Here is a 112,235-nt window from a genome sequence, read left to right on the forward strand (position 1 = left end):
GGCAGCAGTGCGAGCCCACAGTGGCCCTCGACGATCTGCTGCCGGCGCAATGGCTGGCCGAACTGAATCTTACGGAAGAATGCGATCCGGACTGGGCGCTGGCGATGCTCTGCCGCGCCGTGTACGACCCACGCAGCGATGACGCCGACTTCCGCCGCAGCCTGGTGGGTGACACCCATGCCCGGCGGGCAGCCTTCGACGCGTTGCGCAAGCACTACCCGCCGCGTCGGGAGATCACCGGGCTGTGGGTGGACATCCAGGGCGATTCACCGCGCCTGGAAAGCCTGCTCACCGCGCTGGGCGCCAACCGGGTCGGGGAGTAGCGTCCGGCTATCAGCGACGCGGTGGTTCGCAGGTCTTGTCCAGCTCCTGGCAGGCGCGCTGGATCATGTCCTCGGTGATCGGGACTTCACGGCCCTGGGCATCGATGATCGAGCCGCCGACCGGCTGTTGCGGATGGCGCGGGGCGGGGTGCGGATTCACGGTGGCTTTGCAGGCTCATGGCCAATCTCCTCTACATCAGGTTCGTTGCAGTCTAGGCAGATCAGATGAAACCCCGGTGACAGAAGCTGCCGCCGGCAGCGTCGGAGAATCGTCACCGAAGACGGACGACCAGCCATCTCGCAGATTGCATGCCAATCGCGAGGTCCCCGGTCGTCTGCTTGTCGTTATAGTTTTCTGAAGACAGTGTCGTGGAGTTGCCGCTTCCCTGGTCCGACCCGGCGTTGCACCGGTGGTTCGAAGAAGTTTCCCTCGAGGTTGAGTATGGACAGGATTCGTCTGGGGCTGATCATCAATCCGCTGGCCGGTATCGGCGGCCCCAGTGCGCTCAAGGGCAGCGATGGCGTAGCCGGGCTGGCCCTGGCGCGCGGCGCCGTACCGCGGGCGGCGGAGCGCACGCGGGTGGCCCTGGAGCACCTGCTGCCGGTGCGCGAGCGCCTGGAGTTCCTCACCTTTCCCGGTGCCATGGGTGCCGAGCTGCTGGTGGACATGGGCTTCACCCATCGCCTGGTCGGCACGCTGGAGCAGGAGTGCAGCAGCGCGGCGGATACCCGTCACGCCGTGCAGGCACTGCAGGAGGCCGGCGTGGCGCTGATTCTCTTCGCCGGCGGCGACGGCACCGCGCGCGATGTGGCCGAGGTGGCTCGCGAAGGCCAGCCGGTGCTGGGCATTCCCGCCGGAGTGAAGATCCATTCCGGCGTCTACACCATCAGCCCGCGGGCCGCCGGGGAACTGGCGCGGCGCCTGGTGGACGGCGGGCTGGTGCGCCTGACCCAGGGCGAAGTGCGTGACCTCGACGAAGCCGCCTTGCGCGAAGGGCGTGTCGCTGCGCGCTGGTACGCCGAACTGACGGTGCCCGAGGAAGGCCACTTCATGCAGCACGTGAAGCAGGCCGGCATGGAGACCGAAGAACTGGTGCTGGCCGATCTCGCCGCCTGGCTGGAAGACAGCTGGGAGGAGGGCGTGCGCTATGTCTTCGGCCCCGGCTCGACGCTGCACGGGCTGGCCGCCGACCTGCACCTGGAGACCACGCTGCTGGGCGTGGATGTGATCGAGAACGGCGCAGTGATCGGCCGCGACGTCACCGAGGCGCAGCTGTTCGAACTGGTGGCTGGCCACCCGGCCTTCCTGCTGGTGACCGCCATTGGCGGGCAGGGGCACATCCTCGGGCGCGGCAACCAGCAGATCAGCCCGCGCGTGCTGCGCGCCATCGGCATCGAGCGGCTGCGGGTGATCGCTACCAAGCGCAAGCTCGCCACCCTCGAAGGCCGGCCGCTGCTGGTGGACAGCGGCGAAGCCGAGCTGGACGCAAGCTTCCCGGCGGCGGTGCGGGTGTGGGCCGGCTACAAGGAAGAGCTGCTCTATCCGCTGGGTTGGGGCGATGAAGACCAGCCGACTGCGTAGGGCGAATGACGCCTGAGGCGTTATCCGCCGCTTTGGCGGACAACCCGTTCCGGGTTATGCGCCCTGCGAGAGCGCTGGTACAGACGTCCGCCAATAGCCGTATGCGTTGAGGCGGGCGCCGCGAAAGCTGAACAACCACTACTCGGCACGGTGGTGCTGATAACCGAGCCTGTTCTAGACTCCTTCGCTTCGTGAACTGAGCGGGGAGTGGTGCCATGCATACCGGCGGCTGTCTGTGCGGTGCGGTGCGCTACGAGATCAGCGGCGAGCTGGCGGCGATCCAGGTCTGCCATTGCAGCCAGTGCCGCAAGGCCCAGGGTGGCCCATTCGCCACCAATGTCCCGGTGGAGCGCGCGGCGTTCCGCCTGCTCAGCGGCGAGTCGCAGCTGGCGGAGTACCGCGCCACGCCGGATAAGCAGCGGGTGTTCTGCCGTACCTGCGGCTCGCCGATCTACAGCGCCCGCGAGGCGCTGCCGGAAGTATTGCGGGTGCGCGCGGGAACCCTGGACGAGCCCGTGCGGACAAAGCTCGAAGCACATTACTACGTCGAATCCGGGGCCGGCTGGTGGCCACTGGAGGACAATCTGCCCCGCCACGGCGGGGCAAAACCGGGATGAGGAAGCTGGCGCGGCCAGCAGCAGTCAGGGAGCAACAGAGTCAGTGGCAATGGACAGTAAATTTCGCGTGCTGGTGCTGGGCGGCTACGGCAACTTCGGTAGCCTGATCGTCCGCCGCCTGAGCGGCATCGAGGGCATCCGTGTGCTGGTGGGCGGGCGCGACCAGCGCCGTGCCAATCAACTGGCCGCGGAGGTGGGCGGCGAGGCGGTGTGCCTGGACATGAACCAGCCGACCCTGGCCGGCCGCCTCAACGAACTCAAGGTGGACATGCTGATTTCCACCGCCGGCCCGTTCCAGGGCCAGGACTACCGCGTCGCCCGCGCCGCCATCGGCGCCCGCGCGCACTACGTCGACCTGGCCGATGCCCGCCAGTTCGTCTGCGGTATCCAGGAGCTCGATCGCGCTGCGCGCAGTGCCGGCGTACTGGTCTGCAGCGGTGCCAGCTCGGTGCCGGCGCTGGCCGCCTCGGTGATCGACGAGTTGCTGCCGCGCTTCCAGCGCCTGGACAGCATCCACCACGGCATCAGTTCCTCGGCGAAGATTCCCGGCCAGGCCACGGTGTCCGCCGTGCTGGGCTATTGCGGCAAACCCCTGCGCCAGTGGCGCCAGGGCCGCTGGCAGGACGTGCATGGCTGGCAGGGGCTGAACCGTCATCGCTTCCCTGCGCCCCTGGGACGGCGCTGGCTGGCCCACTGCGACGTGCCGGACCTGGAACTGTTCCCGCAGCGCTACCCCGGCGTGCAGGACGTGCGCTTCTCGGCAGGCCTCGGCCTGGGCCTCACCCAGTTCGGTACCTGGGGCTTGTCCTGGCTGGTACGCGCCGGCCTGATCAAGGATGCCGCGCGCCTAGGAACCGGCCTGCATCGTCTGGCGGTGGCCATGGAGCCGCTGGGCGATGGCCGCAGCGGCATGTTCGTCCGGCTGCAGGGCGTGGACGCTGACGGCAAGCCGCTGGTGCTGTGCTGGGAAATCCTCGCGCATCAGGACCACGGCCCGAACATTCCCTGCATGGCCGCCGTGGCGCTGGCGCGCAAACTGGCCGCCGGGCAGCTGCGCCAGCGCGGCGCGACAGCCTGCGTCGGCCTGCTCAGCAAGGACGAGTACGTCGCCGAGCTGGAAGACCTGGATATCTCCCACGGCGTGCGTGAGCTGGCTGTGCAGTGAGCCTCGACTGTTGCCCAGGCAACAGTCGATCAGCAGAGCTGTTGCCTGGGTGACACGCGAGCCCGCCGAAGCGGTCCAAAGTGACCTGAAATTGTACATTTCCCTGTCGTTTCGGCCCTTTCGGGGGTTGGTACGGCCCTTGCTCTAGGTCTTTGTACCTAGCGCAACAGTCAACAGGGAAAACCCATGACCCGCCCCATCAAAGTGGTCGCCGTTTCCGGCGGCACCTATCGCCCCTCGCGCACCCTGGTGCTCACCCAGGCCGTGCTCGACGCCCTCGGCGAACAGCTTCCGGTAGAAGCCCGAATCATCGAACTGGCCGACATCGCCCGCCCGCTGGGCGCCGCGCTGTCACGCCAGGAACTCTCCGCCGAGCTGGAAGCCACTCTGCGCGAGATCGAGACCGCCGACCTGCTGGTGGTTGCCTCGCCGGTCTACCGCGGCTCCTATCCGGGCCTGCTCAAGCACCTGTTCGACCTGGTGGACATGAACGCCCTGATCGACACCCCGGTGCTGCTCGCCGCCACCGGCGGCAGCGAGCGCCACGCGCTGGTCCTCGACCACCAGCTGCGCCCGCTGTTCAGCTTCTTCCAGTCGATCACGCTGCCCATCGGCGTGTACGCCAGCGAAGCCGATTTCGCCAACTACCAGATCACCAGCGACACCCTGAAGGCGCGCATCCAGCTCGCCGCCGAACGCGCCGCACCGCTGTTCGCCCGCCCGCAACTGCGCAAGACCGCCTGAGGAGCCAGCGATGAACGTGTTCTGGTTCCTGCCCACTCACGGCGACGGCCACTTCCTCGGTACCAGCGAGGGCGCGCGCCCGGTGTCGCTGCCGTATCTGAAGCAGATCGCCCAGGCTGCCGATTCCCTCGGCTACTACGGCGTGCTGATTCCCACCGGCCGCTCCTGCGAGGACTCGTGGGTCGTCGCCTCGGCCCTGGCGCCGCTCACCGAGCGCCTGCGCTACCTGGTGGCAATCCGTCCGGGGATCATCTCGCCGACGGTTTCCGCGCGCATGGCCGCGACCCTGGATCGCCTCTCCGGCGGACGCCTGCTGATCAACGTGGTGACCGGCGGCGACCCGGATGAAAACCGTGGCGACGGCATCCACCTCAGCCACGCCGAGCGCTACGAAGTCACCGACGAATTCCTGCGCATCTGGCGCCGCGTGCTGCAGGGCGAGTCCGTGGACTTCGCCGGCAAGCACCTGCAGGTGGAGAACGCCAAGGCGCTCTATCCGCCGGTGCAGAAGCCGTACCCGCCGCTGTACTTCGGCGGCTCCTCGGCCGAGGCCCACGACCTGGCCGCCGAGCAGGTGGACGTCTACCTGACCTGGGGCGAGCCGCCGCAAGCGGTCGCGCAGAAGATCGCGGACGTGCGCGAAAAGGCCGCGAAGCAGGGCCGCAGCGTGAAGTTTGGCATCCGCCTGCACGTGATCGTCCGCGAGACCGCCGAGGAAGCCTGGCAGGCCGCCGACAGGCTGATCGCCAACATCTCCGACGAGACCATCGCCAACGCGCAGAAGTCCTTCGCCCGCTTCGATTCCGAAGGCCAGCGGCGCATGGCCGCGCTGCACGGCGGGCGGCGTGACCAGCTGGAGATCTACCCCAACCTCTGGGCCGGTGTCGGCCTGGTGCGCGGCGGCGCCGGCACCGCGCTGGTGGGCGATCCGCAGCAGGTCGCCGAGCGCATCAAGGAGTACGCGGACCTGGGGATCGACAGCTTCATCTTCTCCGGCTACCCGCACCTGGAAGAAGCCTACCGCTTCGCCGAACTGGTCTTCCCGCTGCTGCCCGAGCCCTACGCCAGCCTCGCCGGGCGCGGCGTGACCAACCTCACCGGGCCCTTCGGCGAAATGATCGCCAACGACGTGCTGCCCGGACGCAAGGCCGGCTGAGCCGGCACTCCACGCCCCGACTCGCCGGGCAGGAGCCCGGCGCGCCCGCAAAATTCAGAAGAGGAAGCGAGCGTGAACGCCAAGACGCGTCTCGACGCACAGACACCCGCGCAGATAGCCCGGCGCCTGGCCGCCGGTTTCGCCGAAACCGCCGCCGAGCGCGACATCCGTGGCGGCACGCCGAAGGCCGAGCGCGACGCGCTGCGCCAGAGCGGCCTGCTGTCGCTGATCATCCCCACCGAGTACGGTGGCCTCGGCGCCGACTGGAGCACCACGCTGGACATCGTCCGCCAGTTCGCCGTGGTCGACAGCTCCATCGCCCACGTGTTCGGCTTCCAGCACCTGATGCTGGCCACCGTGCGCCTGTTCTCCAGGCCCGAGCAGTGGCAGCCGTGGTTCGAGTTGACCGCGCGCAACCAATGGTTCTGGGGCAACGCGCTGAACCCGCTGGATACCCGCACCGTGTCGCGCACCTTCGCCGGCTGGCGCGAGTTCTCCGGGCGCAAGAGTTTCTGTTCCGGCGCGCTGGATTCGGAAATGCTCATCGCCTCGGCGCTGGACGGCGAGGGCGGCAAGTTGCTGATCGCCGCCATCCCCACCGCGCGCAGCGGCATCAGCCTGGCCCACGACTGGGACAACATGGGCCAGCGCCAGACCGACAGCGGCAGCGCCACCTTCGAGCGCGTGCGGGTGGAGGAGAGCGAGCTGCTGCTCGATCCGGGCCCGCTGAGCACGCCGTTCGCCTGCTTGCGTCCGCTGATTGCCCAACTGATCTTCACCCACGTCTTCCTCGGCATCGCCGAAGGTGCGTTCGAGGAGGCGCGGCAATACACGCTCAAGGAAGCCCGCCCGTGGTTCCGCGCCAACGTCGCCACGGTGGCCGAAGACCCCTACGTGCTCGGCCACTACGGCGAGTTCTGGGTCGGCCTGGAAAGCACCCGCCTGCTGGTGCGGCGTGCCGCGCAATTGCTCGACGACGCCTGGAGCAAGGGCGCCGCGCTGGACGCCGAGGAGCGTGGGCGACTGGCCGTAGCCATCGCCACCGCCAAGGTCGCGGCGACGCGCAACGGCCTGGAAATCTGCAACCGCCTGTTCGAGGTCACTGGCGCGCGCTCCACTCATGCTGCGCTGCGTATCGACCGCTACTGGCGCAACCTGCGCACCCAGACCCTGCACGACCCGGTGGACTACAAGGTCCGCGAGCTGGGCGACTGGGCGCTGAACCAGCAACTGCCGCAACCGACTTTCTACTCATGAACGCGACCACACCCGAGGGTCTGCTGACCCTGCCCAAGTCCCCCGCGCTGGCCACTTCCATCCGCGCCACTGCCCAGGTCTTCGAGGACCCGAAATCCCAGGCGCTGCTCGATCACCTGCAGCAGGTCGCGCCCAGCGAGGCCAGCGTGCTGATCATCGGCGAGACCGGCACCGGCAAGGAGCTGGTGGCGCGGCACATCCACAACCTCAGTGCGCGTCGCGGCGGGCCGTTTGTGGCGGTGAACTGCGGAGCCTTCTCCGAATCCCTGGTGGAGGCCGAACTGTTCGGCCACGAGAAGGGCGCCTTCACCGGCGCGCTGGCGGCCAAGGCCGGCTGGTTCGAGGAAGCCAATGGCGGCACGCTGTTCCTCGACGAGATCGGCGACCTGCCGATGCCGATCCAGGTCAAGCTGCTGCGCGTGCTGCAGGAGCGCGAAGTGGTGCGCCTGGGCTCGCGCAAGAGCATCCCGATCAACGTGCGGGTGCTGGCGGCCACCAACGTGCAACTGGAGAAGGCGATCAACGCCGGGCACTTCCGCGAGGACCTGTACTACCGGCTCAACGTCGTCAGCCTGGAGCTGTCGCCGCTGCGCGAGCGGCCCGGCGACATCCTCCCGTTGACCCGCCACTTCATCGCCGAATACAGCCGGCGCCTGGGCTACGGGCAGAGCCAGCTGAGCGCGGAAGCCGCGCAGAAGCTGCGCAGCTATTCCTGGCCGGGGAACATCCGCGAGCTGGAGAACGTCATCCACCACACCCTGCTGATCTGCCGCGACGGCGTGGTGCGTGCCGAAGACCTGCACCTGTCCAACCTGCGTATCGAACGCAGCGAGGAGCCACGGCTGGAGTCCCTGGGCGCCGAGCAGATTCTCCAGCAGGCCTTCCAGCGCTTGTTCGAGGAGCAGGGCGGCAACCTGCATGCACGGGTGGAGGATACGCTGCTGCGTGCGGCCTATCGCTTCTGCCACTGCAACCAGGTGCACACCGCCAACCTGCTGGGCCTGAGCCGCAACGTCACGCGTACCCGGCTGATCGAGATCGGCGAGCTGGTGGTGAACAAGCGCCGCGGCGCGACGGTGATCGATCCCGAGCGGGGAGTGCGTTTGTCCATCTAGGGTCTTCCGGCGGAAGCCCTCTATTTGGAGGTATTCGCCGCGGGCCACTGATCCACGGCAAGAAAACCGGCCAATGGCCGGCCTAGACTCCCGAACCGCCCATCCCAAGCGAAAGGAGTCACCCATGCACGTGGACATCGCCATCGTCGGCGCCGGCCCCGCCGGGCTTTGCCTGGCCCGCTCGCTGTCGGGCAACGGCCTGTCGATCCTGCTGATCGACCGTCAGCCGCTGGCCGCCGTGGCCGAGCCTGCCGAGGACGGCCGGGAGATCGCGCTGACTCACGCTTCGCGCGCCGAACTCCAGCGGCTGGGGATGTGGTCGCGGATCGATCCCGAGGAAGTCTCGCCGCTGCGCGATGCCCAGGTGCTCAATGGCCCCTCGCTGTTCACCCTGCGCATCGAGGCCGGGCAGGCCGGCGCCGAGCAGCTGGGGTACTTCGTTTCCAACCAGATGATCCGCCGCGCCGCCTTCGATGCAGTACACGAGTGTGCGGATGTCTCGCTGGTCTGCGGCCGTGCATTGCGAACCGTGCAGGTGCAGCCCGATGGCGTGTCGCTGACCCTGGACGACGACAGCCGCGTCCACGCACGCCTGCTGGTGGCGGCCGACAGTCGCTTCTCCGAGACTCGCCGCATGCTCGGTATCGGCGCGCACATGGAAGATTTCGGCAAGACCATGATGGTCTGCCGCATGGCCCACGAAAAACCGCACCACAACGTCGCCTGGGAATGGTTCGGCTACGGCCAGACCCTGGCGCTGCTGCCGATCAACGGCGAGCGCTCCTCGGTGGTGCTGACCCTGCCGCAGCGCGAGATGGCGCCGCTGCTGGAACTGGACGAAAACGCCTTCGCCCGCGAAATGGAACGCCGCTTCGACCGCCGCCTGGGTGGCATGCAGCTGCTCGGCCCGCGCCACAGTTATCCGCTGGTGGGCGTGTACTCGGACCGCTTTGTCGGCCCGCGCAGCGCGCTGATCGGCGATGCCGCCGTGGGCATGCACCCGGTGACCGCCCACGGTTTCAACTTCGGCCTGCAGAGTCAGCGCCGGCTGGCCAACGAAATCCTCGCGACCCATCGCCGCGGCGGCGATATCGGCGGCACCTGGCCGCTGCGCCGCTACGCCATGGCCCACCGCCTGGCGACCTGGCCGCTGTACCAGGCCACGCGGATGATCGTCGGCCTGTACACCGACCCGCGCCCGCCGGTGCGCCTGCTGCGCAACGCCGGCCTGCGCCTGGCGCAGAACCTGCCGCCGCTGCGATCCGCCATCGCCAGACACCTGACCCAGGGCGCCTGATCGCTGACGAGTATCCGTAGGGCGCATAACGCGGAACGGGTTATCCGCCAAAACGGCGGATAACGCCGCAGGCGTTATGCGCCCTACGGGGCTGCTTGGGCATCCACGGTCACTCCGTGTCGTGACCTGCGAACAATCGCGGACGGAGTCCGCTTCTACGGTGCCGGTCAACACGGCGCAAGACTGTTCGTAGGAGCGGACCTTGTCCGCGAAGTCTCGTGCGGCGTACGCCGTAGTGAGGCTGTACAGCCAAGCCGCCATGCCACCTGTAGGAGCGAGCTTGCTCGCGAACTGCGCAACGCCGAACTTCCCGGATGGCGGAGGCTGCGCGCGCTATGGCCATGGCTGGACGCCATTCCGTGATCGGGACTGCCGCCGCCGAGGGTGCGACAACCCGCCCCTGAGCAGCCGAGGACAAGGCTGTCAGAATCCGCCGTTCACCCGCTCACAGAAACGGGGACCTCCTGCGTGCGAATCCATAACAGGAAAAATCCAGGGGGCACCATCATGGCCATCACTTCCAGCGATATCTGCAACGCCGCCGACGGCCTGTCCGGCTTCGTCGGCTTCAACCTCAAGACCGGCAAGTACATCGTGCGTTTCAGCGAGGACTCCTTCGGCATGGACGTGGCCGAGGACAGCATCCGTCCGGCCTGCGAGTTCGTCTGGGCGCCGAAGAGCGGTGAGGTCATGACCCTCAGTCGCGAATGTCTGGAGATTCTCGTCGAGCAGAACATCCACGACCGCCTGAACCTGAGCGAGGCCCTGCTCACCTACCTGCGCCGCACCGACCTGCCGGAAATCGCCGCCGAGCGTCACCTGAAGTGAGGCTGCGCTTCAGGGATCGCAGGAGCCGACTCCGTCCGCGGCAGGTCCGCATCGCGCCGGGCCCATCGCGGACAGAGTCCGCTCCTACGTTCGTGGCTGCCTGCTGCGCCAGTTTCGTAGGGCGTATAACCCGGTACGGGTTATCCGCCGAGGCGGCGGATAACGCCATAGGCGTTATGCGCCCTACGCCCAGCAGAATCGCTGAACATCAGGATACGTAGGAGCGGACTCCGTCCGCGATCGATCCCCGTCCCCGCCGAACCGGCCGGTTGCACATCGCGGTCAGAGTCCGCTCCTACGATCCGTCTGGCATCGCCGCGCGGCCCTTACTTGGCCAGCTCCTTGCGCAGGTCCGCCACCTGGCCGGCGGTCACCGGTGCCGCCGCGTTGCCCCAGGTGTTGCGCACGTAGGTGAGGACGTTGGCGACCTTCTCGTCATCGAGGTTCCAGGCGAACGCCGGCATGGCCGGTGCGGTGGGCGCGGCGTCGGTGCCACCGGCGCGGCTGCCGGCCAGTACCACGCGGATCAGCGAGGTCGGGTCGTCGTTGTTCACCAGCGGTGCGGCGGCCAGGGTCGGGAACAGGTTCTTCACCCCGGCGCCGCTGCTGACGTGGCAGGCGGAGCAGCGGTCGGCGTAGATCGCCTTGCCCGCCACCATCGCCGCGTCGCTGGCGGCCACCGGCGTCGGAGCCGATTTCTCAGCCGCGCCATCCTTGAGGTACACCGCCACGGCCAACAGGTCTTCGTCGCTCCAGTGCTGGGTGGAATTCTCCACCGCTTCGGCCATGGGGCCGGAGGCGATGTCGAAGCGGTTGGCGCCGGTCTTCAGGTATTGCACCAGGTCCTCGGTGCTCCACTGGCCGATACCGCTGTGCGGGTTGGCGGTGATGTCCGGGGCGACCCAGCCCTGCAGGTTGGCGCCGGCGAGGAAGCGATCGTTGTCGTCGCCGCCGATCAGGTTCTTCGGCGTGTGGCAGGTGCCGCAATGGCCCAGGCCTTCCACCAGGTAGGCGCCGCGGTTCCACTGCGGCGACTTGTCCGGCGTGGGGACGAACTCGCCCTGGGTGAAGTTCAGCCAGTTCCAGCCGATCAGGCTGGTGCGCACGCTGAAGGGGAAGGGCAGTTGGTTGGTCTGCACCGGGTTGTGCACCGGCTCCAGGGTCTGCAGGTAGGACCAGAGCGCAAGGTTGTCCTCTCGGCGCACCTTGGTGTAGGCGGTGAAGGGCATGGCACCGTAGAGGCGCTTGCCGCCGCGGGAGTGTCCGCTGGACATCACCGCCTGGAAGTCGTCGAAACTCCAGCGACCCAGGCCGGTTTCCGCATCCGGCGTGATGTTGGCGCCCACCAGCTTGCCGAACGGTGTTTCGATGGCCACGCCACCGGCGAACGGCGCCTGGCCCGGCACTGTATGGCAGGCGGTGCAGTCACCGAGCACGGCCAGATAGCGGCCTTTTTCCACCAGGTTGTAGGAGTCCGCTCCGGTGCCCGCGCAGGCAGGCTGCAGGTTCAGGCCGAGCAGGGCGAGGGTGCCGAGGGAGAGAAGAGTCTTCATACGCTGATCATCTCCCCGGGGCGCTTGAGGTACAGCCGACGGATCGCATCGGCAGCCTTGAACGCCAGCGCGCCGACGGTGCCGGTGGGGTTGTAGCCGGGGTTCTGCGGGAAGGCCGAGGAGCCCACCACGAACAGGTTGGGCACGCCCCAGACCTGCAGGTGCTTGTTCACCGAGCTGTTCTTCGGGTTGGCACCCATGATGAAGCCGCCGACGATGTGCGAGGACTGGTACGAGGTGTTGGACCAGGGCCCCTTGCGCGGTGCCGGGACGATCTGCTGCGGGTTCATGCTGCGGGCGATCTCGGCGACCTTGTCGGTGCAGTACTGCGCCATGCGCAGGTCGTTCTCCGGGAAGTCGAAGGTAATGCGCAGCAGCGGCCGGCCGTGGGGGTCGTTGTAGTTCGGGTCCAGCGACAGGTAGTTGCCGCGGGTGGTGTAGCTGCTGGCTTCGCAGCCGATGGACATGTTGCTCAGATAGCTTTCCACCGTGGCCTTCTTCCACTGCGAACCCCAGGTCGGCGTGCCGGGAGGCGTGGGGCGCGAGTCGATGGGGGCGGCGCCGATGGGCGTCACGCGGGTGCTGCCGCCGCCGACGAAGCCCAGGCCGGAATGGTCGAAGTTGTCGTTGTTGAACTCGTCGATACCCATGCCGATGGCGCCGCCACCGATGAAGGGATTGAAGTTCCTGTCCTTGAAGAACAGCTTCACGCTGTTGGCCGTCTGGTAGGCGAAGTTGCGCCCGGTGGTGCCGGTATTGGCGATCGGGTTATAGGGCTCGCCCACGCCGGAGAGCAGCATCAGCCGCACGTTCTCGAAGATGAACGCGGCGACGACGATATCCGCCGGCTGTTCCCATTCCTCGCCGCTGGAGTCGACGTAGACGATGCCGGTGGCGCGCTGGCCGCTGCTGTCCAGCGTTACCTTGAGCACTTCGGAGTTGGTCCGCGCGCTGAAATTGGGCTTGCGGATCAGTGCCGGCATCACGTTGACGATGGCACTGGCCTTGGAATAGTTGGCGCAGCCGTAGTTGGTGCAGAAGCCGCAGAAGGTGCAGGGCCCCATGGTTACGCCCAACTGGTTGGTGTAGCCCTGGGAGGCCAGCGCCGAGGGCACCGGGAAAGGCTTGTAGCCCAGGTTGCGCGCGGCCTCGGCGAACAGCGTCGGGGCGTAGGTCTGCGCGGTGGGCGGGTTGGGGTATTCGCGCGAGCGGGCGCCTTCGAAGGGATTGCCGCCCTCGACGATGCTGCCGCCCAGGTTGCCGGCCTTGCCGGACACCCCGGCCAGGCGTTCGAAGGCGTCGTAGTGCGGCTCCATTTCTTCCCAGGTGGTGCCCCAGTCCTGCAGGGTCAGTTCTTCGGGGACTTCCTTGCCGTAGCGTTCCTTCAGGTGGCTGGCCAGGCGGAATTCCTCGGGCTGGAAGCGGAAGGTGATGCCGGCCCAGTGGTTGCCGGCGCCGCCGGTGCCGTTGCCGGGGTGGAACGAGCCCCAGGAACGCATCGGCAAGGCTGTTTCCGTTTCCTTGTTGCGCATCGTGCAGGTGTTCTGCCGGGTGCGCAGCATCAGTTCCTGGCGACGGTTGTAGCGCAGCTCGTCGGCGGCCGAGGCGAGGTTGAAGTCGGCGGCGGTATCGCGCCACGGCCCGCGTTCGAAGCCGATCACGTTGAGGCCGGCGTCGGCCAGTTCATGGGCGATGATGGAACCGGCCCAGCCGAGTCCGACGACCACCACATCGGTGGAAGGTAGTTTCTTGGCCATGTCTGGTTATCCCTTCCTGGTCCAGGCGGAGCTGCCGATGATGGAGAGCGGCACGAGGTCCAGCTTCTGGTTGTGCAGCGCGATGTAGTCGCGATAGTCGTAACGCGCGCCGGGGAAACCGAGCATCTTCCACGACACCATGTCGCGGTTGCCGCCATAGATCGGGTCGGCGAAGAAGCCTTCCATGGTGTTGTCCAGCACCTGCTGGAAGAACAGCTTGGCGTCGATGCCCTCCAGGGTGATGGCGCCTTTCTCCAGGTCGGTCAGTACCTGGTCGCGCTGCTCGCCGGGCAGCGCGCTGAAGTTCTTCTGGAACTGGCCCTGGCAGTACTTGCCCAGCGCGGCCAGGCCGATGCGGTAGCGCTCGCGCGGCACCAGCGGCGACTGGTCGGCCTGGGCCGGCGTGCCGGGAGTGAAGGGGCCGACCATGTACAGCCGGCCGAAGTCGCCGTAGTCACTGACCAGCTGGCGGTCGATGAACACCGCGCAACCGGCATCCTTGCCGCTGACGCTCAGCTCGTCGGCGGGAATCAGCTGCTCGACTATCGCTTCCACCTCGGTGGCTTCCTCGGCGGTGAAGAACTGCCAGCCAGGGCTGTCGTAGTGCAGCGGGCCGTTGTGGTCGAAGGGCAGCCATTTCGGCGTGCCGATCACGGTGGCGGCCTGGCTGCTGGCGGCGGCACCGACGGCCAGGGAGGCGGCGGAGGACTTCAGCAGCTGGCGCCGGGTGAAGCCCTTGGGGTGTTCGGTCATTTCGGCTCCTGAGGCAACACCCGTCCGCTCGTTGTCGAGGGGCATGGACGTGTCTTGCCAAGTCAGTTCACGGTGGTGTGCTCGCGCCAGGGGGCGAGCGAAGCGGGGGTGCGAACTCAGCCCGCGAAGGGGCTCCGGGCGGATCGGCCGGCCGGGATTGGTCCCAGGCCGTGGCGATTTCCGCGGTTCGTCTTTTCCACGCGCGTTTTTAGACTAGAGGCCGTAACAAAATGTTGCAGGTTTTTTCGCGGTAATTGTCTATTGCGATTTTCAGGAAAGTTCCCGTTCCAGACACATCCACCGGCTTTGGCTACGGATCAGAAACCCACCAGTTGCCCCACCGCCTGCGCCTGCGGATCGTCGCTGCGGGCGACGAGCGCGTAGTTGTAGCTGCCCTGGCTCCAGTAGCGCGCCAGCAGGTCGCCGTCGGTACGTTGCCCCGGCGGCAGCATCTCGTGGCGCGGGCCCGGCGGGCGGATGAAGAAGGTCAGGCGGCGGCCCTGGCCGTCTTCGTAGATCACCAGCGCCGCAGCGCCCTGCTCGGTGGCGAGCAGGCGCGCGCCGACGGTCTTCAGGCCGACCCGTTCCAGCGCGGGCGGCGGGGTGGCGCCCTTCAGGTAGCGCGCCAGCCAGCCATGCAGGTCGCCGCCGTCGCGCAGGTCCAGGCCGCTCTGGCTGGCATCGGCGAACAGGCGGTAAGCCTGCACCGCGTCCTGCATCGGCAGCATGCCGCGCAGCATCGCGTCGCCGCGCATCTGCCAGCCGCCCATGCCGCCTACGCCCAGGGCAATCAGCAAGGCCGCCGCCGTGGCCAGGCGTGAACGCCGGCGTTGCTGGACCTGCCGGCGGATCCGCGCCGGGTCGAGCTGCTCGGGCAGGGTTCCGCGCGCCTGGCCGGCGAAGGCCGCGCGCAGTTGCTGGGCGTCCTGGCGCCAGCCTTCCACGCGGCGGGCGTCGTCCGGGTGGGCGGCGAGCCAGGCTTCCACCCACTGGCGGCGTGCCGGCTCCAACTGGTCGTCGAGGTAGGCGTGCAGGTCCTGTTCCTGGGGAGTGCCGTCGGGAATGCGTTCGTTCATTTGAGTACCCGCAAGGAAGGAGTCGCCGCCTGTCCTTCGCTCAGCGCGCGCAGCGCCGTGCGGGCGCGCGACAGGCGGGACATGACGGTGCCCATGGGAATATCCAGTGCCGCGGCCACCTCGCGGTAGCTCAGGCCCTCGACGCTGACCAGCGTCAGCAGCGCGCGCTGCTCGGCGGGCAGGCGCTCGAAGGCCTCCAGCGTCGAGCGTGCGCTGACGATCTCTTCCGGCGATGCGCTCACCGCGCTGTCCGCGCCGAACAGGCTGAGGATGCGCGCATAGCGCCTGGCCCGGCGCTGCCCGTCGATGAACTGCCGGTAGAGGATCGAGAACAGCCAGGCGCGCAGATCGCCGTCGTCGCGACGGCCACCCCAGGCCGACAACGCCTTCTCCAGGGTGACCTGGACCAGGTCGTCGGCGCTGCTCGCGCTGCGGGTCAGCGACAGCGCGAAGCGCCGCAGCCGGGGCAGCAGTTCGCGCAGGGAATGGTCGTCCAGTGCTTGCATCGGCGTGCCAGGAATGGGTGGGTTCGAGCGAGAAAGACGAATGCCGCGGCGATCTATTCCCACCACGGGAAAAAATAATTTTCTCGCCGGGGGCGGGAATAACCCGTTGCACGGTGCGTCGTACCGGCTCAACGCATTCAGCCTAAGCCTGAGGAGCTGGAAATGACAGAAACACCGTCCACCGTACCCAACGTGCCCCTGCGCCTGGCCGCCATCGGCGCCGTGGTGCTCGGCGTGGCCGCCGTCTTCGCCTATGTGGCCGGCTGGCTCGACCCGCAGCGGCTGACTCCGGCCGGCGTCATCAACACCCTGGAACACAACGGCGGCGTCTATCCCGGCTACCGGCGCAACCACGCCAAGGGCCTGTGCGTCATCGGCCATTTCGACAGCAACGGCGGCGCGGCAGAGCTGTCCCGTGCCAGCCTGTTCTCCGTCGGCCGCGTGCCGGTGGTCGGGCGCCTCGCCATCCCCGGCGGCAACCCCAAGGCCAGCGATGGCGCCGCGCCGATCCGCAGCCTGGCCCTGCGCTTCCAGCCGGCCGACGGCCAGGAATGGCGCACCGGGATGAACGCCATGCCGGTCTTCGTGGTCCGTGACGTCGCCAGCTTCTACGCCCTGCAACAGGCCACCGCGCCGCAACCGGGCACCGGCAAACCCGACCCGGAGAAGGCCGGTGCCTTCTTCAAGGCGCACCCCGAGACCCAGGCCTTCCTCAAGTGGGCCAAATCCTCGACGCCTTCCTCCAGCTATGCCAACAGCGCCTACTACAGCCTCAACGCCTTCTACCTGGTGAACAAGGACGGCAAGCAGCAGCCGGTGCGCTGGTCCGTGCAGCCCGAGGCGCCGGTCGAACCGCTGGCCGCCGACAAACGCGGTGACGCCGACTTCCTCGCCGACGAACTGGCCCAGCGCATCGCCGCCGGACCGCTGCGCTGGCGCCTGCAGTTCACCCTCGGCGAAGCCGGCGACAGCACCGTCGATCCGACCCAGGCCTGGCCCGACAGCCGCCGCACCGTGGATGCCGGTGAACTGGTGATCGAACGCCTGCAGCCGGAAATCGGCGGCGACTGCCGCGACATCAACTACGACCCACTGATCCTTCCCGACGGCATCCGTGCCTCCGACGACCCGCTGCTCAGCGCGCGCTCGGCCGCCTACTCGGAATCCTTCAATCGCCGCACCCGTGAGCAGGCCCAGGAGACCCACTGATGAAACCGACCTACTTCCCGCTCTCCCTGCGCGTGCTGCACTGGCTCATGGCGGTGCTGGTCCTGGCCATGCTGCTGATCGGCCTGGGCATGGTCGCCAGCGTCTCCCCGCGCCACGCTGCCCTGGTCGCCATCCATAAACCCCTGGGCGCCGCGCTGCTGGTGCTGGTCCTGCTGCGCATCCTGGTACGCCTGACCCAGCGCATCCCCGCGCTGCCCAGCGACATGCCCGGCTGGCAACGCAGCGCCGCGCATCTCTCGCACCTGGCGCTCTACGGCCTGCTGCTGACCCAGCCGCTGGTGGGCTGGACCATGCAATCCGCCGGCGGCTACCCCGTGGTGCTCTGGGGCAGCGTCGAACTGCCCGCGCTGGTCTCGCCCTCGGTGCAACTGCACACCATCCTGCGCAGTGCCCACACGCTCATCGCCTACGCCTTGCTGGCCACCATCCTCCTGCACCTCGCCGCCGCGCTGTTCCACTGGCTCATCCGCCGCGACGAAGTCCTCCCGAGCATGACTGGCGCGCCCATGCCGCGTAACTCCAACGGAGAGCGGCCATGACCCGGCTGCTCGCCCTGGCTTTTCTCTTCACCTCCTGCGCGGCCCTCGCCGCGCAGGACGCACCACCGGCGCAGGACTACCACTACGGCCAGAAACTCGACATCAAGCGCGTGGTGCAACAGCCGGATCTGGGGTTCTGCGGGATTCGCGAGGTGGAGATGACCTACGAGGACAGCGCCGGGCAGCGGCACAGGTTGCGGTACCCGGTGTGGGGGCAGGGGTGTGGGAATGAAAATTGAAATAGGTTATGCGTCGAATAGTCCGTATTGTCTTACGTATATTGATGCGTAATACTTCCTGGGTGGTAAGCCTTTCCTGCCGAACCACCGCACACATCTGACCCTCACCCAGGCTCCCTTGTTACGACGAGGCTGCCGCCACTTCCGGATGTGTTAAATCCACGGCGAACATTTGAGGCATCTGCGAAATGAGTGCACTCCTAAACCGGGCTGATCAGGCAGTGTCCGCTACCGCCATGGTTCGTAATTTCGGCGCACGACTGAAGGAAGTCAGCAGTGGGGAAGTCACCCACCTGGTGATCTTCAAGGACAACGAGCCGGCTGCGGTGCTGGTGGGCGTCGAGGCCTACCAGGCGCTGCAGGACGAGCTCGAAGACCTGCGCGCCGAAAGACTGGCCATCGAGCGCCTGTCCACCCTGGATGAAAAAACCACCGTGAGTCTCGAGGACATGGAGGCTCGCTTCAGCTAGGCGCCACGCCATGAAATGGAGCGTTCGGTTTCACCCGGAGGTCGAAAATGATCTCAGGCTGCTGGGAAGTGCTGAAGCAACGCGCGTGCTGAAGGTCATCCGCCAGCGAATCGCCGAGGGCGAACCTGACAAGATCGGCAAGCCGCTGCGCGGTGCCCTGGCGGGCCTTCGCAGAATTCGGACAGGGGACGTGCGGATCGTCTACCGAATCAATGGCACCGAGATTGTGCTGATCCTTTGCATCGGAGCCCGGCGCGACGATGAGGTCCATATCGCTGCAACCAATCGAGTCTGATTTCGCCCCCGCGGCGGCGGGATGTTTCATGCGGATTACCCAGGTCATTGGCCCCCGCCAACGGTCATTCTCCGTATGATGGCTGCCCAGGACACCACTCTGCACCGGAGGCAGCTTTTGAACGCCCCACTCGATCTCTCAGACCGCTACGCCGGCTGCCTGCTCGGCCTGGCCTGCGGTGATGCCGTCGGCACCACCCTCGAATTCACCCAGCGCGCGAGCCTCACGCCGATCAGCGACATGGTCGGCGGTGGCCCATTCGCCCTCAAGCCGGGCCAGTGGACCGACGACACTTCCATGGCCCTGTGCCTGGGAGAGAGCCTGCTCACCTGCAATGGCTTCGACGCCAGGGATCAGATGGCGCGCTACCTGAACTGGTGGCAGTGGGGGTACTGGAGTGCGACCGGGGAGTGCTTCGACATCGGCATGACTGTCCGCCAGGCGCTGAGCAGCTTCCAGGAAACCGGCGAACCCTTCGCCGGCTCAACCGATCCCGCCACGGCCGGCAATGGCTCGATCATGCGCCTGGCGCCGGTCGTGCTGTACTACTACCCAGACCAGCGCGAGGTCGCGGCAGCCGCGGCGCAAAGTTCACGCACCACCCATGGCGCGGCGGAGGCGGTCGAGTCCTGCCAATTGCTGGCGCAGGTGCTGGCCAACGCCCTGGCTGGCCAATCCAAGAATGAGCTGCTGACCCTCACGCCGGAGCGTTACAGCGAGCCCGCCATCCGCGAACTCGCCGCCGGTAGCTTCCGCGACAAGCGTCGGGAAGAGGTGCGTGGCACCGGCTACTGCATTGCTTCGCTGGAAGCATCGCTCTGGTGCTTCTGGTCCACCGACAGCTACGCCGCCGCCGTGCTGGAGGCCGCCAATCTGGGTGAGGATGCCGACACAACCGCGGCCATCACTGGCCAGATCGCCGGCGCCTATTACGGCAAGCAGGGCATTCCCGCACACTGGCTGGAGCGGCTGCATCAGCGAGGCGATATCGAGGAGATGGCCATGGCCTTGCTCAGGGCCGCGCAAGCTCGGGCCTAGTGCCCGGCCTCACTGGGAGTGCTGAGCCCTGGGGCGCGCCAGCCACAGCTTGCGGCCCGTTTCCAGGAAGGGCGTGGCGACCAGACTCCACAACGACGAATACTTCCCATCGTCATGCTCCCCGGCGCCGAACTGGATCGGTTCCGGCGTGCGCTGGGTGACGTAGAGCGTGCCGAACATCCAGTCCCACAGCGACAGGTTGATGCCGAAGTTCCTGTTGAAGTGCCGGGGTGCGTCGCTGTGGTGAATCTGATGCTGGGCTGGGCTGTTGATCACGTGCTCGATCAGCGGGCCGAAGGATAGCCACACGTGGCTGTGGCGCAGGTTGGTGGCCAGCACATCGAAGATAAAGATCAGGTAGGTCACGCCGAACAGCGTATAGGCGCTGATCTGCCCGCCGCAGAGGTACCAGAAGATGCCCGCGTACGCGCCCAGGAGGAGGGTGCCGGCCAGTTGCGCCGCCAGTTTTTCCACGAAATGCACGCGGCTGGCGGTGATCGGCGTCAGTACCATGGCCGAGTGATGCACCTTGTGGAACGCCCACAGCCAGCGTGAGTGGAAGGCGCGGTGCACCCAGTAGTTCTTGAAGTCGCTGACCAGGAACACCCCCAGCCCATAGAGCAACGACAGGCCGAGGTTCTCGCCCATCCGCGGCCGTGCGCCCCACAGGTTGGTGAAGAAGGTGATGTAGTCGCCCGAGCGCAGGATGTACGGATCGACCAGCCCGACGATGGGCACCAGCAACGCCACATTGAGGATGCCGCGCAGCAGGTAGTAGCGGTAGTCCAGCAGTGCCGAGCGATGCAGGTTCACCCGGCTGCCACCGATGAATTGCCAGAACGACGCCGCCTGGGTCTGCCCGCGTCGCCGGCGGAAGCGGAACAGGGCGTAGGCGACCGCATAGGAGCACAGCAGGAACACCGCGCCGACGCGGCCGCTGAAGTCGAAGAGGCCGGAGAGTTGGGTGGTGACGGGGTCGATCACCCACTCGGAGATTTGGCTGTGGAGACGCGAGAGGTCAGGCATGGGCGCTGGCGCCGGAAGTCAGGGGTACGACTCATGGATAGGCTTGTACGTCGCGTGATCGTCCACGGCGCCGAGGCGCTGGCGACTCTTACGACGTCACGAGTTGGCCCAGCATGGGACGTGGGGGATCCTGCTGTCAAAGTTCAGCGGCGTCGGGGTGGGGCGATTCGACAGGAGGTCTTCCGCGGCTGGAGGCACGGAAGCGTGGGGTAGAGGAACCCATCGATGAAAAGGCTGGCGCTCGCGCGCCGTGCCAAGCCGCAACCTTGACGGAGTCGGCTTAGGACAAGCTTCCAGGAGGCTGCAGGTCGAGGACCTTTGTCCGTCAGCGAAGAGCCGCGCGGTTAACGGCTCAAGCTGCTGCAGCCAGCGGCTGCTGTTGTCGATCCAGGGTTTCCTGGAGTTCAGCTACCGAGTCCAGAACTCTCTGCGCCCAGCGCTCATCGTCCGGACGTACGACCACGACGCGGAAACCGTGGTCATGACCCTCGCTCTTCACGCCTTCGGAATCATCGACATGCAGGTCGATATCGAAGGCCGGCGGAAGCTTCGAGGGGGAGTTCACCAGCCCGCGCTCGGTCAGGGCCTGGTTGTGCCGGACGCTGTTGACCACGCCGTCGACGTGGATGCCGTACAGCATCAGCCAACGCCTGATATAGGACGGTGTGCGGCCGGAGGAGGTGTAGACCCAGATGCTGCAGCCCTGACGGCGCAGTTCCCGGGTCAGGGAGCGGGTGCCAATGCGCAGCGGTTCGCCAAGCCAGCGATGAACGAACACCGGGAGCTTGCTGTGCTCGACGTCGCTGTGGTGGGGGAGGCAGGCCAGGGTGTCGTCGATATCGAACGAAATCCGTATGCGCGGGCGGCCGAGCCGGTAGGGCGCCAGGGAGCCTTTCATGGCGTCCCACAGTTGATCCTTGATGGCCAGGCAGGTTGCAAGCATGGGTTGCATATTCATCAGGCGCCTCCCTGATAGATGGAGGTGTGTTCTTCGCTGAGGAAAAATCGTTGGGGATCCGGTGCCTGCTCTTCGAGGAAGGCAGCGTATTTCTTCTTGATCTTGGGCAATTCGAATAGCGCCTTCACGCCATGCTTGGCGGAGTTGCGGATGACCGAAGACGGGTTGTAGTAACCCTTGGCGTTGTCCAGGGTCAGCACGAACGGCGGCAGCCCGGCACGTAGCAGCAGATAGCTGACGATCAGCGAGCCGCTGCGATGGTTACCTTCGATGAACAATTGCGGTTTGCTCAGAATCCGGACATAGACACCGGCCGCGCGCTTCCACACCGATTCGCTGTGATACGCGCAGTACCAGTTGTACAGGTCCTTGATGCCGCCTTCGACGTTGTTGAAGAAGTGCGCCTCGGTGGCGGCCAGGTGCGGCGCGAACTCCAGCCGACGGGCAGGGTCCCGGCCGCAAAGCACGGTGGCGTTGATCTCCAGCATCAGGTTCACCTGCTGCAGATTGAACAGATCGACGCCCCGTGCGACGTAGTCGTCGATCAGGGCGTAACCCTCCAGTACGTTGTGCAGCACCTCATCGGTGAACGGATCACGCGGCTCGGTAAAGCACTGGCTGAGCTCGCCGAAACGGCTCTGCACCTCACGCAGCGCACGTTCAATCGCTGGCAGATCAAGACGGCGCGTGGCAGGCATTGGCAACCCTGAAAATGAGGTGTGTGGCTTCATACGACTGCAGGTTTCGACTCAGCTGAACTTGCCGCTGATGTAGTCCTCGGTCATTTTTTCCCGCGGGTTTTCGAAGATCTGCTTCGTCGCGCCCATTTCCACCAGGTAGCCGGTGCGGGTGCCCTGGGAAATGTCCACCGAGAAGAAGGCCGTGGTGTCCGCGACGCGGATGGCCTGCTGCATGTTGTGGGTGACCAGCGCGATGGTGTAGTCCTTCTTCAGCTCGACCATCAGCTCCTCGACGCGGCGGGTAGCGATGGGGTCGAGTGCCGAGCAGGGCTCATCCAGCAGCAGGACTTCCGGTTCGGTGGCGATGGCGCGGGCGATGCACAGGCGTTGCTGCTGGCCGCCGGACAGCGACAGGCCGCTGACCTTCAGCTTGTCCTTCACTTCATCCCACAGCGCGGCACCCTGCAGGGCGTGCTTGACGCGGTCGCCGATGTCGCCCTTGTAGCGGTTGAGGCGCAGGCCGAACGCGACGTTGTCGAAGATGCTCATCGAGAACGGGTTCGGCTGCTGGAACACCATGCCGATGTAGCGGCGCACGACGACAGGGTCCACGCCCTTGCCGTAGACGTCCTGGCCGAGGAAGTGCACATGGCCCTCGAAGCGGAAGCCGCGCACCAGGTCGTTCATCCGGTTCAGGCTGCGCAGCACGGTGCTCTTGCCGCAGCCGGAAGGGCCGATGAAACCGGTGATCTTGTTCTTTTCGATCGGCACGTGGCTGTCACGTACCGCCATGAAGTTGCCGTAGAAAATCTTGTCCAGTTTGCAGTCCATGACCACCTGGGTCTCGGAACCCACCGGGGCGACTTTCTGTGCAGTAGCTGTGTTCACGATTCGGATGCTCCGTATCTCAAAACTTGGGCTTGCCAAAAATGCGGCTGATGACGTTCACCATCAGCACGATCATCACCAGCACCAGCGATGCGGCCCACGCGAGCTCGAGCTGGTTGTCGAAGGGCATGCCGGAGAAGTTGTAGATCAGTACGGAAAGCGAGGCCGTGGGGTTCATCACTGCCAGGCTGCCGTCGTGGTAGATCCAGTAGTTGCTGAACAGCGCGGTGAACAGCAGTGGCGCGGTTTCGCCAGCGGCGCGGGCCACGGCCAGCATGACGCCGGTGAGGATCGCCGGAAGGCCGGTGGGCAGAACGATCTTCCAGATGACCTGGGCGCGGGTGCAGCCCATGCCGTAGGCGGCATCCTTCATGATCTTGGGCACCATCTTCATCGACTCTTCGGCGGTGAGCACGACGATCGGCAGCATCAGCACGGCCAGTGCCACGCCGCCCGCCGGAGCCGAGTAGGTACCGGTGGTCATCACCACCAGGGCGTAGGCGAAGACCCCGGCCAGGATGGAGGGCAGGCCGGTGAGCGTCTTGGCGGCAAAGCGCGCGGCGCTCGCCAGCTTGCTGTCCGGCCCCAGTTCAGAAAGGAACACGGCGGCCATGATGCCGACCGGAACGGCGATGGCGGCAGCGATACCGACCATGACGAAGGTGCCGGCCAGCGCGTTGCCGAAGCCGCCGCCCATTTCGAAGCCGGTCGGTGGCAGTTCGGTGAAGACTTCCAGGTTCAGCCGCGCACCGCCGCGGGTGATCAGCATGTAGAGCACGGAGATCAGCGGCACGCTGGCCAGCAGGGCGCCCAGCCAGACCAGCACGGTGAGCACCAGGCTGCGCAGGGCACGGCCCTCGAGCCGACGCTGCAGGCTCGGCAGGGCAGTTACGGTGGGAGTGAGGCTGGTCATTACTTGGACCCCCGCTGGGCGTAGAGCATGATCATGGAGCCGATGACGTTGACGATCAGCGTGATGAACATCAGCACCAGTGCGGCATACATCAGCACTTCAACCTCGTTCGGCCCGGCTTCGGGGAAGTTCAGGGCCAGCAGGGCGGCCAGCGTGTTGGCCGGCGCAAACAGCGAGAGGGTAATGGTGTTCGCGTTGCCGACCAGCATGGCCAGGGCCATGGTTTCACCCAGTGCGCGGCCCAGGCCGAGGACCAGGGAGCCGAAGATGCCGGTGGCGGCGGAGGGCACCATCACCTTGAGGATCGCTTCCCAGTGGGTGGTTCCCAGGCCGTAGGCGGCCTGCTTGGTCTTCATCGGCACGCTGGAAAGCGCGTCCTGCGAGACCGCGGCAATGGTGGGCAGAATCATGATGGCGAGCACCAGAGAGGCGGGCAGCAAGCCTGGCCCGCTCAACGATGTGCCGAAAAAGGGTATCCAGCCGAGCTCGCTGTTCAGCCACGCCGTCAGCGGGCGAATGGCCGGGATCACCACGTAGATCCCCCACAGGCCGTAGACGACGCTGGGGATGGCGGCAAGCAGTTCGACGATGGTACGGAACACCGCCGCCAGCTTGGCGGGGAGGAAATCCTGGGTCAGGAAGATCGCCATGCTGACGCCGAACAGGCCAGCGATGATCAGGGCGATCAGGGCGCTGTAGAGCGTGCCCCAGATGGCCGGCAGAATGCCGTACTTGCCCTGGTTGACGTCCCAGACGGAGCCCAGGAGAACGTCCAGGCCGTGTTTCTCCATGCCCGGAAGCGCCTTGCGGCCCACTTCGAACACCAGGGCGACGACCAGCACCAGAATCAGGACCACACCCAGGCGTGCAATGGCACGGAAGGTCCGGTCAACCAGGAAATCCTTCGCGGAGGGCGGTTGGCAGGCAGAGTCCGGATTAACCGGTACGACGAAAGGTTGGGTCATGGGGAAGTTCCGCAGCAGGGGAAAATCTCATCCGGCGGGGCGCATGGCCCACGCCGGATGAAGACTCGCAGGCGTTACTGGATGTTGGCGGAAGCTTTGCGAACCTGATCGACGACTGCTTGCGGCAGCGGGATGTAGCCCATCGAATCAGCGATCTTCTGCCCTTCGGTCAGGCCGTACTCGACCATTTCACGCATGGCCTTGGCCTTGGCCTTGGCCGGGTTCTCGTTGTGCTTGCGGAAGATCATCCAGGTGTAGGAGGTGATCGGGTAGGACTGGGCACCGTCCGGATCGGGCAGCCAGGCCACCAGGTTTTCCGGGAACTTCACGGCAGCCAGCGCCGCGGCGCCGCTTTCAGCGTTCGGTACGACGTACTGGCCGGCCTTGTTCTGCAGCTCGGCGAAGTCGACCTTGGCCAGTTTGGCGAAGCCGTATTCGATATAGCCGATGGCGCCAGGGGTCTGGCGAACGGTAGCGGTCACGCCATCGTTCTTCGGCGACTTGATGAACTTGTCGCTGGCCGGCCAGTTGACGGTGTTGCCTTCACCCAGGGCAGTCTTGAACTCCGGGTTGATGGTCGACATGTGCTTGGTGAACACAGCGGTAGTGCCGCTGGAGTCGGCGCGCACGACCACGGTGATCGGCAGGGCCGGCAGTTTCAGCTCAGGGTTGGCCGCGACGATCTGCGGGTCGTTCCACTGAGTGATCTTGCCCAGGAAGATGTTGGAGTAAACGTCGCGCGGCAGTTTCAGGCCTTTGGGGCTGCCCGGCAGGTTGTACGCCAGGACGATTTCGCCGGCGGTCATCGGCAGCAGTTGCACGCCTTCGGCCACCTTGGCGATGTCCTCGTCCTTCATGGCCGAGTCACTGGCTGCGAAATCCACGGTCTTGTTGAGGAAATCCTGTACGCCCGCACCGCTGCCCTTGGACTGGTAGTCCACGGTGACGCCAGCGGATTTCTTGCTGAAGTCCTTGAACCAGGTCAGGTAGATCGGAGCGGGGAAGCTGGCGCCAGAGCCGGTCAGGCGGACGCTTTCGTCGGCAAAGGCGACGGAAGTGGCACACATGGACAGCGTTACGGCGATCGCAGCAGATTTCACAAAGCTTTTCATCGAGGGCAATCCTTTTGATATCGGGCTGCCATACTGTGATCGGATCCTGTGAATGTTTTATGACAGCGCGGTGGCAGGCGCTCTGGGTCGGTGGCTTGACTGGCACGTCGCCAGCTTTTTTCGATGCGCGTCAGGTGAATTCGCAGCTGCTGTCCGCCTTGGCTGGCGGCCATTTCAGGGCAGGGGCAGAGGTTCAGGGCAGAGGATCTCCCACCTATTCGATGAGCACGCTGCGCAATAAATAGTTACGGTCACTCGGCAGTGCAGAGGTGGGTGAAGAACACGATGTAGTTCCCGAGTGCGGGAGGTACGGATTGACCAGCCCGACGACGGGCATCAGCCACGCCACATCGAGGATGTCGCGCGCCAGGTAGTAGCGATAATCGAGCAGCGCTGAGCGCTGCAGATTCACCCGATTGCCACCGATGAACTGCCAGAACGACGCCGCCTAAGTCACCCCGCGCTGCCGACGGAAGCGAAACAGGGCGTAGGAACACAGCAGGAAGGCCACGCCGACGCGGCCACTGAGGTCGAAGAGGTCAGCGCTTTGGCTTGTGTCGGGTTCGATAACGAGGATGTTTAGATGTCTACTAAATGCGAATGAGAGCAGCCATGGCAGCGGTGCTTCAGAGAGTCTCAGCAGTGAGTGGTGCGTTCAGCGAAGATGTCCCCTAGGTTCAAGCTAAGATTGGTCGATGAAAGCCCCTACTGCCAAAGAGCAACACGGTTTTTTAGAGCTTGCAGTAAACTCACGAGCGATTGACCGAGCAGCCCAATTAGCAGATTCTTTTGGCTTGATCAGCCAGCATTGATTAATTTTGTATAAGTGGCTGTCGCGATTTAATTATAATTCCTTTCAGGGCAAGCCAATCGGAGAGTCGAGCTACGGTTATATATCGAGCTCCGGTTCCCTTGTAAAGCTCATAAAACTCACCCCAGGCGGAGGTTATTCTATCTTTTGCAATAGTTGCAGATTCTTCGTCATTAAATGTAAGGGCTATTACGCAATCAGATAGCTGAATTGTATTGTCCAAGTGGAGTGCAGAGATAAAGTTAATATTAGGAAGGCCTACTCGGGGTATTAAGATGCTCCAGCCATTGGCTTTTCCTTTGGCATTGCTGGTTGTGTGTGGGAATTGATCTTCTTTCAGTCCGAATGCAAGTTTTTTTAAGTCTGTAGAGTGCAGGAATGGAATGCCATAGCTGTCTGGCTGCATGAGGTGAACAGGTAGACTTCCGCGAATTATATCGGCCTTTATGATGTTCTGTGGGTGAAGGTATAAAGTCGGGGCGGAGGGTTTATGGGTTGGGTGCAATTGAATTGCCGATGCATTAACTCGGGCGCCAAGGAATGTGCAGTTTTTAAGGTCGAGGATTTTTCTAAAAGAGTAAGTTTTCTCTATGATCTCGCGGGCCTGTTGGTCTGTCTCCGAGTAAAGTGAAGACTCAGGAACAATCGCAATTGCACCCATTCGAGGTCGGAATAAATCAAGGCTTCGAAGTAGGTGCGCCATTGATATAGTGGATTTTAATCTTTTCTTTTCATATGTGACGTATGTTGATTTGTTTGGGCCGTGGCTGAATGGTGGGTTCAGTACTAATAGATCTACCGGCATAGGGAGGTCGTTCGAAAAAGAAGCTAACCTATCTTTTCTGCCTAGTAAGTTTGCAACTTTCAAATGCCAGTCAGGCCTTCTTTCGCGGAGTTTGTATATTGCGTCTTTATCTCGATCAATTCCAGCGCACTGCACATTTCCAAAGATATTGCAGGCAGCATCAAGAAGCCTGCCGCTTCCGCACGTTGAGTCCGCAAAGGTGCTAGGGAGCCTAGAGAAATCGGCCATCTCCAGTATCTTTGTTGCAACCCTTTCAGGTGTGTAATACCTGTCGAGATCAGTAGGCATCGAATCTCTCGAAGTTGTATATATGGATCGTCCCTATTCCACTTGTTCTGCCGTCTTTTTTAATCGGGTAGTCGAACATTATCTCAGTAGAGTCTGGATGCTTAAGTGAGAATAGTATTGTGCCGATTGCATGCGGCTTTGTGCCGACTATAGCCATGTAGAAATAGTGGTTAGGATATTCTCTTTTTAATGTGCAAAGTGACTGGTACATTTCAAATGGGCAGCTTGCTCGTGCATACCGTAAGTCAGCGTGAGCTCGATATTCCTCAAGAAATAATCGATTACAGCCCACAGTGTAAGTGGGGTATTCTAGCTGAAATCCAGGGGCGCCGACAATTGGTATGACTTTCGGGGCAGGATCCAGTTGAGAGACTAGGTGTTCTGGCCGGTTTCCTTCAAATCCTAGCGTTGCAATAAACAGGCAGCTTTCTTCGTCGTCGGGTCCTGAAAGTCGGGCAAAACCTGGAAGCGGTGAAAGTCCTTCGAAAGTTAAACTTAAATCAAAGATTCCCGATGAGGCGGGGTTCGGATGTGGGCGATAATTTTCTGGTTCTGCATAGAGAATTCGCGTATGAGTTTTTGTTTCATACGCCTTTTTTAAGACGGGGGCCCAGACGTCATTGGTGAGACCAGTTACATCAATGAGGAGTTTTGGGTGTTTTAGCATTCGCTCAATGGATAGTTCGTCTCTCAGCGATATTTCTTCTTCCGCCTCGCCTTCGTGACAGAATGAAATTGATTCCTTGTTTGTTTTCTTAATCCAGATCACGCGCTTCGGCTGGGACTTTGCAATCTCTCCCCAGAGAGGATGATTCCCTCGGTTTTCCTCAGCATCAGAAGCCGTGATAATTACCTCATCATCATCTATCGAGTTTTCGCTTATTTGAAGAAAGCGCAGTGTGCTTACGGACGGCTGCGGGACTCGACTCATTTTTTATTACCGCTGTCGTAGAATGCCGAAAAAAGAGCTAGTTGCTCTGGGAGTTCATCTTCTGCGGTTTGTGGCCGATCATCCAGAAGAGTGGAAATCACCTTGGATGGCTGAGATTCCAGTACGTTAAGGAGGTGCCCTGCATCTACGGTCATTCTTCTCTTTTTACGATGTGAAATCTCGAAGAAGGCGCTGAATATTCTATGCAGCCTATACTCATCATCCCTAACTTCAAGGTTGCTGGTTGATTTGGTCCTTGGATCTGATTCGAATGCAAGGTGGCCTACTCCCTCTTGGAGTAAGACTCCCAGTTTTTCAATGTCGGCGGCTGTGCCAGATAGCACAAAAGATGTTACTTCAGGTGTCTTGCCATTGGGCTCTCGTGCAAGCTCGAAGAAAACTTTGCCAACCGCAAGTACAAGTCGTTTAAGTTGAACTCCATGGTCAGCCAATCCTTCAAGTTGATTGAGTCGTCGCTTTCCGACTTCTCTTGCGGCTATGGTTTGTGATTTTGCGGATATACGTAAGCGGCCGGAATGCTCTTGGCTTCCCTCAAGTTCGTTTCCTATGGCTGTGTCAATGAGTTCTAAAAAATATCGAATGTTGCCTGCTGCTAATGATAGCAGCGTTCTTTCACCACAGTAGTACTTGCGAATTCTGACGCCCTTGCGGCCTTTGGAAAGCCAGAATAAACTCGCGTAGCCGTAGTTGCCAATTCGGGTTTTCCATTCTGTCTCATTGTCTTTCCACGCCTGTGCAAGTTCGGGAATGGGGGTGCCCTCGCTCTCCTGCCAGAACTTCAGAAAATAGACTTCAGATTTTGGCTTTTTTGAGAAGGTCTCATAGAGAGGTGTGCCTTTCAGTTCGGATAGCACAGCATCAGCTATTCGTTCTGCGCCGAGAAGACTAGCCTCTTCGGTAAGCGAAAGCTCTTCTAGGAAGTCCCTTAGGTTATCTGCTACAGGGGCGCCTTCGCTCGCGGCGTACTTTAATCTAAGTTCAGCTACTGCTTTAGCAAAATAATCAAAACCCTCGTCTGCGATTTCTATTTCTAGACAGTCATCAGGGACCCTTAAAACGTCGTGTCCATCAAGTGTTTGTCTGTTTCTTAATCCGTTTTTTCGAACGCCAATCTTGTAAGATAGGGGGGGTTCGGCGTGCTTTATGTATGTGTTGAGGACCGCTTGTTGATAATCTAGAAGATTTTCGTATTCATCTATACAGCAGAATATAACTCGATCTCCAAGAAGATTAAATTGATCTAATACCTCGCAGAAGGTTCTAAGTGGGGATTCGGCTATTGAGCATATTATTCCTAGATCTTGCGTAGGGTTGTTGACTTGCAATTGTAGCTTTGAGATTCCGGATTTTATCTCAAGCTTCAAGGATGTAAGGTCGTCGGATTTGTTTAGTCCAAGCTCTTGTGAGATCAGATTTATACTGGCTTTTGAGAGTTCTACCCCAAGCTTGTCCTGAAGCCATTGAGCAAGTGTTGCTATTTCTGAGCAGGTTATTAAGTTGAAGTAATGAGCAAACCATTTCCTCCACTGATCCTCTGAGGCTTCAGCTCCGTGGAAAGCTCTCACACGATTTTTATTCATGCGAACAAGAATCCCAAGATAGCTTTGGTCGCCGAAAGTCAAACCATCGGCTTCTAACCTTTCCAGCATGGAGTCGTAGCGTAAAGACTGAAGTGAAGTGGTCTTGCCTGTTCCTCGTCCACCTACAAGAAAGCATGGTCTCATTGCTTCAAGCTTGCTTAGATAAGTGGGTGTCACAAATAAATTCTTAAAGTCGGCCGTCGGCCACTCTGCTCTGTTGTCGCCAAAAAGAAGTCGTAGAAGTGCGACGGATTTAGCTTCGCTCAATTAATGGCTCCCAGTTCTCTATTCCCTTAGACCAAAATATAGGCAGCGTGGCGTCTGGTACCGAATGGTCGAAGCCTAGCAGCAGCCCTCGCTCTTTGTATCCGTACTTTAGGTAGTTTCCTGTTGTCATGTACGGTTCTGATGGCGTGAGTCTCTGTATGTACTTATTGAGAAAAGTCTCCACCATAGGTTGCATTAGAGGGGATTCTTTAAGTATGCCTCTGATGGTGGATTTTTCAGTTAAAATGTGAGCCGAGCATACAGATACATATGGGGCTGTCTGCTGGATATTCTTTAGCCCAAAGTCTGTTACGATCAATGTTATATATATGGCAAGAAAATTAGTTTTGGCTTGTGCGTCTGAGAATGATTTTCCTTGTCGGTCAGGGCTCTTCCATGTGGTAAGGAATTGATCTCCAGAGCCGACGAAGTCATCCACGAATATTATCGTTCCTCCAGTGTAAGCATGTTTAAGTGCTGCGCTGGTATCTAGGACGTATTTTTCTTCTATGTGAAAAACTTGCCTTGCCATACGGCAGACTAAATAGCCAGAGTCTGTAGGGTTTGGCTGCTCACCTTTGACAGGGGTTATTATTGCGGAATTTAGGTCTTTAAATATGTCCTCTGGGGTTCTCTGGAATAGCGCCTTAGGCATTCCATCGCCAAGAGACATATATGAAGAAATCAATAATTTGCAGGTGAGGTCGGAATTGTAAAATGTGAATTTATCTAGTAAAAATGCAGCGGTAGGTCTGTCTGCTGTCTCGAAGTTCTCAAGCCACGCGCGAGGCCGGAGCTTTGGCTCCCGGGCCCAGAGACCTGCAGCTTTGAGCACTTCGCATTTAGCAATCACCTCACTGACATGGGCATCAGAAAGCAAGTCGAGTCTCCTAGCGGTTTAACAGTCCTTGTAGTAGCTGTGTGAGTATGAATTGGTTTCCCAGTGGAGCCAAGTCGGAAAAACTAGGTAGAACAGCTTTACCCTAGAGACTATTCGTTCAATGTGCCCGGGTGGCGATGATAAGGGGCATGCGCGATGGCTTAATTACTACTCGAATGCATGCGTATGGTCTAGCTAGCCTTGACCGTCTTCGACGTACTCAATAACCTCCCGTCGCCACTGTGAAAGCGACAGGGGAGCGGGTTTGGCGACCCGGAACACATAGGCGCGGTAACGCTTCGTAAGACCGTGACGTATTCGCACGTCCACGGTTCTTCGCTATGGCGGGCCGCGCAGGGAGACCTTCGGGTCTGCCGGTTCTATGTGCCGGTTCGCCAACCTTGCGCGGTTCCGCCACCCAATCCGTTTGGCGACGGACGTGGCGGCTTCTCACACATAGGAGCTGTTCCATGGACGACATCTACGTTCCCACCGTATTCCACCGCTACAACCGTTCCCTGCGCGGCGTGTTGATCAACAACCAGCCCTGGTTGGTCGCCCGCGAGCTGGGCTATCTGATCCGCGAGCGGGTCGACGCTTATGTACTTCGAATGGACGAGGACCTCGTTCGCGAGGCGCGCCTGGTGACGGGGAGCGGCGAGGAGGTCGCGCTGCTGGTCAGTGACTATGGCGCCTTCCATGTGCTGAACCGGTTTCGTGATCCGGAGCATCGACAGTTGCGGATGTGGCTCACCGGCCATGTGCTGCCCACCTTGAGGGATCAAGGCAGGCTGGCGGCGGGGCTGCCCAGGCGAATGCAGGCGAAAGGCGAGGGGCGGTCGTTGGCGGTGCTGGATTGGCAGGGGGAGTACTGGGTGCCTATGGGGGAGGTGCCGCGGTTGATGCGTGAGGAGAGGCGTGGGAGATGGTGGCGGCGGGGGTGATGGGTGGTTTGGAGTGGGGGCGCGAGCTCGCTCCTACAAGAGCAAGAGCAGAGCCCCTCACCCTAACCCTCTCCCGCAAGCGGGAGAGGGGACCGTTCGGCGTGAGTCATGCCCTGGCGTTAGTCGAACAGGACTTGATTCGCGGCGGCTGATCAAGAAGTCGGGGGCGTGCCTTCGGCGTTGGCGACCACGGCGTCGATCTGGATCAGTGCGCCTTTGGGTAATGCGCCTACACCCACCGTTCTGCGAGCAGGAACGCCGCCGGGGAAGTAGCTGGCGTACACCTCATCGACGGCGGCGATGTCGTCGATGTTCTTCAGGAAGACGTTGACCTTCACCACATCGGCCAGGGCGTGGTCGATGCTTTCGACGATGGCTTTCAGGTGCTTGAAGCACTGGGCTGCCTGTTCCTTCACGCCGCCGGCCACCAGCTCACCGGTCTTCACGTCCAGCGGCAGCTGGGCGGAGATGTGGTTGTAGTGGGAGAAGGCGACGGTCTGGGTCGAATACGGGCAGCGCGGTGCGGCGTCGGTGTTGTGGGCCTTGATGACGATGCCGTGGCGGTCTTCCACCGCTTGCGGGGGCGTGCCGTCACCGTGGGAGACCACGGCTTCGACCTGCACCAGGGCGTCCAGCGGCAGGGCTTTCGCCTGCACCACGGTGCGTGCCGGGAAGTAGCCCACGGCGCGGGCGATGGCCGAATCGGGGAAGAAGGTGGTGTAGACCTGGTTCACGGCCTCCATGTCGGCGAGGTTCTTGACGAACACGGTGATGCGCACGATGTCATCGAAGGGCACGTCGATGCCTTCCAGAATGTTCTTGATGTTGCGCAGGCACTGTTGGGTCTGTTCCTTGATGCCGCCGGCGACCAGCTTGCCGGTGCGCGGGTCGATGGGCAGTTGGGCGGACAGGTTGTTGTAGTGCGAGAAGGCGACGGACTGGGTGGAGAGCGGGTTCAGCGGCGCATTCTCGGTGCTGCCTTCGACCTTGATCAGGTCGCCAGCCTGCGGGGCGTTGGGGATGGTGCCTTCGCCGCAGGTGATAAGGGCCTCGACCTGCACCTGGGCGCCCAGCGGCAGGGCTGCCACGCCCGCGGTGGTGAGCGTCGGGACATAGTCCGGGAAGAAGGCCGCATGCACTTTGCCCACGGCTTCGGCGTCGGCGATGTTGGTCAGGAAGACGGAGATGCGGACGGTGTCATCGAGCTTGTGGCCGATGCTTTCGATGACGGCCTTGAGGTTCCTGTAGCACTGTTCGGCCTGCTCCTTCACGCCACCGGCCACCAGCTTGCCGCTGCTCGGGTCGATCGGCAGCTGCGCGGACAGGTTGTTGTAGTGGGAGAAGGCGACGGTTTGGGCATAGGGGCCCACGTTTTGCGGGGCCTTGTCGGTGTTGCGGGCGAGAACTGCGTTGTAACCACTCATGGGGTTGCTCCCTGGTGTCTGGGAATCCGTGGGTTGCGTGGCAAAGGCACAGTCCTGTTCGCTATCGGTCGTTGCCACTGTTGGTCAGACGACGGATATCGAACTCGTCGAGAGGTGCGCAGACTATCGGGCCGAAGAGGGGGACCCCTTTGACTTAAGGCAAGGGTAGTGGGGTCTGCTTACCGGGTTGTTTCAATTGGCCATGGGAGGGTGTCGGGATATTGCGAAAGGGATTTCTGAAAGCGGGGTGGTGGTTTTCGTGGAGGTCCGGTGCTAGGGCTTTTCCCTCACCCCAACCCTCTCCCAGAGTGAGAGGGGGCCGTTCGGCGTGGGGCGGGGTGGTGGAGTCAGCCGGGGTGGCCAGCCGTCCGATCAGAAGATGTAATCGGTGGTCAGGAAGCTGGAGTCGCGGTCGCGGATGATCTGGCTGATCAGCGCCTTGTTGGCGTCGGTGAAACGCGTGGCCACCAGCGTGCGGATGGAGAAGGTGCGCAGGGCGTCGTGGACGGAGAGGGTGCCTTCGGCGGAGTTCTTGCGGCCGTTGAAGGGGTAGCTGTCCGGGCCGCGCTGGCACTGGGCGTTGATGTTGATGCGGCCGACCTGGTTGACGAAGGCGTCCACCAGCGGTCCGATCTGTTCGGGATCGTCGCCGAACAGGCTGAGCTGCTGGCCGTAGTCGGACTGCAGGACGTAGTCGATCACTTCGTCCAGCTCGCGGTAGGGCACCACCGGTACCAGCGGGCCGAACTGTTCCTCGTTGTACAGGCGCATGTCGGCGCGCACCGGGCTGAGCAGCGCGGGGTAGAAGAAGCTTTCGCGGCTCTCGCCACCGCCAGCGTTGATGACCTTGGCGCCCTTGGCCAGCGCATCCTGCAGCAGGCCATTGAGGTAGTCGACCTTGCCCGGTTCGGGCAGCGGCGTCAGTGCCACGCCCGGCTCCCACGGCATGCCGGGCTTGAGCTCGGCGAGCTTGGCGCTGAACTTGGCGAGGAAGCTGTCCAGCACGTCTTCGTGGACGAAGAGGATCTTCAGCGCGGTGCAGCGCTGGCCGTTGAAGGAGAGCGCGCCGGTGATGGCTTCGCTGACGGCGTTGTCCAGATCGACGCTGGGCAGGACGATGCCGGGGTTCTTGGCGTCCAGGCCCAGGGCGGCGCGCAGGCGGTGCGGGCGCGGGTGGAGCTTCTTCAGGTCGGCGGCGCCGGAGTGGGTGCCGATGAAGGCGAAGACGTCGACCTTGCCGCTGGCCATGAGCGCGCTGACGGTCTCGCGGCCGCGCCCGTAGATGACGTTGATGACGCCCGGCGGGAAGCTGTCGCGGAAGGCTTCGAGCAGCGGGCGGATCAGCAGCACGCCGAACTTGGCGGGCTTGAAGACCACGGTGTTGCCCATGATCAGCGCCGGGATCAGGGTGGTGAAGGTTTCGTTCAGCGGGTAGTTGTACGGGCCCATGCACAGCGCGACTCCCAGCGGTACGCGGCGAATCTGCCCGAGGGTGCCCTGTTCCAGCTCGAAGCGGCTGGAGCGACGGTCCAGTTCCTTGAGCGCCTGGATGGTGTCGACGATGTAGTCGCAGGTGCGGTCGAATTCCTTCTCCGAGTCCTTGAGGTTCTTGCCGATCTCCCACATCAGCAGCTTGACCACCGCGCTGCGCTGCTCGCGCATGCGGGCGAGGAAGCGCTCGACGTGGGCGATGCGCTCGGCCACGCGCAGGTTGGGCCAGGCGCCCTGGCCGTTGTCGTAGGCGGCCACGGCGGCGTCCAGCGCGGCGAGGGCGGCGTCGGCGTCCAGCAGCGGCGTGCTGCCGAGGATCACCTGTTCGTCGCCTTCATCGGTGGCAAGGAAGATCGGGCTGCGTACCGGGGCGAGCGGGCCGTTCCAGCGGCGCAGTTCGCCGTTGACCAGGTACTCGCGCTGTTCGACCGGCGCGTCGGGGCGCCAGGTGTCGGGGATGTCGGCAAGGCGTGGGAACAGATGGTCGAGCTTGCTGGTATCGGGCATGACTCATCCCTCGGGGGAAGGTGGGCGACTGGTCTGTGTGGGGCGCATGACCGTTCGCGGTCATGCGCCGATGTCCTCATGTGCGGTGATGGCGGATAACGCGTGCCGCGTTATGCGCCCTACGAACGACAGGAGCTGCAGGGAGCCTCGTTCGTAGGATGGGTGGAGCGTAGCGATATTCATGCTGATGACGCATGGGGCTGATGGGTATCGCTGCGCTCCACACCATCCTACGGGAGCCCTGGTGGGCTTCGTGCGGAGGGCGGTATCGCGCAGCGATGCCCATCGATTGCGTCAGACGAACATCGACAACAGCAGGATGAACAGCAGGCCGACCACCGAGAGGATGGTCTCCATCGCCGTCCAGGTCTTGAAGGTCTCCATCACGCTCATGTTGAAGTACTGCTTCACCAGCCAGAAGCCGGCGTCGTTGACGTGGGAGAGGATCAGCGAGCCGGCGCCGGTGGCGAGTACCAGCAGCTCGCGGTTGACGCCGGGGATCAGGTCGATGACCGGCACCACGATGCCCGCGCCGGTGATGGTGGCGACGGTGGCGGAGCCGGTGGCGATGCGGATCACCGCGGCCACCAGCCAGGCCAGGAGGATCGGCGAGATCTGCGCTTGCACCGCCATGTGGCCGATCACGTCGCCCACGCCGCTGGCCACCAGCATCTGTTTGAAGCCGCCGCCGGCGCCGATGATCATCACGATCGCTGCGGTGGGCGCGAGGCTCTGGTCGAGCAGCTTGAGAATCTTCTTCGAGTCGAATCCGCGGGCGTGGCCGAAGGTGTAGAGCGCCAGCAGCAGGGCCAGCAGCAGGGCGGTGATCGGGTGGCCGATCATGTCCAGCCAGGCGCGGATCACGTGGCCGTCGGCAAGCATGACGTCGGCGAAGGTCTTCAGCAGCATCAGGAACACCGGCAGCAGCACGGTGAGCAGGGTGACGCCGAAGCTGGGCAGGTTGCTGGTGTCCGGCTCGTGGGCGATCTGCGCCACCAGCTCTTCATTGGGCTGGCCGGGAATGTACTGGGCGATGAACTTGCCGAAGATCGGGCCGGCGATGGCCGCGGTGGGCAGCGCGACCAGCAGGCCGTAGAAGATGGTCTTGCCGATGTCGGCGCCGAACACGCCGATGGCCAGCAGCGGGCCCGGGTGCGGCGGCACCAGGCCGTGCACGGCGGAGAGGCCGGCGAGCAGCGGGATGCCGATCTTGATCAGCGACACACCGCTGCGCCGGGCGACGATGAACACCAGCGGCACCAGCAGGATGAAGCCGATCTCGAAGAACAGCGGGATGCCGACCAGGAAGGCGGCGAGCATCATCGCCCAGTGCACGCGCTCCTTGCCGAACGCGCGGATCAGTGTGCGGGCGATCTGATCGGCGCCGCCGGACTCGGCCATCATCTTGCCGAGCATGGTGCCCAGGGCAAGGATGATGCCGACGAAACCGAGCACGCCGCCGAAGCCGTCCTGGAAGGATTTGACGATGGTTGCCACGGGCATGCCGGAGGTCAGGCCGAGGAAGCCGGCGGCGATGATCAGGGCAACGAACGGGTGGATCTTGAAGCGGGTGATCAGCAGGATCAGACCGATGATGGTGACCACCGCATCCAGCAGCAGATAGGTGTCGTGGGGCATGCCGAGCATGGGGCTCTCCTGTTGTTGTCGTTGTATGCCGGAGCGGCTGTTCTTTTTCAGTTGGGTTGAGATAGCGCTATCTTTCGATGGCAGGCGCTATCGGGTCAGTCGTTGGAGTGCTGTCGCCACCACAGGTGTGCGGCTTCCGCCAGTTCGTCGAGTGGGCGGGTAGCGTCCAGGCGCAGGGTCAGCGGTTCGCGGGTCGGCACTTCGAGGGCGGCGAACTGGCTGTCGATCAGGCTGGCCGGCATGAAGTGGCCGGGGCGGGTGGCGACGCGCTGGGCGGCGGTTCCCGGGGTCAGCTCCAGGAACACCACGCCCAGGCCGGGCACGGCGCGGCGCAGGCGTTCGCGGTAGATGAGCTTGAGCGCGGAGCAGGTCAGCACCGGGCGCTGGCCGGCGGCGATGGCCTGCTGCAACTGGGCGGCGAGAGTATCGAGCCAGCCGGCGCGGTCCTCGTCGGTCAGCGGGATGCCGGCGCTCATCTTCTGGATGTTGGCTTCGGGATGGAAGGAGTCGCCTTCGATGGCGAACGCGCCGCTGCGCAGGCACAGGGCCTCGCTGACGCTGGACTTGCCGCATCCGGCGACACCCATGATGAGCACGGCGTCGATGGCAGTGGACATGCAGGGCCTCATTGTGGAGACAGCGCTATCTTGGGTGGGCGTAACGAAAAGCATCGGGCTGCCTCCGTATTCTTGTCATTCTAGTCGGTCTGTCTCGGCGCTTTCGGCGGAACTGCTCAAACAAGCAGGCGCCGGCGGGCGAGGGGCCAGCGGGAGCTGGTCTCAGGCAATTGCCCTGGTCGCGAGACAGCGCTACCTTAGTGCCTCGATTTTTGTTTGGCAAGCCGCCCGATGACCGCCCAGAAGAACGATAAGAAGAACGACAGGAACTCCCGCACCACCGGTAAACCCACCCTCAATGACGTAGCGCGCCGCGCTGGCGTCAGCCCGATTACCGCTTCGCGCGCCCTGCGTGGCGTGAGCACGGTGGCCGAGTCGCTGGTGGAAAAGGTCCGGCAGGCGGCCAGCGAACTGGGCTACGTGGCCAACCCCGCGGCACGTGCACTGGCGTCCAAGCAGAGCCACAACATCGTGGTGCTGGTGCCGTCGCTGGCGAACCAGCTGTTCATCGAAACCCTCGAAGCCATCCACGCGGTGATGCATCCGCGCGGCCTCGAAGTGCTGATCGGCAACTACCACTACTCCCGCGACGAAGAAGAGAACCTGCTGCGCAACTACCTTGCGTACCAGCCGCGCGGCCTGCTGCTGACCGGCTTCGACCGCACCGAAAGCGCCCGGCGGATGATCGAGGCCAGCGGCATACCGGCGGTCTACATGATGGACCTGGACCCCGGCGCGGGGCTGCATTGCGTGGGCTTCTCGCAGATTCGTGCGGGGGAAGCGGCGGCCAGACACCTGCTCAAGAGTGGGCGCAAGCGCCTGGCCTATATCGGTGCGCAACTGGACCAGCGCACCCTGCTGCGCGGCGAGGGCTATCGCCGCGCGCTACAGCAAGCCGGCTGCTACGACCCGGCGCTGGAAATCCTCACGCCGCGCCCGTCCTCGGTGGGCCTGGGCGGCGAGCTGTTCCGCCAGTTGCTCGCTGCGCAGCCGCAGGTGGAAGGCATCTTCTTCGGCAACGACGACCTGGCCCACGGCGCCTTGCTGGAAGCCATGCGCCACGGCATCCGCATCCCCGAACAGGTAGCGGTGCTGGGCTTCAACGACCTGCCCAGCTCGGAATTCATGGTCCCGCGCCTCTCCAGCATCCGCACCCCGCGCAAGGCCATCGGCAGCCACGCCGCCGAGCGCCTGCTGGACCTGATCAGCGACAAGCCGGTGAGCGAACCGGTGCTGGACCTGGGGTTCGAGTTGATGGTGCGGGAGAGCAGCTGACACCCTACGCAGCTGTGAACCTCGTGCGTAGGATGGTGTGGAGCGTAGCGATACCCATCGTTTCGGCGCGCCTACTGCATGGGTATCGCTCCGCTCCACCCATCCTACGAAGGCGCTCCCTGAAAAACCTTCTGCGCATAAAAAAGCCCGCAGGAGCTGCGGGCATCAGTGCGGAGGCAAACTTTCAGTTACTCAGTACGCATCGCTCATCCCATCGGTGATGGCGATGCCCTGCTTGCGCATTTCCTGGATCAGTCCTGCGCGGGTGCCAGGCAGGTTCATCAGGGCCTGGTAACGCGTGGCTTTGACTTCCTCGGCGGTGTACGGCTTGAACTGCGCGGGCATGCTGTCGCCGGCCATGCCGTCCTTGCGCAGCAGCCAGTTGAGCAGGTCGGCCAGTTGCGCGTCGTTCAGCGCGGACTGGGACATGCCCGGCACGCGCACGAGGAATTGCCGGCCGCCATCCACCTTCAGGAAGTTGCCGACGAAGCCGTGCAGGCGCGGCGTGTCGTTGGCCTTGCTGCCGCTGCCTTCGGTGAGATGGCAGCCGGCGCATTGCAGTTGGTAGTTGGTGGCCGGGGTGTAGCTCTGCTGGGAGATCGGCTTCTGCACCTCCTCGTTGCCGGGCGCCGGCCGCTGGTGCGGATCGGGGATCGCACGGGCCTGAGCGATGGGGGCGACCAGGCTGCAGAGCAGGGCGCCGACAACGAGACTGCGCATGGGCTTCTCTCCCGACTTCAGACCGCGACGCCGCGGATGATGGTGACGGTGCAGTTGTAAATGCGCGATTCTGCGCCCAGGCACCAGTTGACGTCGTTGTTGTTGAACGGACGGTACAGCGGCTCCTCGCTCTCGTTGCGGGTACAGGCGCACTGGGAGCAGCTGTGCTTACCGCAGCAGTCGTTGTAGGAAATGATGTAGTCCTTGCCGTCTGCCGGGTTGCGGCAGGTGCCGATCCAGGTCACCTGGGAGGCATCGGTGCCGGGCGGGCAGGAGGTGGCGGTGCCGCCGCAGCAGGAGCAGAGGAAGCCGTCGATGGAGCAGTAGCGCCAGTAGTCGCAGCTGTTCGGGTCACCCGGATCGCCAGCCTTGGGCGCCTCGGCGGCCAGGGCCTTGGAGGTGCGGTCGATCGGCAGGATGATCGGCAGGGCGGCGCCGGCCACCAGCAGAGAGCCGAAGCGGCCCAGCAGCTTGCGCCGCGAGGTGACGTTGGCCACCTGGCGGGAGGAGCGCTCGAACAGGTTGTCGAGGAATTTCATTCTTGTTCTCTCCGTGATCAGTGGCTGTGGCCGTGGCTGGCGTCGTGGGTGTGCACGCCGTTGTGGCTGTGGCCATTCATGTACTGCTGCAGGGTGGCGCTGCCCAGGTGCTCGACTTCGAACAGGCTGTCCAGGTGCTCACGGGAGTTGACCAGGCCCTTGGCGCGCAGGATGCCCTTGCTGTCGATCAGCGCGGCGTAGGGCAGCTTGCCGATCTGGTAGGTCATGCCGACTTCCGGGCCGACCACGTAGGCGGATTTCTCCAGGCCGTGCTCGGCGATCAGCACCTGCTGGGCGGCCATGTCGCCGTCGCTGACGTAGATCACTTCCAGCTCGCCAGCCTTGTCCTTGGCGATGGACTTGATGGCCGGCAGCAGCGATTTGCAGATCGGGCAGGTCGGCGAGAGGAAGAACAGCAGCTGGCCGCGTTCGCCTTCGTAGCCGAAGTTGACCGGACGACCGTGACGGTCGGCGGCGGTGACTTTCGGCGCGGGTTCGTTGACCGCCACGCCCTTGTCGACCATCAGCGCGCCGGCCGGCGCGATGCGGCCATGAAGGACGCCGATCTGGCGCACCAGCGCCATGACGGTGAAGGCGAGGGCGATGAGCAGCACCCAGAGAAGAATGTTGGAAACGATCAGACCTTCCATTTGTTCACCTTCCGATGAGTTTGAGCAGGCGAGGATGATTGGCCAGCAGGCCATCGGCCGCGGCATACAGGAGCAGGGCGACAGCGCTGGCGGCGAGGATCACGAAGGCGTCGAACACGCCCATCTCGCGGGCCTGCGGGATGCTGGCGGCGACCAGGGCGAGCGCGGCGATGATCGCGTTGCGCAGCAGCAGCACCGGGCGCAGCGGTTGCATCTGGCCGGGGCCGGAGCAGCCGCAGTCGATGTCGCGGCGCCCGCGCCAGAGGTTGATGCCGATGGCGCCGGCATAGAACAGGATCAGCGCCGTGGCGGCCAGGGCCGCGACGTGGCGGCTTGCCGGCACCAGCAGGGCGAAGGCGATGACGCCCTCGACCACTGGCAGCACGCGGGCCACCGGGCCGACCAGCGAAGCTGGCAGCAGGCCGTAGTCTTCGACCTGGCGGGCGAAGCGCAGCGGCGCGCGCAGCTTGTGGCTGGCGGCGCTGGCAAGCAGCACCGCAACGGCCACCGCACTGGCGATGATCAGGATCGGATCGGAAAACATATCCGTACCTCTCGATGATGACTTTCGAAAAAAGGCTTAGTGGCTCAGGACCAGGATCGGCGTCTTGGCGATCTTGTCCATGGCGCCGTTGTACTTGCCGGTCTTCAGGTCGAAGATCTGCAGGCCGCCTTCGATGTCGGTGCCCAGCAGCAGCGGCTTGTCATCGGTGGTGGCGTGCAGGCTCCAAACCGGCTTGGGCGCTTCCAGGGTGCCGATCTTCTTCTGCGTCTTCAGGTCGTAGACCCAGATGAACGGGCTCGGGTCTTCCCATTTGCCGGCGCTGTGCTCTTCATGCATCAGCACGTACATGCGGTTCAGCTTGGGCGCTACGGCCATCAGCTGCCAGCCGCCGGTGCCCCAGCCTTTCTTGCGCTCTTCGTCGGTGGTCAGCGACCAGCTCGGCAGCATCTTCGGCTTGTCGCCGGAGACGTCTACCGGCTTGACCACGCCGTCGGTGGTGACGAAGAAGTAGGTCTCGCCTACGGCCAGGCCGCGTTCGTTGAGCTTCTCCTTGTTCGGATCGAAGAACGGCGTCTGGCTGCGGCCGACTTCCTTGCCGTCGTCACCGATTTTGGTGATCTGCAGCTGGCCGTCACCGCACAGCGAGGCGAAGGCGCGCTTGCCCACCGGGTAGTTGAGTACGCAGCCGCTGATGGCGATTTCGCTGGCGACCTTCTTCTCCTGGGTGTCGACCACGGTGACCGAGGTGGACGGAGTGAAGTTGTAGATGTAGACGAAGCGGTCGTCGGAGCTCGAGCCCAGGGCGTACTTCTGGGTGAGGATCGAGGCGCGCTTGGCGGGGATTTCCACTTCCCACTTCGGACGCAGGTTCGAGGTGTCCCAGGCGGTCAGCACGTCGGTGCGCACGCCGCGGGTGCCACGGGAGTAGAAGGTGTCGGCGGAGTACAGGGTCTTGGCGTCGTGGCTCAGGGTCGACGGAGCGACGAAGCCGGTGCTGACCATGCCGAGCATCTTCTTCTGCTCGGGGTCGACCACGGTGACGCGGCCGGCGATGAAGTTCTCGAACTCCACGTCGACGATATAGGCGCGGTGCGGCGAGGGCGGGAACGGCAGGACGGTCTCACCGATGCTCTCGGTGGGCAGCTCGGCGTGGGCCGCGCCCATCGCGAGGCACGTAGCCAGCGCGAGGACCGATGGAGCGAGGAACCTGGCGACGCTCATTGGCGGGTACTCCCTTTTTCTTGTTGGCGGGCAATTCATGGCTATGGGCCATCTGCCGGTGACGCACAGAAGGCGGAACATTGAGGAGAGTCTGCCTGTGTCGGTCTGGGCCGGACTTGTTGTCCGTGCCATTTCCTTGTCTGGGGGTGACAGGGTGTCGCAGGGAGAAAGTGCAGTGTGGAGCAGGGCGTTGCGCGGGTAAATCCGCCAAGCGGTAGCGATCTGGATCAAGGCTTCGTCAGCTTTTGGTGCGAAAAAGCTGCATCGTGCCCCGAAAATCCGCACAATGCACATTTGAGCTATCTTGAAACGCCGTTACACCCACCGGAAGTGTGCATTGTGAACAGTTCACAATGTTCGACATGCTCAAAATTTCCGCGTCGTTCCTGATTGGCTTTTCCGGCCCGCTATTTGCGTTGGCCGGGAGTCCTCAACCAATCCTCGCGGAGATCCCCCTTAAATGAGTTCCCCCAGTGAATTCCCCCTGAGCGCGACGCCCAGGGACGGGCGCAAAGGCCTGCTGCCCATCGCCATGGTCCTGTTCAGCTTCACCTTCTTCACCGGCACCATGTTCGCCGGCGGCAAGATCGGCATGGCCTTCGACTTCGTCGACATGCTCTGGGTCGCCTTCATCGGCAACGTGCTGCTGGCCGTCTACGCCGCCGCCCTGGGCCTGATCGCCTCGCGCAGCGGCCTGAACACGGTGCTGATGGGCCGCTTCTGCTTCGGTGAGCGCGGCAGCAAGCTGTCCGACTTCCTCCTCGGCTTCGCCGAACTGGGCTGGTACGCCTGGGGCACCGCCACCGTGGCCATCGTGCTGGTGAAGATGCTGTCGCTGCCGGAATGGCTGAACATTCCGCTGATGGTGGTGTTCGGCCTGCTGTTCTCGATCACCGCGATCATCGGTTTCAAGGGCCTGGACATCATGTCCCGCGTCTCGGTGCCGCTGATGTTCATCCTGCTGGTGGCGTCGATGGTCATCGCCACCAACCACGCCGGCGGCTGGAGCGGCCTGCTGGCCAAGGAACCGAGCCAGACCCTGACCTTCTCCGCCGCCGTCACCATGGTCTTCGGCACCTTCGCCAGCGGCGCGACCCAGGCCACCAACTGGACGCGCATGGCCCGCAGCGGGCGCATCGCGGTGATCGCCAGCGTGGTCGCCTTCCTCATCGGCAACGGCTTGATGATCGTCGCCGGCGCCTGGTGCGCGATCGTTTACCAGAACGCCGACATCGTCGAAGTGATGGTGCTGCAGGGTCTGTCCTTCGCCGCGGTGATCATGCTCTGCCTGAACCTGTGGACCATCCAGGGCCCGACCATCTACAACGTCTCTGCCGCCGCCTGCCACCTGGTGCGCAGCGAGCGTCGCCGGACCATGACCCTGGTGGCCGCCGGCATCGGCATCATCCTCGCCATCGGCGGCATGTACGAATGGCTGATCCCGTTCCTGGTGCTGCTGGGCTCGATCATCCCGCCGCTGGGTGGCGTGATCATGGCCGACTACTGGTATCGCAACCGTGGCGAATACCCGGCGCTGGTGGGCAGCCACATCCCGGCGTTCAACGTGACGGGCCTGGTGTCTTACGCGGTGGGCGCCGGCCTGGCCTACGCCTCGCCGTGGATCGCGCCGCTGGTGGGCATCGCCGCTTCGGCCATCTGCTACATCGTCCTCACCGAAGTCACCCGCGCCCGCGCGCCGGTGGCCGAGCCGCGCGCTTGAGCCTGAGCGTCGAGGAAATCCTCCGCCTGCCGGGGCTGGAAAGCCTCACGCTGCGGGCCGGCGCGCGCAACGTGCATCGCAGCGTGCGCTGGTCCTATGTGGCGGAGAACGTCGGCATCGCCGACTGGGTAATGGGTGGCGAACTGGTGTTCGTCACCGGCATCAACCACAGCCGTGACGAGGCCAACCTGCTGCAGCTGGTGCGCGAAGGCGTCGCCAGCGGCATCGCCGGCATCGTCATCCTCACCGGTGACGAGTTCATCCAGCGCATTCCGCGATCCGTGGTACTGCTGGCCGAAGCCGAAGGGCTGCCGCTGATCGAGCAGCCCTACGCGCTGAAGATGGTCATCGTCACCCACCTGATCGGCACGGCACTGGTGCAGATGACCCAGGTGAAGACCTCGCGCCGCGACATCCTCGGCCAGTTGCTCAGCGGCGACTTCCCCAGCCTGGAGATCGTCCGTCGTCGCGCGCAGCACCTGGAGTTGCCGCTGGAAGCCCCGCGCCGCCTGGTGGCGTTGCGGCTGTCGGGTGTCGATACGCTGTTCCAGCAGCACGAACCGGAAGAGGCCGAGCGCGCTCTGCAGCAGACCCGCCAGCGCCTGCTCGACCATCTGGAGAACTGGCAGCAGGAGCGCCCCGAGCGCCTGCCGGTGGTGATCCAGGGCGACCTGTTCGTCCTCCTGCTGACGGATGTCGAGCGCGCCGAGCTGCACGCCCTGGCGGCCGAACTGCAACAGGAACTGGCGCCGCTGCGCGCCTACCTTGGGCTTTCCGCCCGTGCCGAATCCTGCGCCGAATTCCCCCGCGCGCTGCTCGAAGCGCGCCAGGCGCTGGATGTCGCCGAAGGCATGCAGGCACCGGGCGGCTTCTGTGACTACCGTGAACTGGGCGTGCTGCGCCTGCTGCGGGCGATTCCCGATCGCGCGGTGGTCGAGCAGTTCGTCAAGGACACCCTCGGCCCGCTCAACGACGTGGGCCGCAAGCAGCCGCACCTGCTGATCGAGACGCTCGACGCGCTGGTCCAGGAAGGCGGCAACGCGCTCAAGGCGGCACAGCGCCTGGGCATCCATCGCAACACCCTGAACCAGCGGATCGCGCGCATCGAGGCCCTCAGTGGCCAGTCCCTGGACGACGCGCAATTCCGCCTGAATACCTCCGTGGCGCTGCTCATCTGGCGCATGTCCGCTGCGCCGCGCCACGAATAGCCTGAAGAGGACCTCCGAGCCCATGAAAATCATCAACGCCTCCCTGCGCAAGCAGACCGGCCTGTTCACCATCCGCTGCGAAGGCGACGTCATCGCCGAAGTCATCCAGCAAGCCGGCAGCGTCACTGCCAGCGGTGACGACATCGACGCCCGCGGCAACCTGGCCATCGCCCCGCTGGTGGAACCGCACATCCACCTCGATGCCACCCTGACCGCCGGCGAGCCGGAATGGAACATGAGTGGCACGCTGTTCGAGGGCATCGAGCGCTGGGCCCAGCGCAAGGAAACCATCACCCATGAGGACACCAAGTCCCGCGCCCACACCACCATCCGCATGCTGGCCGCCCACGGCATCCAGCACGTGCGCACCCACGTCGACGTGACCGATCCGACCCTGGCCGCGCTCAAGGCCATGGTCGAGGTACGTGAAGAGGCGCGGCACCTGGTGGACCTGCAGATCGTTGCCTTCCCACAGGAGGGCATCGAGTCCTACGAAGGCGGTCGCGAGCTGATGGAAGAGGCGATCCGCCTGGGCGCGGACGTGGTCGGCGGCATCCCGCACTTCGAGAACACCCGCGAGCAGGGCGTCAGCTCGATCAAGTTCCTGATGGACCTGGCCGAGCGCACCGGCTGCCTGGTGGACGTGCACTGCGACGAGACCGACGATCCGAACTCGCGCTTCCTCGAAGTGCTCGCCGAAGAGGCCCGCGTGCGCGGCATGGGCGGTCGTGTCACCGCCAGCCACACCACGGCCATGGGTTCCTACGACAACGCCTACTGCTCCAAGCTGTTCCGCCTGCTCAAGCGCTCGGGCATCAACTTTGTCTCCTGCCCGACCGAGAGCATTCACCTGCAGGGCCGCTTCGACACCTTCCCAAAACGCCGTGGCGTGACCCGCGTCGCCGAGATCGACCGCGCCGGCATGAACGTCTGCTTCGGCCAGGACTCGATCAAGGACCCGTGGTACCCACTGGGCAACGGCAACATCCTGCGCGTGCTGGATGCCGGCCTGCACATCTGCCACATGATGGGCTTCGACGACCTGCAACGCGCCCTGGACCTGGTCACCGACAACAGCGCCCGAGCGCTGAACCTCGGTGCGCGCTACGGCATCGCTGCCGGCCGTCCGGCCAACCTGCTGGTGCTGGGGGTGGAGAGTGATTACGAGGCGGTGCGCCAGCAGACCAAGGCGCTGTACTCGATCCGCAATGGCCGCGTGCTGATGAAGCGTGAGCCGGAGCAGGTGGAGCTGGTCGAGGGCTGATTTCCAAAAGCGGGACGGTGCATAACGTCAAACGTTATGCACCCAAGGAGTCCGACGATTTTCTCCGGTGGCGTAGGAGCGGACCTTGTCCGCGAAATCCCGCGCGGCGTACGCCGGTATTTCCCACTACGAGCAACCGTCAGCGCCATCTGTAGGACCGAGGGGGACGCCCAGTTCTTGCTCGCGAACCGCCTGGCAGGTTTGTGAACTTCCTGGAGCGGTGGACCTTATCCGCGACGCCCTTGGGTGGGTGTGTATGCGCCGCTTCGGCGCGCGCGCGGGCTCTGTGTTTCGCCCCCTCGGGCGAGTTACTTTCTCAAACGCCAGAAAGTAACCAAAGGGCCTGCCCCTGCCATCCGGCTTTTCGCTTCGCGAGAAGTACCCTCGGCTCCTCGCAGTCCCAGGGGCCCGCGTTGACGGGCCATCCCTGGCCCGACAACGCTCTCGCGACATCCATGTCGCTCAACCCCTGGAACTCCGATCACCTTCGGCCTCCTGAAAGGGGCACTTCGGCGCGTGCGGATGTTTCGCTGGAAGACATCAAAAGCAGGAGCAGGAGCAGGAGCAGGAGCATGAGCATGAGCATGAGCATGAGCATGAGCATGAGCATGAGCATGAGCATGAGCATGAGCATGAGCATGAGCATGAGCATGAGCCTACGGCAACCTGCGAACGTAGGGCGTATAACCCGGCACGGGTTATACGCCGCCTGCCTCACGGCGGATAACGCTGGCGCGTTATGCGCCCTACGAGGTCAAGACTTTCCCGGTGGCGTAGGAGCGGACCTTGTCCGCGAAATCCCGCGCGGCGTACGCCGGTATTTCCCATTGCGAGCAACCGTCAACGCCATCTGTAGGATCGAGGGGGACGCCCAGTCCTTGCTCGCGAATCGACACCCGACGGAAATCGCTGGCTGACCCATTGCGGGGCAGGCAATCCTGCTGGCTGGACAGGCTCAGCGCCAGATGGCGGCGAGCCTGCTCAGGCCGTCATCACCCCAGGTCTTCTTCCAGCGCCAGCAGTTCCTCGACGCGCTGGCGGCGGCGGATCAGCCTGGCGTCGGCGCCTTCGAGCAGCACCTCGGCGATCAGCGGGCGGCTGTTGTAGTTCGACGACATCGACGCGCCATAGGCGCCGGTGTCTTCGATCAGCAGCAGGTCGCCGACCTGGGAGCGCGGCAGGGCGCGGGGGATGACCACGCCGCCATCGCCCTGGGTGAACACGTCACCGGACTCGCACAGCGGGCCGGCCACCACGGTATCGATCACCTCGCGGCTGGCCACGTCGCCGGCCAGTACGCGGATGCCGTGGTAGCTGCCGTACATGGACGGGCGCATCAGCTCGTTGAAGCCGGCGTCCACCAGCACGAAGTGGTTGCGACCGGCGTCCTTGGTGGCGCGCACCTCGCTGAGCAGGCAGCCGGACTGGGCGACCAGGTAGCGGCCCGGCTCGATCTCCAGGTGCAGCTTGTGCCCTACCACGGTCTCGGCGGCCTTGCGCGCCTGGTCCCACAGCTGGAAGTAATGCGCGGTGTCGACTTCCGGATCACCGGCGCGGTAGGGGATGGACAGGCCGCCGCCGGCGGAGATGCCGGACAGGTCGTGGCCGGCGTCCTTCACCTGCTGCACCAGGCCGAGCATGGCTTCGCCGACCTGGGCCAGGTGGCCGTAGTCGACGCCCGAACCGATGTGCATGTGCAGGCCGACCAGGCGCAGGCCGCGCTCGCGGATCACGTCCAGCGCAGCGCGCAGGTCGCTGTGCCAGATGCCGTGCTTGGAGTGCTCGCCGCCGGTGTTGGTCTTGTTGCTGTGGCCGTGGCCGAAACCGGGGTTGATGCGCAGCCAGACCGGGTGGCCGGGGGCGACTTCGCCCAGCTGGCGGAGCATGTCGATGGAGCCGGCATTCACCGGGATGCCGTGCTCGACCACGGTTTCCAGGGTGGCGCGGTCCAGCAGGTCGGCGGTGAAGACAATCTCGGATTCATCCTCGCGGCACGAGTAGCCGGCAGCCAGGGCGCGCAGCAGTTCGCCCTGGGACACCGCGTCGACCTTCACCCCCTGTTCGCGCATCAGGCGCAGGATGTGCAGGTTGGAGCAGGCCTTCTGGGCGAAGCGGATGATGTCGAAGCTCTTCAGGCGCTCGATCTGGCCGCGGATGGTGGCTGCGTCGTAGATCCACAGCGGGGTGCCGAATTGCAGGGCGAGCTGTTCGGCGCGGGGCAGGGCGAGGAAAGTCATGAATGGGCTCCAAAGGTAGATGGCGCTAGTCTACCGGGCCTTTTCTCAACTGAATAATGCCGCTTGTTATCGGGTCAATTCAATTTTGATATAGGGTGCAGCCGACGCCGGCTTCGCGCAGGCGCTGCACCAGCACGCCAGCTTCTGCCTGGAGCGCCGCGACGAAACGCTCGCGCAGCGGGGTGGCGGGGCGGTACAGCGGTTTCGCCACGCTGACCTGGAACGGTAGCGAGAAGGCCAGCGGCCGCAGCTGGATGCCCTGGCCCTGGAACATCAGCGCGGTGATCGGGTTGACCACGGCCAGGCCCAGGCCGGCGCGGACCATGCTGCACACCGAGACGGCGCTGTGGGTCTCCACCTGCATCTGCCGCTGCACGCCGGCACCGAGGAATACGGCGTCGATCAGGTGCCGGTAGCGGTCGCTGGTGGCCAGGCTGACGAAGGGCTGGCCGGCGAAATCCGCCGCCTCCAGGCGCTCGCGGGCCAGCAGTGGATGGCCGTCCGCGAGGATGCATACCTCGTCCACCGCCAGCAGCGGCTGCAGCTCGGTGCCGCGCGGGGCGTCGTCGTTCTCGATCAGGCCGATATCGTGGTGCTGGGCGCTGAGGGCTTCCTCCAGGTGCGGCGACTCCAGCGCCGCCACCTCCAGGCTGATGGCCGGGTTCTCCCGGCTGAAGCGCTTGCAGGCATCGGGCAGCAGCGCCTGGGACAGCGCCGGCAGGCAGCCGATGGAGAACTTGCCCGCGGCGAACTGCCCGAGGCTGCCGGCGAAGGCAACGATACGGTCCAGCCCGCTGAAGGAGCGCTCCACTTCCTCGAACAGCATCAGCGCCCGTGCCGTCGGCGCCAGGCGCCCGCGTTCGCGCAGGAACAGCTCGAAGCCGACCAGTTGCTCCAGCCGCGCCAGCTCGCGGCTGACCGTGGGCTGGCTGGTGTGCAGGAATGCCGCCGCGCGGGTGACGCTGCCGGTGGTCATCACCGCGCGGAAGACTTCGATGTGGCGGAGGGTGATCATGCTCGGGGTCGCAGAGGGGAATGGCGGCAGCGTAAGGCGTCCGCGCAGTGTTTCGCAAATCGGCCGGGGTTGTGTAGTGTCGGGCGGTCATGCAAAGGAGCGACAAGGCTGATGGAAGGCGAACAATCCATTCCCGGCGAACCCGGATTCGTACGGCTGGCTTGCTGGGTGCTGTTGGGCGCCGTGCTGGCCCTGGCGCTGAGCGCGGCGGGCATGGCGCTGGCGATGTTCCTGGTCATGGGCAGCGATATCTGGGCATTGAGCGATTTCGGTCGGTTCAACGCCATCTTCACCCCTGCGCTGGTGTGCAGCGCGTTGTTCGCCCTGGGCCAGATCTTCTGGCTGATGCTGCGCAGCCGCCTGGCTCGCGTGGTGCTGGTGCTGCTCTACGCGCCGCTGGCGGTGCTCATCTGGGTGGGCTTCACCGGGCCGTACCTGTTTTCGCTGTCGGTGGCCGAGCTGCTCATCTATCTCCTGGGAGGCTGAGCGCTCCCGGTAGGATGGTTGAAGCGCACAGGTAGGGCGAATAACGCCTCAGCCGTTATCCGCCGCAATGGCGGATGACCCGTTGCGGGTTATGCGCCCTACGTTTCCGGGAGGATGAACGCTCTTCGTAGGATGGGTGGAGCGCAGCGATACCCATGCGGTTGGTGCAGGGAATTGATGGGTATCGCTGCGCTCCACGCCATCCTACGAGGCTGCGGCCCTGCAAGATTCTGTTGGCGCCGTTGGGCTTGCACAGGGTGGGCGGGTCAACCCCCGGCGCGTTCGCACCAGCCCAGGTTGGTCTTGGCGGCGCGGACCTGGCGCAGGTAGCCGTCGCAGTCCGCCGGGGGCAGGTAGCGATCGCCGCTGTCGCAGATGGCGGTGTTGTCGTCCTGGGGGCCGCTGAAGCGCTTGGCGTCCTCGATCATGGATTCCAGTGTGCTGCGGCAGGCCTTGCCCTGGCCGAGCTTGGCCTGGGTCAGGGCCAGGTCGTTGCGGGTGGCCAGTTCGTCCAGCCAGTGGAGGGTGGCCTTGCAGTCGCTCAGCAGCGGGGCGAGCAGGCGTTCGGCGCCGGCGTAGTCCTTGCTGTCGTAAAGTTTCTTGAAGCGCTTGCGGGTCTGGCGCAGGGCTTCGGTGCTACAGCCGGGGGCCGGCTGCAGATAGCTGCCGTCGAAGCTGGCGCGGGCGCCGCAGTAGCCGCGGCAGTTCTCGTTCTGCTCGTTGCTGACCTCGATGGTGCTGCCCTGGCGCTTGAACGTGATGTGGCAGGTGCCGTCCTGCCAGTCCTCGCGCAGGTTGGCTTCACCGTTGCGGATGCTGCCGCCCAGGCTGCAGGAGTGGCCGTTGGCGCCCAGGGAGTCGAGGCTGAAGGTCTGTGCGCCCTGTCTGGCCGGCTCGATGACCAGCGTGCCCCAGCCTCCCTTGGCCAGGTATTCCCCGGCGGGCAGCGTGGTGTCGGCGGCGTGGGCGGTGCCGGCGAGGGCGGCGAAAAGCAGGGGGAGCAGCGAGCGTCCGTTCGGTTTCATGGATCCATCCAGGGTTTGTGTGGCAGGGGTGGATGATACCGCCGTCAGGGGGCTGCTAGTGGAAATCCTGGCTGCGCACGTCCAGCCCTTCGAGCAGCCCGCTGAGGTCGGTCAGCCGCCCGGCGATCACATGACGCACGCCGTCCTTGGCTTCCAGGGTGCCGTCCACCTGCATCAGGCGAGCGCTGAGGAAGGGGCGGCGCTGCTGTTCGGCGAGGTCGCGCCAGACGATCACGTTGACCATGCCGAACTCGTCTTCCAGGGTGACGAAGGTGACGCCGCTGGCGGTGCCGGGGCGTTGGCGGCCGACCACCAGGCCGGCGACGCGCACCGGGCGGTCGGCTTCCAGCGTGGTCAATTCCTTTGAGCTGCGGCAGCGGCGTGCCCTGAGGGCGCCGCGCAGCAGGGTCAGCGGATGCGGGCCGAGGGTGGTGCCCAGGGTCGCGTAGTCGGTGAGCAGGTCTTCGCCGCGGCTGGGCAGCGGCAGGCTGACTGGCGCTTCCTCGGTGACCGTACCGGCGAACAGCGGCAGTTGCGGCTCGACCCCGGCAATGGCCCAGCGCGCCTTGTGCCGGTGACCGACGAGGGCGCGCAGGGCGCCGGCGTCGGCCAACTGGTCGCGGGCGCGGCCATCCAGATGGGCGCGCAGGCAGAGGTCGGCGACATCGGCGAAGGGGCGTTGCCCGCGGGCCTGGGCCAGGGCGTCGGCAACGTCCTCGCGGAAACCGCGCACCATGCGCAGGCCGAGGCGGATCGCCGGCTGGCGTTCGGCGATGGGCTCCAGGGTGCAGTCCCAGTGGCTGTGGCGCACGTCCACCGGGCGGATTTCCAGGCCATGGCGGCGGGCATCCTGCAGCAACTGGTCGGGGCTGTAGAAGCCCATGGGCCAGCTGTTGATCAGCGCGCAGGTGAAGGCCGCCGGTTCGTGGCATTTCAGCCAGCAGCTGGCATAGGTGAGCAGGGCGAAGCTGGCGGCGTGGGACTCGGGGAAGCCGTAGCTGCCGAAGCCCTTGATCTGTTCGAAGATGCGGTCGATGTATTGCTGGGGATAGCCCTTGGCGCCCATCCGCTCGGAGAGTTTCTGGCGATGCGGCTCCAGGCCGCCATGGCGCTTCCAGGCGGCCATGGAGCGGCGCAACTGGTCAGCCTCGCCGGGCGTGTACTCGGCGGCAATCACGGCCAGCTCCATCACCTGTTCCTGGAACAGCGGCACACCCAGGGTGCGCTCGAAGACGGGCTTGAGCTCCTCGGAGGGGTACTCCACCGGTTCCTCCTTGTTCCGCCGCCGCAGGTAGGGATGGACCATGTCGCCCTGGATCGGGCCGGGGCGGACGATGGCCACTTCGATCACCAGGTCGTAGAAGGTCTCCGGGCGAAGGCGCGGCAGCATGGCCATCTGCGCGCGGGACTCGATCTGGAAAACACCCACGGTGTCGGCGCGGCTGATCATTGCGTAGGTCTTCTTGCACTCCTGCGGTAGCGAGGCGAGGGTGTAGCGCTCCCCGCGATAGCGTTCGATCAGGTCGAAGCAGCGACGCAGGGCGCTGAGCATGCCCAGGGCGAGTACGTCGACCTTGAGCAGACCGACAGCGTCTAGGTCGTCCTTGTCCCACTGGATCAGGGTGCGCTCGGGCATCGCGGCGTTCTCCACCGGCACCAGGGTTTCCAGCGGCTGCTGGGAGATGACGAAGCCGCCGGGGTGCTGCGACAGGTGGCGGGGAAAGCCGATCAACTGGCCGGTCAGCGCCAGCACGCGGCGCAGGATCGGGTTCTCCGGGTCGAAGCCGGCTTCGCGCAGGCGGTCGGCGTGCGGCGCTTCGCGGCTCCAGGCGCCGCAGCAGTCGGCCAGGGCGCCGACCTGATCCGGTGGCAGGCCCAGCGCCTTGGCCACGTCGCGCACGGCGCCGGCACCACGGTAGGTGCTGGCCACGGCGGTGAGCGCGGCGCGGCTACGGCCATAGCGCTGGAACACGTACTGGATGACTTCCTCGCGGCGGTCGTGCTCGAAGTCGACGTCGATGTCCGGTGGCTCGTTGCGCTCGCGGGAGATGAAGCGCTCGAACAGCAGCTTGGCCTTGGCCGGGTCCAGCTCGGTGATGCCCAGGGCGAAGCAGACCACCGAATTGGCCGCCGAGCCGCGCCCCTGGCAGAGAATGCTCTGGCGGCGGGCGAAGGCGACGATGTCGTGGACGGTAAGGAAGTAGCTGTCGTAGCCCAGCTCGGCGATCAGCGCGAGTTCCTTCTCCACCTGTTTGCGTGCCTGCTCGCTCTCGCCATCCGGCCAACGGCGTCTGATGCCTTCCTCGGTTTTCTCGCGCAGCCAGGTAGTCGGCGTATGCCCTTCGGGCACCAGCTCGCGCGGGTACTGGTACTCCAGATCGCCCATGTCGAAGGTGCAGCGCTGGGCAATCTCCAACGTCTGGGCCAGCAACTCGGCCGGGTAGATCGCCGCCAGCGCCTGCCACGGCCGCAGGTGCCGCTCGCCATTGGGATAGAGGTACTGGCCGGCCTCGTGCACCGGCAGGTGCTGGCGGATGGCGGTCATGCAGTCCTGCAGGGCGCGGCGGCCACGGGCGTGCATGTGCACGTCACCGCAGGCCACGGCGGGAATCCCCAGGCGCGCGGCCTGTTCACGCAGGCGACGCAGCTTGCCGGCGTCGTCCGGGCCCTGGTGCAGTTCCACGCCCAGCCACAGGCGCTCGGGGAACAGCCCACGCAGCCAGAGGCCGTCGTCGTCCTGCTCGTCCTGCGGCAGCCAGATCGCCAGCAGGTGTTCGAGGTTGCCGGCGAAGTCCGTGCGCACCAGGCGATAGCTGCCTTTCTCGGCGCGGCGCCGGGCGTGGGTGAGCAGGCGGCAGAGGTTTTCGTAGCCGGCCAGGTTCTCCGCCAGCAGCACCAGCTTCGGGCCTTGCTCGATGCTCAGCTCGCTGCCGGTGATCAGCGGGACCTGATGTTTCTTCGCCGCCTGCCAGGCACGGACGATACCGGCCAGGCTGCACTCGTCGGTGATCGCCAGGGCGCGGTAGCCGTGTTTCTTCGCCCGCGCGAACAGCTCGTCCGCGCTGGAGGCGCCGCGCTGGAAGCTGAAATTGGACAGGCAGTGCAGCTCTGCGTAACCGCAGCCTTCGACTGGCGCGCTCATGCGAACCAGCCATGCAGCAAAAGGGGGCCATCGTCACCCACCGGGCGGAACACCCAGGCGCGCTGGCCGCTGCGGGTGCGCACCTGGTAGTAGTCGCGGCGGATGTCTTCGCCGTCCCACCAGCCGGATTCGATGCGTTCCGGGCCGGCCAACAGGGCCGGAGCGAACTCGCGCAGCGGCTGGGGTTCGGCCAGCAGCCAGCCGGGACGGGGGATGCCGACGAGGGGCTGGAGTGGCGTGGAGCTGCCTTGCCAGGCGCGTTCCGGGCGGTGGTCGGCGCGGCCACCGAGGCTGTGCACGGCGTCGTCGCCGAGTCGGGCACGCAGGCGCTCGCGCAGCTGTTCCCAGGGCAGCGACTGCTGCGGGCGGTCGTCGAACAGCTCGCGGTGCTGCGGCACGAAGGGCGGCAGGTCTTCAGCCAGCAGCCGCACGCTGTGCACCGGGGCGCGCAGTTGCAGTTGTTCCAGGCGCCCGCGGGTCAGCTCGAAGAGCATCGCCGCCTCGCGCTCGGCGCTGAGCAGGCCGACCGGCATCTGCGTGTCGCTGCCTTCGTGATGCTCCAGGTGCAGGACGAAACGCTGCACGCCGCTGTCGCGCCCGGCGAGGAAGGCGGCGAGGTCGGCGGTCAGGCGGCGCAGCGGGAACAGCAGCGCCTGGGTGGATTCCACGTCGAAATTCAGCTCGATGCGCGACTCGAATCTATCCGGCGGCCGGTAAAACTCCAGGGCCAGCGGGCGCTGGCCGAGCAGGGTGTCGACCTGCCGCAGCACCTGCGGCGGGAAGCGCCGCGCCAGGCTCTCGCGGGGCAGGGCGAGCAGTTGCTGCAGGCTGCGCAGGCCCATGCGCCCCAGCGCGCTGGCGGCGTCGCGCTCCAGGCCCAGGCGTTCCAGCGGCATCCGGCCCAGGTACTGGCGCAGCTGCTGGTGGTCGTGGATCGCCAGGCCGTCGTGGCCATTGGCGAGGATGCGCGCGGCGGCCGGATTGGGCGCGGCGGTGATGCGGTGGCGGAAGCCCAGCCCGCCCAGTTCCTCGCGCAGACGCGCCTCGAAGCGCGGCCAGGGGCCGAACAGTTGCAGGCTGGACTGCACCTCCAGCAGCAGCGCACGTGGATAGTGCTGGCTGACCTGCGAGCTGAAGCCGTAGGCCCAGGCGGCCAGCAGGTTCTGCCAGCGCTGCACGTCGCGCAGGTCGTACTCGGCGGTGGCGAAGTCGCGGCTCAGGGCCTGGGCAGCGGTGAGCGACTGGCCGGGCTTGAGCCCCAGCGCCCGCGCGGCCGGGTTCACCGCCTGCAGCACGCGGCGCTGGGTCGGCCCGGCGAGCAGCGCCAGGGCGGCGTCCGGCTCGGGGCGGCCGCGCAGCACGCCGTCCATTGCCAGCTGTGGCAGGAGAATGCAGGCCCAGAGCATGTCGGTCTCAGTGCCAGGGCAGCGCAATGGGCCGCGCCGGCGCCAGGCCGCCACGGCACTTGAGCACGCGCAGCTGCGCGGGGTTGGCGTCCAGCGCCAGGCGTAAAGCGGCGGGCGAAGGGTTGAGCGCTTCGCGCTGGGAGCGATAGGCGATGGCCAGGGTCTGCCCGGTTTCGGCGGCCACCTGCAGACGTCGCAGGGCGCGGTCGTCGGCCTGTTGCGGCCAGCACAGTACGGCGCCGCAGCTGCCCGAACGCAGGCACTGCTCGGCGGCCCACAGTGCATCGCGGCCAGTGGCCTGGACGATGGCGAGTTGTTCCAGCGCGACGCCGGCGGCCTGCCAGGCGGCCGGGTAGGGTACGTGGGGCGGCGCCACCAGCACGATGCGCTCGCCTGCCGCGCTGAGCCGTGCCAGCGTCGGCCAGACCAGTTGCAGTTCGCCGATGCCCTCGGCGGCCAGGAGAATCTCGCTGAGCGCCGCTTCCGGCCAGCCGCCGCTGGGCAGGGCGGCGTCCAGCACGGCATGGCCGGTGGGCTGCAGGCTGGGCGGCAGCCCCTGGGGCTGGCCCTTCCAGACCTGGCGCTGGTGGAACAGGGTATCGAGCGCAACCACGCTGCCCATCACGGCTTCCCAGCCGGCGAACGGCGACGGTCATACGCCCGGCGGACGGGCCGGGGGAAGGAGTCGGAGGGGTTGTACATGGGGCTGCTCGGAAAATACTGTATGTATGTACAGTTTATCCGGTGGGAGATTGCCGTCAATGGCGGTTGGTCCGACCGGGAATTCATCCCGTTCGCTGTCTGAATTCCCGGCTCGACCAAGAATCCGGGACGCTGTGGTCGCGAGTTTTTCCGGCGGTTGTCGGCCATAAGAGGGCCATTGGCATCCCTCTGACCGCTCCTGGCCCGTGCTATCTCGCGCAATACTCCGACGGCGCCACCCCCAGCTCACGGCGGAACATCTCGCTGAAGCTTCCCGGCTGATAGCCCAGCCCATGGGCGATCTGGCTCACGGCGAAGCCTTCATTGAGCTGCGCCACCGCCGTGGCCAGCTGCACCTGCCGGCGCCACTGGGCGAAGCCCATGCCCAGGCTGCGCTGGAACAGACGGGCGAGGGTGCGCACGCTGGCGCCGGCGTCGGCGGCGTGCTGCTCGAAGGAAATCTCCTGGCTCGGCTCGGCCATCACCGCCAGGCACAGGTTCAACAGACGACGGTCGGAGTCGTCCGGCAGCGGCACGCGCAGCAGCAGGCTGCGGGCGCGCTGCAGCTCCAGCACGGCCAGTTGCGACAGCGCCTGGTAATACGCGGAGTCGGACTCGCTCTCCTGCTGCACCAGGGTGACGATCAGCTCGCGCAGCAGCCCGCCCACCTCGAACGCCTGCACCTGCTCGCCGAGGGAGTCCGCCGTTCCGGGGCGCAGGTAGATATTGCGCATCTGCAGCTCGCTGACCACGCGGATGCCGTGGGGCACCTGCGGCGGCAGCCAGACTGCGCGGTTGGGTGGCACCAGCAACGCTTCGGAGGGCGTCTCCAGCCACATCACCCCGGACATCGCATAGAGCACCTGTCCCCAGTCGTGGCAGTGCGGCTCGATGTGCAGGCCGCGCGGGTAGCTGCGGGCAAGGGCACGCAGCGAGGCGGGGGTGGCTTCGAAGTCGGGGGGAGCGGCGCGGGCCGTAGTGCGGGCCATAGGGCGGTTCGGGCAGGGGAGATGGGCCGCATGGTAGCCGCCGCATGGCGGCCTGACGAGTACCGGCCGCTCGCAGTGGCAGGCTGGCGCACCACCTTGTCACGATTTCTTTACGCTGCGGCGGCATGCCGCACGGGGCTTTTGCCGGCGTAAGGATTTCTTTCCGGCCTTGCCAGGCAAAGCCGTAGCCAAGGCCTGGCGGGTGGCTTGTTACGAAGCCTCGCTGCGGTTGTGATGAAGGTATTCCAGACGCCTGGACGGCCCGTGTGCCGCTCCAGCCGATAACGACAACGAGGAGGCCGGATGAACGCCGTGACCAAGATCGAGCAACACAATCCCATCGGCACCGACGGCTTCGAGTTCGTCGAATTCACCGCCCCCGACGCCCAGGGCATCCAGCAGCTGCGCCAGCTGTTCACCGGCATGGGCTTCACCGAGACCGCCAAGCACCGCTCCAAGGAAGTCTTTCTGTTCCAGCAGAACGACATCAACATCGTGCTCAACGGCAGCCCCACCGGCCATGTCCATGAGTTCGCCAAAAAGCACGGGCCGAGCGCCTGCGCCATGGCCTTCCGGGTGAAGAACGCAGCGCAGGCCGCCGCCTATGTCGAATCCCAGGGCGCCACGCTGGTCGGCAGCCACGCCAACTTCGGCGAGCTGAACATTCCCTGCGTCGAAGGTATCGGCGGTTCGCTGCTGTACCTCGTCGACCGCTATGGCGACAAGAGCATCTATGACGTCGACTTCGAGTTCATCGAAGGTCGTACTGCCAACGACAACGCCGTCGGCCTGCTGTGCATCGACCACCTGACCCACAACGTCAAGCGCGGCCAGATGGACGTCTGGTCCGGCTTCTACGAGCGCATCGCCAACTTCCGCGAAATCCGCTACTTCGACATCGAAGGCAAGCTTACCGGCCTGCTGTCCCGCGCCATGACCGCGCCCTGCGGGAAGATCCGCATCCCGATCAACGAGTCGGCGGACAACAAGTCGCAGATCGAGGAATTCATCCGCGAGTACCACGGCGAAGGCATCCAGCACATCGCCCTGACCACCGACGACATCTACGCCACCGTGCGCCAGCTGCGCGCCAACGGCGTGGATTTCATGAGCACCCCGGACACCTACTACGCCAAGGTCGACACTCGTGTCGCCGGCCACGGCGAGCCGCTGGAGCAACTGCGCGAGCTGAGCATCCTCATCGACGGTGCGCCGGGCGATGACGGCATCCTGCTGCAGATCTTCACCAACACGGTGATCGGCCCGATCTTCTTCGAGATCATCCAGCGCAAGGGCAACCAGGGCTTCGGCGAGGGCAACTTCAAGGCCCTGTTCGAATCCATCGAGGAAGACCAGATTCGCCGTGGCGTGATCTCCGACCAGTAATTCGCTTGCCGGGCGGCCGCGCGGGTAGCGTGGCCGCCCGCGGAGAACCGCCATGCTCACCCTGTATTCCTACTGGCGCTCCAGCGCCGCCTACCGTGTGCGCATCGCCCTGGGGCTCAAGGGCCTGGCCTACCGCCAGGTGCCGGTGCACCTGGTGAAGGACGGCGGGCAGCAGCACGCCGCCGACTACCAGGCGCTGAATCCGCAGGAGCTGGTGCCGCTGCTGGTGGATGGCGACGTGCGCATCGCCCAGTCCCTGGCCATTCTCGAATACCTCGACGAAACCCATCCGCAACCCGGCCTGCTGCCGCGCGATGCCGTGCAACGCGCGCAGGTGCGTTCGCTGTCCCTGCACATCGCCTGCGACATCCACCCGCTGAACAACCTGCGCGTGCTGCAGTACCTCAGCGGCCCTATGGGAGTCGCGGACGAAGCGAAGAACGCGTGGATTCGCCACTGGGTCGAAACCGGCCTGCGCGCGGTGGAGCAGGGTGTCTCCAGTTGGAGCGGCCCGCTGTCCCTGGGCGAGCGCCCCGGCTACTTCGAGGCCTGCCTGATCCCCCAGCTGTACAACGCCCGCCGCTTCGATTGCGACCTTTCCGGCTGCCCACGCCTGCTCGCCATCGCCGCGCGCTGCGAAGCCCTGGAAGCCTTCCAGCAGGCCGCCCCGCAAGTGCAGCCGGACGCCCAGTGAGTTCTGCCGTTCGATAGCCCTGCCTCGCCCGTACCGGCGGCCAACCCGCTGTGCCTGGGCTTCGTGGTGCTCCTCCGCGGCGTCATGTTGCTCACCCCAGGTATCCAGGTGTCTGCGGTGTGGCTGCTGGTGATGGACGGCGGCTATCGTTCCAGGCGCCAGCCACTCGCGCGCAACGATGTGGCGGCGGTGTTGTCAGACCCAATTGCCCGACTTTGAGACGGGCCGCTCGAGATTGACCGTGCGGCCCGACCTTTCCTAGAGTGACCGGGCCATTTTTCGTCAGAGGGATACTCATGAAAAAAGCACTTTGGCTGCTCGCGGCGGCCGTGCCGGTCCTCCTCGTCGCCTGCGGCGGCGAAGAGAAGAAAGCGCCCCAGGTGGACGCGCTGGTCCTGCCAGGCGACGCCAAGCTGGATTCGCGCAGCGTCTCGTACAAGTGCGAGGACGGCCGCAAGATCAGCGTGCAGTACCTGAACAAGGGCGACAACAGCCTGGCCGTGGTGCCGGTGACCGATGCCTCCAGCCTGGTCTTCGCCAACGTCATCTCCGCCTCCGGCGCGCGCTATGCGGCGGGCCAGTATGTGTGGTGGAGCAAGGGCGAGGATGCCACCCTGTACAAGGACTGGAAGGGCGGTGAGCCCGCCGATGGTGTGGCCTGCAAGGAGAACTGATTCTCCGCGTGGTGCGTGTCATGAAAAAGCCCGGCAGATGCCGGGCTTTTTCGTTGGCTGGTGGGAGCGTGCCGGTGTTTCGGCTTGCGTAGGAGCGGACCTTGTCCGCGAAATCCGTCATGCACGTCTCCGCTGTCACTCGGGTTTTGCGTCTGCGTAGGAGCAACTGTCTTCTTCTGATCGTTCGTGCCTTGGATTTTCCCTCTCCCTAACCCTGGCTGCGCTCCCCGCTCCGAAGGGAAAGGGGACTGGTTCGGTGCCGGCTGAATCCACGGTGTCAGCCGGCACGGATAGCTCCCTCTCCCTTCAGGGAGAGGGCGGGGGAGAGGGCTGTCCCCGCGCAGAATTTCACGTAGGAGCGGACTTTGTCCGCGATGTCCTTGCCTGGGCTTGGGAGTGCCAGGCGCCGCCTTGGCATGCGCGCGGGCTCTGTGTTTCGCCCCTCGGCGAGTCACTTCTTCCAAACGTCGGAAGGCCGCCCCCAAAGAAGTAACCAAGAAGGCTTGCCCCTGCATCCGGTTTTTCGCTTAGGCGAAAAATACCCTCGTTGAAGCGAAGTTTCAGGGGCACGAACTAGGCGTCCCCCCGACGAAGGGCCATCCCTGGCCCATCGCGGCTCTCGCGACATCCATGTCGCTCAACCCCTGAAACTCCGCTCCAACGAGGCCTCCTGAAAGGGGCACTCCGCAGCGTGCGGATGTTTCTCTGGAAGTCTCCAAGAGCCAAAGCAAAAGCCAATGCCAAAGCCAAATGCAGGCGCATGCTTTTTTGTAGGAGCGAGCTTGCTCGCGAACCCACCCAGCTCTGGTACATCCCTGTAGACGTGGGCTATATCCGCGATCGTGTGCATTGGCGCGCTTCTAGGCGTTTTCGTCAGAAGGTGAACTCCATATTTACCGTCGGCGTCGAGGTGCGCGTGCCACGGCCGCCGTCCACGCCGAACTTGTTGTGCCAGTACTCGTAGCCCACGCCCAGCCACAGGTTCGGCTGGCGCTTGGTGCCAGGCAGGGTGGCGAACATCAGCGAGGTGCGCACCAGGGTTTCCGGCGCGGTGTCGTTGTCGTTGTAGTCCTTGCCCTTTTCCCCGGTGTAGTTGAGGAAGCCCTGGAACTTCGCCCCGTGGTCGCCCAGCTGGAAAGGCCGCAGCCAGGTCAGGTTGAGCATGTAGGTGGTGTCGAAGGTGTGATCGGGGTGTTTCACGTTGGGGATGCCGGAGTGGTTCTTCTCGCGGTAGTAGAACAGCGAGAGGTCCAGCACGCCGGGGCCGTTGAACTTGATGGTGGGGCCGAACACCAGCGCGCGCTTTTTCGCCGAGCCGAGGTTGTTGTTGCGGCTGGCGTCGAAGCCGAAGGTGAAGGCGTGGTCCTTCACCAGGCCCTTGCCCTGCGGCAGGTCGAACACCCGCGAAGCGTAGAGCTGGCTGCGGAACACGCCGTACACCTCGCTGCTGCCCTTGTCGGTGCCCTTGCGCGGGTCGTCGCTGTCGGACTGCAGCACATCGAGGTGGAAGAAGTTGCTGCCGTAGCGGTAACCATCGGCGTGGCTGAAGCTGAAGATGCGCTTGCTGATGTCGTGGGGATTGTTCGGGTTGGTGAAGCCCTTGCCGTAGCGGAAGCCCAGGGTGTTGCTGGTCCACTCGAAGAAGCGATCCTCCTCGGCCTGCGCCAGGCCCAGCGGGGCGAGCACCAGGGCGGTACCGAGGGCGAACCGGCGGCCGTTGCTCAGGCGGCGGCTGGAACGCGGTTGGGGGCGGGCGGCGCCAGGGGCCGTCGTCGCGGATGAAAGCATGCTGCACCTCTGTGTTGTTCTTATTTTTCGTGGCTTCGGGGCCGGCGTCCCGCAGGCGAACTGCGGGCGGTGACAGGCTGGGTTCTAATGGTGAATTGAGGACATTGCAAGAGAAACCTGTACACAAATACGTATACAAAAATTGACGCAAAAGTCAGGAACGCGCGCTCTACGCCGGGCTAGATAGCCTGGGGACAGGTGCGGCGATGCGCGCTATGCTGGCGATCATTTCCTCCCTGAATCCTTCCCATGCTGCAGATTTCCAACACGGTGCAGATCCCCGACGCCGAGATCGAGCTGAACGCCATCCGCGCCCAGGGCGCTGGCGGACAGAACGTCAACAAGGTGTCCAGCGCCGTGCACCTGCGCTTCGATGTGCGCGCCTCGTCGCTGCCGGAGTTCTACAAGGAGCGCCTGCTGGCGCTGAGCGACCAGCGCCTCACCAGCGAGGGCGTGGTGGTGATCAAGGCCCAGCAGTACCGCACCCAGGAGCAGAACCGCGAGGACGCGCTGAACCGCCTGGCGGAGCTGATCCGCAGCGTGGCGAAGGTGGAGAAGAAGCGCCGCCTGACCAAGCCGACGCTGGGCTCGAAGACGCGCCGGCTGGAGGGCAAGAGCAAGCGCGGGGCGATCAAGGCGGGGCGGGGGAAGGTGGATTTCTGAAGCGTGGTGGCGGTTGGATTTCCGTGCTCGGGCGGTCCCCTCACCCCAGCCCTCTCCCGGAGGGAGAGGGGGCCGATTGTGCCGGCTGACAGCGTGGTTTCACTTTGCGCCGAACAGTCCCCTCTCCCGCTTGCGGGAGAGGGTTAGGGTGAGGGGCTGTTGCTCTTCGTAGGAGAGAACTCCAGTCCCGTAGGGCGCATAACCTGGCACAGGTTATCCGCCGCCCTCCGCACGGCGGATAACGCTGGCGCGTTATGCGCCCTACACAAAGCTACCGCCCTTGTGCGTTGTCAGTGCACCAGCATCCCCGTGAACACATAGGCCTGCGCCAGGGTGATCAGGCCGATGAAGGCGGCGAAGATCAGGCTGTGCTTGACCGTGAAGCGGAACAGGTCCGACTCGCGCCCGACCATCCCGGTGGCCGCGCAGGCCACGGCAATGGACTGTGGCGAGATCATCTTGCCGGTCACTCCGCCAGTGGTGTTGGCCGCCACCAGCAGCGTGTCGCTGACCCCGAGCTGGTGCGCGGTGGTGGCTTGCAGCGAGCCGAATAGGGCGTTGGACGAGGTATCCGAGCCGGTCAGGAACACCCCCAGCCAGCCGAGGAACGGCGAGAAGAACGGGAACGCCGCGCCGGTCCCGGCGAGCACCAGCGCCAGGGTGGTGGACATCCCCGAGTAGTTGGTAACGAAGGCGAAGGCCAGCACCATGCCGATGGTCAGCACCGGCCACTTCAGCTCCTTGAGCGTCTCGCCGAAGGTCGCCGCGCCGCTCTTCACGCCGATGCGCAGGATGGCCATGGAGATCAGCGCGGCAAAGAAGATCGCAGTGCCGCTGGCCGAGACCAGGTCGAACTTGTAGATCGCCGGCATCGGCGTCGGGTTGGCGACGATGGGCGCGGCCTTCAGGACCAGCTGGTCGAGGTAGGGCACGGCGATCACCGCTACCCAGCTTTCCAGCGCGCCGCCGGGCAGGAACAGCGCCTTGAACGGCTTCATGGTCCAGATCGTCACCAGCACGGTGAGGATCAGGAAGGGCGACCAGGCCTTGATGATCTGCCCCAGGCTGTACTGCGATTGCGGACGCTGTCCGCCGCCACCCACGCTGCCCAGCGTCGCGGTGCCATCGGCGTTGATACTGGAGAATTCGTTCTCGCGCAGGTTCGCCGGCTGCCACACGCGCAGGAACAGGGTCAGGCAGACCATGCTCAGCAGCGCCGAGGTGATGTCCGGCAGCTCCGGGCCGATGTAGTTGGAGGTGAGGAACTGGCTGATGGCGAAGGTGCCGCCGGCCACCAGCAGGGCTGGCCAGGTCTCGCGGATACCGCGCCAGCCGTCCATCATCGCCACCAGCCAGAACGGCACGATCACCGACAGGATCGGCAACTGCCGCCCGGCCATGGCGCCAATCTTGAAGGCGTCCACCCCCGACACCTGCCCGGCGACGATGATCGGAATGCCCAGCGCGCCGAACGCCACCGGCGCGGTGTTGGCAATCAGGCACAGGCCCGCCGCGTACAGCGGGTTGAAGCCCAGGCCCACCAGCAGCGCCGCGGTGATCGCCACCGGCGCACCGAAGCCCGCCGCGCCTTCGAGGAAGGCGCCGAAGGAAAAGCCGATCAGCACCACCTGCAGGCGCTGGTCGGTGGTGATCGACAGCACCGAGCTGCGGATGATCTCGAACTGCCCGCTCTTCACCGTCAGCTTGTAGAGGAATACCGCCGCCACGATGATCCAGGCGATCGGCCAGAGCCCGTAGAAGAAGCCGTAGACCGCCGAGGCCAGGGCCTTGTCCACCGGCATGTGGTAGACGCTCACGGCGATCAGCAACGACAGCACCAGGGTGATGAAGCCGGCGACGTGGCCCTTCAGGCGAAACACCGCCAGGGCGAGGAAGAAGAAGATGATCGGCACCAGGGCCGCGAGGGCCGACAGCCCGAGGCTGCCGAGCGGGGTGTAGAGCTGCTGCCAGGTTTGCATGGGGATTGTCCCTTGTTGTTGTGGGTGGCAAAGCGTCAGCGCTGAGCGAGCGGAAAGGGTGGCGAGTGGTTCGGCGGCGCGTGGCAGCGCAGGTATTGAAAAAGCCCCGCAACGCGGCGCGTAGCGGGGCTTTTCAGGGCGAAGAGCGACAAGCTTTTCGGGGTGTCGCCGCCGGCTCGCTTGAGGCCGGCGACGACCCTGACCCGGCCTGTGCAGGCCTGTCGCGCTGGCCGCATGATCGCTGTCAAAGCGCGGCCACTCCGGCGCTGGCGACCTGGGCGTCTTCGCCGGCCTTGACTCCGGAAACGCCCACCGCGCCGATCACCTGGCCATCGACAATCACCGGCACGCCACCTTCGAGCGAGGTGATCAGGGGCGCGGTGACGAAAGCGGTGCGGCCGCCGTTGACCATGTCCTCATAGCCCTTGGTTTCGCGCCGGCCCAGCGCCGCGCTGCGGGCCTTCTCCGTGGCGATATAGGCGCTGGCCGGGGCGCAGCCGTCGAGGCGTTCCAGGGCCAACGGGTGGCCGCCATCGTCGACCACGACGATGGACACTGCCCACTGGTTCCGCTGTGCCTCGGCGCGCGCGGCGGCGAGGATGCGGCCGACTTCCTGCTGGGTCAGAACGGCTTTGTTGAGCATGCTTGCACCTCGCCTTGAAGGGATTCCAATGGCGCATCGGCGAGCGCCTCTTCCACCAGTTCGATCCAGTGCCGTACCGGCGTGCGGCCGGCGCCGCCCAGGTGCGTCTGGCAGCCGATGTTGGCGGTGACTATGACTTCCGGCCGGCCACTCTCCAGCGCCTGCAGGCGGTTGTCGCGCAGGCGTTTCGACAGCTCCGGCTGGGTCAGCGAATAGGTGCCGGCGGAGCCGCAGCACAGGTGGCCGTCCGGCACGCTGGTGAGGCTGAAACCCAAGCGGCCGAGTACGCCTTCCACGGCGCCGCCCAGTTTCAGCGCGTGCTGCAGCGTGCACGGGCAATGGAACGCCAGACGCCGATCGCCATGCAGATGCAATTCTTCCAGCGGCTCGGCGCGCAGCACCTCGGACAGGTCGCGGGACAGTTCGCTGACCCGTTTGGCCTTCGCCGCGTACTGCCTGTCGTGCTCCAGCAGATGACCGTAGTCACGGACGAAGGCACCGCAGCCGCTGGCGGTCTGCACGATGGCCTCGGCGCCGGCCTCGATGGACGGCCACCAGGCGTCGATATTCCTGCGCGCCCGCTCCAGCCCCTGCTCCTGGGCGTTCAGGTGATAGTCCACGGCGCCGCAGCAGCCGGCATCCGCCGCCGGGATCACGCTGATGCCCAGGCGATCCAGCACCCGCGCGGCAGCAGCGTTAGTGTTGGGCGAAAGCGCCGGCTGCACGCAGCCTTCGAGCATCAGCATGCGCCGCTGGTGGTGCGGCCTCGGGCGCTCCACGGCAGGATGTGGATGGCGTGGCAGCTTGCTCTGCAGGCTGTCGGGCAGCAGCGGATAGAAGGTCCGTCCGGCCTTGGCCAGCGCACCGAACAGCGCCGCATTCGGCACCACGGCGCGCAGGCCGCGACGCATCACCCGCTCGCTGAAAGTACGCGGCACCTGCTCCTCGACCACCGCGCGGCCGATGTCCAGCAGGTTGTGGTAGTCCACCCCGGAAGGGCAGGTGGTTTCGCAGTTGCGGCAGCTCAGGCAGCGGTCCAGGTGCTCGCGGGTGCTGGCGCTGGGTTCGACGCCTTCGAGCACCTGCTTGATCAGGTAGATGCGTCCGCGCGGGCTGTCCAGTTCGTCGCCCAGCAACTGATAGGTCGGGCAGGTGGCGGTGCAGAAGCCGCAGTGCACGCAGGATCGCAGGATGCGCTCGGCTTCCTCGGCGCGCGGCAGGTGCCTGGCCTGTTCGCTCAGGTTGGTTTGCATCAGAACTCCCTGTACATCCGGCCGGGGTTGAAGAGACCGTGCGGGTCGAGCTGCTGCTTGAGGCTCAGGTGATAGCGCAGCAGCGCGGCCGGTAGCGGGTGGAAGCCGTCGTCGCCCGGCGTGTAGCGCAGGGCATGGCCGCCGACCTCGGCGACGCTGCGGCGGATCAGTTCGGCATCCGCCTCGGACTTCAGCCAGCGTTGCGCGCCGCCCCAGTCGATCAGCTGTTCGCCCGGCAGGGACAGCGCCGGTGTGGCATTGGGCAGCGACAGCCGCCAGAGCGTGCCGGGGCCGGTGAAAAAGCCCAGGCGCTGCTCGCGCAGGTCCTGCCAGTAGCTGCTGTCGATCTCCTCGCCACCCAGGCGCAGGCGCGCGGAGCACACCGAACCTTCACCGCCTTCCAGGCGCAGGTGCAGCGCGCTGCCGTCATGGCTGGCGGCGGTGATCGGGATCGGTTGCGCGCCCCATTCGGCCAGTTCGCCCAGCGCCTGATGCACGTCCATCTCGATGCGCAGGCTGGCGCACATCCGCGGCTTGGGCAGCACCTTCATCGACACTTCGGTGATCACCCCCAGGCAGCCGAAACTGCCTGCCAGCAGGCGCGACAGGTCGTAGCCGGCGACGTTCTTCATCACCTCGCCGCCGAAGCGCAGCAGCTTGCCGTGGCCGGTGATCAGGCGGGTGCCCAGCACGTAGTCGCGCACCGAGCCGGACCAGGGCCGGCGCGGTCCGGAGAGGCCGGCAGCGACCACGCCGCCGAAGGTGGCGAACTTGAAACCCGGTGGCTCGCAGGGCAGCAGTTGCCCGGCCTCGTCCAGCGCCGCTTCGATCTCCGCCAGCGGCGTGCCGGCGCGGGCGGTGAGCACCAGTTCGGTGGGGTCGTAGCTGACGATGCCGCTGTGCAGCCGGGTGTCCAGTTCCACGCCGTTCACCGTGCGACCGAGGAAGGCCTTGCTATCGCCGCCACGAATACGCAGCGGTGTGCGGGCGGCGAGCGCGTGGTTCACCTGGTCGAGCAGGTCGGCGCTGGCATCGGGCATCAGAAGCGCTCCAGGTCGGGGAAGGGCAGTTGGCCGTGGTGCACGTGCAGGGCGCCGAATTCCGCGCAGCGGTGCAGGGTGGGGATGTTCTTGCCGGGGTTGAGCAGGCGGTCCGGGTCGAATGCCGCCTTCACCGCGTGGAACAGGGTCAGCTCGTCGCTGTTGAACTGCGCGCACATCTGGTTGATCTTCTCCCGGCCCACACCGTGCTCACCGGTGATGCTGCCGCCCACCGCGACGCAGAGTTCGAGGATTTTCCCGCCGATGGCCTCGGCGCGCTCCAGCTCGCCGGGCACGTTGGCGTCGAAGAGGATCAGCGGGTGCATGTTGCCGTCGCCGGCATGGAACACGTTGGCCACGCGCAGGCCGAATTCCTCGGACAGCTCGGCGATGCCGTGCAGTACGCGCGGCAGCTCGCGGCGTGGGATGGTGCCGTCCATGCAGTAGTAGTCCGGCGAGATGCGCCCGACCGCCGGGAAGGCGTTCTTGCGCCCGGCCCAGAAGCGCACGCGCTCGGCCTCGTCGCAGGCCAGGCGCACGTCGGTGGCGCCGGCCGCACGCAGCACGCCGTCGACACGTTCGCAGTCGTCCTGTACGTCGGCTTCCACGCCGTCCAGTTCGCACAGCAGGATGGCTGCGGCATCCACCGGGTAGCCGGCGTGGATGAAGTCCTCAGCAGCGCGGATCGACAGGTTGTCCATCATCTCCAGCCCGCCGGGAATGATGCCGGCGGCGATGATGTCGGCCACCGCGCGGCCGGCCTTTTCCACTGAATCGAAACTGGCCAGCAGCACCCGCGCCACTTGCGGGCGCGGCAGCAGCTTGACGGTGACTTCGGTGACGATGCCGAGCATGCCCTCGGAGCCGGTGAACAGCGCCAGCAGGTCGAGGCCGGGGCTGTCCAGGGCGTCGCTGCCCAGCGTCAGGTGCTCGCCCTCGACGGTGAGGATGTCCACCTTCAGCAGGTTGTGCACGGTCAGGCCGTATTTCAGGCAATGCACGCCGCCGGCGTTCTCGGCGACGTTGCCGCCGATGGAGCAGGCGATCTGCGAGGACGGATCGGGCGCGTAGTACAGGCCGTGCGGCGCGGCGGCCTGGGAGATCGCCAGGTTGCGCACACCGGGCTGCACGCGGGCGAAGCGCCCCTTCTGGTTCACTTCGAGGATGCGGTTGAAGCGCGCCATCACCAGCAGGATGCCTTTCTCCAGCGGCAGCGCGCCGCCGGAAAGCCCGGTACCCGCGCCGCGCGCCACCACCAGTACCTTGCGTGCGTGGCAGAGCTTCAGCAGCGCCTGCACCTGCTCGATGCGCTCGGGCAGCGCCACCAGCATCGGTACGGTGCGGTAGGCAGAGAGGCCGTCGCATTCGTAGGGTTTGAGGTCTTCGGCGCGGTGCAGCAGTTCGAGATCGGGCAGGGCTGCGCGCAGCTCGGCCAGCAGGGCGGACTTGTCGACGGCAGGCAGCACGCCATCGACGCGCTCGTCGTAGAGGATGTTCATAGGCTGACGGTGCTCGGGTCTTGTTTTGTTCTTGTTCGAGGACAGCAAGGTTCGCGCCCGCCAGGCGGACGCGTGGAGCCACGGCACCGTGAACATGCGACTGGCGGTCCGGCCGCGTCCACTGGCGTGGATACTGGTCCTACCAGTTCTTGTACGGGCGTCCATTGGAAAGGTGCCGCCCTGACAGCTAGGGTTCCTTTCAACCCAAGAGGCCGGAACCAACTGGTCCTACCACTACGGAGAGCCGTGATGAGGACTCATGCAGCGGGCAAGCAGCGCGTCGCCGACCAGGTGGCGGAGAAGATCGAGCGGCTGATCGTCGATGGTGTACTCAAGGTCGGCCAGGCGTTGCCCTCGGAGCGGCGCCTGGTGGAAAAGCTCGGTTGCTCGCGCTCGGCATTGCGCGAGGGGCTGCGGGCACTGCGCGGGCGCGGCATCGTCGACACCGAGCAGGGGCGCGGTTCCTTCGTCGCCGACCTGACCGGCGCTGAGGATGTGTCGCCGCTGATGCACCTGTTCCGCTCGCAGCCGCGTACGCTTTACGACCTGCTGGAGGTCCGTGCGCTGCTGGAAGGAGAGTCCGCGCGCCTGGCCGCGTTGCGCGCTACGGAAGCGGACCTGGTGCTGATTGGCCGACGCTTCGAGGAGATGCATGCCGCCTACGACGAACCGCAGCCGCTGGACCCGCGCGAGCACGCGCGGCGCGATCACGCCTTCCACCAGGCGATCAGCGAGGCGTCGCACAACCCGGTGCTGGTGCACACGCTGCAGTCGCTCAACGAGCTGATGCTCAGCACCGTGTTCGCCTCGGTGAACAACCTCTACAACCGCCCGCCGCAGAAGCGCCAGATCGACCGCCAGCATGCGCGGCTGCATCGCGCCATCAGTGAGCGTCAGCCGGAGCAGGCCCAGCGCGCCGCCCGTGAACACATCCACAGCGTGCGCGACAACCTGCGGGAGATCGAGCAGGAGGAGCAACGGCTGGTGCGCGCTACGTTGCGCCTGGAAGGCTGGAAATAACCTTCCCGGTTTTGTGTGTGACGCACTGTAGGGCGCATAACGCGCCAGCGTTATCCGCCGTCCCGTGGGCTGGCGGCGGATAACCTGTTCCAGGTTATGCGCCCTACGTTCCTGGAAGGCTGGAAGTAACGTAGGAGCGGACTCCGTCCGCGATGTGCCACCGGCCGGCTCGGAGCGGGCGGGGATCGATCGCGGATGAATCCGCTCCTACGCCGCCTTGTGATTCTCAGCAGGAGAGCGGGCTTTTCGTAGGAGCGAGCTTGCTCGCGAACCCGCTTAACGCCTGAGCCGCCGGCAAACTCCGTTCGCGAGCAAGCTCGCTCCTACAGGGATGGGTAGGGCGAATAACGCGCCAGCGTTATCCGCCGCAGGGTAGCCGGCGGATAACCTGTTCCAGGTTATGCGCCCTACGGCTATCAGGAATGCGTCGGGGCGGGGCGCTTGGCTGAAGCCGCGTGCTTTGTCCGCCCAGCGCGGGCCTGGCCCGCGCCTGCTGATTTGGCCTTGCGCTCGCGCATTTCCGCCAGCATGCGCTCGGCATTGGCCTGGCAACCCATGCCTTCGGGCTTGTTCTCGATCTCGTCGATTACCGCCAGCAGGCGCTCTCGATTGGCCTGCAGCTGGCGCTCCATCGTTTCGATCTCGGCGACCTTGCGGCGCAGGCCGGCGACCAGTTCGCCGTGGCCGTTCTCGATGGGGTTGGCGTGGGGCAGCAGGCTGCGGATTTCCTCCAGGCTGAAGCCGGTCTGCTGGGCGCTGCGGATGATCTCCAGCAGGTCGAGGGTTTCCGCCGGGTATTCGCGGTAGCCGTTGGCCAGGCGGCGCGCCGGGGCGATCAGCCCGCTGGCCTCGTAGAAGCGGATGCGCGAGGGGGCGAGGCCGCTGAGCCTGGCCAGTTCACCGATTTTCATGCGGGGCTCCGAAGGGGCTTGACCTTGAAGTGAACTTTAAACTTAACCTCGCCGCAGCCACAACCCAACCGTGCAACCCCACTGTACAGCCCAGGAGCCGCGCCATGTCGCCCTTCCAGCCTCTGCAACTGCCCAACGGCGGCCAAGTCCCCAACCGTATCGCCAAGGCCGCCATGGAAGAGAACATGGCCGACGCCGACCAGGCGCCTTCGGCCGAATTGCTGCGGCTTTACCAGGCCTGGGCGGACGGCGGCGTCGGCCTGATCCTCAGCGGCAACGTGATGATCGACGGCCGCGCCATGACCGGCCCCGGCGGCGTGGTGCTGGAGAATGAGCGGCACCTTGAGCGCTTCCGCGAATGGGCGCGCATCGGCCGTTCCCGCGGCGCGCAGTTCTGGCTGCAGCTCAACCATCCCGGCCGCCAGGTGCAGACCAACCTCGGCCAGGGGGCTATCGCGCCATCGGCGGTGCCCCTGGAGATGGGCAAGTTCTCCAAGCTGTTCGCCGTTGCCCGCGAGATGAGCGAAGGCGATATCGCCGAGGTGATCCAGCGCTTCGTCCGTGCGGCGAAGCTGGCCGAGCAGGCCGGCTTCAGCGGCGTGCAGATCCACGCGGCGCACGGCTACCTGCTCAGCCAGTTCCTCTCGCCGCTGGCCAACAAGCGCCAGGACCGCTGGGGCGGTTCGCTGGAGAATCGTGCCCGCCTGTTGCTGGAGGTCGTCCGCGCGGTGCGCGCCGAAGTGTCGGCAGCGTTCTGCGTGGGGGTGAAGCTCAACTCGGCGGACTTCCAGCGCGGCGGTTTCGACGCCAGCGACGCGCGCCAGGTGATCCAGTGGCTGAACGACGAGCGGGTCGACCTGGTCGAGCTGTCCGGCGGCAGCTACGAAGCGCCGGCCATGCAGGGCGATGCCCGTGATGGGCGTACCCTGGCGCGGGAGGCGTACTTCCTCGAATTCGCCCGCGAAATGCGCGAAGCGGCGCGCATGCCGCTGATGGTCACCGGTGGCATCCGTCGCCTGCCGGTGGCGGAGCAGGTGCTGGACAGCGGGCTGGAGATGGTCGGCATCGGCACCGCCCTGGCGCTGGAGCCGCAGCTGGTGCTGCACTGGCAGCGCGGCAGCCAGACCCAGCCGGAGCTGCCTGCGATCCGCTGGCGCTCCAAGCCGCTGGCGGCGCTGGCCTACATGGCGCTGGTCAAGCTGCAGCTGAAGCGCATCGGCGCCCACCGCGCACCCAAGCCCGATGCCTCGCCGCTGGGCACGCTGGTGATGGAGCAGTGGCGTACCGCCCGCCGCGCCAGGCAGTACCGCCGCTGGGCGGCGCGGCAGCAGCTGAGCTGATTGCATTCGTAGGAGCGGACTCCGTCCGCGATTGGTCCGCATCGCGCCGGAAGCCATCGCGGACGGAGTCCGCTCCTACGGGGTCGAGCACGAAGCTCCCGATGGGAGAGTCTGTCTCTAACTGGGGGAAATCGTGTCTCTGCTGGCCCTCACCCCAGTGGAGCGCAGCGATACCCATCGCTCCCGGCACCAGCAGCATGGGTATCGCCCAGGCTCCACCCATCCTACGGTCCGGCGTAGGAGCGGACTCCGTCCGCGATGTCGGGTCAGCCGCTCTGATGATGGTCTTTGCGATTGGATCAGCCGATCGCGGACAGAGTCCGCTCCTACGAGAACCGATGGGCTCAATACGATGGGTCGGCGTCGATCACGCCTGCTGCCGCGTCGCCGCCAGCACGATTTCACGGATGCAGACGCCCTGCGGCTGGTTGTACGCATAGCTGATGGCGTTGGCCACGTCCTGGGCGCTGAGTACCTTGCCGCCCATCTCGCGTTTCCATTCCTGGTAGCCGCTCTTGATCGCTTCGTCGGTGGTGTGGCTGAGCAGTTCGGTTTCCACCGCGCCAGGGGCGATGGTGACGACGCGGACGTTATGCGCCGCCACTTCCTCGCGCAGGTTCTCGGAGATCGCGTGCACCGCGAACTTGGTGCCGACATAGGCGACGTGGTTGGGGAAGGTCTTGCGCCCGGCCACCGAGCTGACGTTGATGACGGTGCCCTGGTTGCGCTCGACCATGCCCTTGAGCACGGCGTGCACGCCGTTGAGCAGGCCCTTCACGTTGACGTCGAGCATGCGCTCCCACTCGGCCGGGTCCTGCTCGACCATGTTGCCCAGCAGCATCACGCCGGCGTTGTTGACCAGTGCATCGGCTGGGCCGAAGCGTTTCTCGGCTTCTGCCACGGCGGCCAGCAGGGCTTCGCGGTCGGTGACGTCCACCGCGCGGCATAGCGCGTTGGGCAGTTGCAGCGCTTCCAGGCGATCGATGCGGCGGGCCAGCAGCAGCAGCGGGTGGCCCTGCTGGGAGAAGAGGCGGGCGGTGGCTTCGCCGATGCCGGAATTGGCGCCGGTGACAATGATCAGGGGCTTGCTCATGGGACTCTCCTGCTATCGAGAAACTGGATGACTGAACGATGCAGTGAAGTATATTGAGCGCTATCCCGCCTGAAAAATGGCTTATTCCTGTGCCTGGTATCGGGAAATCCTATGGATATCCGACAGCTGGCCGCCTTTGTCGCGGTCTTCGAAGAACGCAACATCACCGCCGCCGCGCAACGCCTGTTCGTCAGCCAGCCGACTTTGTCGGTGACCATCCGCCAGCTGGAGGAGGCCCTGGGCGCCGAGCTGTTCCTGCGCCAGGCACGTGGGGTGGAAGTCAGCGAAGCGGCGCGCGCCCTGTATCCGCGTGCCCGCGCTCTGCTGGCCGAGGCGGATGGCCTGCGCAACATGTTCCGCCAGTCCACCGCCCGCCAGCCGCTGCACCTGGGGGTGGAAGGGGACGTCAGCGCCGAGCAGGTGGAGCGCTTTGTCAGCCTGGCGCAGCAGGCCGTGCCCAACCTGCTGCTGCACCTGGAGGAAGGCTGCGTGGGCGATGCGCGACTGGCGGTGGAGGAATTCTGCTGCGAGGACGAGCTGTTCCTGCCGGTCTGGGAAGATCCTTACGTGCTGGCGTTGCCGCCGGGTCTGGAGGATGTGCAGAGCGCGGGCTGGATCAGCTGCCCGACGCATCCTTCCCATCAACGGCTGATGACGGCATACGGCAGCGCACCGGTGGTGGCGCAGGCCAGCTCCCTGAACCTGGCGCTGCGGCTGGTTGGTGCCGGTGTCGGCGCGGCGATCCTGCCGCAGTCATTGCTGGCCGGCGCGCCGGCGGTGCGCAGCGGCACGCTGAACCTGCCGCTGCCGATCCGTCGCATCGGCCTCTGCCATTCCGCCCAGGCGCTGGAGCACCCGGCGGTGCGGGCGCTCTACGACTTCCTGCGCGCGGCCTGACTCAGGCCTGGGCCTTCTGCGCAGAGGGGGCGCGCAGGGACAGCAGCAGGACCAGCGAGGCGGCGAGAATCTGCAGGCTGGCGTAGCCGTTGGTGGTGGCGACCAGGCCGTAGCGCTGGATCGCCAGCCCGGCGAGGATCGCCGGCACGCTGAAGGCCAGGTAGCTGAGCACATAGAAGCTCGCCATCAGCGCGCCGCGCTCGTGGGCGTGGGCCAGCGGCACCACCGAACGCAATGCGCCGAGGAAGGCGCCGCCGAAGCCCAGCCCGGCCACTGCGGTGCCTAGGAAGAACAGCCAGAGGTTGCCGCTGTCCACGCCCAGCAGGGTGATCAGCAGGCCGATGATCAGCGCCAGGCCGCCACGGCGCAGGATCGTCGCCGCCGGCTGGTTGCGCAGAGCGAAGATCGCCAGCGCACCGCACAGGCACAGCAGCGACACCAGTCCGCCACCGATCATCGGCACCTGCAGGCCGGTGACCTGGCGCGCCAGGGTCGGCCCCAGCGACAGGTAGAAACCGCCCAGCGCCCAGAGGCTGGCGTTCAGCGGCGCCACGCTCCAGAACGCCCGGCGTGCCTGCGGAGGAATGCGGATGCGCGGCTTCAGCGAGGCCAGCGCGCCGGGTTGCCGGCTGACGCTTTCCGGCAGCCAGCGCAGCAGCACGATGCCCAGGGCAAACAGCGCCAGCAGCCAGACATAGACGCGGTGCAGCGGGTCCTCGCCGAACTGCACCAGCGCGCTGCTGCCCAGCGCGCCCATGGCCATGCCGAGCATCGGCGCCACGCTGTTGATCAGCGGGCCGCGCTCGCGGTCGATGTCCAGCATGGCGGCGCCCAGCACGGCGGTGGCGATGCCGGTGGCAAAGCCCTGCAGCAGGCGCGCGATGATCAGCAGTTCGACCGAATTGGCGTAGAGGAATACCGCCATCGCCAGCAGTTCGAGCACCAGCGCGGCGCGGATCAGCGGGCGCCGGCCGAGGTGGTCCGACAGTGAGCCGAACACCAGCAGGGCGAGCATCAGGCCACCGGCGTAGATGCTGAATGCCAGGGTCAGCAGGGCCGGGGAGAAGTGCCAGGACTCGCGGTACAGCGCATACAGCGGCGTGGGGGCCGCCGCGGCGGCGAGGAAGGCCATGAGCAGGGCCGTCAGCAGCCAGGCGGAGGCTTTGGCTGAGAAGCCGGACGCGCTTTTCGATTGGGTGTGTGCCATGATTCAGCTCGCAAAGGCTAAGATTTTGCTTTTGCGAGATGCTGGACCCGTTTTCGGATAAAAGCAAATTCTTTGCGTTAAGGTGCTTATGGCAATCAATCAGGGGGTTCGACCGGGCGGCCGCAGCGCGCGGGTGCAGGCTTCGGTGCACAAGGCCGTGGCGGAGCTGCTGGAAGAGCGCGAACGCGCCGAACTGACGGTGCCGCTGATCGCTTCGCGAGCCGGCGTCACGCCTTCGACCATCTACCGGCGCTGGGGCGATCTCAACGAACTGCTCGGTGACGTTGCCCTGCAGCGCATCCGCCCCGACGCCGAGCCGGCGGACACCGGCAGCTTGCGCGGCGACCTGCTGGCCTGGGGCGAGCAGTACATGGAAGAAACCGCCTCGGTGCCCGGCCGCGCGGTGGTGCTCGATCTGCTGGCGGCTGGCGGTGGCTCTTCGGGGCGCTGCATGGCGATCGCCTGCGGCCAGTTCGACATGATCCTGCTGCGCGCCCGGCAGCGCGGCGAAAAGCTGCCGGAGCTGGACCGCATCGTCGACCGCCTGATGGCGCCGCTGGTGTACCGCATCCTGTTCTCCGGCGAAGAGCTGGCAGTGGCCTATGTCGAGCGCCTGGTCGATCTGACGCTGGAAGGGCTGTAGCGGATTCTCCAACCGACTCCGCGCCGGCCGGGTAGGCACTCGTAGGATGGCGTGGAGCGCAGCGATACCCATCGATCCTGGCACCGGCAGCATGGATTGCGCCCATTCAGCTCAGCGCCAATCTGTAGGAGCGGGCCAAGCCCGCGATCGCGAGCAAGTCGCGCTTTTCCAACTCATTGCGGCGAGGGGACGTGCGTAGGAGCGGACTCCGTCCGCGATGTGCCAGCGGCCACGCCGTAAGGCCGGTTCGCGAGCAAGCTCGCTCCTACAGGTTCTTCCCGGCGACTGCATCGGCCCAGGCCTGCAAGGCCATGCAGGCGTGCGTGGCAATTTCTTCGTCGCTACGCCCGGTGAACACCCGCTCCAGCGCATCCGCCGCGATCAGCCCGGCCACGGTCGGCGTGCCCACGCCATCGGTGAGATCCAGCCATTCGCCGAAGCTGGCCGGCGTGTCGTACCAGCGCAGGTAACCCGAGGGCGAAACCGGCCACCAGCGCTCCTCGAACTGCAGCACGACCTTTTCCAGGCGACCCATGGCCAGATGGTCCAGGGCGTCCTGCTGTTCTGCCGGCAGAGGTGGGTGGAAATCGATTTCCCGCAGCACACCGATGGGCACGGTGCAGATGCAGAAGTCGGCACTTTCATCGCCGATGCGCACCTGCTCGCCGGACCAGTCGATGTCGGTCACCGTCTGGTTGAAGCGGATGTCCAGGCCCTGGGCGAGATGCTCCGCCAGCTGCGAATAACCTTGCGGCAGGAAGCGGTCGCCGGCACCGACGCCTTCCTCGTCCAGCGCATCGACCGACAGCGACTCCAGCGGCAGGCAGGCTTCGAGGATCAGGTTGGCCTCCAGGGCGAAGCGGGTGGCGCGGCGGGTAGCGTCATCCTTGTCGTCGAGATAGCGCGCTACCCCGTCTGCCAGCGGCAGGCGGCGGTCGATGCCCACACGCAACGATTCCCAGGCTGCATCGATATTGGGCAGCGGGCCGTCGGCTGCGGCGGCCAGGGGTTGGCTGAAATCAGTTTCCCGCAGCGGCAGGCCGAGTTGCTGGGCGAAGGCGGCCAGCGGGTTGTCGTCGAAGTGCTGCAGCCAGGCGGCGCCTTCGTCCACCCGCACCGGGCCGAGGGCGACGCTGTGAACTCGCCCACCGACGCGATCGCGAGCCTCCAGCACCACGCAGTCGATTCCTGCATCGTGCAGATGGCGCGCCGCGGCGATGCCAGCGAAGCCGGCGCCGATCACCAGCACCCGTTGGGCCCCGGATGCGATAGCGACCTGGGCGGCGCGCAGGCCGTCGTTCCAGGCGCCGTGGGTCATGGCCGGGGCGACGGGATTGCAGGCTTCGCCAGCGATCACCAGCTTACTGTCCAGCGGTTCGCCCAACCGGAGACGATGTTCCGGTGTGGCGCCGGGCAGCAGCGTGCTGTAGGCGCCGCGGCTGAACGGGTCGTCGCTCCAGTGGGTGACGTGGAAGGCACAGGGGCGGTGGCGAAGGCTGTCCATGGCGGGCTCGCTCTGTTGGGGAGCGACGACCATAGAGGGTTGGTGGTGAGCAGTTCAAGACGCAGATCCGTGCGATCTGCCTGTTGATTTGCACGGCTCATAACATGTCGTGCAAAGCGACGGCGAAGTGCGTACGTAGGATGGTGTGGAGCGCAGCGATACCCATCGATCCGTGGCACGGACAGCATGGGTATCGCTTAGGCTCCACCCATCCTACGACTCAGCTCCTGACCTGCCTGCAGGAGCGCGGCGGTGCGCAGTGGTTCGCGAGCAAGCTCGCTCCTACAGATTCACCTCAGGCGTGGCTCAGACGGATCACCGTGCGCGCCACCCAGACGCCGCTGAACAGCACCACGAACAAGCGTAGCGTCTGCATCGCCAGTACCAGGCCGACATCGGAATGGGTGTCCACCGCGATGATCGCCATGGCGTCCAGGCCGCCGGGGCTGGTGGCCAGGTAGAGGGAGAGGAAGTCCATCCCGGTGAGGGCCGCCAGCGCCCAGGCGAACAGCGCGCAGCTGGCGATCAGCGCCAACGCGCTGACCACCATGGCCGGCAGGTGGCGGCCGACGTAGGCCAGGCTCTGGCGGTCGAAACGCAGGCCGATGTAGCAGCCGATCACGCCGTAGGCGCTGGCCAGCAGCCAGTGCGGCAGGGTGATGTGCAGCACGCCGGTAAGTTGCAGCACGGCACCGGCCACCAGCGGCACCAGCAGTGGGCCGGCAGGCAGCCTGGCGCCGGCGGTGGTGCAGACGAAGATCAGCAGCAGGCAGTTGATCAGGTCGGGCAGGGTGGCGGTGTCGATCACCGGTGTGCTGTGCGCCGCTGAGCCGCCGCCTTCGATGCCCAGCAGGCGGCCGACCAGGGCGCCGGCCATGACCACGCAGACCACCCGCACGTACTGCATGGTGGCGACCACCCGCGGGTCGGCGCCGTTGGCTTCGGCCATCGATACCATCGCTGCCGCGCCGCCCGGTGCGGTGCCCCAGGCGGCGGTGCTGCCGGGGATGCCGCCGAAGCGCACCATGGTGTAGCTGACCACGGCCGAGAGCAGCAGGGTGAGCAGGGTGGCGCTGAGCATCAGTGGCCAGGAGGCGACCATCGCGTGCAGCACCGACCAGCTCATGGCGTGGGCGACCAGCAGGCCGATGCAGCCCTGGCTCAGGCGGAAGGCGCTGCGCGGCAGGCGGATGTCCGCGCCGCCGACGCCAAAGGCGATGGCGACCAGCATGGGGCCGAGGAACAGTGCAGCGGGAATCCCGAGCCAGGCCAGCAGCTGCCCGGCGCCTCCGGCTCCGAGTGCCAGGGCCAGCCATTGCAGACTGGCGGGGATGCGGGCGACGGACAGGGCAGGGCGGCTGGACACGGACGGCTCCGGGCGGGGAAGACGGGCCAATTATCGGTAGCCGGATTGATCAAGTCTATTTTCTAATAGTCATGAATCCATTCCTGAAATCTATCGGTTGGCCGCCATGGACCTGCGTGATCTCGCCTACTTCGAAACCATCGCCGAACTCGGCCACCTGGGCCGCGCCGCCGAGCGCCTGGGGCGCAGCCAGCCGGCGCTGACCAAGAGCATCCAGCGCCTGGAGGAATCCCTAGGCGCGCGCCTGTTCCAGCGCGATGGCCGACGCATCCGTCTGACGCCAGCCGGCGAACTGATGCTGCAACGCGCCCGGCAACTGCGTCAGGACATCGAGGAAACCCGCCGCGAGGTGCGCGATTTCGCCAGCGGCGTGGTGGGCAATATCCGCCTGGGCTGCGCCGCGACCATGGCCGAGTACCTGCTGCCGCGCCTGACCGAGGACCTGCTGGCACGCGCGCCGGAGGTCACCATGAGCCTGGTGCTGGGCCAGGACGACGTGCTGCGCGAAGCCCTGCGCAGCGGCCGGCTGGACATGGCGATCTGCTCGCGTATCGTCGACGACCCGCAGCTGAGCAGCGAGCCGCTGCTGCAGGATCAGGTGGTGGTGGTCGCCAGCCGTGATCACCCGATCTTCGACGGCCCGGTGAGCATGGCCGACCTGTGCCGCTACCGCTGGGTGCTGCCGGCGCCGGGCGTGTCCTCGCGGCGCTGGATGGACACCACCTTCCAGGCCCACCAGTTGCCGATGCCGCAGGTGCAGATCGAGACCAACGCCATCCCCATGCTGCCCAACCTGATCGCCCGCACCCGCCTGCTCAGCTTCATCGCCCGCGAGGCGCTGGCCGGCGGGCATGGCATGGACCAGTTGCGCGAAGTAGAGCTGGCCGAGACGACACTGACGCGGACCATCGGGCTGGCGGTGCGCGAGGGCGCCTACCTGTCGCCGGCGGCGCAGTTGTTGCGGGGGATGTTGCGGGAGCGGGCGCAGCGGTTTGGGGCGGAGCTTCAATCGCGGACGGAGTCCGCTCCTACGTAGGCGGACGGCATCGGTGTGCACCATTTCGAATGGCATGCGTCCGCGATGGATTTCGCGGACAAGGTCCGCTCCTACCAAACCGGGAGCTTCGGAGTGGGCCTAGAGCAGTAGGGCATGTATTCGATGGTGGCACCGTTGGCGCATTCCTGACGGCACCGAGTGAAGTGGGTTCGCGAGCAAGCTCGCTTCTACAACGAGGGCATGATTCAGTGCTCCGCTTCGGCTTTAAGGAGTTCCAGAGACATATCCGCACGCGCCGAGTGCCCCTTTCAGGAGGCCGAAGGTGATCGGAGTTCCAGGGGTTGAGCGACATGGATGTCGCGAGAGCCACGATGGGCCAGGGATGGCCCTTCGTGGGGGGACGCCTAGTTCGGGCCCCTGGAACTCCGAGGAACCGAGGGTACTTTTCGCGAAGCGAAAAGCCGGATGGTAGGGGCGAGACTTTTTGGTTCCTTTTGTGGCGTTTGACAAAAGGGACTCGCCCGAGGGGGCGAAACAGGGAGTCCGAGCTCACGCCGAAGCGACGCTGAAACTCCGAACCCGAAGCAAAAGCATCGCGGACAAAGTCCGCTCCTACGCAGAACGGAAACAACGGAGCTGACCTGCAGGCGCCGGCCTTGCCGCCGGATCGCGGACTAGGGCAAGGCGCCCCCGCCCATCCTCCAGGTCTGGCCAGTAGGGCGAATAACGCGCCAGCGTTATTCGCCGAGATGCATCCGGCGGATAACCTGTTCCAGGTTATGCGCCCTACGATCACACCGCGTGTTCAGCGGCTCGGTACTTCGCCCACCACCGTGGTGCGATACATCTCCCGGCGCATGCCGTGGTAGTCCGATACCGGGTAATGCCAGGTACTGCGGTTATCCCAGATCGCCACGGTGCCGGCGCTCCAGCGCATGCGGCAGGTGAACGCCGGCTGGGTGGCGATGCTGAACAGGTAATCCAGCAACGGCTGCGCCTCCGCCGGGCGCATGCCCTTGATGCCGCTGGTGTAGGCCGGGTTGATGTAGAGCACCTTTTTGCCGGTTTCCGGGTGCTTGATCACCAGCGGGTGCGAGCGCACCTCGCCATCATGGCTGCCGTAGCGCACCGCCATGTTTTCCATCAGGTCGTTGTGCTTGGCCTCGGCGCCGTAGGCGCGTTCGGGGCTGTGGATGGCGTCGAGGGTCTCCAGTTGCGCGCGCAGTTTCGGCGACAGCCACTCGTAGGCCAGCGCCAGGTTGGCGTAGAGGGTGTCACCACCGAACGGCGGGATATCGTGGCCATAGAGCAGGGTGAAGGCCGGCGGGCGCTCCTGGAACGACCAGTCGCTGTGCCAGGCGCCACCGAATACCACCGGCGTCTTCTCGTTGGCTTCCTTCACCACGCGGACCACATGCGGGTGATCTTCCATGCCGACCACGTAGGGCTCGCGGCCGAATTCGCCGAAGCGCAGGGTCACCGCTTCGAGGTTCTCCACGCTCAGGTCCTGCCCGCGGATGAACAGCACCTTGTGCGCCAGCAGCGCCTGGCGCAGTTCGGCGTAGCCTTCCTCGCCCAGGGTGGTGAGGTCCAGCTCGCTGACATCCGCACCGATGGCGCCGGTGGCGGGGACGATGCGGAAGTGGCGGTACTCGGCCGCACGGTTCTGGCTGGGCAACGCGTAGAAGAACTCGAACATGGGGACGCCTCTTGTGAATGTTGTTGGCACCCCAAGCATGGTCAGCGGCGGCGCTTTCTTCCATGATCAAGTCCGCCAAAAAATGACTTTCTCTGCCAACAGAGAGCCCGCCATGTCGTACCTACCCGCCACAGGAGCCCGCGATGGACTGGCGCCAGCCCCGCGAAATCACTGGAGTGCGTTACCTGCTCGACAGCGCCCGCGACGAGGGGTTGAGTGCGGACGAATGCCTGGTGGGCAGCGCCATCACCCAGGCTGACCTGCACGCGCGGGCCGGGCGTATCCAGGCCTGGCAGGAACTGGCGGTGATCCGCAACCTGCTGCAGCACGTGGACCGTCCCGGATTGGGCCTGGCGACGGGGCGGCGTTATCACCTCACCTCGCTGGGCCTGCTGGGTTTCACCATGCTCGCCAGTCGCACGCTGCAGGAGGCCTTCGAGACCTTCGGGCGCTTCCAGAGCCTGGCGCTGACCTTGTGCCCGGTCACCAGCGAAACAGAGGCGCGTGGCGTGTGGCTGATCTTCGATGACCGCGTACTGCCCGAGGATGCCCGCGCCTTCGTCGTGGAGCGCGGCATCGCCGGCTGCTGGCAGCTGTCCGGCGAGTTGCTGCAACGCCCCTTGCAGCCCCTGGCCATCGAACTGCGCAGCGACGCCGCCGAAGCCGGCCCGTTCCTGGCAACCTTCGGTATCGAGCCGACCTTCGCTGCGCCGCGCAACGCCATGCTGTTTGCCATGGACGATCTGCTGGCGCCCTTGCCGCAAGCACAGCTCAGCGCGCGTGACAGCGGCGAGCAACTGTGCGAGCGCCTGTGTGGCGAACTGGCGCTGACCCTGGCCGCCACGCCCACCGCGCGGCAGGTGCAGCAACTGCTGCTGCGCGATTCCGCCAGCCTGCTCGGCGCCGCGGTGGTGGCTGAGCGACTGGGGCTTTCCGAGCGCACGCTGCAACGGCGCCTGGCGCAGGAAGGGCAGAGCCTTCAGTTGCTCAACGACGGCATCAAGCAGCGCCTCGCCGAACGCCTGCTGCGCGAATCGCGGATGGACCTGCACGGCATCGCCCAGTGCCTGGGCTACGCCGAGGCGGCAAGTTTTTCCCGCGCGTTCCAGCGCTGGACGGGGCAGTCGCCCGGGCGTTGGAAGCGTCACTCCGGAACCCTCCCGACGCACTGAAGTCGAACCGCCCGCAACGCCTCTGGAACGGACGAAAGCCGCGAGATAGAGCCTTCTGATGTGGCCGATTGCCATCGGTTGCGGGTTAATTTCGCGCGCCTGCCATCCGTTCCCCTCAAGAGGCGCGTCGACATTTCCAGCGGCGCGCCCGTCAGAAAAAGGAGAACCCATGTCCTCAGCAACCTGCCTGCGCGCGTGCCTCGGAAGGCGTGGCGCGATGAGTTCCAGCGCTTTGTATTGGCCGGCGTGAGCCGCCATCCACCTCCTGCATCCGCCGCCGCGAAAGCGTTCGGCTGCGTGCCCCTGGCCGGGCTTCCGGCCGTCATCCGAGCATTGAGGAAATCAATGAGCAAGACCTTCCGACTGGCCGCCGTGGCCGGCGGCCTGCTGGCTGCCGGACTGCCTGCGCTGGCCCATGGCGCCCAACTCGAGGCGCAGATTCGCTGGACCCGCTACGGCATCCCGCACATCCAGGCCAGGGACGAACTCGGCCTGGGCTACGGCATCGGCTATGCCTACGCCCGCGACAACGCCTGCCTGCTGGCCGAGGAAGTCCTCACCGCCCGCGGCGAGCGTTCGCGCTACTTCGGCGAGGACGGCAAGACCTCCGCCGGCATCGGCAACCTGCCCTCGGACTTCTTCTACACCTGGCTCAACGACAATGAATCCCTGCGCCGCCTGCGCAGCGCCCAGCCGCAGCCGATCCGCGACCTGCTCGATGGCTACGCCGCCGGCTACAACCGCTGGCTGTGGGATACCCAGGCCGCCGGCACGCAGTGCGCCGGCAAGGCCTGGCTGCGCCCGCTGGAGGCCGACGACCTGCTGCGCCTGACCCGCCGCCTGCTGGTGCAGGCCGGCGCCGGGCAGTTCGCCGAGGCGATGATGGCGGCTACGCCGCCGGGGCAGGCGACCTCTTCGCTGGTCAGTGACGGCGAAGTACTGGCGGCCATGCAGCGGCGTGAAAGCTTCCACCAGGACCACGGCAGCAACGCCGTGGCCGTGGGCCGCGAGCGCTCGGCCGACGGCAACGGCCTGCTGTTGGCCAACCCGCATTTCCCCTGGTTCGGTGCGCTGCGCTTCTACCAGATGCACCTGACCATTCCCGGCCAGCTCGACGTGATGGGGGCCTCCCTGCCGGGCATGCCGCTGGTGAATATCGGTTTCAGCAAGGACGTAGCCTGGAGCCACACGGTGGACACCTCCAGCCACTTCACCCTGTACCGCCTCGACCTCGATCCGCAGGACCCGCGCAGCTACCGCGTCGACGGCCAGTCACGGCCGCTCAAACAGGTCACCCTGCGTGTTCGCGTGCTGGAGCCCAGCGGTCGCGTCGGCACGCGCAGCCATACGCTGTACGAATCCGAATACGGTCCGGTGCTCAGCGTGCCGGGCAAGCTGCCCTGGAACGCCAGCCAGGCCTTCGCCGTGCGCGACGCCAACCTGGGCAACGACCGCGTCCTGCAGCAGTGGTACGCCATCGATCACGCGCGCAGCCTGGAGGAACTGCGCGACAGCGTCGAGCACGTGCAGGGCATCCCCTGGGTCAACACCCTGGCGACCAATGCCGAGGGCAAGGTGCTCTACCTCAACCAGTCGGTGGTGCCGCACCTGAGCCCGCAGCAACTGGCCGATTGCGCCATCCCCGAGTACCAGAAGCAGGGCCTGCCGGTGCTGCAGGGTGGGCGCCGTGCCTGCGACTGGTCGAGCGCGCCGGGCACCCGCCACGCCGGCCTGACGCCGCCGGAGCAGATGCCGGCGCTGGAGCGCGAGGACTTCGTGCAGAACTCCAACGACAGCGCCTGGCTGAGCAACCCGGCGCAGCCGCTGACCGGCTTCTCGCCGCTGGTGAGCCGCGACTCGATCCCGGTCAGCGCGCGCACGCGCTTCGCCCTCGAACGCCTGAAAGGGGAAGACAAGATCGGCCCCGACGACCTGCAGAAAATGGTCACCGACAACCGCGTCTACGTAGCCGACATGCTCCTCGATGACCTGCTGCAACTGTGCAAGCCGGCCGTTGCAGGCACCGAGGCCGCCTGCGCCGCGCTGGGTGCCTGGGACCGCCACGTCAACCTCGACAGCAACCCCGGCTTCGCCTACTTCCAGGCCTTCGTCGCGCGCTTCCTGAAGATCGACGGCGGCTGGCGTCTGCCCTTCGATCCCAAGCTGCCGCTGGCCACGCCTTCAGGCATCGCCCTGGACAAGCCGCAGGTCCGCCAGCAGGCGCAGCAGGCCCTGGTGGCGGCCGCGCAGGAGATCGACGGCCGCAACATCCGCGCGGACGAGAAGTGGGGCGAGCTGCAGCTGACCGGCGATGTGGCCAACCCCCTGGGCATCCCCGGCGGCACCGGCAACGAGGGCGTGTACAACGCCATCCATTCGGAATGGCAGGGCGACCACTACCGCGTGCTCAGCGGCAGCAGCTACATCCAGCTGGTCGACTCCACCGCCGAAGGGCCGAAGGCGCGCGGGCTGCTGGCGTTCTCCCAGTCCAGCGAACCGGGCTCGCCGCATCATCGCGACCAGACCGAACTGTTCGCTCGCCAGCAGTGGCCGGAGCTGCCGTTCACCGACGCGCAGATCAACGCCGATCCGGAGCTGAAGGTGATGGAGTTGCGTGAGCGGTAGTGTGGCGGCGCCAATCCATCAGCTCACGTAGGAGCAACTGTCTTCTTCGGAAAGTCCGTGCCTGGCTTTCCCTCTCCCTAACCCTGGCTGCGCGCCCCGCTCCGAAGGGAGAGGGGGACTGTATGTCGCCGGCTGAGACTAATGTGTCAGCCGGCACGTGCGACTCCCTCTCCCTTCAGGGAGAGGGCTTCTCTTCGCGCAGGAGCTTCATGCGGGACCGGACTCTGCCCACGATAGGTCCGCATCGCGTCGGAGGCCAATCGCGGACAGAGTCCGCTCCTACGCCCCTCGGCGAGCACCCAGCGCTTTTCGTAGGAGCGAGCTTGCTCGCGAAGCGCCCTGGCATCGGCGTCGACCGGTGTTCGCGAGTAAGGGCTGGGCTCCTGCAAATGGGGCGCGGCCAGGCAAAAAAAGACCGGCTCGCAGGCCGGTCGAGGGGGAAGAATTCGTCGTCAGCGGCAGACGCGGGCGATGGCCGCCGCCAGGTGGTCGAGGCGCTCGCCGTCGAGCCCGGCGATGTTGGCGCGGCCGCTGCTCACCAGGTAGATGCTGTGTTCCTCGCGCAGGATGCGCACCTGGTCGGCCTGCAGGCCGGTGTAGGAGAACATGCCGCGCTGGATGGCGATGTGCGCGAAGCGCTCCGCCAGGCCATGGGGGCGCAGGGCTTCCACCAGGCCGATGCGTAGCTCGGCGATACGCCCGCGCATGCCGTCCAGCTCGGCCAGCCAGAGGTTCTTCAGTTCCGGATCGCCGAGGATGGTGGCGACCACTTCCGCGCCGTGGGCCGGCGGGGTCGACCACAGGTTGCGGGCGAACAGCGCCAGCTGGCTGCGGATGTCGGTGAGCTTGTCGGCGTTCTCGGCGCAGACGATCAGCGCGCCGACGCGGTCGCGGTAGAGGCCGAAGTTCTTCGAGCAGGAGCTGGTGATCAGCACTTCCGGCAGGTTCTCGGCGAACAGGCGCACGGAATACGCGTCCTCTTCCAAGCCGTCACCCAGGCCCTGGTAGGCGAAGTCCAGCAGCGGCAACAGCTCGCGGCGGCGGACGATCTCCAGCACGCGCTGCCACTGCTGGTGATCCAGGTCGAAGCCGGTGGGGTTGTGGCAGCAGGCGTGCAGCAGCACCACGTCGCCCTGGGGAACCTTCTCCAGCATGGCGAACATGGCCTCGGCATCGAGGCGGTTGTCCGCGCCCACATAGGGGTAGAACTTGATCGGCACGCCTGCGGCGGCGAACAGGGTCTCGTGGATCGGCCAGGTCGGGTCGCTCAGCCAGATGTTCCGGCCCGGCAGGCAATGGGCGATGAACTCCGCCGCCAGGCGCAGGGCGCCGGTGCCGCCGGGTGTCTGGGTGGCATCGGCACGGGAATCGGCCAGCAGCGGCGAGGTAACGCCCAGCACCTGCTCGCACAGGCGCGCGGCGAACAGCGCGTCGCCGTGGCTGCCGACGTAGCTCTTGGTGGTCTCGCTATCCACCAGGCGCTGTTCGGCGAGCTTCACCGCACGGGGGATCGGCGTGAGGCCCTGGGCGTCCTTGTAGACGCCCACGCCAAGGTCGAGCCGCGCGGGATTGGGGTCCGCCCGATAGGCTTCGAGCAGGCCCAGGATCGGGTCGCCCGGTACGCGGGTGACCTTGGCGAAATGGCTCATTTGCGGCCCTCTGCTTTCGCGGCCAGCGCGTCGGTGCGCGCGGCCATGATGAAGTCGTTGCGGTGCAGGCCACGCATCTCGTGGCTCCACCAGGTGACGGTGACCTTGCCCCACTGGGTCAGCAGGTCGGGGTGGTGGCCTTCTTCCTCGGCGATGGCGCCCACCGCGTTGGTGAAGGCCAGGGCATGCCGGAAGTTCTTGAACAGGTAGACCCGCTCCAGTTCCATGTGGTCGTCGCGGACCTCGATGTTCCACTCCGGAATCTGCTTGATCAGCACCGCCAGTTCTTCGTCGGACACCTTCGGGGCGTCGGCGCGGCAGGCTTCGCAATGGGCTTGGTTGAGTGCGGTCATGAAAGGGTTCTCCTCGTCGTGGGGGGGCATAGGAGTGCGCTCGCGGACCATCTTAGGCTCGCGGGCACGTCTCATCCTAGGCACAGATGGCGATGATTGCAGCGGATCAGGCGGCCTGTTTCGGCGGAAACTTCGGCGCGTGCAGGCCCAGGCGCATGGCTTCGCGCACCAGCGCCATGATGTCCTCATGGGCCAGTTCGAACAGCCGCTTGAGCTCGGGCAGCACGAAATACAGGGGCTGCAGGATGTCGATGCGGTACGGCGTGCGCATGCATTCCAGCGGATTGAACGGCTGGTGCTCGGGCTCGTCGGAGAGGCTGTAGACCGTCTCTTTTGGCGACGAGAGGATGCCGCCGCCGTAGATGCGCAGGCCCTGGGAGGTGTCCAGCAGGCCGAACTCGATGGTCATCCAGTACAGGCGGGCGAGGAACACCCGTTCTTCCTTGCTCGCCGCCAGCCCCAGCTTGCCGTAGGTGTGGGTGAACTCGGCAAACCAGGGGTTGGTGAGCAGCGGGCAGTGGCCGAAGATCTCGTGGAAGATGTCCGGCTCCTGGAGGTAGTCCAGCTCTTGCTCGGTGCGGATGAAGGTGGCGACGGGGAATTGCTGGCTGGCCAGCAGCTCGAAGAAGGTCTGGAACGGAATCAGCGCCGGCACCCGCGCCACGCGCCAGCCGGTGGTGGCCTGGAGTACCTGGTTGATCTCGCCCAGTTGCGGGATGCGCTCGTGGGGCAGGCCGAGCTGCTCGATGCCGTCCAGGTATTCCTGACAGGCGCGGCCCTCGATCACTTTCAACTGGCGGGTGATCAGGGTGTTCCAGACCTGATGCTCGGCTTGCGGATAGTCGATAAAGCCATCTTCATCAGGTTGGCGGGCCACGTACTGCGTTGTCTTCATGGAGCCTCCGGCGTCGAACTGCCTGTTCTTGTGATGTCTCACCCTGTTCTGGTGATGACTCACTGATAGCGCGCTGCGTGCCGGGAAACACCCCCTCTGGCGCCGCTCTTGAAGGTGCCAAACGGGGCAATCCGTAAAGAAATGATTACGCTTGCTGGCGCGCGCATCCGGCCATGGCTTGAAGCTGTGGTGATCTGTCACATATTCTTGACGGTAATTTCCGGCCGCCTTGCGAAAATCCGCGCCGGAGTGCCCACCACAACGACAACCACGGGCCCGCCATGCGCATCAAAGTGCACTGCCAGAACCGCGTCGGCATCCTGCGCGACATCCTCAACCTGCTGGTCGACTACGGCATCAACGTCAACCGTGGCGAAGTCGGCGGCGAGCAGGGCAACGCCATCTACCTGCTCTGCCCGAACCTGATCAACCTGCAGTTCCAGTCGCTCAAGCCCAAGCTCGAAGCGGTTCCCGGCGTATTCGGCGTCAAGCGCGTCGGCCTGATGCCGAGCGAGCGCCGCCACCTGGAGCTGAACGCGCTGCTGGCGGCGCTGGAGTTCCCGGTGCTGTCCATCGACATGGCCGGGCAGATCGTCGCGGGCAACCGCGCCGCCGCGCAGCTGCTGGGTGTGCGCGTGGATGAGGTGCCGGGTATCCCGCTGTCGCGCTACGCCGAAGACCTCGACCTGCCCGAACTGGTGCGGGCCAACAAGGCACGCATCAACGGCCTGCGGGTCAAGGTGAAGGGCGACGTGTTCCTTGCCGATATCGCCCCGCTGCAATCCGAGCACGATGAAAGCGAGGCGCTGGCCGGCGCCGTGCTCACCCTGCATCGCGCCGACCGCGTCGGGGAGCGCATCTACAACGTTCGGCGCCTGGAGCTGCGCGGCTTCGACAGCATCTTCCAGAGTTCGCGGGTGATGGCCGCCGTGGTCCGTGAGGCACGCCGCATGGCGCCGCTGGACGCGCCGCTGCTGATCGAGGGCGAGACCGGCACCGGCAAGGAACTGCTGGCCCGCGCCTGCCACCTGGCCAGCCCGCGCGGGCAGTCGCCGTTCATGGCGCTGAACTGCGCCGGCCTGCCCGAATCCATGGCCGAGACCGAGCTGTTCGGTTACGGCCCCGGCGCCTTCGAAGGCGCACGTCCGGAAGGCAAGCTCGGCCTGCTGGAGCTGACCGCCGGCGGTACGCTGTTCCTCGATGGTGTCGGCGAGATGAGCCCGCGCCTGCAGGCCAAGCTGCTGCGCTTCCTGCAGGACGGCTGCTTCCGCCGCGTGGGCAGCGACGAGGAGGTGTACCTGGACGTGCGGGTGATCTGCGCGACCCAGGTGGACCTTTCCGAGCTCTGCACCAAGGGTGAGTTCCGCCAGGACCTCTATCACCGCCTCAACGTGCTGTCGCTGCATATTCCGCCGCTGCGCGAGTGCCTGGACGGCCTGGAACCGCTGGTGGAACACTTCCTCGACCAGGCCAGCCGGCAGATCGGCTGCGCCCTGCCCAAGCTCTCGCCGCAGGCGCTGGATCGACTCGGCCGCTACCACTGGCCGGGCAACGTGCGCCAGCTGGAGAACGCGCTGTTCCAGGCGGTCTCGCTGTGCGAGGGCGGCACCATCCGCCCCGAGCACATCCGCCTGCCGGACTACGGCGCGCCGCATCCGCTGGGGGATTTCTCCCTGGACGGTGGGCTGGACGCCATCGTCGGCCGCTTCGAGCGCGCGGTGCTGGAACGGCTCTACCGCGAGCACCCCAGCAGCCGGCAACTGGGCAAGCGGCTGGGGGTGTCGCACACCACCATCGCCAACAAGCTGCGGATGCATGGGCTGGGGCAGAACGAAGAGGGCTGAAGCGGAGCGCTTCCCCGCCAGGGGCTCACAGCAACAGGTATCCCTGCGGCGCCTTGGTGCGCGGCGGGTCGGCGATGAACTTCAGCCGCTGCGGTTTCCACCAGCCCGGCAGCAGTCGCCGCACTGCCGGCTGGTTGAAGCGGTCGTCGAGCAGGTAGATCACCCCTGAATCGGTCGGCGTGCGGATCACCCGCCCGGCGGCCTGGACGACTTTCTGCAGGCCGGGGAACAGGTAGGTGTAGTCGTAGCCGTCGCCGAACATGCCCTGCATGCGCTGCTTGATCTCCTCATTCACCTCGTTCACCTGCGGCAGGCCCAGGGTGGCGATGAAGGCGCCGATCAGGCGCTCGCCTGGCAGGTCGATGCCTTCGCCGAAGGCGCCGCCGAGCACGGCGAAGCCGATGCCGCGGGAGGTAGGGGTGAAACGGTCGAGGAAGGCCTGGCGCTCGATCTCATTCATGCTGCGCGACTGCACCCAGTGCGGGATGTCCGGATGTTCGGCAGTGAAGCGTTCCAGCGCCTGCTGCAGGTAGGCGTAGCTGCTGAAGAAGGCCAGGTAGTTGCCCGGCCGCGCACGGAACTGCCGGGCCATCAGGGTGCTGATCGGCGTGAGGCTGGCCTCGCGGTGCTGGTAGCGGGTCGACAGGTTGCTCAGGGTGTGGACTTCCAGCTGCTCGGCGTGGAAAGGAGACTCCACTTCGCGCCAGGTCGTGTCTTCCGGCAGGCCGAGCAGGTCGGCGTAGTAGTTGGCCGGATTCAGGGTGGCGGAGAACAGCGTGGTGCTGTGGGCCACCTTGAAGCGTTCGGCGAGGAAGGGCGCGGGTACCACGTTGCGCAGGCACAAGGTCGAGAGCACACGCCGGGCGCTGACGTCGTGGCGGGTGATGTCGAACAGCGAGTGTGGCCCGTAGGCCTCGGCCAGCCGGCAGAACAGCATGGCGTCGAGGTAGAAGCGCAGCAGCTCGGCCTCGTTGCCGGTGGGCTGGTCGGTGAGGTGGTCGGTGATGGCGCTGACGGCCTTCTGCAACGCGGCGATGAACAGGTCGGGGATGGTCGGGTAGATCTGATAGTCAACGTCCTGATCCTGGTGCAGCTGGTTCCAGTGCCGGCCGACGCGCTCCAGCGCGCTCTTCAGCTTGGCCGGGGCGACCTTGCGCAGGGCGTTGAACTCGCCCTGGTCCAGCTCGGCGCTGTACATGCCGCGGCCGCGTTCGATGAGGTTGTGCGCCTCGTCCACCAGCAGGGTGACCTTCCAGTCGTTGAGCACGGTGAGGCCGTAGAGCAGGGCGGTCATGTCGAAGTAGTAGTTGTAGTCGCCCACCACCACGTCGGACCAGCGGCACAGTTCCTGGCTCAGGTAATAGGGGCAGACCTGGTGCTCCAGCGCCACCTTGCGCACCGCTTCCTGGGTCAGCCAGCGCTGCTGGAGCGCGGCCTCGCGGGCGGCGGGCAGACGGTCGTAGAAACCCTTGGCCAGCGGGCAGGATTCGCCGTGGCAGGCCTTGTCCGGGTGCTCGCAGGCCTTGTCGCGGGCGACGTGCTCCAGCACTCGCAGCGGCTGGGCGGCCTCCTGCTGGCGCAGGGTGGCCAGGGCGTCCAGGGCCAGGCGCCGGCCGGGGGTCTTGGCGGTGAGGAAGAACAGGCGGTCCAGCTGCTGGCCGGGGAATGCCTTGAGCTGCGGGAACAGCGTGCCGAGGGTCTTGCCGATGCCGGTGGTGGCCTGGGCCATCAGCGTCTGGCCATCGCGGGCGGCGCGGTAGACCGATTCGGCGAGCATGCGCTGGCCCTGGCGGAACTCGGCGTAGGGGAAACGCAGCGCCTCCAGACCCTGGTCGCGCTCGACGCGGTGGGCGCTTTCCTGCTCGGCCCACTGCACGAAGCGCTGGCATTGCAGTTCGAAGAAGGCGCGCAGCTCGGCGGCGGCGAAGCGCTCGCGGAATTCGGTTTCCTTCTGGGTGATGACGTTGAAGTAGACGACGGCCAGGTCGATGGCGTCGATCTCCAGGGTCTGGCACAGCAGCCAGCCGTACACCTTCACCTGCGCCCAGTGCAGCAGCCGGTGGTTCTGCGGGATACGCGCGACATCGCCGCGGTGGGTCTTGATCTCTTCCAGCAGGTTGGCTTGCGGGTCGTAGCCGTCGGCGCGGCCGCTGACCAGCAGTCCGGGGTATTCGCCGCGCAGCGGCAGTTCGGCGATGTAGCCCAGCCCGCGCCGCGACACTACCGTGGCGTGCCCGGCCATGCCTTCCTGCGCCGTGGGGGCAGGGGTGAAGCGCAGGTCGAGGTCACCTTCCTTGGCGGTGAACTCGCACAGCGCGCGCACGGCGATGGCGTAACTCATGGGCTGGGCACGGCCTCTTGCTGCCAGCGCACATAGCAGACCTCCACCGGCATGCCGTGCTCGGCACAGAAGGCCAGCCAGCGTTTCTGGTTGTCCTGCAGGCGGTCGCCGGGGCCTTTCACCTCGATCATCCGGTAGCGCGCCTCGGCGGGCCAGAACTGGATCAGGTCAGGCATGCCGGCGCGGTTGGCCTTCGGATCGGCAAGCAGGCGCTCGAACCACAGCTTCAGGTGCGCCGCCGGCAGGCAGTGCAGGGCCTGTTCCAGCAGAGTTTCGTTCAGCAGCTCCCAGTGCACGAAGGGCGAGAGGATGCCGAACTTGGCGGTATAGGTTTCGCGGATCGCCGCGAGATAGGCGTCGCTCTCCAGCAGCACCAGGCGTGCGGCGAAGGCGTCCGCGCGGCGGCTGACGAAGTCGCCCCGGTTGAGGTCGCTGGGGCCGGCCTGGAAGGGGTGGAAGAAGGCGCCGGGCAGCGGGGCGAAGATCACCTCCCAGCAGAGCAGGCCGAACAGGCTGCAGACCAGCGCGTTCTCCACGTAGTGCACCGGCGCGGCGTCTTCATGCAGCACCGCCTGCACGGCGAATTCGACGCTGTAGTCCGGTTGCGGCAGTTCCAGGTCGATACGCAGCGGCGGCGCGGGTTTGCTGGCCTTTTCACGGGGCAGACCCAGCTGGCGGACCAGCCGGGTCAGCGCGCGCTCGAGCAGCTGCAGCTCGCCGTCGCTTTCCGGTGCAGCCAGGGCGAGCTGTGCCAGGGCATGGGCCTCCTCGAAGCGTTGCAGGCGTTCCAGCACGCGGACCTGCCGTTGCCGCGAGCCACCGGCGGCAGTGCGCTGGTACAGCGCCAGCGCGGCATCCAGCTCGCCTTCGCGCTCCCACTGGTAGGCCATGCGATACAGCAGGCGACCATGGCGGGCTTGCAGGTAGGCGTTGTCGCTATGGAAGCCGGCCAGCTCGGCGAGCAGTTCGCCGATGGGTTCACCGCTGTCGAAGCGCACCGCGGCGTTCCACAGGTGGAGGTAGGCTTCCAGGTCGTCGCGCTGGCGAAAGGCGCGGGAGTCGGCGGTGAAGGGGACGCTTTCGTAACGGAAGATGCCGAGGTCGGCGAGGACGAACTCGGACCAGTCCTGCTGCAGGTTGCCGAAGAACAGCAGGCGCAGGCGGTCGCACAGCGGCGTGGCCAGCAGGGTGTAGAGCGCGTCGAGGTCCGGGTACCAGGCGGCGAACGGCTGCACCTGCTCATGGTAGGCGTGCAGGTGTTCGTAGAGCTCGGCTTTCTTCAGCGAGCCGCGCGGCAGGTCTTCGCGAAAGCGCGCGAGCAGTTCGTCCTTGAGCAACAGCCCGAGCACTTCCTCCAGCGCCAGGGGCCAGGCGTCGTCCAGCCAGCCCAGCGCCAGCAGTGGCGCGGCGGCGCTGCGGATGTCGCCGATCTCCGCGTAGCTCAGCTTGCCGGCACGAAAGTGCGGCCCCTTGCGCATCACCAGGCGCACCAGCAGCGCCCGCGAAGGCAGCGGCAGGGCGCGGAAATCGGCGATGAACCGTGCTTCCTCGGCGTCGAGCAGGTCGGCGTAGCGTTCGTCGATCCAGTCGAGGGCGCGGTGGAAGTTGCTCAGGTAGTAGAGGCTGGGGTCGAGCGGCGCGTGCATAGTTTGAGGAGTAGGGCGGGCACTGGTTTTACATACAGTGGCAAGGATGGCCGGATGCGGCCGCGGCCGCAAGGGTTCCGGCGGCCTTTCATCGGGACGCGGCGGGCTTACCCCCGGCCTTCGGCCTTCTCGAACAGCGCCAGCAGGTCCGTCAGCGTGCTTTCCAGGTACTCGCCCGCGCGGTAGGCCGGCTTGAGTGCATCACCGCCAGCCACCACGTCCTGTGGCCGTTCGATGAAGCGCCCCACCGGCTGGAAATCGCCGTCGAGCACCAGCACCACCGGGATCAGGATGCGCTCCAGCGCCAGGCGTTCGCGCAGGTCATCCTCGGCGCGGCCCTTGCTGATCACCGCCAGTTCGACGCGCGGCTGCAGGCGTTGCAGGTAGTCCATCACGGTGACGTTGATCTGGCAGTCCGGGCACCACATCTCGCCGGCGATCAGCAGGCGGTAGCGGCCCTCGATGGCCTGGATGCGGCGCAGGGTCTCGGCGCTGATCGCGTCAGCTGCGGCCAGACGCTGCTGGACCTGGCGCACGCCGGCGATCTCGCCGGGCAGGCCGTGGGCGACGAAGGCGTCGAAGCCCTCGCCGATGGAGAAGAGTTCCTCGAAGGAGGCCATGGGGATTTCCTGGAAGCGGGAGGTGGTCCATCCCAGCAGAAATCCCCACGGTCGGCAATCAGGCCTTGGCGGACTGGGCCTTGGCGGCGGCGAGATAGGGCGCCAGGCGGCGGCCCATTTCCTCGCCCAGGGCCTGCAGGCCGCTGAGTGGGCGGACCATCACCTCGAACTCGACGATCTTGCCGTCCTCGTCGAAGCGGATCATGTCGATGCCCTTGAGCTCCTTGCCGCTGACGGTGGCGCTGAATTCCAGCACCACGTTGAGGCCGTCGCCGGTGGCCAGCTCGCGGTGGTAGGTGAAGTTCTCGAACACCTGCAGCACGGTGTTGAGGATGGTCGACACCACCGGCGCGCCGGGGTAGGGCGAGTGCGCCATGGGCGAGCGGAACACCGCGTTGGGCGCCAGCAGCGACGGCAGGTTGGAGAGGTTCTTGGCAGCCACCATCTGGTGCCAGCTGGCCAGTGAAGCGGCGGCCTGGGGATGCAGGTTCAGTGCGGTCACGGGAGTAGCTCCTGAGCTTCTTGTTGTTCGTTCAGGACGATACGGCCGCGCCGGCAAGCCGCTCAATGATCGGAAGTGACAGAAGACTGATCCTGGAGAACAGCCACTCAGTGGGCGAGCGGGCTGATCAGGTAACTCACCAACTGGGGATCGTCGCCCGGCTCGATGCTCTGCACCGGGCGCGGCAGGTCGGCGAACACGGCTTTCCAGAAGGCCGCCGCCACTTCGTCCTGGGCATAGAAACGCACCAGCCACGGACCGGGGTTGCCCAGCAGCACCTGGTTGGCCAGGGCGCGGCCGATGCCAAGGCGGCGGTACTTCTTCAGCACGAACAGGTCCGACAGCTCCAGCGCATCGATGCCCGGCAGCTCGCTGCCTTCCACCAGCAGGAAGCCGGCGATGAAGCCGTCGGCGAGGATCAGGTTGGCGCTCCATTCCGGCTCGCTCCAGTAACGCGCCAGGTGCTCCTCGTGGATGTAGAAGCGGCCGTCGACCTCGACGTCCTCGTCTTCCCAGTCCGACGACTCGTAGGCGTAGTACTGGTAGAGGTTGCGGATCAGGTCCTGATGCTCGGGGCCGGCCTGCACCAGCTGGATGGAAAGGTCGTTCATGGTCTGGGCTCGCGGGGAGGCGGGAGAGGGCGCGTGACCGCCATTGTCGCCCATTCCGGTGGCAATGCCAGTGGCAGACGGGTTTGAACCGCGCCGCAGCGGGGTGCGATGATGCAGGCGCCTTCCCCTTCGAGACCCCGCCGTGCGAACCGACAGCCGCCTCTCGCGCATGCTTCACGTGCTGCTGCACATGGCCCGCGACGACCAGCCCGTGACCTCCGACAACATCGCGCGGATGCTCGGCACCAACCCGGCCGTGGTGCGGCGGACCATGGGTGGGCTGCGCGAGGCCGGCTACGTGCGCTCGGAGAAGGGCCACGGCGGCGGCTGGACGCTGGACTGCGACCTGGCCCAGGTAACGCTGCTGGACGTTTATCGCGCCGTGGGCAGCGAGCGCCTGTTCGCCATGGGCTTCGACAACGTGCACCCGGACTGCCTGGTGGAGAAGGTGGTCAACGCCGCCTTGCAGGACGCCATGGAGCAGGCCACCGCGATCCTGCTGGAGCGCCTGGGCGCCGTGTCACTGGCCGATCTCGCCGAGCGCTTCACCGAGCTCTACCCGAAGGACCGTTGATGACGATTCGTCGATAAACGACACAGCTCCGGGTTGAGCTGAGACGTTTTTATTCAACGATGTGCCGGCCTTTCCGGAGCAGTTCGTACCGGTGCTTCCCCCTCACCCCAGCCTTCTCCCTCAGGGAGAGGGCGCCGTCCGTACCGGCTGATGCCGCGGCTTCATAGTGCACCGAACGGTCCCCTCTTACGCTTGCGGGAGAGGGTTATCGGCGTTGACCTTTCGCGCCTCATCAAGTTACTTTAAAAGTAACGAAAGATTCGAAGCCACCTTTCAACGCCCACCAGGAACCCTCCGATGATCGATCTGTTGAACACGCCTCTTGCCGGCGCGCTGTGGACCTGCCTTGCGCTGGCCATCGCCGCGTCCGCGCTGTCCATGACCGTCACCCAGACCGAACTGTTCGCCCCTTTGCGCGCCCTGGCCTGGAAGGTCCATCCGCAGGTCGGCCATCTGTTCCAGTGCTTCTACTGCTTCAGCCACTGGGTGGTGATTGCCGGCACCCTGGTCTACCGTCCGGTGGTGATCGCCAGCGGCTGGGCGCCGGTCGACTGGCTGGTGGCGACCTTCTTCACCATCGCGCTGACTGCGCTGTTCTGCGGCCTGCTGTTCAAGGTGTTCCTCACCGCCATGGCCAAGGCCGTCAGCGAGCGGGAACTGAAGAAGCTGTTCGCCAGCGAGTGAAACGCAAGGGAATGTGCATGAACCACTCCGAACTGATGGCCCCGTTCCACGATCCCGACGCCGCCGCGCGCTACGCGGAAAACCCGCCGCGTTTCGTCCCCGGCCTGTTCGACCTGCACCGCATGGCCGCCATCCTGCTGGCCGAGCAGGCGCCGGCGGACGGCCACCTGCTGGTGCTCGGTGCGGGCGGTGGTATGGAGCTCAAGGCCTTCGCAGACGCCCAGCCGCACTGGCGCTTCACCGGTGTCGATCCGTCTGCCGAAATGCTCGCGGTGGCGGCGCAGATGCTCGGGCCGAACGCCCGGCGCGTTGAGCTGCTGCAGGGCTATATCGAAGACGCGCCGGCAGGCTTGTTCGACGGCGGTGCCTGCCTGCTGACCCTGCACTTTCTGCCCGAGGCGGAACGCCTGCGCGTGCTGCGCGAGATTCACGCGCGGCTCAAGCCCGGCGCGGCTTTCGTCATGGCGCACCTCTGTGTGCCGCAGGGTGCCGGTGAAAGGACGCGCTGGCTGTCGCGCTACGCGGAGTTCGCCGTCAGTGCCGGGATGGAGCCAGCCAATGCACAGCAGGCGCGCAATGCCGTGGATGCGCACCTGAACATCCTCACCCCCGAACAGGACGAGGCGCTGCTCTGGGAAGCCGGCTTCAGCCGTATCGAGGCCTTCTACGTCGGCTTCGCCTTCCGCGGCTGGGTCGCGCTCGCCTGAAGCCCCTGGCAAGAGCCGCCGTCTGCTAGGCTGGCGTCCCGTTTGCGCTGGACGCCAGTCGATGCAGATTCCTGCCACTCACCTCATCCACCAGACCGAGCACTGGCTGCTCAACCACCATCTGGCGTCCGCCTTGCCGGGCTACCTGATGCTCGGCTCGAAGCAAGCGGTGCAATCCCTGGCGGACCTGCCGGAAGCCGCGCTGGCGGAAATGGGCGGGCTGATGGCGAAGGTCCAGCGCATCCTCGAAGACACCCTGCAGCCCAAGTGGCTGTACATCGGCCGCTTCGGGCACTCGCCGGGCTTGCCCATCCATTTCCATTTCATCCCGGTTTACGCCTGGGTCGAGGAAGCGTTCTGGGCCGATCAGCGCTATCGCTCGCTCACTCAGTTTGCCCATATCGACGATGCCGCCACCCAGACCGACGGCGCCGAGCTGACCCTGTTCGTCTGGCGCGAATTCGGCGAGGCGCCGCTGCCGCCGGCCGTGCAGGGGCCGTCTATCGAACAGGTGATCGAGCAGCTACGCGGGCGTTTCGTCCAGCCCCAGTGACTGCAGCAGCCAGTCATGGAACAGCTGCGCCGCTGGTGACAGCTGGCGGTGGCGCAGGGACACCAGGTATTCGCCGCGCTCGGTGACCATGGCCAGCTCGGTCACCCGCTGCATCTCGCCGTTGGCCACCGCTTCGTCGGCCATGAAGCCCCAGGCCAGGCCGATGCCCATGCCCTGCTGCACGGCGCGATAGGCGAGGGTGAGCTGGTTGAACACCGGGTCGCTTTCCGCCGGCTGGTAGTCCTTGCCGAAGTGGCCGAACCAGTCGTGCCAGTCCAGGCAGCTCCAGGCCGAGGTATCCAGTTGCACCAGCGGCGCGGCGGCAAGCTGGTCGAGGGTGGTGATGCGCGAGGCGTCGAAGTCCGGCCGGGCCACCGGGTAGACCACCTCGGGCAGCACGAAGCGGCTGTTCAGCGTGGTCCAGTCGCCGGCGCCGTAGAGGATGCCCAGGTCGAAATCCACCAGGCTGGCTTCGTCGATCTCGTTGATCGCGTGTACATGCACGGCGATGCCGGGGTGCGCCTTGTTGAATTCGATCAGCCGGGGGAACAGCCAGAACTGTGCCAGGGCGTGGGTCGCCAGCACCGACACGGCGTTGCTCTGGTGCACGTTGCGGATGCGCCGCACGCTGTGCTGCAGGCGATCGAGCAGCATGTCCACGGTGGTCAGCAGCTCTGCGCCGGCAGCGGTAAGAGTGACGCCGCGCGGTTTGCGCTCGAACAGCGGCACCTTGAGGCTCTCCTCCAGCGCGCGCATCTGTTTGCTCACCGCGCTCTGGGTGAGGAACAGCTCGGTGGCGGCCTGGGTGAAGCTGCCGTAGCGGCCTACGGCCTCGAAGGTGATGAGGGTTTCCAGGGGCGGCAGGGTGCGCAGGTAGCGGCTGATAACGATTCTCCGGAAGTGGCTGGAGACATTCCTGCGTGGAATGTCTCGGTGCGGATTTATCCTTGGTCAGAACCTACCACAACCGCTACCGTGGCGGCTCTTCATGGGTATTCACTGATGTTCAGGGGTTGTGGGAAATGAAACGCGGGGTGATCTACGCAGGCATGGCAGGGGCGATCTGGGGCGGGGTGATCCTGGCGCCGTCGCTGGTGCCGGAGTTCAACCCGCTGTTGATCAGCTCTGTGCGTTTCGCCCTGTATGGCGCCATTTCGCTGCTGATCGCCCTGCCGGTGGCTCTTGGCCTGCTGCGCCGGGTCAGCCGCGAGGACCTGTCGATGCTGATTCGCCTGTCCCTGGCCGGTAACCTGCTGTATTTCGCCCTGCTCTCGGCGGCAGTGCAGTTCGCCGGGGTGGCGGCGGCATCCTTGATCAACGGCATCATGCCGCTGGCGATCAGTTACCGCAGCCGGGGTGAGCACGACTCGCTGCCGTTGTCGCGGATGAAGATGCCGCTGGCGCTGGTGGCGCTGGGCATCCTCTGCATCAACCTCGATCCAACCGCCCTGATGGCTGCCGGCAGTACGCCCGGCGAGCGCATCCTCGGGATCGTCTGCGGCTTCTGCGCAGTGGCTTGCTGGTCCTGGTACGCCGCGGCCAACGCGCGCTACCTGAAAGCCAGCCACTTCAACAGCCATGAATGGTCGACGCTGATTGGCGTGGTGACCGGCGTGATGGCTGTCGTGCTGGCGGGCGTGGGGGTGCTGGTCGCACCGCAGGCCGTGCCCACGGATATTTCCGCCGAGCGCTGGATGGTGTTCCTCTGGGTGTCGCTGTTCCTGGCGATCTTCGGTTCCTGGGTCGCCAATGGCCTGTGGAATGCCTCGACCCGCCGCCTGCCGATGAGCCTGGGCGGCCAGTTGATCGTCTTCGAAACGCTATTCGCCTGTGCCTATGCGTACATTCACCAGCAACGCTTGCCGAGCCCAGTGGAGGCGCTGGCCATCCTGCTGCTGACGGTCGGTGTGCTCTGGGCCATCGGCCTGCACCGCGCGCCCGTCGAGGTGGAAGGGCGCACGGCGCAGTCCTGAGCTATAGGCCGATGTCGTTGCGCCGATTGCCGGAGCCTTCGATGGGATCGTCATCCAGGCGTACGCCTTCGACGCCGATCTCCGCTTCCAGGGCCAACAGGTACTGCCGTAGGGCGTGGCGGGTGGATTCCTCGCGCAGGCTGTGGTGCACACGCTCGGCAACCTGGGCGTAGGGCAGCGGCTTGCGCTCCTGGCGTTCGTCGATGCTGATCACATGCCAGCCGTAGCGTGACGCCAGCGGCCGTTCGTGCAGCCCCACCGGTAGCCGCTGCAGCGCCTGGTCCAGTTCGGCGACAGTCTGCCCTGAAGTCAGCCAGCCCAGTTCGCCGCCCTCATCCTTCGACGGGCACGCCGAATGCCGCTGGGCCAGATCAGTGAAGCGTTCCGGGTGTTCGCCCAGCTCCCGCAGCAGCTTCTCGCCGAGGCGGTAGTGCGCATCGCGTGCGCGGGCATCTTCTGGAGCGGCGGGGAGCAGAATGTGCCGTACGCGCAGGCGGGTCGGTTCGGAGAAGCGCTCGCGATGGGTGTCGAAGTAGCGGCGGCAGGCCGCCTCGTCCGGCTCCGGCACGTTCAGCTCGCGTTCCAGCAATGCCGCCACGGCCCGGTCGTTGTCGTCCTCGTCGCCCAGGGCATGGCCCAGCATGGCTGCACGTTGCTCCAGTAGCTCGCGTACTACCAGCGCACGAGCAGCCTTGAGTTGGGCTTCGGCGAGGCTGGCCGAAGGATGAAAGGGCGTCTCCTTGGCGATATCTGCCTCTGTGAGCTGCGTGTCGCCAACGCGGATTACCGCTGCCGGAGCATTGGGCAGGTTTTCGACCGAGATCATGTCCATGTCTGGTTCCTCAGCCGCGGCGGCGGACGATCTGGTAGCTGCGCCCGAAGTAGCCCAGCGGGATGCTCCACACGTGCACCAGGCGGGTGAAGGGGAACAGCAGGATGATGGTCAGGCCGATGAAGATGTGCAGCTTGAAGATCAGCGGAGCCTCCATCACGAAATCGGCGGCGCCACCGCGGAAGAACACGATGGCCTGCGCCCAGTTGGCCAGCGCCAGCATCATGCCGCCGTCCAGGTGGTCCAGCGAGGCGAAGATGGTGGTCAGGCCCAGGCACGCCTGCAGCAGGAGCAGGGCGATGATCAGGTTGTCCATCGCGCTGGAGGAAGCCCGCACGCGCGGGTTGGTCAGGCGCCGCCAGAGCAGCATGGCGCCGCCGATCACGCAGAGCACCCCGGCGATGCCGCCGAAGATGATCGCCATCAGCTGCTTGTGTCCGGCCGAGAGGAACGGCGCGTAGACCCAGTGCGGCGTCAGCAGGCCGACCAGGTGGCCGCCGAAGATGGCCAGGATGCCGATATGGAACAGGTTGCTCGCCAGGCGCATGTTCTTCGACGAGAGCATCTGGCTGGAGCCGGTCTTCCAGGTGTACTGGCCGTAGTCGTAGCGCATCAGGCTGCCGATCAGGAACACCGTGCCGGCGAGGTAGGGGTAGATGCCGTAGATGAATTGGAGCAGGTATTGCTCGAACATGATGGCAGGCCTCCGTTCATTCTTTCGCGGGCACAGGCTGGGACGGCGCCGACGGCTGGATCTGCACGACCTGGGGCAGCGCCTCGTACTTGCGCTCGGCCAGGCGGCGCCCCTCGGCGGATTGCAGGCTGCAGTCCTTGTCGGTTTCGGCGTTGAAGCGCACGGCTTCCTCTTCCCATACCGCGTCCAGTGCCGCTGGCGTGTTGTCGGGCTTCTCCTCGGCGACGACAGGGCGTTGCTCGTCGATGGCCTCGGTGGCGCCGATCAGCGCGAGCAGGGCGCGGGGCACCAGCGCATAGCGGGTGTTGCGCTCTTCAAGGCGCGCGGTGAGCAGGGCGAGGATGTGCTGGATGTCGCCCAGCCACTGGCCGATCTCCTCGTGGCTGCGGGTGGACAGGTATTCCAGGAACAGCGGCAGGTAGTCCGGCAGCTCGCGGGCGTCGAGCTGGAAGCCGGCAGCCTCGTACTCGGCCAGCAGGTTGACCATGGCCTGGCCGCGGTCACGGGATTCGCCATGCACGTGCTCGAACAGCAGCAGCGAGGTGGCGCGGCCACGGTCGAACAGCTCGACGTAGGCCTCCTCCAGGTCGAGCAAGTCGCCGGCGGCCAGCTCGCCGCACCACTGCGCCAGCTCCACGCGTAGCTTCAGCGGCAGGCGGTCCTCGGCGTCGAGAATCTCCACGGCTTCGGTGCTGGCCGCCTGCAACTCGGCGGTGGGATAGTCGAGCAAGCGCGCCAGTACCCGCAGGCTGAGCAGGCCGACGATGGGGCCTTCATACGGCTCGTAGTTACCCATGGCGGCTGTCCTCCACCGGGTCGAAGGTCTCCACCGGCTTGACCAGCGTGGTGGTGTTCTTGCGCCCGCCGAACAGGCTGACCTGGCTGTTGCCGCCGCCGTTGCAGCCGTCGCCGAAGGTGAAGCCGCAGCCGCTGCGTTCGGCATAGGCTTCGGGGATGTGCTCGCGGTGGCCGGTGGGGATGACGAAGCGGTCCTCGTAGTTGGCGATGGCCAGATAGCGGTACATCTCCTCGACCTGGTTCTGGGTCAGGCCGACCTGTTGCAGCACCTCGGTGTTCAGCTCCTTGTCGACGTGCTTGGCGCGCATGTACACGCGCATCGCCATCAGGCGCTTGAGCGCCAGCACTACCGGTGCTTCCTCGCCCGCGGTGAGCATGTTGGCGAGATAGCGCACCGGGATGCGCAGCGACTCGACCTTGGGCAGCACGCCGTCGAACTCCACGTGCCCGGCCTCGGCGGCGGATTGGATGGGGGAGAGCGGCGGCACGTACCAGACCATCGGCAGGGTGCGGTATTCCGGGTGCAGCGGCAGGGCCAGTTGCCAGTCGATGGCCAGCTTGTACACCGGCGAGGCTTGCGCGGCGGCGATCACGTTGTCGGGGATGCCGTCCTTGCGTGCCTGGGCGATGACCTGCGGATCATGCGGGTCGAGGAAGATCTCGCACTGGCGGTGGTAGAGGTCGCGGTCGTCCTTGGAGGCGGCCACTTCCTCGATGCGGTCGGCGTCGTAGAGCAGCACGCCGAGGTAGCGGATGCGCCCCACGCAGGTTTCCGAGCAGACGGTGGGCTGGCCGGTCTCGATGCGTGGGTAGCAGAAGATGCACTTCTCCGACTTACCGCTCTTCCAGTTGTAGTAGATCTTCTTGTACGGGCAGCCGCTGATGCACATGCGCCAGCCGCGGCATTTGTCCTGGTCGATGAGGACGATGCCGTCCTCCTCGCGCTTGTAGATCGCACCGCTGGGGCAGGAAGCCACGCACGCCGGGTTCAGGCAGTGCTCGCACAGGCGCGGCAGGTACATCATGAAGGTGTTTTCGAACTGCCCGTAGATGTCCGCCTGGACCTGGTCGAAGTTGATGTCCTTGCGCCGCTTGGCGAACTCGGTGCCCAGCAGTTCTTCCCAGTTCGGGCCCCATTCGATCTTGTCCATGCGCTGCCCGGAGATCAGCGAGCGGGGCCGGGCAACCGGTTGGTGATCGCCCTGCTTGGCGCTGTGCAGGTGCTGGTAGTCGAAGGTGTAGGGCTCGTAGTAGTCGTCGATTTCCGGCAGGTCGGGGTTGGCGAAGATGTTCGCCAGCACCCGCCACTTGCCGCCGATACGCGGGTTGATGGAACCGTCGGCGTTGCGCACCCAGCCGCCGTTCCACTTCTTCTGGTTCTCCCACTCCTTGGGGTAGCCGATGCCGGGCTTGGTCTCGACGTTGTTGTACCAGGCATATTCGATGCCTTCGCGGCTGGTCCAGACGTTCTTGCAGGTGACCGAGCAGGTGTGGCAGCCGATGCACTTGTCGAGGTTGAGGACCATGCCGACCTGGGAGCGAATCTTCATTTCACGGCCTCCTGCTGATAGTCGTTGCCTTCACCGTCCAGCCAGTCGACGTTGCGCATCTTGCGCACGATGACGAACTCGTCGCGGTTGGAACCCACGGTGCCGTAGTAGTTGAAGCCGTAGGAGAGCTGCGCGTAGCCACCGATCATGTGGGTCGGCTTGGGGCAGACCCGGGTAACCGAGTTGTGGATGCCGCCACGGGTGCCGGTCATCTCCGAGCCCGGGATATTCAGGATGCGTTCCTGGGCGTGGTACATCATCGCCATGCCCGGGCGCACCCGCTGGCTCACCACCGCGCGGGCGGCGATGGCGCCGTTGGCGTTGTACAGCTCGATCCAGTCGTTGTCGCAGACGCCGATGGCACGGGCGTCGTCCTCGGACATCCAGACGATCGGCCCGCCGCGCGACAGGGTCTGCATCAGCAGGTTGTCGCTGTAGGTGGAGTGGATGCCCCACTTCTGGTGCGGGGTCAGCCAGTTCAGGGCGATCTCCGGGTTGCCGTTGCTTTTCGGCGCGGCAACGCTGGCGGCGGCCTTGGTGTCGATGGGCGGCCGATAGACCATCAGGCTCTCGCCGAAGGCGCGCATCCAGGGGTGGTCCTGGTAGAACTGCTGGCGGCCGGTGACGGTGCGCCAGGGGATCAGCTCATGCACGTTGGTGTAGCAGGCGTTGTAGCTCACGTGCTCGTCTTCCAGGCCCGACCAGGTGGGGCTGGAGATGATCTTGCGCGGCTGCGCGACGAGGTCGCGGAAGCGGATCTTTTCCTCTTCCTTGGGTTTGGCCAGGTGCGTGTGGTCACGCCCGGTGATCTTCGACAGCGCCGCCCAGGCCTTCACCGCCACCTGGCCGTTGGTCTCCGGCGCCAGGGCGAGAATCATCTCGGCGGCGTCGATGGCCGAGGCGATCTTCGGCCGGCCTTCGGCGGAGCCGTCGAGCTTGCGGTAGTTGAGCTTGCCGAGCAGGTCGACCTCGGTTTCAGTGTTCCAGGCGATGCCCTTGCCGCCGTTGCCGATGGTGTCCAGCAGCGGGCCGACGGAGCTGAAGCGCTCGTAGGTTTCCGGGTAGTTGCGCTTGACCTCGATGAGCGAGGGCATGGTCTTGCCGGGGATCGGCTCGCACTCGCCTTTCTTCCAGTCCAGCACCTGTGGCTGGGCCAGTTCGCCAGGGCTGTCGTGCTGAAGGGGCAGGGTGACCAGGTCGGTCTCTTCGCCCAGGTGGCCGACGCACAAACGGGCGAAGGCCTTGGCGATGCCGTCGTAGATCTGCCAGTCGCTGCGCGCTTCCCAGGCCGGGTCGGTGGCGGCGGTGAGCGGGTGGATGAAGGGGTGCATGTCGGACGTGTTGAGGTCGTCCTTCTCGTACCAGGTGGCGGTAGGCAGCACCACGTCCGAATACAGGCAGGTGGTGGACATGCGGAAGTCCAGGGTGGTCAGCAAGTCGAGCTTGCCTTCGATGGGCTCGTCCTTCCACAGCACTTCCTCGGCCCGCTGCCTGCCCACCTCGCCCAGGTCCTTGCCGAGCACGCCATGCTTGGTGCCCAGCAGGTACTTGAGCATGTACTCGTGGCCCTTGCCGGAGGAACCGAGCAGGTTGGAGCGCCAGACGAACAGGTTGCGCGGGTGGTTCTGCGGGTTGTCCGGGTCTTCGCTGGCGAACTTCAGCTGGCCGCTTTTCAGCTGCTCGACGGTGTAGTCCACCGTGCTCTTGCCGGCGGCCTGGGCGGCGGCGGCCAGGCGCAGCGGGTTGATCCCCAGCTGCGGTGCGGAGGGCAGCCAGCCCATGCGCTCGGCGCGCACGTTGAAGTCCACCAGGCTGCCGCTGAAGTCCTGCGGGCGGGCGAGCGGGGAGAGCAGCTCCTTCACTTCCAGCTTCTCGTAGCGCCACTGGCTGGAGTGGTTGTAGAAGAACGATGTGCCGTTCATGTGCCGCGGCGGGCGGTGCCAGTCCAGCGCGAAGGCCAGCGGCGTCCAGCCGGTCTGCGGGCGCAGTTTTTCCTGGCCGACATAGTGCGACCAGCCGCCACCGCTCTTGCCGATGCAACCGCAGAGGATGAGCATGTTGATCAGCCCGCGGTAGTTCATGTCCATGTGGTACCAGTGGTTCATCCCGGCACCGACGATGATCATGGAGCGGCCGTGGGTCTTGTCGGCGTTGTGGGCGAACTCGCGGGCGATGCGGATCATCTGCGCCGCCGGCACTCCGGTGATCGCTTCCTGCCAGGCCGGGGTATAGGGCTTCATCTGCCCGTAGTCGCTGGCGCCGTCATCCTCGCCGGCACCGCCGGCCGTGGCTTTCAGGCCGCGGTCGATGCCGTAGTTGGCGGCGGTGAGGTCGAACACCGTGGCCGCCAGCACATCGCGGCCATCGGCGAGCTTCAGGCGCTTGGCCGGCACGTGGTGGTAGATGACGTCGCGCAGCGGCACGTTGGGGAAGTGCTTGCGCTCGATGCCGCCGAAATAGGGGAAGGCCACCCGCGCCACCTCATCGTGATGGCCGAGCTGCGACAGGCGCAGGCTGATGTCCTGGCCGTCGGCGTCCACCTGCTCCAGGTTCCAGTGGCCGCTCTCGCCCCAGCGGAAGCCGATAGAGCCGCGCGGTACCACCAGGCGCTCGCCGCTTTCGTCCCAGGCGACGGTCTTCCATTCGGGGTTGTTGGCCTGCTCCAGGTTGCCGTCGAAGTCGCTGGCGCGCAGCTGCTTGCCCGGCACCAGGCTACCGTCCTCGCGCTGCTCCAGCTCCACCAGGATCGGCATGTCGGTGTAGCGGCGGATGTAGTCGGTGAAGTAGGCGCTGGGCTGCTCCAGGTGGAATTCCTTGAAGATCACGTGGCCCATGGCGATGGCCAGTGCGGAGTCGGTGCCCTGCTTGGCGCTCATCCACTCGTCGCAGAGCTTGGAGATTTCCGCGTAGTCGGGGGTGATGGCGATGGTCTTGGTGCCCTTGTAGCGAACCTCGGTGAAGAAATGCGCGTCGGGAGTGCGGGTCTGCGGGACGTTGGAACCCCAGGCGATGATGTAGCCGGAGTTGTACCAGTCGGCGGACTCGGGCACGTCGGTCTGCTCACCCCATACCTGGGGCGAGGCGGGTGGCAGGTCGCAATACCAGTCGTAGAACGACAGGCATACGCCGCCGATCAGCGACAGGTAACGGGTGCCCGAGGCGTAGGAGACCATGGACATCGCCGGGATCGGCGAGAAGCCGGCGACGCGGTCCGGGCCATAGGTCTTCACGGTGTAGACGTTGGCGGCGGCGACCAGGGTCTGCATCTCGTCCCAGTCGGCCCGGACGAACCCGCCACGGCCGCGGATGGACTTGTACTGCTTCGCCTTCTGCGGGTCCTCGACGATGCTCGCCCAGGCCAGCACCGGGTCTTTCTGCGTCGCCAGTGCCTCGCGCCAGAGCTGCACCAGCGCCTTGCGCACCATCGGGTACTTCAGCCGGTTGGCGCTATACAGGTACCAGGAATAACTGGCGCCGCGCGGGCAGCCACGGGGTTCGTGGTTGGGCAGGTCGGGGCGGGTGCGCGGGTAGTCGGTCTGCTGGGTTTCCCAGGTCACCAGGCCGTTCTTCACGTAGATCTTCCAGCTGCACGAACCGGTGCAGTTCACCCCGTGGGTGGAGCGGGCGATCTTGTCGAACTGCCAGCGCTGGCGGTAGCCGTCTTCCCAGTCGCGGCTTTCATCGCGGGTTTCGCCGTGGCCGTCGGCGAACTGCGGCGGGCGCTTGACCAGGTAGCGCAGGCGGTCGATGAAGAAGCTCATGTTTCTCCTCCTTGGCAGGGCGCGCGTTTATCCGCGCAGCTCCTCGGCAACGCAGCTCGTTAGCAGCGAACTTCGGCATTGCTGCGGGTGTAGAAGAACCAGGTCAGCGCGATACACAGCCCATAGAACACGATGAACCCGTAGAGCGCCCATTCCGGGCCTCCGGTGAGGTCGAACGAACTGCCGAACGATTTCGGGATGAAGAAGCCGCCGTAGGCCGCCACCGCCGAGATGAAGCCCACCGCGGCGGCGGACTCCTTCTCGCTCTGCAGGCCCTGCTGCTCGGCGGGCAGGCTGGGGAACAGGCGCGGCGTCATGATCCGGAAGATCGCCGGGATCATCTGCGTGGTGCTGGCGTTGCCCACCCCGGAGAAGAAGAACAGCAGCAGGAACATCGCCAGGAAGCCCCAGAAGGCGCCCGGCTGGTCCTTGCCGGCGATGAAGAACAGCACGCCACCCACGCAGCCAGCCATGGCGACGAACACCCAGAGGCTGATCCGCCCGCCGCCGAAGCGGTCCGCCAGGCCACCGGTGAAGGCACGGGCCAGCGCGCCGATCAGCGGGCCGAGGAAGGCGAACTTGAGCACGTCGACGCCGGGGAACAGGTGCCCGGCGAGCAGCGGGAAGCCGGCGGAGAAACCGATGAAGCTGCCGAAGGTGCCGGTATAGAGCACGCTCATCAGCCAGGTGTGCTTGCGCTTGAAGATCGCCATCTGGTCATGGAAGGACGACTTGGCGCTGGCGATGTCGTTCATGCCGAACCAGGCCGCCACGGTGGCGAGGAGGATGAAGGGCACCCAGATGAAACCGGCGTTCTGCAGCCACAGCGGGGTGCCGGCGGCGGTCATCTGCGGCTCGCCGCCCAGGCTGCCGAACACCGCCATGGTGATGCACAGCGGTACGGCGAACTGCATGACGCTCACGCCCAGGTTGCCCAGGCCGGCGTTCAAACCCATCGCCGAGCCTTTTTCCTGTTTGGGGAAGAAGAACGAGATGTTCGCCATGCTCGAGGAGAAGTTGCCGCCGCCCAGGCCGCAGAGCAGGGCGAGGATCAGCATCACCAGGTACGAGGTATTGGGGTTCTGCACGGCGAAGCCGATCCACAGCGCCGGTACCAGCAGCGAGGCGGTGGACAGCGCCGTCCAGCGCCGGCCGCCGAAGATCGGCACCATGAAGCTGTAGAAGATGCGCAGCGTGGCGCCGGACAGGCCGGGCAGGGCGGCGAGCCAGAACAGCTGGTTGGCGCTGTAGTTGAAGCCGGCCAATGGCAGCTTGGCCACCACCACCGACCAGACCATCCAGATGGCGAACGCCAGCAGCAGGCAGGGAATCGAGATCCACAGGTTGCGCTTGGCCACGCGCTTGCCCTTGGCCTCCCAGAATGCCGGGTCTTCCGGGTGCCAGTCCTGCAGCACGAAGCTGCTGGGAGTGGAGAGTTCCGGCAGGTCGCGGGAGGAACTGCGTTCGGACCACTCCACGCGTTCGGCCATGCGGATCGCATAGTGCATCCAGGCCAGGGCGCCGGCAGCGATCAGGAACAGCAGCATGAAGCAGCTCTGCCAGATGCCGACCACGTCGTTGAGCATGCCGAAGGTCAGCGGCAGCAGGAAGCCGCCCAGGCCGCCCATCATGCCCACCAGGCCGCCGACCACGCCGACGTGCTGCGGGTAGTAGGTGGGGATGTGCTTGAACACCGCCGCCTTGCCCAGGGACATGAAGAAGCCCAGCACGATGATGATCGCGGCGAAGCCGATCAGCCCCAGGTGCATGGCGAATTCCACCTCGCCGCGCACGCCGCTGATCACATAGCGAGTGGGTGGGTAGCTGAGCAGGAAGGTGCAGATCACCGACAGGCTCAGGGTCCAGTACATCACCCGGCGGGCGCCGTAGCGGTCCGACAGCCAGCCGCCGAGGATGCGGAACAGCGAGGCCGGCACGGTGTACAGCGCGGCGACGAAACCGGCGGCGGCCAGGCCCAGGCCGTACACCTCCATCAGGTAGTGCGGCAGCCACAGGGCCAGCGCAACGAAAGCACCGAAGACGAAGAAGTAGTACAGCGAGAAACGCCACACGCGCAGCTCGGCCAGCGGTGCCAGCTGCTCGGCGAGCGGGATCGCCTTGGCCTGGCGGGTGGCGGCCTGCGGGTCGGTCTTGGCCAGCAGGATGAACAGGATGCCCATGACCCCCAGCACCACCGCGTAGACCAGCGCGGCGCCGCGCCAGCCCAGGGCGAGCATCAGCAGCGGGGCGGCCAGGTTGGTCAGGCCGGCACCGACGTTACCGGCGCCGAAGATGCCCAGCGCGGTGCCCTGTTGCCCGGCTTCGAACCAGGTGGCGGTGTAGGCGGTGCCGACGATGAAACCGCCGCCGGCCAGGCCCACGCCCAGCGCTGCCACCAGCAGCATCTCGAAGCTGTTGGCGAAGGTCAGCAGGTAGACGCAGACGGCCGACACAAGCATCAGCAGGCCGAACACCCAGCGGCCGCCGTAGCGGTCGGTCCACAGGCCGAGGAAGATGCGCGAGATCGAGCCGGTGAGCACCGGCGTCGCCATCAGCAGGCCGAGCTGGGTATCGCTGAGGCCGAACTCGTTCTTGATCTGCAGGCCGAGGATGGAAAACAGCGTCCATACGGCGAAGCACAGGGTAAAGGCCAGGGTCGACAAACCGAGCGCGCGATAGCGATCGCCGGCTGGAATTGAAGTAGCCATTCTGCACGCAGTCCCTTGAAAGGTACCGTCAGCAACGGTTCGTTCCATCCAGCCGTAGCCATCCCGGACAGGTGAGGGGACTACCTGTACTCGCGGGCCGTGCCATGGGCCGAATCACGGTGTCTTGTGGTGTCTCTGTTCTTCTTGGCACCCGGAGGTGCTGCAAGAGACCAGCCTAGATGCAGATCAAGGGGATTTCCAAAACACGACCGGATATTGCGGCGAATGTGCAGGACTTTGCGTTTCGCTGTATAGATTTGGAAATAGCGATGGCTATCTAATCGCCATCTTTTTATCGGCCTTGCAGGCGTGGACTCCAGTCTTCGACCTGACCCTGCTCCAGCCGCCGACCCAGTGTGCGCTGCCAGTTCGGTGGCAGCGGCAGTTCCAGGCACTCGCGCAGAAGGTCGCTATCCACGCGCTTGTCGAACAGCACGCCGCACAGCCG

The 112,235-nt window shown here is 65.7% G+C and carries 101 protein-coding genes (2 of these 101 running past the window's edge); 39 read left to right on the forward strand and 62 right to left on the reverse strand.

The window, feature by feature from the left end:
- Positions 1 to 323: the 3' end of a 4-phosphoerythronate dehydrogenase PdxB gene (gene pdxB / locus HNP46_RS09875; protein ID WP_184588282.1), read on the forward strand. 826 nt of this gene lie to the left of the window's left edge; only the last 323 of its 1,149 coding nucleotides appear in the window; its start codon lies off the left edge, out of view; it ends in the stop codon at positions 321 to 323.
- 10 nt (positions 324 to 333) lie between these two features.
- Here the strand turns inward: pdxB and HNP46_RS09880 are convergent, their stop codons facing one another.
- Positions 334 to 483: a PA1571 family protein gene (locus HNP46_RS09880; protein ID WP_184588284.1), complete on the reverse strand. Its 150-nt coding sequence runs from the start codon at positions 481 to 483 to the stop codon at positions 334 to 336.
- A gap of 282 nt (positions 484 to 765) precedes the next feature.
- On the opposite strand from HNP46_RS09880, the gene HNP46_RS09885 reads away from it, so the two are divergent.
- From HNP46_RS09885 to HNP46_RS09925, 9 genes are all read left to right on the forward strand, one after another.
- Entirely contained in the window at positions 766 to 1,905 is a 1,140-nt protein-coding gene (locus tag HNP46_RS09885) for an ATP-NAD kinase family protein (protein ID WP_184588286.1), read from the forward strand.
- Positions 1,906 to 2,120: 215 nt separating this feature from the next.
- Entirely contained in the window at positions 2,121 to 2,522 is a 402-nt protein-coding gene (locus HNP46_RS09890) for a GFA family protein (RefSeq protein ID WP_184588288.1), read from the forward strand.
- Positions 2,523 to 2,571: 49 nt separating this feature from the next.
- Positions 2,572 to 3,687, forward strand: coding sequence for a saccharopine dehydrogenase family protein (locus HNP46_RS09895; protein ID WP_184588290.1), 1,116 nt, complete (start codon positions 2,572 to 2,574; stop codon positions 3,685 to 3,687).
- Between the two features lie 186 nt (positions 3,688 to 3,873).
- Positions 3,874 to 4,431 carry an FMN reductase gene (gene msuE / locus HNP46_RS09900; protein WP_184588292.1) on the forward strand — a complete coding sequence of 186 codons (558 nt, stop codon included), beginning with the start codon at positions 3,874 to 3,876 and terminating at the stop codon, positions 4,429 to 4,431.
- A 10-nt stretch (positions 4,432 to 4,441) separates the two neighbouring features.
- Positions 4,442 to 5,587, forward strand: a complete 1,146-nt coding sequence (gene ssuD, locus HNP46_RS09905; RefSeq protein ID WP_184588294.1) for an FMNH2-dependent alkanesulfonate monooxygenase — start codon at positions 4,442 to 4,444, stop codon at positions 5,585 to 5,587.
- A 72-nt stretch (positions 5,588 to 5,659) separates the two neighbouring features.
- A complete protein-coding gene (locus tag HNP46_RS09910; protein ID WP_184588296.1) occupies positions 5,660 to 6,844 on the forward strand; it encodes an acyl-CoA dehydrogenase family protein in 1,185 nt (394 codons plus the stop codon).
- Entirely contained in the window at positions 6,841 to 7,959 is a 1,119-nt protein-coding gene (locus HNP46_RS09915; RefSeq protein WP_184588298.1) for a sigma-54 interaction domain-containing protein, read from the forward strand. Before HNP46_RS09910 ends, HNP46_RS09915 begins: the two co-directional genes overlap by 4 nt.
- 124 nt (positions 7,960 to 8,083) lie before the next feature.
- Complete coding sequence (gene ubiM / locus HNP46_RS09920) at positions 8,084 to 9,256, forward strand: 5-demethoxyubiquinol-8 5-hydroxylase UbiM (protein WP_184588300.1); 1,173 nt, start codon at positions 8,084 to 8,086, stop codon at positions 9,254 to 9,256.
- A 507-nt stretch (positions 9,257 to 9,763) separates the two neighbouring features.
- Positions 9,764 to 10,084 (forward strand): DUF2025 family protein, encoded by a 321-nt coding sequence (locus HNP46_RS09925; protein ID WP_184588302.1) that lies wholly within the window; start codon positions 9,764 to 9,766, stop codon positions 10,082 to 10,084.
- Between the two features lie 326 nt (positions 10,085 to 10,410).
- On the opposite strand, the gene HNP46_RS09930 is transcribed toward HNP46_RS09925, so the two are convergent.
- The 5 genes from HNP46_RS09930 to HNP46_RS09950 all read right to left on the reverse strand — a co-directional run bounded on the left by HNP46_RS09930 (position 10,411) and on the right by HNP46_RS09950 (position 15,729).
- Positions 10,411 to 11,637: a c-type cytochrome gene (locus HNP46_RS09930; protein WP_184588304.1), complete on the reverse strand. Its 1,227-nt coding sequence runs from the start codon at positions 11,635 to 11,637 to the stop codon at positions 10,411 to 10,413.
- A complete protein-coding gene (locus HNP46_RS09935; protein ID WP_184588306.1) occupies positions 11,634 to 13,394 on the reverse strand; it encodes a GMC family oxidoreductase in 1,761 nt (586 codons plus the stop codon). Before HNP46_RS09935 ends, HNP46_RS09930 begins: the two co-directional genes overlap by 4 nt.
- Positions 13,395 to 13,400: 6 nt before the next feature.
- Positions 13,401 to 14,147, reverse strand: a complete 747-nt coding sequence (locus HNP46_RS09940; RefSeq protein ID WP_184588308.1) for a gluconate 2-dehydrogenase subunit 3 family protein — start codon at positions 14,145 to 14,147, stop codon at positions 13,401 to 13,403.
- A gap of 317 nt (positions 14,148 to 14,464) precedes the next feature.
- Entirely contained in the window at positions 14,465 to 15,223 is a 759-nt protein-coding gene (locus tag HNP46_RS09945; protein ID WP_184588310.1) for an anti-sigma factor family protein, read from the reverse strand.
- Positions 15,220 to 15,729: a sigma-70 family RNA polymerase sigma factor gene (locus tag HNP46_RS09950; protein WP_184588313.1), complete on the reverse strand. Its 510-nt coding sequence runs from the start codon at positions 15,727 to 15,729 to the stop codon at positions 15,220 to 15,222. The genes HNP46_RS09945 and HNP46_RS09950 overlap by 4 nt, the downstream gene beginning before the upstream one ends.
- A 162-nt stretch (positions 15,730 to 15,891) precedes the next feature.
- Here HNP46_RS09950 and HNP46_RS09955 point away from each other — a divergent pair, with 162 nt between their 5' ends.
- The 6 genes from HNP46_RS09955 to HNP46_RS09980 all read left to right on the forward strand — a co-directional run bounded on the left by HNP46_RS09955 (position 15,892) and on the right by HNP46_RS09980 (position 19,540).
- The gene (locus HNP46_RS09955; RefSeq protein ID WP_184588315.1) at positions 15,892 to 16,938 is read left to right on the forward strand and encodes a catalase family peroxidase; all 1,047 of its coding nucleotides are present in this window, start codon (positions 15,892 to 15,894) and stop codon (positions 16,936 to 16,938) included.
- Positions 16,938 to 17,498: a cytochrome b gene (locus HNP46_RS09960; RefSeq protein ID WP_184588317.1), complete on the forward strand. Its 561-nt coding sequence runs from the start codon at positions 16,938 to 16,940 to the stop codon at positions 17,496 to 17,498. Before HNP46_RS09955 ends, HNP46_RS09960 begins: the two co-directional genes overlap by 1 nt.
- Positions 17,495 to 17,737: a DUF2790 domain-containing protein gene (locus tag HNP46_RS09965; protein ID WP_184588320.1), complete on the forward strand. Its 243-nt coding sequence runs from the start codon at positions 17,495 to 17,497 to the stop codon at positions 17,735 to 17,737. The genes HNP46_RS09960 and HNP46_RS09965 overlap by 4 nt, the downstream gene beginning before the upstream one ends.
- A 188-nt stretch (positions 17,738 to 17,925) precedes the next feature.
- Positions 17,926 to 18,207 (forward strand): type II toxin-antitoxin system prevent-host-death family antitoxin, encoded by a 282-nt coding sequence (locus tag HNP46_RS09970; protein ID WP_184588323.1) that lies wholly within the window; start codon positions 17,926 to 17,928, stop codon positions 18,205 to 18,207.
- Between the two features lie 10 nt (positions 18,208 to 18,217).
- A complete protein-coding gene (locus tag HNP46_RS09975; protein WP_184588325.1) occupies positions 18,218 to 18,502 on the forward strand; it encodes a type II toxin-antitoxin system RelE family toxin in 285 nt (94 codons plus the stop codon).
- Between the two features lie 117 nt (positions 18,503 to 18,619).
- On the forward strand, positions 18,620 to 19,540 hold the full coding sequence (locus HNP46_RS09980) for an ADP-ribosylglycohydrolase family protein (RefSeq protein ID WP_184588327.1): 921 nt from the start codon (positions 18,620 to 18,622) through the stop codon (positions 19,538 to 19,540).
- Between the two features lie 9 nt (positions 19,541 to 19,549).
- Here HNP46_RS09980 and HNP46_RS09985 read toward each other — a convergent pair whose 3' ends face one another.
- The 12 genes from HNP46_RS09985 to HNP46_RS10040 form a co-directional block, all read right to left on the reverse strand.
- Positions 19,550 to 20,566 (reverse strand): sterol desaturase family protein, encoded by a 1,017-nt coding sequence (locus tag HNP46_RS09985; protein WP_184588329.1) that lies wholly within the window; start codon positions 20,564 to 20,566, stop codon positions 19,550 to 19,552.
- Positions 20,567 to 20,918: 352 nt separating this feature from the next.
- Positions 20,919 to 21,464: a hypothetical protein gene (locus tag HNP46_RS09990; RefSeq protein ID WP_184588729.1), complete on the reverse strand. Its 546-nt coding sequence runs from the start codon at positions 21,462 to 21,464 to the stop codon at positions 20,919 to 20,921.
- A 59-nt stretch (positions 21,465 to 21,523) separates the two neighbouring features.
- The gene (locus HNP46_RS09995) at positions 21,524 to 22,222 is read right to left on the reverse strand and encodes a hypothetical protein (protein ID WP_184588331.1); all 699 of its coding nucleotides are present in this window, start codon (positions 22,220 to 22,222) and stop codon (positions 21,524 to 21,526) included.
- Positions 22,223 to 22,273: 51 nt separating this feature from the next.
- A complete protein-coding gene (pstB, locus tag HNP46_RS10000) occupies positions 22,274 to 23,035 on the reverse strand; it encodes a phosphate ABC transporter ATP-binding protein PstB (RefSeq protein ID WP_218189953.1) in 762 nt (253 codons plus the stop codon).
- A 76-nt stretch (positions 23,036 to 23,111) separates the two neighbouring features.
- Positions 23,112 to 24,005 carry a phosphate ABC transporter permease PstA gene (gene pstA / locus HNP46_RS10005; RefSeq protein ID WP_184588335.1) on the reverse strand — a complete coding sequence of 298 codons (894 nt, stop codon included), beginning with the start codon at positions 24,003 to 24,005 and terminating at the stop codon, positions 23,112 to 23,114.
- Complete coding sequence (gene pstC / locus HNP46_RS10010; protein WP_184588337.1) at positions 24,005 to 24,970, reverse strand: phosphate ABC transporter permease subunit PstC; 966 nt, start codon at positions 24,968 to 24,970, stop codon at positions 24,005 to 24,007. Before pstC ends, pstA begins: the two co-directional genes overlap by 1 nt.
- 74 nt (positions 24,971 to 25,044) lie before the next feature.
- A complete protein-coding gene (gene pstS, locus HNP46_RS10015; RefSeq protein WP_184588339.1) occupies positions 25,045 to 26,082 on the reverse strand; it encodes a phosphate ABC transporter substrate-binding protein PstS in 1,038 nt (345 codons plus the stop codon).
- A gap of 214 nt (positions 26,083 to 26,296) precedes the next feature.
- Positions 26,297 to 26,494, reverse strand: coding sequence for a hypothetical protein (locus HNP46_RS36165; RefSeq protein ID WP_184588341.1), 198 nt, complete (start codon positions 26,492 to 26,494; stop codon positions 26,297 to 26,299).
- A gap of 400 nt (positions 26,495 to 26,894) precedes the next feature.
- Positions 26,895 to 27,986, reverse strand: coding sequence for a hypothetical protein (locus HNP46_RS10025; protein ID WP_184588343.1), 1,092 nt, complete (start codon positions 27,984 to 27,986; stop codon positions 26,895 to 26,897).
- Positions 27,976 to 28,917 (reverse strand): hypothetical protein, encoded by a 942-nt coding sequence (locus HNP46_RS10030; protein WP_184588345.1) that lies wholly within the window; start codon positions 28,915 to 28,917, stop codon positions 27,976 to 27,978. The genes HNP46_RS10025 and HNP46_RS10030 overlap by 11 nt, the downstream gene beginning before the upstream one ends.
- A complete protein-coding gene (locus tag HNP46_RS10035) occupies positions 28,914 to 30,785 on the reverse strand; it encodes a hypothetical protein (protein ID WP_184588347.1) in 1,872 nt (623 codons plus the stop codon). Before HNP46_RS10035 ends, HNP46_RS10030 begins: the two co-directional genes overlap by 4 nt.
- Positions 30,772 to 31,665, reverse strand: a complete 894-nt coding sequence (locus HNP46_RS10040) for a phosphoribosyltransferase-like protein (RefSeq protein ID WP_184588349.1) — start codon at positions 31,663 to 31,665, stop codon at positions 30,772 to 30,774. The genes HNP46_RS10035 and HNP46_RS10040 overlap by 14 nt, the downstream gene beginning before the upstream one ends.
- Positions 31,666 to 32,135: 470 nt before the next feature.
- Here HNP46_RS10040 and HNP46_RS10045 point away from each other — a divergent pair, with 470 nt between their 5' ends.
- Entirely contained in the window at positions 32,136 to 32,609 is a 474-nt protein-coding gene (locus tag HNP46_RS10045) for a BRO-N domain-containing protein (protein ID WP_184588351.1), read from the forward strand.
- A 152-nt stretch (positions 32,610 to 32,761) separates the two neighbouring features.
- On the opposite strand, the gene HNP46_RS10050 is transcribed toward HNP46_RS10045, so the two are convergent.
- The 4 genes from HNP46_RS10050 to HNP46_RS10065 all read right to left on the reverse strand — a co-directional run bounded on the left by HNP46_RS10050 (position 32,762) and on the right by HNP46_RS10065 (position 38,295).
- Entirely contained in the window at positions 32,762 to 34,033 is a 1,272-nt protein-coding gene (locus HNP46_RS10050; RefSeq protein WP_184588353.1) for a RidA family protein, read from the reverse strand.
- Between the two features lie 372 nt (positions 34,034 to 34,405).
- A complete protein-coding gene (locus HNP46_RS10055) occupies positions 34,406 to 36,031 on the reverse strand; it encodes an NADP-dependent glyceraldehyde-3-phosphate dehydrogenase (protein WP_184588355.1) in 1,626 nt (541 codons plus the stop codon).
- Positions 36,032 to 36,325: 294 nt separating this feature from the next.
- Entirely contained in the window at positions 36,326 to 37,678 is a 1,353-nt protein-coding gene (locus HNP46_RS10060) for a GntP family permease (RefSeq protein WP_184588357.1), read from the reverse strand.
- Positions 37,679 to 37,773: 95 nt separating this feature from the next.
- Positions 37,774 to 38,295 (reverse strand): gluconokinase, encoded by a 522-nt coding sequence (locus HNP46_RS10065; RefSeq protein ID WP_184588359.1) that lies wholly within the window; start codon positions 38,293 to 38,295, stop codon positions 37,774 to 37,776.
- Positions 38,296 to 38,526: 231 nt separating this feature from the next.
- Between HNP46_RS10065 and HNP46_RS10070 the strand changes: the two genes are divergently transcribed.
- Positions 38,527 to 39,570, forward strand: a complete 1,044-nt coding sequence (locus tag HNP46_RS10070; RefSeq protein WP_184588361.1) for a LacI family DNA-binding transcriptional regulator — start codon at positions 38,527 to 38,529, stop codon at positions 39,568 to 39,570.
- A gap of 192 nt (positions 39,571 to 39,762) precedes the next feature.
- On the opposite strand, the gene HNP46_RS10075 is transcribed toward HNP46_RS10070, so the two are convergent.
- Genes HNP46_RS10075 through HNP46_RS10095 form a run of 5 tightly spaced genes read right to left on the reverse strand, consistent with a single transcriptional unit; the run spans position 39,763 to position 43,205 of the window.
- Complete coding sequence (locus HNP46_RS10075; RefSeq protein ID WP_184588363.1) at positions 39,763 to 40,290, reverse strand: c-type cytochrome; 528 nt, start codon at positions 40,288 to 40,290, stop codon at positions 39,763 to 39,765.
- A 17-nt stretch (positions 40,291 to 40,307) separates the two neighbouring features.
- Positions 40,308 to 40,829: a methylamine dehydrogenase light chain gene (locus HNP46_RS10080; RefSeq protein WP_184588365.1), complete on the reverse strand. Its 522-nt coding sequence runs from the start codon at positions 40,827 to 40,829 to the stop codon at positions 40,308 to 40,310.
- 17 nt (positions 40,830 to 40,846) lie between these two features.
- Positions 40,847 to 41,479 carry a methylamine dehydrogenase accessory protein MauD gene (gene mauD / locus HNP46_RS10085; RefSeq protein WP_184588367.1) on the reverse strand — a complete coding sequence of 211 codons (633 nt, stop codon included), beginning with the start codon at positions 41,477 to 41,479 and terminating at the stop codon, positions 40,847 to 40,849.
- Between the two features lie 4 nt (positions 41,480 to 41,483).
- Positions 41,484 to 42,023: a MauE/DoxX family redox-associated membrane protein gene (locus HNP46_RS10090; RefSeq protein WP_184588369.1), complete on the reverse strand. Its 540-nt coding sequence runs from the start codon at positions 42,021 to 42,023 to the stop codon at positions 41,484 to 41,486.
- 36 nt (positions 42,024 to 42,059) lie between these two features.
- Positions 42,060 to 43,205 carry an amine dehydrogenase large subunit gene (locus HNP46_RS10095; RefSeq protein ID WP_184588371.1) on the reverse strand — a complete coding sequence of 382 codons (1,146 nt, stop codon included), beginning with the start codon at positions 43,203 to 43,205 and terminating at the stop codon, positions 42,060 to 42,062.
- A 460-nt stretch (positions 43,206 to 43,665) separates the two neighbouring features.
- On the opposite strand from HNP46_RS10095, the gene codB reads away from it, so the two are divergent.
- Genes codB through codA form a run of 3 tightly spaced genes read left to right on the forward strand, consistent with a single transcriptional unit; the run spans position 43,666 to position 47,397 of the window.
- Positions 43,666 to 44,925 (forward strand): cytosine permease, encoded by a 1,260-nt coding sequence (gene codB, locus HNP46_RS10100; RefSeq protein WP_184588373.1) that lies wholly within the window; start codon positions 43,666 to 43,668, stop codon positions 44,923 to 44,925.
- On the forward strand, positions 44,922 to 46,133 hold the full coding sequence (locus HNP46_RS10105) for a PucR family transcriptional regulator (protein WP_184588375.1): 1,212 nt from the start codon (positions 44,922 to 44,924) through the stop codon (positions 46,131 to 46,133). The genes codB and HNP46_RS10105 overlap by 4 nt, the downstream gene beginning before the upstream one ends.
- A 22-nt stretch (positions 46,134 to 46,155) precedes the next feature.
- Positions 46,156 to 47,397, forward strand: a complete 1,242-nt coding sequence (codA, locus tag HNP46_RS10110) for a cytosine deaminase (protein WP_184588377.1) — start codon at positions 46,156 to 46,158, stop codon at positions 47,395 to 47,397.
- A gap of 992 nt (positions 47,398 to 48,389) precedes the next feature.
- Here the strand turns inward: codA and lysA are convergent.
- Positions 48,390 to 49,634: a diaminopimelate decarboxylase gene (lysA, locus tag HNP46_RS10115; protein WP_184588379.1), complete on the reverse strand. Its 1,245-nt coding sequence runs from the start codon at positions 49,632 to 49,634 to the stop codon at positions 48,390 to 48,392.
- Positions 49,635 to 49,713: 79 nt separating this feature from the next.
- Positions 49,714 to 50,649: a LysR family transcriptional regulator gene (locus tag HNP46_RS10120; protein WP_184588381.1), complete on the reverse strand. Its 936-nt coding sequence runs from the start codon at positions 50,647 to 50,649 to the stop codon at positions 49,714 to 49,716.
- A gap of 111 nt (positions 50,650 to 50,760) precedes the next feature.
- On the opposite strand from HNP46_RS10120, the gene HNP46_RS10125 reads away from it, so the two are divergent.
- On the forward strand, positions 50,761 to 51,135 hold the full coding sequence (locus HNP46_RS10125; RefSeq protein ID WP_184588383.1) for a hypothetical protein: 375 nt from the start codon (positions 50,761 to 50,763) through the stop codon (positions 51,133 to 51,135).
- A gap of 266 nt (positions 51,136 to 51,401) precedes the next feature.
- On the opposite strand, the gene HNP46_RS10130 is transcribed toward HNP46_RS10125, so the two are convergent.
- From HNP46_RS10130 to HNP46_RS10150, 5 genes are all read right to left on the reverse strand, one after another.
- Positions 51,402 to 52,160, reverse strand: a complete 759-nt coding sequence (locus HNP46_RS10130; protein WP_184588385.1) for a hypothetical protein — start codon at positions 52,158 to 52,160, stop codon at positions 51,402 to 51,404.
- Positions 52,161 to 52,215: 55 nt separating this feature from the next.
- Complete coding sequence (locus HNP46_RS10135) at positions 52,216 to 55,302, reverse strand: error-prone DNA polymerase (protein ID WP_184588387.1); 3,087 nt, start codon at positions 55,300 to 55,302, stop codon at positions 52,216 to 52,218.
- Positions 55,299 to 56,708, reverse strand: a complete 1,410-nt coding sequence (locus HNP46_RS10140; protein ID WP_184588389.1) for a Y-family DNA polymerase — start codon at positions 56,706 to 56,708, stop codon at positions 55,299 to 55,301. Before HNP46_RS10140 ends, HNP46_RS10135 begins: the two co-directional genes overlap by 4 nt.
- Positions 56,709 to 56,715: 7 nt before the next feature.
- A complete protein-coding gene (imuA, locus tag HNP46_RS10145) occupies positions 56,716 to 57,330 on the reverse strand; it encodes a translesion DNA synthesis-associated protein ImuA (protein WP_184588391.1) in 615 nt (204 codons plus the stop codon).
- 289 nt (positions 57,331 to 57,619) lie between these two features.
- The gene (locus HNP46_RS10150; protein ID WP_184588393.1) at positions 57,620 to 58,399 is read right to left on the reverse strand and encodes an AraC family transcriptional regulator; all 780 of its coding nucleotides are present in this window, start codon (positions 58,397 to 58,399) and stop codon (positions 57,620 to 57,622) included.
- Between the two features lie 303 nt (positions 58,400 to 58,702).
- Here HNP46_RS10150 and hppD point away from each other — a divergent pair, with 303 nt between their 5' ends.
- The 3 genes from hppD to HNP46_RS10165 all read left to right on the forward strand — a co-directional run bounded on the left by hppD (position 58,703) and on the right by HNP46_RS10165 (position 61,153).
- Positions 58,703 to 59,785 carry a 4-hydroxyphenylpyruvate dioxygenase gene (gene hppD / locus HNP46_RS10155; protein ID WP_184588395.1) on the forward strand — a complete coding sequence of 361 codons (1,083 nt, stop codon included), beginning with the start codon at positions 58,703 to 58,705 and terminating at the stop codon, positions 59,783 to 59,785.
- A 52-nt stretch (positions 59,786 to 59,837) separates the two neighbouring features.
- Positions 59,838 to 60,479 (forward strand): maleylacetoacetate isomerase, encoded by a 642-nt coding sequence (gene maiA / locus HNP46_RS10160; RefSeq protein WP_184588397.1) that lies wholly within the window; start codon positions 59,838 to 59,840, stop codon positions 60,477 to 60,479.
- 296 nt (positions 60,480 to 60,775) lie between these two features.
- Positions 60,776 to 61,153, forward strand: coding sequence for an MliC family protein (locus HNP46_RS10165; protein ID WP_184588399.1), 378 nt, complete (start codon positions 60,776 to 60,778; stop codon positions 61,151 to 61,153).
- An 873-nt stretch (positions 61,154 to 62,026) separates the two neighbouring features.
- Here HNP46_RS10165 and HNP46_RS10170 read toward each other — a convergent pair.
- Positions 62,027 to 62,941 (reverse strand): nucleoside-binding protein, encoded by a 915-nt coding sequence (locus HNP46_RS10170; RefSeq protein WP_184588401.1) that lies wholly within the window; start codon positions 62,939 to 62,941, stop codon positions 62,027 to 62,029.
- Between the two features lie 249 nt (positions 62,942 to 63,190).
- Between HNP46_RS10170 and arfB the strand changes: the two genes are divergently transcribed.
- Complete coding sequence (gene arfB / locus HNP46_RS10175; protein WP_184588403.1) at positions 63,191 to 63,604, forward strand: alternative ribosome rescue aminoacyl-tRNA hydrolase ArfB; 414 nt, start codon at positions 63,191 to 63,193, stop codon at positions 63,602 to 63,604.
- 290 nt (positions 63,605 to 63,894) lie between these two features.
- On the opposite strand, the gene HNP46_RS10180 is transcribed toward arfB, so the two are convergent.
- From HNP46_RS10180 to glcD, 5 genes are all read right to left on the reverse strand, one after another.
- Positions 63,895 to 65,583: a lactate permease LctP family transporter gene (locus HNP46_RS10180; RefSeq protein ID WP_184588405.1), complete on the reverse strand. Its 1,689-nt coding sequence runs from the start codon at positions 65,581 to 65,583 to the stop codon at positions 63,895 to 63,897.
- 244 nt (positions 65,584 to 65,827) lie between these two features.
- Positions 65,828 to 66,226: a heme-binding protein gene (locus HNP46_RS10185; protein ID WP_184588407.1), complete on the reverse strand. Its 399-nt coding sequence runs from the start codon at positions 66,224 to 66,226 to the stop codon at positions 65,828 to 65,830.
- Positions 66,205 to 67,479 (reverse strand): glycolate oxidase subunit GlcF, encoded by a 1,275-nt coding sequence (gene glcF, locus HNP46_RS10190; protein ID WP_184588409.1) that lies wholly within the window; start codon positions 67,477 to 67,479, stop codon positions 66,205 to 66,207. The genes HNP46_RS10185 and glcF overlap by 22 nt, the downstream gene beginning before the upstream one ends.
- Positions 67,479 to 68,519, reverse strand: coding sequence for a glycolate oxidase subunit GlcE (gene glcE / locus HNP46_RS10195; protein ID WP_184588410.1), 1,041 nt, complete (start codon positions 68,517 to 68,519; stop codon positions 67,479 to 67,481). The genes glcF and glcE overlap by 1 nt, the downstream gene beginning before the upstream one ends.
- Positions 68,519 to 70,018, reverse strand: coding sequence for a glycolate oxidase subunit GlcD (gene glcD, locus HNP46_RS10200; RefSeq protein WP_184588412.1), 1,500 nt, complete (start codon positions 70,016 to 70,018; stop codon positions 68,519 to 68,521). Before glcD ends, glcE begins: the two co-directional genes overlap by 1 nt.
- A 249-nt stretch (positions 70,019 to 70,267) precedes the next feature.
- Here glcD and glcC point away from each other — a divergent pair, with 249 nt between their 5' ends.
- Positions 70,268 to 71,038 carry a transcriptional regulator GlcC gene (gene glcC / locus HNP46_RS10205; protein ID WP_184588414.1) on the forward strand — a complete coding sequence of 257 codons (771 nt, stop codon included), beginning with the start codon at positions 70,268 to 70,270 and terminating at the stop codon, positions 71,036 to 71,038.
- A 416-nt stretch (positions 71,039 to 71,454) separates the two neighbouring features.
- Here glcC and HNP46_RS10210 read toward each other — a convergent pair whose 3' ends face one another.
- The gene (locus HNP46_RS10210; RefSeq protein ID WP_184588416.1) at positions 71,455 to 71,949 is read right to left on the reverse strand and encodes a MerR family transcriptional regulator; all 495 of its coding nucleotides are present in this window, start codon (positions 71,947 to 71,949) and stop codon (positions 71,455 to 71,457) included.
- 104 nt (positions 71,950 to 72,053) lie between these two features.
- Between HNP46_RS10210 and HNP46_RS10215 the strand changes: the two genes are divergently transcribed.
- Positions 72,054 to 73,289 (forward strand): NADH:flavin oxidoreductase/NADH oxidase family protein, encoded by a 1,236-nt coding sequence (locus HNP46_RS10215; RefSeq protein ID WP_184588418.1) that lies wholly within the window; start codon positions 72,054 to 72,056, stop codon positions 73,287 to 73,289.
- Positions 73,290 to 73,656: 367 nt separating this feature from the next.
- Here the strand turns inward: HNP46_RS10215 and HNP46_RS10220 are convergent, their stop codons facing one another.
- Positions 73,657 to 74,382: an SDR family oxidoreductase gene (locus tag HNP46_RS10220; protein WP_184588420.1), complete on the reverse strand. Its 726-nt coding sequence runs from the start codon at positions 74,380 to 74,382 to the stop codon at positions 73,657 to 73,659.
- A gap of 111 nt (positions 74,383 to 74,493) precedes the next feature.
- Between HNP46_RS10220 and HNP46_RS10225 the strand changes: the two genes are divergently transcribed.
- Positions 74,494 to 75,279 (forward strand): LysR family transcriptional regulator, encoded by a 786-nt coding sequence (locus tag HNP46_RS10225; RefSeq protein ID WP_184588422.1) that lies wholly within the window; start codon positions 74,494 to 74,496, stop codon positions 75,277 to 75,279.
- Position 75,280: 1 nt separating this feature from the next.
- On the opposite strand, the gene HNP46_RS10230 is transcribed toward HNP46_RS10225, so the two are convergent.
- The gene (locus tag HNP46_RS10230) at positions 75,281 to 76,486 is read right to left on the reverse strand and encodes an MFS transporter (protein ID WP_260403126.1); all 1,206 of its coding nucleotides are present in this window, start codon (positions 76,484 to 76,486) and stop codon (positions 75,281 to 75,283) included.
- An 88-nt stretch (positions 76,487 to 76,574) separates the two neighbouring features.
- Here HNP46_RS10230 and HNP46_RS10235 point away from each other — a divergent pair, with 88 nt between their 5' ends.
- Entirely contained in the window at positions 76,575 to 77,129 is a 555-nt protein-coding gene (locus HNP46_RS10235) for a TetR/AcrR family transcriptional regulator (RefSeq protein WP_184588424.1), read from the forward strand.
- A 265-nt stretch (positions 77,130 to 77,394) separates the two neighbouring features.
- On the opposite strand, the gene HNP46_RS10240 is transcribed toward HNP46_RS10235, so the two are convergent.
- Together HNP46_RS10240 and HNP46_RS10245 are read right to left on the reverse strand one after the other, a co-directional pair.
- Entirely contained in the window at positions 77,395 to 78,633 is a 1,239-nt protein-coding gene (locus HNP46_RS10240) for a flavin monoamine oxidase family protein (protein WP_184588426.1), read from the reverse strand.
- 295 nt (positions 78,634 to 78,928) lie between these two features.
- A complete protein-coding gene (locus HNP46_RS10245) occupies positions 78,929 to 79,999 on the reverse strand; it encodes an AbrB family transcriptional regulator (RefSeq protein ID WP_184588428.1) in 1,071 nt (356 codons plus the stop codon).
- Positions 80,000 to 80,105: 106 nt separating this feature from the next.
- Here HNP46_RS10245 and HNP46_RS10250 point away from each other — a divergent pair, with 106 nt between their 5' ends.
- Positions 80,106 to 81,035, forward strand: coding sequence for a LysR family transcriptional regulator (locus HNP46_RS10250; RefSeq protein WP_184588430.1), 930 nt, complete (start codon positions 80,106 to 80,108; stop codon positions 81,033 to 81,035).
- 766 nt (positions 81,036 to 81,801) lie between these two features.
- On the opposite strand, the gene HNP46_RS10255 is transcribed toward HNP46_RS10250, so the two are convergent.
- Complete coding sequence (locus HNP46_RS10255) at positions 81,802 to 82,695, reverse strand: TauD/TfdA dioxygenase family protein (RefSeq protein WP_184588432.1); 894 nt, start codon at positions 82,693 to 82,695, stop codon at positions 81,802 to 81,804.
- 143 nt (positions 82,696 to 82,838) lie between these two features.
- On the opposite strand from HNP46_RS10255, the gene HNP46_RS10260 reads away from it, so the two are divergent.
- Positions 82,839 to 83,867: an AraC family transcriptional regulator gene (locus HNP46_RS10260; RefSeq protein WP_184588434.1), complete on the forward strand. Its 1,029-nt coding sequence runs from the start codon at positions 82,839 to 82,841 to the stop codon at positions 83,865 to 83,867.
- A 345-nt stretch (positions 83,868 to 84,212) separates the two neighbouring features.
- Complete coding sequence (locus HNP46_RS10265) at positions 84,213 to 86,492, forward strand: acylase (protein ID WP_184588436.1); 2,280 nt, start codon at positions 84,213 to 84,215, stop codon at positions 86,490 to 86,492.
- 452 nt (positions 86,493 to 86,944) lie between these two features.
- On the opposite strand, the gene HNP46_RS10270 is transcribed toward HNP46_RS10265, so the two are convergent.
- From HNP46_RS10270 to phhA, 3 genes are all read right to left on the reverse strand, one after another.
- Positions 86,945 to 88,141: an amino acid aminotransferase gene (locus HNP46_RS10270; protein ID WP_184588438.1), complete on the reverse strand. Its 1,197-nt coding sequence runs from the start codon at positions 88,139 to 88,141 to the stop codon at positions 86,945 to 86,947.
- A complete protein-coding gene (locus HNP46_RS10275) occupies positions 88,138 to 88,494 on the reverse strand; it encodes a 4a-hydroxytetrahydrobiopterin dehydratase (RefSeq protein WP_184588440.1) in 357 nt (118 codons plus the stop codon). The genes HNP46_RS10270 and HNP46_RS10275 overlap by 4 nt, the downstream gene beginning before the upstream one ends.
- A gap of 106 nt (positions 88,495 to 88,600) precedes the next feature.
- Positions 88,601 to 89,389: a phenylalanine 4-monooxygenase gene (gene phhA / locus HNP46_RS10280; protein ID WP_184588443.1), complete on the reverse strand. Its 789-nt coding sequence runs from the start codon at positions 89,387 to 89,389 to the stop codon at positions 88,601 to 88,603.
- A gap of 281 nt (positions 89,390 to 89,670) precedes the next feature.
- Here phhA and HNP46_RS10285 point away from each other — a divergent pair, with 281 nt between their 5' ends.
- A complete protein-coding gene (locus HNP46_RS10285; RefSeq protein ID WP_184588445.1) occupies positions 89,671 to 91,233 on the forward strand; it encodes a sigma-54-dependent transcriptional regulator in 1,563 nt (520 codons plus the stop codon).
- Between the two features lie 25 nt (positions 91,234 to 91,258).
- On the opposite strand, the gene HNP46_RS10290 is transcribed toward HNP46_RS10285, so the two are convergent.
- From HNP46_RS10290 to HNP46_RS10310, 5 genes are all read right to left on the reverse strand, one after another.
- Positions 91,259 to 93,574 (reverse strand): ATP-dependent DNA helicase, encoded by a 2,316-nt coding sequence (locus HNP46_RS10290; RefSeq protein ID WP_184588447.1) that lies wholly within the window; start codon positions 93,572 to 93,574, stop codon positions 91,259 to 91,261.
- Positions 93,571 to 95,220, reverse strand: a complete 1,650-nt coding sequence (locus HNP46_RS10295; RefSeq protein ID WP_184588449.1) for a VRR-NUC domain-containing protein — start codon at positions 95,218 to 95,220, stop codon at positions 93,571 to 93,573. Before HNP46_RS10295 ends, HNP46_RS10290 begins: the two co-directional genes overlap by 4 nt.
- Positions 95,221 to 95,327: 107 nt before the next feature.
- Positions 95,328 to 95,840 (reverse strand): thioredoxin family protein, encoded by a 513-nt coding sequence (locus tag HNP46_RS10300; protein ID WP_184588452.1) that lies wholly within the window; start codon positions 95,838 to 95,840, stop codon positions 95,328 to 95,330.
- A gap of 58 nt (positions 95,841 to 95,898) precedes the next feature.
- Positions 95,899 to 96,342, reverse strand: coding sequence for a nuclear transport factor 2 family protein (locus HNP46_RS10305; protein WP_184588454.1), 444 nt, complete (start codon positions 96,340 to 96,342; stop codon positions 95,899 to 95,901).
- A gap of 107 nt (positions 96,343 to 96,449) precedes the next feature.
- On the reverse strand, positions 96,450 to 96,953 hold the full coding sequence (locus HNP46_RS10310) for a GNAT family N-acetyltransferase (RefSeq protein WP_184588456.1): 504 nt from the start codon (positions 96,951 to 96,953) through the stop codon (positions 96,450 to 96,452).
- 142 nt (positions 96,954 to 97,095) lie between these two features.
- Here HNP46_RS10310 and HNP46_RS10315 point away from each other — a divergent pair, with 142 nt between their 5' ends.
- The 4 genes from HNP46_RS10315 to HNP46_RS10330 all read left to right on the forward strand — a co-directional run bounded on the left by HNP46_RS10315 (position 97,096) and on the right by HNP46_RS10330 (position 99,471).
- Positions 97,096 to 97,527, forward strand: coding sequence for an Rrf2 family transcriptional regulator (locus tag HNP46_RS10315; RefSeq protein WP_184588458.1), 432 nt, complete (start codon positions 97,096 to 97,098; stop codon positions 97,525 to 97,527).
- Between the two features lie 297 nt (positions 97,528 to 97,824).
- Positions 97,825 to 98,211 carry a DUF1360 domain-containing protein gene (locus HNP46_RS10320; RefSeq protein WP_184588460.1) on the forward strand — a complete coding sequence of 129 codons (387 nt, stop codon included), beginning with the start codon at positions 97,825 to 97,827 and terminating at the stop codon, positions 98,209 to 98,211.
- A gap of 17 nt (positions 98,212 to 98,228) precedes the next feature.
- Positions 98,229 to 98,918 carry a class I SAM-dependent methyltransferase gene (locus tag HNP46_RS10325; protein WP_260403127.1) on the forward strand — a complete coding sequence of 230 codons (690 nt, stop codon included), beginning with the start codon at positions 98,229 to 98,231 and terminating at the stop codon, positions 98,916 to 98,918.
- Between the two features lie 61 nt (positions 98,919 to 98,979).
- Complete coding sequence (locus tag HNP46_RS10330; RefSeq protein WP_184588462.1) at positions 98,980 to 99,471, forward strand: HIT family protein; 492 nt, start codon at positions 98,980 to 98,982, stop codon at positions 99,469 to 99,471.
- On the opposite strand, the gene HNP46_RS10335 is transcribed toward HNP46_RS10330, so the two are convergent.
- The gene (locus tag HNP46_RS10335; protein WP_184588735.1) at positions 99,442 to 100,356 is read right to left on the reverse strand and encodes a LysR substrate-binding domain-containing protein; all 915 of its coding nucleotides are present in this window, start codon (positions 100,354 to 100,356) and stop codon (positions 99,442 to 99,444) included. The two genes, HNP46_RS10330 and HNP46_RS10335, sit on opposite strands and share 30 nt — an antisense overlap.
- Positions 100,357 to 100,493: 137 nt before the next feature.
- On the opposite strand from HNP46_RS10335, the gene HNP46_RS10340 reads away from it, so the two are divergent.
- Positions 100,494 to 101,444 (forward strand): DMT family transporter, encoded by a 951-nt coding sequence (locus HNP46_RS10340; protein ID WP_184588737.1) that lies wholly within the window; start codon positions 100,494 to 100,496, stop codon positions 101,442 to 101,444.
- 1 nt (position 101,445) lies between these two features.
- Here HNP46_RS10340 and HNP46_RS10345 read toward each other — a convergent pair whose 3' ends face one another.
- From HNP46_RS10345 to HNP46_RS10375, 7 genes are all read right to left on the reverse strand, one after another.
- On the reverse strand, positions 101,446 to 102,276 hold the full coding sequence (locus HNP46_RS10345) for a peptidylprolyl isomerase (RefSeq protein WP_184588464.1): 831 nt from the start codon (positions 102,274 to 102,276) through the stop codon (positions 101,446 to 101,448).
- 10 nt (positions 102,277 to 102,286) lie between these two features.
- Positions 102,287 to 102,970, reverse strand: a complete 684-nt coding sequence (narI, locus tag HNP46_RS10350) for a respiratory nitrate reductase subunit gamma (protein WP_184588466.1) — start codon at positions 102,968 to 102,970, stop codon at positions 102,287 to 102,289.
- Between the two features lie 16 nt (positions 102,971 to 102,986).
- The gene (narJ, locus tag HNP46_RS10355; protein ID WP_184588468.1) at positions 102,987 to 103,766 is read right to left on the reverse strand and encodes a nitrate reductase molybdenum cofactor assembly chaperone; all 780 of its coding nucleotides are present in this window, start codon (positions 103,764 to 103,766) and stop codon (positions 102,987 to 102,989) included.
- On the reverse strand, positions 103,759 to 105,318 hold the full coding sequence (narH, locus tag HNP46_RS10360; RefSeq protein ID WP_184588470.1) for a nitrate reductase subunit beta: 1,560 nt from the start codon (positions 105,316 to 105,318) through the stop codon (positions 103,759 to 103,761). Before narH ends, narJ begins: the two co-directional genes overlap by 8 nt.
- Positions 105,315 to 109,079: a nitrate reductase subunit alpha gene (locus tag HNP46_RS10365; RefSeq protein ID WP_184588472.1), complete on the reverse strand. Its 3,765-nt coding sequence runs from the start codon at positions 109,077 to 109,079 to the stop codon at positions 105,315 to 105,317. The genes narH and HNP46_RS10365 overlap by 4 nt, the downstream gene beginning before the upstream one ends.
- Before the next feature lie 59 nt (positions 109,080 to 109,138).
- On the reverse strand, positions 109,139 to 111,835 hold the full coding sequence (locus tag HNP46_RS10370) for a nitrate/nitrite transporter (protein ID WP_311771802.1): 2,697 nt from the start codon (positions 111,833 to 111,835) through the stop codon (positions 109,139 to 109,141).
- A gap of 244 nt (positions 111,836 to 112,079) precedes the next feature.
- A protein-coding gene (locus HNP46_RS10375) for an MOSC domain-containing protein (RefSeq protein WP_184588477.1) crosses the window boundary here: on the reverse strand, positions 112,080 to 112,235 show its end. It continues 534 nt past the right edge of the window; 156 of the gene's 690 nt are visible here — the last part of the coding sequence; its start codon lies beyond the right edge, outside the window — the gene reads right to left on this strand; it ends in the stop codon at positions 112,080 to 112,082.

The organism is Pseudomonas nitroreducens, from assembly GCF_014204515.1.
GTDB lineage: Bacteria > Pseudomonadota > Gammaproteobacteria > Pseudomonadales > Pseudomonadaceae > Pseudomonas > Pseudomonas nitritireducens_A.

Excerpts from the sequence above, each read along its gene's own strand:
- HNP46_RS09885 (WP_184588286.1), top strand. The coding sequence starts at position 766 with ATGGACAGGATTCGTCTGGGGCTGATCATCAATCCGCTGGCCGGTATC.
- HNP46_RS09890 (WP_184588288.1), top strand. The coding sequence starts at position 2,121 with ATGCATACCGGCGGCTGTCTGTGCGGTGCGGTGCGCTACGAGATCAGC.
- HNP46_RS09895 (WP_184588290.1), top strand. The coding sequence starts at position 2,572 with ATGGACAGTAAATTTCGCGTGCTGGTGCTGGGCGGCTACGGCAACTTC.
- msuE (WP_184588292.1), top strand. The coding sequence starts at position 3,874 with ATGACCCGCCCCATCAAAGTGGTCGCCGTTTCCGGCGGCACCTATCGC.
- ssuD (WP_184588294.1), top strand. The coding sequence starts at position 4,442 with ATGAACGTGTTCTGGTTCCTGCCCACTCACGGCGACGGCCACTTCCTC.
- HNP46_RS09915 (WP_184588298.1), top strand. The coding sequence starts at position 6,841 with ATGAACGCGACCACACCCGAGGGTCTGCTGACCCTGCCCAAGTCCCCC.
- ubiM (WP_184588300.1), top strand. The coding sequence starts at position 8,084 with ATGCACGTGGACATCGCCATCGTCGGCGCCGGCCCCGCCGGGCTTTGC.
- HNP46_RS09925 (WP_184588302.1), top strand. The coding sequence starts at position 9,764 with ATGGCCATCACTTCCAGCGATATCTGCAACGCCGCCGACGGCCTGTCC.
- HNP46_RS09930 (WP_184588304.1), bottom strand. The coding sequence starts at position 11,637 with ATGAAGACTCTTCTCTCCCTCGGCACCCTCGCCCTGCTCGGCCTGAAC.
- HNP46_RS09935 (WP_184588306.1), bottom strand. The coding sequence starts at position 13,394 with ATGGCCAAGAAACTACCTTCCACCGATGTGGTGGTCGTCGGACTCGGC.
- HNP46_RS09940 (WP_184588308.1), bottom strand. The coding sequence starts at position 14,147 with ATGACCGAACACCCCAAGGGCTTCACCCGGCGCCAGCTGCTGAAGTCC.
- HNP46_RS09945 (WP_184588310.1), bottom strand. The coding sequence starts at position 15,223 with ATGAACGAACGCATTCCCGACGGCACTCCCCAGGAACAGGACCTGCAC.
- HNP46_RS09950 (WP_184588313.1), bottom strand. The coding sequence starts at position 15,729 with ATGCAAGCACTGGACGACCATTCCCTGCGCGAACTGCTGCCCCGGCTG.
- HNP46_RS09955 (WP_184588315.1), top strand. The coding sequence starts at position 15,892 with ATGACAGAAACACCGTCCACCGTACCCAACGTGCCCCTGCGCCTGGCC.
- HNP46_RS09960 (WP_184588317.1), top strand. The coding sequence starts at position 16,938 with ATGAAACCGACCTACTTCCCGCTCTCCCTGCGCGTGCTGCACTGGCTC.
- HNP46_RS09965 (WP_184588320.1), top strand. The coding sequence starts at position 17,495 with ATGACCCGGCTGCTCGCCCTGGCTTTTCTCTTCACCTCCTGCGCGGCC.
- HNP46_RS09970 (WP_184588323.1), top strand. The coding sequence starts at position 17,926 with ATGAGTGCACTCCTAAACCGGGCTGATCAGGCAGTGTCCGCTACCGCC.
- HNP46_RS09975 (WP_184588325.1), top strand. The coding sequence starts at position 18,218 with ATGAAATGGAGCGTTCGGTTTCACCCGGAGGTCGAAAATGATCTCAGG.
- HNP46_RS09985 (WP_184588329.1), bottom strand. The coding sequence starts at position 20,566 with ATGCCTGACCTCTCGCGTCTCCACAGCCAAATCTCCGAGTGGGTGATC.
- HNP46_RS09990 (WP_184588729.1), bottom strand. The coding sequence starts at position 21,464 with ATGAAAGGCTCCCTGGCGCCCTACCGGCTCGGCCGCCCGCGCATACGG.
- HNP46_RS09995 (WP_184588331.1), bottom strand. The coding sequence starts at position 22,222 with ATGCCTGCCACGCGCCGTCTTGATCTGCCAGCGATTGAACGTGCGCTG.
- pstB (WP_218189953.1), bottom strand. The coding sequence starts at position 23,035 with ATGGACTGCAAACTGGACAAGATTTTCTACGGCAACTTCATGGCGGTA.
- pstA (WP_184588335.1), bottom strand. The coding sequence starts at position 24,005 with ATGACCAGCCTCACTCCCACCGTAACTGCCCTGCCGAGCCTGCAGCGT.
- pstC (WP_184588337.1), bottom strand. The coding sequence starts at position 24,970 with ATGACCCAACCTTTCGTCGTACCGGTTAATCCGGACTCTGCCTGCCAA.
- pstS (WP_184588339.1), bottom strand. The coding sequence starts at position 26,082 with ATGAAAAGCTTTGTGAAATCTGCTGCGATCGCCGTAACGCTGTCCATG.
- HNP46_RS10025 (WP_184588343.1), bottom strand. The coding sequence starts at position 27,986 with ATGCCTACTGATCTCGACAGGTATTACACACCTGAAAGGGTTGCAACA.
- HNP46_RS10030 (WP_184588345.1), bottom strand. The coding sequence starts at position 28,917 with ATGAGTCGAGTCCCGCAGCCGTCCGTAAGCACACTGCGCTTTCTTCAA.
- HNP46_RS10045 (WP_184588351.1), top strand. The coding sequence starts at position 32,136 with ATGGACGACATCTACGTTCCCACCGTATTCCACCGCTACAACCGTTCC.
- HNP46_RS10050 (WP_184588353.1), bottom strand. The coding sequence starts at position 34,033 with ATGAGTGGTTACAACGCAGTTCTCGCCCGCAACACCGACAAGGCCCCG.
- HNP46_RS10055 (WP_184588355.1), bottom strand. The coding sequence starts at position 36,031 with ATGCCCGATACCAGCAAGCTCGACCATCTGTTCCCACGCCTTGCCGAC.
- HNP46_RS10060 (WP_184588357.1), bottom strand. The coding sequence starts at position 37,678 with ATGCTCGGCATGCCCCACGACACCTATCTGCTGCTGGATGCGGTGGTC.
- HNP46_RS10065 (WP_184588359.1), bottom strand. The coding sequence starts at position 38,295 with ATGTCCACTGCCATCGACGCCGTGCTCATCATGGGTGTCGCCGGATGC.
- HNP46_RS10070 (WP_184588361.1), top strand. The coding sequence starts at position 38,527 with ATGACCGCCCAGAAGAACGATAAGAAGAACGACAGGAACTCCCGCACC.
- HNP46_RS10075 (WP_184588363.1), bottom strand. The coding sequence starts at position 40,290 with ATGCGCAGTCTCGTTGTCGGCGCCCTGCTCTGCAGCCTGGTCGCCCCC.
- HNP46_RS10080 (WP_184588365.1), bottom strand. The coding sequence starts at position 40,829 with ATGAAATTCCTCGACAACCTGTTCGAGCGCTCCTCCCGCCAGGTGGCC.
- mauD (WP_184588367.1), bottom strand. The coding sequence starts at position 41,479 with ATGGAAGGTCTGATCGTTTCCAACATTCTTCTCTGGGTGCTGCTCATC.
- HNP46_RS10090 (WP_184588369.1), bottom strand. The coding sequence starts at position 42,023 with ATGTTTTCCGATCCGATCCTGATCATCGCCAGTGCGGTGGCCGTTGCG.
- HNP46_RS10095 (WP_184588371.1), bottom strand. The coding sequence starts at position 43,205 with ATGAGCGTCGCCAGGTTCCTCGCTCCATCGGTCCTCGCGCTGGCTACG.
- codB (WP_184588373.1), top strand. The coding sequence starts at position 43,666 with ATGAGTTCCCCCAGTGAATTCCCCCTGAGCGCGACGCCCAGGGACGGG.
- codA (WP_184588377.1), top strand. The coding sequence starts at position 46,156 with ATGAAAATCATCAACGCCTCCCTGCGCAAGCAGACCGGCCTGTTCACC.
- lysA (WP_184588379.1), bottom strand. The coding sequence starts at position 49,634 with ATGACTTTCCTCGCCCTGCCCCGCGCCGAACAGCTCGCCCTGCAATTC.
- HNP46_RS10120 (WP_184588381.1), bottom strand. The coding sequence starts at position 50,649 with ATGATCACCCTCCGCCACATCGAAGTCTTCCGCGCGGTGATGACCACC.
- HNP46_RS10125 (WP_184588383.1), top strand. The coding sequence starts at position 50,761 with ATGGAAGGCGAACAATCCATTCCCGGCGAACCCGGATTCGTACGGCTG.
- HNP46_RS10130 (WP_184588385.1), bottom strand. The coding sequence starts at position 52,160 with ATGAAACCGAACGGACGCTCGCTGCTCCCCCTGCTTTTCGCCGCCCTC.
- HNP46_RS10135 (WP_184588387.1), bottom strand. The coding sequence starts at position 55,302 with ATGAGCGCGCCAGTCGAAGGCTGCGGTTACGCAGAGCTGCACTGCCTG.
- HNP46_RS10140 (WP_184588389.1), bottom strand. The coding sequence starts at position 56,708 with ATGCTCTGGGCCTGCATTCTCCTGCCACAGCTGGCAATGGACGGCGTG.
- imuA (WP_184588391.1), bottom strand. The coding sequence starts at position 57,330 with ATGGGCAGCGTGGTTGCGCTCGATACCCTGTTCCACCAGCGCCAGGTC.
- HNP46_RS10150 (WP_184588393.1), bottom strand. The coding sequence starts at position 58,399 with ATGGCCCGCACTACGGCCCGCGCCGCTCCCCCCGACTTCGAAGCCACC.
- hppD (WP_184588395.1), top strand. The coding sequence starts at position 58,703 with ATGAACGCCGTGACCAAGATCGAGCAACACAATCCCATCGGCACCGAC.
- maiA (WP_184588397.1), top strand. The coding sequence starts at position 59,838 with ATGCTCACCCTGTATTCCTACTGGCGCTCCAGCGCCGCCTACCGTGTG.
- HNP46_RS10165 (WP_184588399.1), top strand. The coding sequence starts at position 60,776 with ATGAAAAAAGCACTTTGGCTGCTCGCGGCGGCCGTGCCGGTCCTCCTC.
- HNP46_RS10170 (WP_184588401.1), bottom strand. The coding sequence starts at position 62,941 with ATGCTTTCATCCGCGACGACGGCCCCTGGCGCCGCCCGCCCCCAACCG.
- arfB (WP_184588403.1), top strand. The coding sequence starts at position 63,191 with ATGCTGCAGATTTCCAACACGGTGCAGATCCCCGACGCCGAGATCGAG.
- HNP46_RS10180 (WP_184588405.1), bottom strand. The coding sequence starts at position 65,583 with ATGCAAACCTGGCAGCAGCTCTACACCCCGCTCGGCAGCCTCGGGCTG.
- HNP46_RS10185 (WP_184588407.1), bottom strand. The coding sequence starts at position 66,226 with ATGCTCAACAAAGCCGTTCTGACCCAGCAGGAAGTCGGCCGCATCCTC.
- glcF (WP_184588409.1), bottom strand. The coding sequence starts at position 67,479 with ATGCAAACCAACCTGAGCGAACAGGCCAGGCACCTGCCGCGCGCCGAG.
- glcE (WP_184588410.1), bottom strand. The coding sequence starts at position 68,519 with ATGCCCGATGCCAGCGCCGACCTGCTCGACCAGGTGAACCACGCGCTC.
- glcD (WP_184588412.1), bottom strand. The coding sequence starts at position 70,018 with ATGAACATCCTCTACGACGAGCGCGTCGATGGCGTGCTGCCTGCCGTC.
- glcC (WP_184588414.1), top strand. The coding sequence starts at position 70,268 with ATGAGGACTCATGCAGCGGGCAAGCAGCGCGTCGCCGACCAGGTGGCG.
- HNP46_RS10210 (WP_184588416.1), bottom strand. The coding sequence starts at position 71,949 with ATGAAAATCGGTGAACTGGCCAGGCTCAGCGGCCTCGCCCCCTCGCGC.
- HNP46_RS10215 (WP_184588418.1), top strand. The coding sequence starts at position 72,054 with ATGTCGCCCTTCCAGCCTCTGCAACTGCCCAACGGCGGCCAAGTCCCC.
- HNP46_RS10220 (WP_184588420.1), bottom strand. The coding sequence starts at position 74,382 with ATGAGCAAGCCCCTGATCATTGTCACCGGCGCCAATTCCGGCATCGGC.
- HNP46_RS10225 (WP_184588422.1), top strand. The coding sequence starts at position 74,494 with ATGGATATCCGACAGCTGGCCGCCTTTGTCGCGGTCTTCGAAGAACGC.
- HNP46_RS10230 (WP_260403126.1), bottom strand. The coding sequence starts at position 76,486 with ATGGCACACACCCAATCGAAAAGCGCGTCCGGCTTCTCAGCCAAAGCC.
- HNP46_RS10235 (WP_184588424.1), top strand. The coding sequence starts at position 76,575 with ATGGCAATCAATCAGGGGGTTCGACCGGGCGGCCGCAGCGCGCGGGTG.
- HNP46_RS10240 (WP_184588426.1), bottom strand. The coding sequence starts at position 78,633 with ATGGACAGCCTTCGCCACCGCCCCTGTGCCTTCCACGTCACCCACTGG.
- HNP46_RS10250 (WP_184588430.1), top strand. The coding sequence starts at position 80,106 with ATGGACCTGCGTGATCTCGCCTACTTCGAAACCATCGCCGAACTCGGC.
- HNP46_RS10255 (WP_184588432.1), bottom strand. The coding sequence starts at position 82,695 with ATGTTCGAGTTCTTCTACGCGTTGCCCAGCCAGAACCGTGCGGCCGAG.
- HNP46_RS10260 (WP_184588434.1), top strand. The coding sequence starts at position 82,839 with ATGGACTGGCGCCAGCCCCGCGAAATCACTGGAGTGCGTTACCTGCTC.
- HNP46_RS10265 (WP_184588436.1), top strand. The coding sequence starts at position 84,213 with ATGAGCAAGACCTTCCGACTGGCCGCCGTGGCCGGCGGCCTGCTGGCT.
- HNP46_RS10270 (WP_184588438.1), bottom strand. The coding sequence starts at position 88,141 with ATGAGCCATTTCGCCAAGGTCACCCGCGTACCGGGCGACCCGATCCTG.
- HNP46_RS10275 (WP_184588440.1), bottom strand. The coding sequence starts at position 88,494 with ATGACCGCACTCAACCAAGCCCATTGCGAAGCCTGCCGCGCCGACGCC.
- phhA (WP_184588443.1), bottom strand. The coding sequence starts at position 89,389 with ATGAAGACAACGCAGTACGTGGCCCGCCAACCTGATGAAGATGGCTTT.
- HNP46_RS10285 (WP_184588445.1), top strand. The coding sequence starts at position 89,671 with ATGCGCATCAAAGTGCACTGCCAGAACCGCGTCGGCATCCTGCGCGAC.
- HNP46_RS10290 (WP_184588447.1), bottom strand. The coding sequence starts at position 93,574 with ATGAGTTACGCCATCGCCGTGCGCGCGCTGTGCGAGTTCACCGCCAAG.
- HNP46_RS10295 (WP_184588449.1), bottom strand. The coding sequence starts at position 95,220 with ATGCACGCGCCGCTCGACCCCAGCCTCTACTACCTGAGCAACTTCCAC.
- HNP46_RS10300 (WP_184588452.1), bottom strand. The coding sequence starts at position 95,840 with ATGGCCTCCTTCGAGGAACTCTTCTCCATCGGCGAGGGCTTCGACGCC.
- HNP46_RS10310 (WP_184588456.1), bottom strand. The coding sequence starts at position 96,953 with ATGAACGACCTTTCCATCCAGCTGGTGCAGGCCGGCCCCGAGCATCAG.
- HNP46_RS10320 (WP_184588460.1), top strand. The coding sequence starts at position 97,825 with ATGATCGATCTGTTGAACACGCCTCTTGCCGGCGCGCTGTGGACCTGC.
- HNP46_RS10325 (WP_260403127.1), top strand. The coding sequence starts at position 98,229 with ATGAACCACTCCGAACTGATGGCCCCGTTCCACGATCCCGACGCCGCC.
- HNP46_RS10330 (WP_184588462.1), top strand. The coding sequence starts at position 98,980 with ATGCAGATTCCTGCCACTCACCTCATCCACCAGACCGAGCACTGGCTG.
- HNP46_RS10340 (WP_184588737.1), top strand. The coding sequence starts at position 100,494 with ATGAAACGCGGGGTGATCTACGCAGGCATGGCAGGGGCGATCTGGGGC.
- HNP46_RS10345 (WP_184588464.1), bottom strand. The coding sequence starts at position 102,276 with ATGGACATGATCTCGGTCGAAAACCTGCCCAATGCTCCGGCAGCGGTA.
- narI (WP_184588466.1), bottom strand. The coding sequence starts at position 102,970 with ATGTTCGAGCAATACCTGCTCCAATTCATCTACGGCATCTACCCCTAC.
- narJ (WP_184588468.1), bottom strand. The coding sequence starts at position 103,766 with ATGGGTAACTACGAGCCGTATGAAGGCCCCATCGTCGGCCTGCTCAGC.
- narH (WP_184588470.1), bottom strand. The coding sequence starts at position 105,318 with ATGAAGATTCGCTCCCAGGTCGGCATGGTCCTCAACCTCGACAAGTGC.
- HNP46_RS10365 (WP_184588472.1), bottom strand. The coding sequence starts at position 109,079 with ATGAGCTTCTTCATCGACCGCCTGCGCTACCTGGTCAAGCGCCCGCCG.
- HNP46_RS10370 (WP_311771802.1), bottom strand. The coding sequence starts at position 111,835 with ATGGAACGAACCGTTGCTGACGGTACCTTTCAAGGGACTGCGTGCAGA.